Origin of the sequence: Hyalangium sp., from assembly GCF_045802625.1 — a bacterium.
Classification (GTDB): Bacteria; Myxococcota; Myxococcia; order Myxococcales; family Myxococcaceae; genus Hyalangium.
Map to the genome: position 1 here is coordinate 1 of NZ_JBJMQP010000118.1, position 111112 is coordinate 111112.

A 111112-nucleotide genomic window follows, 5' to 3' on the forward strand; every position below is an offset into this window, starting at 1 on the left:
CTGGATCGCATCTCCTCCAAGCGCTCCTTCTGGAGCCGGCTGACCTGACCAACTCCCGCGGGCGCGCAGGCTGAGGCATCCCCCAAGATCCCTCAGCCGTGCGGCCACGCGGGTTGACGGCACTCCGCCCATCCCTGAGCCCTCGGTGAGGAGGGCCGCGGAGCACACCGGGCTGCATAGCAATCCCAGGGCCGAGACCCGCGCAGTCCTCGGGCCCTCACAAACCTCGCAGTCACGCGGGGTTGGGGCCAGGCGCGCCCAGTCCTTCAGGACCCGCTTGCCCGAAACGGGGTGTCATGAAGGCCCCAGCGCCGCGGCTCAGGCCGGCGTGGTAGCCGGGGGCTCCGAGCGCTGCGCCGTCCCGTACGCCATCTCCCGCCCCAGCAGCCCCGGATCAAAGTACGCGAAGAAGCGCCGGATCCGATCGCCGTCCCACTCGAGGATCGACACGCCCTCGTAGCTCACCGCCGAGCCGTTGTGCGCCGTGCCCTGCGTCTCCCACTCCAGCGCCACCCGGTCCGCCGATTCGATCATGTTCCGGAAGGTGGACTTCACCCGCGCCAGCGTGCCCTTGTACTCCTTCCAGAACTGGCGAGCCCCCTCGCGCCCGGAGAACATGCGCTGCGAGGCCGCGTTGCTCACCTGCGCGTCGTCGCTGAAGAGCGACACCAGGGGCTCCAGCTCCCCGCCCTCCTCCAGCTTCGCCAGTGCGTCCACGAACCGCTGCGCTCGCTCCATCGCCATGCGTCCCTCGCTCGGCCTGTGAAAAGGATGTCGCCGGAACGGTGTTCACGCGGCGCATGCCCTGCTCCCGCCGCCGCCCGCTCCCTCGCTGGGCAAGGGGGCTTCAGTGAACCTTTTCTCGCAGCGCAGGCGCGGACACCCCGTGCTCGCAGGTAAGCTGGGCCCGCGATGGAACGCGTCCGCCCTCCCCGGCCCTCTGACGACTCCGGCCCCGAGACGATCGGCGCCCTGCCGAGCACACACTCGCTGGCCGTGCTGCTGGATGTGGTGCGCGCGCCCGGAGTGATGAGATCCGACGTGGACGCGCTCCTGCAAGGGCTCGCCCGCCCGCTGTCCGAGAACGAGTCCCCGCGCTCCCGAGCCGACCTCCTGCTCTCCCTCATCGAGTCCGAAGAGGTGGGCGACATGGTGGGCAGTGAGGGAACCCCCGTGCGAGCCGTCGCGGTGCAGGCCCTGCTCGACATGGGCTATCCCTATGCGCTCGAGATCCCTCCCGAGGCGTTCGGCGGCCGCCGCGCGGCCCTCCCGCAGGAGCTCCCCGTCCCCGGTTTGATCGCCACGCTGGCCGGCTTCATCATTCAATCCATCACCTGTGTGCCTCCCGTGCTCGAGCTCCTGGGCAGGGAGTCCGAACCGGACAAAGTGCTCGGGCTGATCGTCCTCAGCCTGCTGCTGGGTCCCACCTTCATGTCGGTGCTGGGGGGAGCGCTGCGAATGCGGTACCTGCAACGGCTCGGCCTGATCACAATGACGATCACCGGTGCCATCTGGCTGATCATCCTGGCCCTGCAGCTCGCCACCACCGGGCACCCGCTCTCCCACCTGTCCACCTATGTGTCGCTGGTCGCGGGGCTCGGGTTCCTGCTGGGCGCCTTCTTCACTCGCACGCCCGGGTGGCTCGCCCCGGACGAGGCACCCCCGGACGAGGCGCCTGAGACCGAGCCCTGAGCCCACGTCTCGGGAGCTGACGGCGGCATTGCCCGTGTACGTGTCCAACAGGAGGAAGTGAGTCCCCTCCAGCCGCAGCACCTCCAGCGTGCGCGCCACCGGATCCACCCACCACACGTGGCGGACTGCCTCGCGCGCATACACCCGCAGCTTGGCTCCTCGATCCAGGGCCACCGTGGACGGCGAGAGCACCTCGCAGACCCAGTCCGAAGCCAGGGAGATGGCCGCCGTGCGCGGCGGCTGAGGCATGCGCTCGCGTGTCCAAGACGCGAGGTCTGGCACCAGCACATCCTCGCCGAAGTGCAGCTCCGGCTCATCAAGGATGATCCAGCCTCCGGGTCCTCCACGCCCTCGATTGAAGGGACCGATCAGCTCGCCTCCGAGCTGCGAAGCCGCCACCGTGTGGGGAATGGCCGGCCGAGGGCTGGCGTACAGCTCGCCCTCGACAATCTCTCCCACCACGTTTGGAGGGAGTGCCTCCAAGTCCGCGTAGGTGGCTGGCCTCTTTCCCATGCTTCTTTCCTCGACCTCCACGCCCGTTTCCATGAGAAGCGAGCATAGTCACCCGGTCTGACGTACCAGGGCGGGTCCTCAGAGCCTACCTCATAAGTCGCTGACGCGTCGACCTGGACGGGCCCGCACTCAACCTCTCCCGGGAGTCACGGAAGAGAGCGTGGGGGTCTTGTCCTGGTCCCTGGCCGCCAGCCGCGCCACGGACTCCACCAGCGCGTCGGCCTCCAGCGGCTTGGCCATGTGTACCTGGAACCCCGCTCGGTAGGCCCGGCGCGCATCCTCCGCTCCCGCGTACGCCGTGAGCGCGATCGCCGGGATCCATTGATCCCTCGCCTCGGCCCACTCGCGGATCCGCTTGAGCAGCGCGTGCCCGTCCTCTCCCGGCAGCCCGATGTCCGAGATCAGCACGTCCGGCAACACCGCCTCCAGGCGCTCCATCGCCTCGCGCCCGTGGGCCGCCGCGTTCACCTCCGCGCCGCGCTCGCGCAGCAGCAGCGTGATCAGCTCACGCGCGTCCGCCGCGTCCTCCACCAGCAGCACCCGCACCCCGTCCAGCCGCACCGTGGAGACCGCGCTCTCCGTGGCGCCCGCTCGCTCCGGCTCCGGCAGCAGCGCCGGCACCGGCAGCCGCACCGTGAACGTAGCGCCGTGCCCCAGCCCCGCGCTCGCCGCCTCCACCGCCCCGGCGTGCAGCTCCACCAGGTGCCGGACAATGGCCAGCCCCAGCCCCAGCCCGCCGTGCTCGCGCGTGCTGCTGCCGTCCGCCTGCCAGAAGCGCTCGAACAGGTGCGGCAGCGCCTCCGCGCGGATGCCCTGCCCCGTGTCCGTCACCCGCACCCGCCACTCCGAGTCCCCGCGCTCCACCCGCACTTCCACCCGGCCCCCGGCGGGCGTGAACTTCACCGCGTTCACCAGCAGGTTCCAGAACACCTGCTGCAACCGCCCGGGGTCTCCCGTCACCTGCCCCACCCCCGCCGCCAGCTCCACCGCCAGCGTCACGCCCTTCTGCTCCGCACGCGGCCGCACCACCTCCACCGCCGCCTGCACCACTCCCGCCAGCTCCACCGCCTTGCGGTGCAGCGTCAGCTTCCCGGTGAGGATGCGCGACACGTCCAGCACGTCCTCGATGAGCTGCGCCAGCGAGCGAGCGTTGCGCTCGATGACCTCCAGGCCCTTCTCCCGCACCGAGACGTCGTCCCGCCGCGTGCGCAGCATCTGCGTCCAGCCCAGCACCGCCGTCAGCGGCGTGCGCAGCTCGTGGCTCATCACCGCCAGGAACTCGTCCTTGGCGCGGTTGGCCGCCTGGGACTCGGCAATCAATCGCGCGTTCTCGATGGCCACCGCCGCCAGCCGCGCCAGCTGCAGCAGGATGGCCTCGTCCTCGGACGTGAAGTCTCCATCGTACCGGTCCGACAGCTGGATGAGCCCCAGGTTGCGCCCGTTGCGGCCCACCAGCGGCACCGCCAGCCAGCCGCGCAGGGGCGGGTGCCCAGCCCCGTTCCCCCTGAAGGCCCGCCACGCCGGATCCGTCCTCAGCTCCACCTGCGTCAGCCGCAGCGGGCGGTTGGTCCGGCACACCTCCGCGTAGAGGCCCGTCCCATCCGTGCGCGCCGAGTACCCCCGCCACGCCGCGTACTTGTCCGACAGCGAGACGGTGTGGATGGCCTGCGCCCAGTCCTCGCCCGTCGTCAGGCTGGTGACGGCCTGGTGCGCGCCGATGAGCGAGCGCGCCTGCTCCGTGATCACCTGGAGCACCCCATCCAGCGACGCCGCCTGGCCAATCGCCAGCGAGGCCTCCGCCAGCCCCTCGAGCTGCACCCGGTGGTGCTGCTCGCGGCGCAGCAGCCGGGCCCGCTCCGCCTCGTCCTCGCGCTGGCGAGTAATGTCGCGGTGGTTGCCCACCCACTCGCGCACCGAGCCGTCCGGCTCCAGCACCGGCACCGCGCGCACCTGCATGTGGCGGTACACCCCGTCATGCCGCCGCAGCCGCACCTCCCCCTGGTAGGGCGCCGCCGCCGCCACCGCCTGGCGCCACGAGCCCTCCATGGCCTCCCGGTCCTCCGGGTGCACCGCGCTGAGCCAGCCCCAGCCCAAGAGCTCCTCGCGCTCCTGCCCCGTGAAGGCCCGCCACCCCGGCTGATCCGAGTCGAACTCGCCCTCGGGCGGCATGTCCCAGATGATCTCCGAGGTGGAGGTGAGGAAGGCGCGGAAGCGCTCCTCGCTGCGCGCCATGTCCCGCAGCAGCTCCTCCACCGTGCGCCGGGCCAGCACCTGATCCGTCACGTCGAAGGCGAACGAGGCGACGCCCTCCACCTGCCCCTCCGCGTTGCGCAGCGGCTGGTACACGAAGTCGAAGTACGCCTCCGCCGCGAGCACGTCCTGGCCCTTGCCGCCCAGGCGCACCGGGAACTCCTTGCCCACGAAGGCCTCGCCGGTGGCGTACACCCGGTCCATCGCCTCGAAGAGCCCCTGCCCCTCCAGCTCCGGCATGGCCTCGCGCATCGTGCGCCCGGTCAGGTCCTTGCCGCCCAGGAACTGGCGCTGGCGCGGGTTGCAGAGCACGAAGCGGTGCTCGCGGCCGCGGGTGAGGAACATCATCGCCGGGGCGCGCATCACCAGCTCTTCCAGCCGGGAGCGCTGGGCCTCCACCTCCGCCATCAGCCGCGAGCGCTCCATCGCCAGCGCGCAGTGCCGCGCCAGGGCCAGGAGGAACTCGCGCTCGTCTCCGGAGAAGGCGCGCGGCTCGGGGAAGCACAGCGCCAGCACGCCGATGATCTTCGCCTCCACCACCAGGGGCATGCTCGCCACCGAGCGCGCCGGCGTCTGCTCCAGCATGACGTGCAGCAGGTTGGGGTAGCGGGCGGCCAGGGCCTCGGGGGACTCGAGCCACACGGCCTCGCCGGTGTTGTACGAGTGGGGCAGCGGCAGCGGCGCATCCAGCGGCATGAGCTGGAAGTCCCGGTAGAGCTGACGCGACCAGCCGTTGTAGGCCACCGTTCGCAGCACCTGCTGGCCCTGGACGGGCAGGCCCACGGTGGCCATGTTGGCGCCCACCGCGGCCATGATGCTCTCGACGGCCACGGACATCACCTCTTCCGGCGAGTTCGCCCCGGACAGCTGCGCGGTGAGCTCCTGCAGGCGCGCGAGCCGAGTCGTGGTGCGCTCGGCGTCCTCGCGGGCGGCGCGCTCGGCGGCCAGCAGCCGCAGCCGCTCCACCTCCGCCTGCCGGGTGTCGGTGATGTCGCGGATGATCGCCACGAGCCCGGCGCTCGAGGGGAACACGCGCACCTCGAACCAGGAGTCCGTGGGCGGGTAGTAGTCGGTGAGGGTGCTGCGCTCGCCGGAGACCATGGCCTCGCGGAAGGCCGAGGCGAACGGGGTGTTGTCGAGCTCGGGCAGCTCCTTCCAGAGCTCGTGGCCCAGCACCGACTCGCGCGAGCGGCCCGCCAGACGCTCGGAGACGGAGTTGAGATAGGTGATGCGCCAGTCTCGATCCACCGAGACGATGCCGTCGGTGATGCTGTCCAGGAGCGGATCAAACCAAGGGTCGCCTCCCGCCGGCGTCCCGACGCCTGGCTGCTGCGGTACTGGAGGCAGGAGTGGGATCCGCATGGCGACTGTCCAGGCTTAGCAGAGTCCGGAGGAAAGATTCGCGGCTGTGGCGAGCGAACTGTCTCCTGTGGACAGGCTATTCCTCCTCGGGGGCTGGGTCTCGGCTACCCCGATGTGGGCCGTCCCGCCGGGCAGGCATACCCGGTAGCAGGGTTCCGAGGTGAACCTACCGGTCCTGAGGGAAGGCCGCGTGTGTCACTTCGCCGGGTTGCGCAGTCGCTCCTTCAACGCGCGGCCCTCGGGCGTGTCCCGCTGGTTCACCAGCGTCTGCACGTAGTACGCGAGCGCCCACAGGTTCTCCTCGGGGATCGCGCCCTTCCACGTGGGCATCGCCGCTCCGCCCACTCCCGCGGAGATGACTCGGTATAGATCCTCTCGCTGTCGCTCCAGGGTGTACTCGGAGCCCTCCACGGTCGCTCCCAGCGGCCACACCGTGCGCAGCCGGTGCATCAGGAAGTCCGGCGGCAACACCTTCGCCGTCTGCGCCACCTCGCCCTTGGCGTCCACCGCTACCGCGTAGTCCGAGTCCCTCGCCTGCTGCGTGTATGGATCCGCCTTGCTCAGGTCCACCTTGCGCCCTGTCACCTGCTCCGTGAGCGCCTCCAGCTCCGGCTTGGGCAGATACGAGATGTGGCAGCCCGAGCACCCCGCATGCCCCTTGCCCGCCACGTGGTAGACCTCCTTGCCTCGCTCCACCGCCTCCGCCTCGCGGCCCTTCCACGGATCCGCGGAGGCCGCCAGCGGCGTGCCCGGCGCCTCCTGCTGCCAGCGCGGGCTGAACGTCTTCAGGTACTGCACCACCGCCTCGACATCCGCCTCCGGCACGCCCCACCCCTGCATCGGTGTGCCGTGCAGCCCGCGCCGCACCGTGCGCTTGAGGGCCTCGTCCATGGGCAGCTCGCCCGCCGAGACTCCGCCGAACTTGAACAGCCCCTGCCGGAAGCTCCTCGGCGGCGGACGCATCCCCACCGCCGAGGGCCCTTGCCCATCCCCTCGCTCACCGTGGCAGGACACGCAGTAGTACGCGTACACGTCCCGCCCCCGCTCCAGCGTCTCCGCCGCAATCGTGCGCCCGTCGCCCAGCTTCAGCGGCTCGAGCTTCGGCGCCTGCGAGCTGCAGCCCGCCCCCATGGCAGCGAGCACCGAGATCATGATCAGCGCGCGTGTGGCGTTCATGGCAGGTACACCGCCGCGAAGAGGATCAGCCCCGTGGCCGCCAGGAAGAACCCGTAGAGCGCCCAGAGCCGAAGCGCCCCGCGCACCTCCCGGCCTCGCACGCCGCGCACCAGCTCTCGCATCAACCCGAGCATCCCCACCAGCACGTGCGCCCCGTGCAGCCCTCCCAGCCCGTACACCGCCGAGGCGTACGCTCCGCCCTGCGGCAGCTTCAGCCCCGCGCTCCACAACGTGCCCAGCACGAAGCCCTGCACCGTCAGCGAGCCCACCAGCGCCACGAGCGCTCCCGCCGCATAGAGCGTGACACGCGCCGCCCGCCCTCCCACGTGTAGCAAGGCCCCTGCCGCTCCGAGCAGCAGCACTGCCACCGCCGGGAGGATTTTCGGCAGCACAGGCATGCCCGCCAGAGGCCAGGGCTCGCGCATCCGCAGGTAGCCCACCGAGAACGCCAGCGCCGCGAAGAACATCGCCCAGGCGCTCAGCCCCACCATCACTCCGAGCCAAGCTGTCCCCTCGTCTGCTCGCGCGGGGGGAGCGGGAGTCTCCGCGGGCGTCATCCGACACCTCCCGCGCTCGGCAGCGGCGAGGCCAGCTCCGTCGCTCCCGCTTCGGTGCGGCGCGTCTCTCCGGGCAGCTCCTCCGCCTGGCCGATCCAGTCACGCCCCAGCAGCTCGAGCCCCTCCGGCTGCGAGAGCTCGTGCGGGCCTCGCACCACCACCGGCACCCGGGCGTAGTTGTTCGCGGGCGGCGGGCTCGGCGCGCAGGTCCACTCCAGCGTCCCCACCTGCCACGGGTTCGCGTCCGCCACCGGCCCTCTGCGCAGCGACCAGACCAGGTTCACCACGAACAGCAGCTGCGTCAGCCCCAGCAGGAACGCCGCGTGGCTCGTCGCCTTGTTCAGCGTCAGCAGGTGCTGGAGGTACTGGTACTGGTACGGGTCATACAGCCGCCGCAGCTGCCCCGAATACCCCGCCAGCAGCTGCCCGCCGAACACGCAGAGGAAGAGCACCGCCGTCAGTACCACGTGCGTCTTCGACAGCCCCGCGTGCAGCGTCCGCCCGAACATCTTCGGGAACCAGAAGTACAGCCCCGCGAACACCGCCAGGAAGCTCGCCGCGCCCATCGTCAGGTGGAAGTGCCCCACCACCCACATCGTCCCGTGCAGCGGGATGTCCGTGGCCACCGCTCCCAGCGCCAGGCCGGTAATCCCTCCCAGCCCGAACACCACCATCGCCGACACGGCCGCCAGCAGCGGCGCCGTCAGCCGCACGCTCCCGCGCCACACCGTCACCAGCCAGTTGAGGAACATCACCGTCGAGGGCAGCGAGATGATCAGCGTCAGCGTGCTGAACGCCCGGCCCAGCATCGGCGACAGCCCACTGGTGAAGAGGTGGTGCGCGTACACCAGCCCGGACAGCACCGACACGGTGCTCATCGCCAGCACCGTGCCCCGGTACCCGTGCGCCGGCCGCCGGCTGAAGAAGGCCACCAGGTCCCCGATCATCCCCCACCCCGGCAGGATGAGGATGTAGACCTCCGGGTGCCCGAACATCCAGAACAGGTGCTGGTACAGCATCGGGTCGCCGCCGTGGGCCACCGCCGCGCCCTCGAGGAAGAAGCGCGTGTCCGCCAGCCGATCCAGCAACAGCAGCCCCGTGGCCGCCGCCACCACCGGGATGAACAGCAGGTTCAGCACCGACGTGAGGAACAGCCCCCACACCGTCAGCGGCAGCCGCAGCCACGTCATCCCCGGCGCCCGGCAGCGCACCACCGTCACCACGTAGTTCACCGCGCCCAGAAACGACGACAGCGCCGAGCACACCACGCCCAGCATCACCAGCGTCTGCCCCACCCCCGGGGTGAACACGTGCGTGGACAGCGGCGGGTAGCTCGTCCACGCGGCGCTCGCCGTCCCCAGCCGCACGAAGAAGGAGGCCAGCACCAGCGCCCCACCCGTGGCGAACACCCAGAAGCCCAGCGCCGTCAGCCGGGGAAACGCCATCCCCCGCGCGCCCACCGCCAGCGGAATGACGAAGTTGCCCAGCGCTCCAATCAGCAGCGGGGCGATGGCGAAGAACACCATCATCAGCCCGTGCATGGTGAACACGCCCGTGTAGGCCGGCGGCGTAATCGCCCCGCCCGAGCTCGGCAGCGCCCACCCGAGCCCCGGCACCGGCCGCCCCGGGTACGCCCACTGCCAGCGGATGATCATCGCCAGCAGCCCGCCCACCGCCAGAAAGCCCAGCCCCGCCCAGAGGAACTGCCGCGCCACCACCTTATGGTCCGTGGAGAACAGCCTCATGGCTTCGGCCTCCACTCCCAGCCCCAGTGCGCCGCCGTGTCCGCGCTGTCATACACGTGGGCCGCCTGCCGGCTCGCCTCGCGCAGCCACGTCGCGTAGGCCTCGGGCGTCATCACCGTCAGCGTGCCTCGCATCTTGTAGTGGCTGGTGCCGCAGTGCTCGTAGCACGCCACCTCCCACGTGCCCTCGCGCGCCGCCTGGAACCACGTCTGGTTCACCCGCCCCGGAATCGCGTCCAGCTTCACCCGGAAGTTCGGCAGCGAGAACCCATGCACCACGTCCGTGGACGCCAGCTGCACCCACACCGGCACGCCCACCGGCACCCGCACGTCGCTCCACGTCACCACGTCGTCCGCCGTGTTGAAGCGCCCGTCCTCCCCCGCGTACCGCACCTCCCACGCCCACTGCCGCGCGTTCACCTCCAGGCGCACCGTGGCCGGGTTGCCCTCGGGCACCTCGAAGTTCCACAGCACGTCATCCAGGTACCCCAGCGAGCGCGCGAACATCGTCCCATCCACCACTCCGAAGATCGTCAGCGCCGTCACCATCACCAGCGCCCGGCTGCGCCGCGTCCCGCCATCCGGGGCCACTTTGCGCGCCCCTCGGAAGCGCCACAGCATCAACCCCAGCCACCCCAGCATCACCACCGCCAGGATGAAGTCGAAGCGGTGGTTGAGCTCCAGCAGCTGATCAATCCGGTGCCCGTTGGCGCTCACATCCTCGGGCAATGCCACCGTGGCCACCGTGTGGCGAGGCTCGGCTCCGGGCGTCCCTGGCGCGGCGTCCATCACTGGCTCCTCTTGGCATCACCTCGCGCGGCCCTGATCGCCGCCCACACCCCCAGCGCCACCAGCAGGAACGGCAACAGCAGCATGGCGCCCACCAGCAACGCCGAGCGCCCCGCCGCCTCCGGCGCCCGCTCCGCGCACGTCGGACACGCCAGCACCCACCCCGGCACCAGGCTCAACGCCAACGCCAGCACCGGCGCGAGCCGCACGGCCCACGCCTCCCAGGCGCGCCGCGAGCCTCCCGCGACACGCGGCTCCCTCGCTCCCGCCCTCTCCCAAGGGGAGGGCTCGGCGATCACTCCGAGGACGGCTGGCACACAGGGCATCGGCAAGCGCCACCGGCTACCATGCCCCCTCCCTCCCCTCAAGCGCCGCCGCCACCCGGGCCCCTCACGGCCCACATGTCTGCTCGCCCGCTGCGCGCTCCGCCCAGGCGCTCCCCCGCCCTCCAGCCACCGCGCCGCGTCACGCCGTCACTTGTGCTCCCCGAGGACTTTCGCTAGCAGTCCGTGCTCGCCATGTCCGCTGACACCGCCGCCCCTGTCCCCCAGCAGCCTTCCCTCCTGCGCCACCCCGCCCTCTGGCTCGGCGTCTCCGTCATGGCGCTCGGCCTGCTGGCGCTGTCGCTCGGCTACGTGCGCGCCCAGTCCCAACCCCTGCCGAAGCTCGGCACGCTGCCGGACTTCACCTATACCCGCCAGGACGGCACCCCGTTCGGCTCGGCCCAGCTGCGCGGCCACCCCTACGTGGCCAACTTCATCTTCACCCGCTGCCCCACCGTCTGCCCCGCCTTCACCCGGAAGATGGCGCGCGTGCAGAAGGAGACGGACCGCTTCGGCCCCAAGCTCCAGCTCGTCTCGTTCTCGGTGGATCCCGCCTACGACACCCCCGAGCGCCTGGCCGCCTACGCCCAGAAGCATGGCGCCAACGCCGCCCGCTGGAGCTTCCTCACCGGCGACTACGCCGCCCTCAAGGACACCGTCGTCAACAGCTTCAAGATCTCCATGGGCCGCGAGTCCATGGACGAGGCCGACGTGCTCGGCATCTTCCACGGCAACCACTTCGTCCTCGTGGACGGCACCGGAGAGATCCGCGGCTACTACGAGAGCGCCGATGACGACGCCTTCGAGCGCCTGCTGCACGACGCCGATCGGCTCGCCCGCGAGAACGGCTGATCAGCTCCACTTCCCTGCATCACCCCGCATCTCCCGACACCCTCCCCGGAAAAGACAAAGGGCCAGTCCCCGCATAAGGGACCGGCCCTGGTCATGCAGCCCGGACAGGCGCCGCGTTACGACTAGAAGATGTGCGCGGCGTGAGCCTGGGCGATGAGCTGCTGGAAGTTGCCCTGGCCCAGCGGGTTGTTGGCGAAGGCGCCGACCTTGTCCGCCACGCCCTTGATGCCCTCGGCGAGCTTGGTCACATCGCCCACCGTCTTGGTGGCCTTGCCCAGCAGGCCCGTGGCGCCCAGGACGTTCTTGGACAGGAAGCTGGCGCCGCTGTCGATGAGCTTCTCAGCGAAGGGCTTGACGAAGTTGCCCAGACCGAACGGGAGCTTGTCCAGGAAGCCACCGGCCAGCTTCTTCAGGGGGGCGGTCAGCTCGCCCAGGGGCTTCTGGGCCACCTGGAGGATCTTGCCGCCGATGTCGGCGACCTTGCCGGCCACGCTGCTGACCTTGGAGGCCACGCTGCCAACGGACTTGAGGACATTGCCAATGCTGGAGAAGAAGCTCATGGCTGACTCGCTTTCAGAAGGTTTTTAGAAGAGTGAAGGTACAAAAAGGTTATCGGAGCGGAGGTGGAAAGGTTTCCTGCGAGCTGATTTCGCGATCATTTTTCCACCCCGGAGGGGCTAGCGCTTCTTCGCCGAGTCCGCCGGGGGGGTGGCCACGGGGATGGACTCGCCCGAGAGCGAGGGCCCCTTCTTGGGCGTCGAGGCTGCCTGGAAGTCGGACTTCTGGAACTCCTGGTTGACACCCAGCTCGCCCTTGGCAGCGGCGATGAGCACCTGGGCCACCTGCTCCTCGGTGGGAGGGTTGAAGCCGTTGGCGCGCAGCTCCTCGTCCTCCACCACGTCGAGCACCGGCTCCTTGTCCTTGTCCTGGGCGTACTGGAGCACCAGCTCCACGTAGGCCTCCAGCTCCATGCCCACCGCCTTGGCGATGCGCTTGGTGTCCGCATCCTTGAGGAGCTCGGCACGGACCACTTCGATGGGACGCTTGAGCCCACGCTTCGGGCCCGCGGCGGTGTCCTGGGACATGTCTGGTACTCCGGGGGTTGTGAGGAGGTGAGCGACTCGGGGTGAACAGTCTGCCCGGGTTTTCCGCGTTAACGCAAGTCAGTGTCCACTATGTGCCTTGCGGCTCGTGGGGGGCGGCACCCATGTTCCCTCACGCTTCGGAGCGTGGGAGGCATGGATGAGCGGCGGGCGGGGCGCGAGCGCGGGGTGGGCGGGGCCGGGGGGACAGAGGCTGGGCCTGCTCGGGCGGTTCGTCGTCTACGGGCTCATCGGCTGGTGCATCGAGTGCTTCTTCACCTCGGTGGTGGATCTGGCCTCGGGGGCGGGGGACCTGCGGCTGAAGGGGTACTCGTACCTGTGGATGCACCCCATCTGGGGCGTGGGGTTGCTGCTGGGCGAGCGGCTCAGCCTGGGGCTGCAGCGCGCTGGGCTGACCCGGGCGACGCGGGCGCTGGTGGGCATGGCCCTGTGCTTCGCGGTGGAGTACGCCACGGGGGCGCTGCTGGTGGGGCTCATTGGCCGCTGCCCGTGGGATTACTCGGCCTCGCAGTGGAGCGTGAATGGGCTGATCCGCCTGGACTACGCGCCCTTCTGGTGGATGTGCAGCTGGCTCTATGAGCCGCTGGGCGCGCTGATCCGCCGGGTGCACATCGGCGCCGAGGCCGCCGAGCCCGGGCCCGTGCTCGAAGCCGAGCCCGAGCCCCAGGCCGTGTCTCCCGCCTCGCCCGCGCTGTGGGCGGCGAGCGCGACGCGGGCGCCCCTGCCCAAGCCCACGGCCCAGGCCGTGTCCGGGCTGTGAGCCTCGAGAGCGGCTCGTGCCTCCTTATATAGGGAGAGGGGCCTCTATCCCGCGGGTGGGGAGTCCGTCGGGCGGGGAACACCCCCGGGGGGCTGCCAGCGCAGGTAGCCTCGCTCCAGCAGCCACGCGTCGGTGCTCACGGCTCCGGAGGCGGCGGCCAGCCGGAGCGCGCTCTCGCGGAACGCGCTCTTGGGCTCCCACGCGCCGTGCTGCCGAGCCTCGTTCCAGGCCGCCGTCCACGCGGTGAAGAAGGCGTGGATGGGCTCTTCCGGTTGCACCCGGCGGCGCAAGTCCCGGGGCAGCCAGTCCCGGAAGAGCAGCGGCGCGAAGCCCTGGTGAAAGTCCGTGTGAAAGAGCAGCGCCTCGCGGGTGAGGCCCTCGGGGGTGCGCCGCAGCAGGTAGGCCACGGTGATGCCGCCTCGGGTGTCCGTGCTGCCCTCCACCACCAGGCCGCCCGGCAGCAGCGCCCGGCCCAGCTCCGCGTGCGCCGTCTCCACGTCCTCGGGGCGGTACTGGCGCAGGATGTTCATCGCCCGCACGAGCCTCACCGGCTGCCCCGCCGTGCTCGCCCAGCCGAAGCCTCCGTGGCGGAACCGCGTGAGCGCATCCTCGTGGCCCATGGCCGAGGCGGCCCGGCCCTCCTCCGCCTCCACGCCGATGACGGGCAGCGTGGGGTTCAGCTCGCGGAAGGCCTCGGCGCTCTCCAGGGTGGTCCACGGGTGCTCGCCAAAGCCCACGTCCAGGAAGGCCGCCTCGCGCCACTCGCCCTCGTGGCGCTCCAGCAGCGCTCGCTCGCACCGGCACAGGTACGCATCCAGCGCCAGCAGCCGGGAGCGCGAGGTCCTCCCCCGCGTGCGGCGCTCCGGAGGAGTCATCGCCCCAGCCCGCCCTCCGGCTCGGGCTCTCCGGCCAGGGCGCGCCGGTAGACCTCGAGATCCCACGGCGTGAAGAGCACCACCGTCACCTTCTCCACCTGGGGCAGCAGCGCCGAGTTGGCCGCGTTGACGATGGCGTCCGCCGTCACCTTGGTGATGTCGCCCTGCACCAGCTCCAGCCGCGAGTCGCTCATCCTGGGCCCTCTCTTCAAGTCTGACAGCACGCGGACAGGCTGTCCCCGCTTCCCATTGGACAACTCGTGGATACCTTCCGGCGAAGCGCAACAGCTTCCTTTATCCAGGGGATGACATGGCGACACTCAGGCGTGGGTTGGTGGACAAGGTGAAGAAGGCGGCGGAGAAGGTGAGCACGCGAGGTGTCCAGGTGGCGGCCAAGGCCGGCACCCGCGGAGCGCGGGCCCTGGTGGAGACCACCGTCGCCGCGGTGAAGACGGTAGACAAGCTTCAGGAGAAGCTCGGCCGGCGCCCGGCCAAGGCCCCGGTCGCCGAGGAGCCCATGGCCGACATTCAGGCGTCCGCGGCGGAGATGCCGAAGGCCACGCCGAAGGCCTCGGCGGCCAAGGCTCAGAAGACCTCGGGGGCCAAGGCTCGCACGGCCAGCCCGGTGCCGAAGGCCCGCCGCACCACCGCTGACTCCGAGGCCTCGCCGGTGATGCTGCGCGAGGCGGGCCGGAAGACGATGCCCACCGCGGCGCCCAAGCGCTCGAAGGCGGCGGCGGCGCCCGGCTTCAAGGTGAAGCGCGGCCAGAAGCACCGCCACACCGGCCGCTGATCCATACGCGGTCTCCCCTCGGAGGCAGCCACGCAGGCCGTCCCGGGCCCTCCCAGGACGGCCTCGGCCGGGGACACATGCAGGGGGATCCTCAATCTGCGAGGACTCGGTGCGGCGGTCGAGCTATCATCCCGCCAAACCCTGGAGATCCCCATGCCCGAAGACAATGGTTTTCCCGACGCCAAGCCCGGCACGGCTGAAGCGGCTCCCGCGGCGGCCCCCCAGAAGAAGCTCCGGCGTCCCGTGGAGGAGGTCCGCGAGGAGCTGATGGCCAACGAAGAGGTGCGCAAGCAGGCCAAGCTGCTGAAGCTCTCGTTGACCGCCTACGTGGAGAAGATCCTCGACTACGCGCAGAACCCCGAGAAGCCGCCCGAGGTCTACGTCGTCACCGACGCGGAGCTCAAGGCGAGGGATCCGTCCATCCCCTCCACCATGGAGATCCACGACTACATCCAGTCGATCGCCCGCGGCGAGGTCGTCATCAGCCCGGCGCACCAGCGCGATGGCTACGCCGAGGACTCCTCGCAACAGCGCTACCAGACGGCGCTGGGCACCGCGGAGACCCCCAAGGGCGCCCCCGAGGACGCCTCCACCTCGCGCAACCCCAAGAAGGCTCCCTGATCCACGGCCCCGGCCGGAATCCGGGCCGGATTACCCGCCGAATTTCTCTGGATCAGACCGCTCACCGCCCGCCAAGTCCTTGAAGTCAAAGGACTTTCGCGGGCGGTTCTTTTTTGTCCACCGGGCACGCAACCCTCGCCGGGTGGACGCGATAACTCCTTTGTCAGACACATCGCGGGCCGCACAGCGGCCCCCACAAATCAGGAGTCTACAATGGGCAAGATTGGCAAGATTTTCGGCAAGGTTCTCCAGGTTGTTCAGCCGATCCTCACGGCGGTGAACCCGCTGCTGGGCGCGGCCGCTGGCTTCGTGGGCGGCATGCTGCAGGGCAAGAACCCGCTGCAGGCTGCCCTCGGCGCCGCGTCGGGCCTGATCCCCGGCGGCGCTGGCGGCCTGATGAACAACGTGCTCGGCAAGTTCGCCGGCGGCGCGCTGGGCGGCATCATGGACGGCATGGGCGGCAACAGCCTGCTCAGCGGCGCGCTGAACGCCGTCACCGGCCAGGGCAAGGTGACCGACATCGTCGGCGACCTCATCAAGAAGACCGCCGAGAAGGGCCTGACCGAGAAGGGCCTGCAGAACGTGCAGGAGCTCACCGCGCACCGCATGGCGCAGATGGTGCTCAACTAAGCTGTGCTCATGACGCCCATCCGCTTTGTTCCAGAGCTGCACTTCGAGCAACTCCGCTCCTGGCTGCAGGTCTGGAACGAGGACATGGTCCCCGAAGCACTTCCCAAGACGGGCTTCATCATTCCTGGGAAGTGCGCGGGTTTTGTGTACAGCACGGACAGCTCGCTGGCGTTCCTGGAGACGCTGGTGGCCGCGCCGGGGTTGGACAAGGAAGTGCGCAGTCAGGCGGTGGATGCCATCGTCGCCGCCCTCATCGAGGAGACCCGCAAGCTGGGCTTCAAGATGCTGGTGGGCTACACGAACCTGGACGCGGTGGTGAAGCGCTCGGAGAGGTTCGGCTTCCAGTACGTGGCGGGCGGTTTCCACACCGTGGTGCTGCCGCTCCAGCCGTAAGAGACAGACAAAGCTTTCCAACTCGCGGGCCCGGGAGGACTTCCTCACCGGGCTCGTGGCTTTTTTGCGGGTCCACCCGCGCCAGGGCTGAGGGCGCGGAGGGCCTCGCTTCCGAAACGGCCTACCGGCGGCTGGCCTTGCGCGGCGCCGCCTTCGCGGCCTGCACCTTGCGCTGCTGCGGCGAGAGCCTCGTCACCGTGCCGGGCTTGCGCACCGAGGCCGCCTCACGCTCGCGCTGAGCCGCTTCGCGCTGGGCCGCCTCCTTCGCCGCGCGCCGCTCCGCCAGCTCCGCCCAGCGCTTCTTCAGCACCTCGCGCAGCCCCGGCGCCGCCAGGTCCACCTGCGCCTGGTGCAGCCGGTAGTGAAGATCCTCGCGCAGCGTGCCGCGCTCCAGCGCGGAATCAGCCGAGCCCATCACCCCCAGCACCACCTTCGGCCGCTCCTCCTGAAGCAGGCACCGGAGGATTTGACCCTGTGCCTCGTAGCTCAGCTTGGACACGTCCGAGACGAACACCACGCCCTTGGGGCGCTTGAGCGCCTCAATGAGCTCCGCCGCCTGACGGACCTCGAGCAGCGCGCCTTCATGCTCGAAGTGATGTGCCGCCTCATGCGCCCACGCACGCCGCTCCTCCTCCGTCCCCCCGTAGAGCAGCAATGAAGCGCGGTTGGTGACCAGCTCCTCTTCGCGATAGCCGCGGGGTATCAACACGTCAGACCTTCCTTCCCGGAAAAAGAGGTCGGGCTCAGTCTAACGCCCCAACGGGTTGTCCGTCGAATACCACGGGCGTGTATCAGGCCGATTTTCCGGCCTCGGAAATCCAGGCAGGGCGGATTTTCACCCGTCGTGGGCCTCTTGCGGGGCCCACCCCCGGGGTTCTCCGCTCCGCAGGGGGGTGGGCACCACCAGGACGGGACGGCGGCAGCGCTCCATGAGCTCGCGCGCCAGCCCCGCCACCCTGCCCAGGCGGCTCTCCCTGGCGGCCACGCACACCAGGTCCACGCCCTCGCGCTCGGCGGCCTGGCAGACGGCGAGCGCCAGGTCCGCCGCGCTCACGCCCTCCACGCTCCAGCGCACGCCCTGCTCCCCCATGGGCGCCAGCGCCTCCAGCCGGCGCAGCACCTGCTCGTGCTCGCCGGGGGGCTCGGGCAGCACGCCGTAGTGGTCCGCGAAGGCCGGGTCTCCCAGCCGCCGCTCGTGCACGTGGAGCAGGTGAACTCGCCCGCCCTCGCTCACCATGAGGCGGGCCTGGGCCAGGGCCCGGAGGCTCGCCTCGGAGAAGTCCACCGGCACCAGCACGGTGCGCGGAGGCGAGAGCCTGCGAGGCCGCGCCTGCGTGGAGGGCACGCACACCATGGACTGCCCGGCCTGCCGCAGCACGCCCTCGGACACCGAGCCGTGCCACCACCGCTGCAGGCCCATGCGCTGGTGCGTGCCCACCACCACCAGATCCACCCCGCGCTCGTGCGCCACGTGCAGCAGGTGATCCGAGCGCCGCCCATAGCCGGACTCCAGGTGGAGCTCCACCTTCCCCTCTCCGGGCACCTCGCCCACGCGCTCGCGCAGCTCGCGCAGCAGCACCTGCTCCACCTGGGGGTCCAGCGCCTGGATGCCGCGCACCACTGGATCCAACAGCTCCACGCGCACGGGGGTGTGGATGCCCAGCCGCTCGCGCTCCTCCACCGGCGAGCAGACGTACGTGGCAATCACATCACACGGCCCCACCTCGCGCAGCGCGTGCAGGAAGGTGGCGGCCGCATCCCCCTCGTCCCACGCGTCCACGCCCACCATCACCAGCAGCCGCCGCCGGCCCTGCGCCCACTCCCCCAGCGCCCCCTCGTTGTTGCGCACCACCAGCACCGGGGCACAGGCGCGGCGCACCAGGCGCTCGGGCACCGCGGCGCGACGCCAGTGGGGGGCCAGCCACCCCTCCGAGGCCAGCACCACCCAGCGGGCCTGACGGCACTCCTCGTCGCTGATCACCTCCTCGAGCTGGGAGGTCCGCAACGAATACACCGAGGCTCCCAGGCCCGTCAGGCGCAGGGCCTCGGCCTCGAGGCGCTCACGCCAGGGCGCCAGGGTGCGCGCGCCCTCTCCGCTCGGGCCCTCCTGCTCCACCACGCCGTACAGCGCCAGGGGCTCGCCCAGCCGGACCGCCAGCGCCGCCGCCGTGGTCCCTGCTCTCACCGACGGGGGGGACAGGTTCGTGACACAGACGATGGGCATGGCGACCTCCCGCGAGCACTCGGGCTTACTGGGAGAACACGTGGGAGCCCACGCCTCCGCAGTGTCCCGACGCAGATACAGGGTGCTCATCCCAGGGAGGGACAGGCGACGGCGGGGCCCCGCGCGCAGGGTGCGAAGGCCCAGCATGGCCGGCACGGAGCCGGCATGTGGAGCCCTGGCCCGCCCGGCCGCTCAGCGAGCCCCTACCCGCTCACTCAGCGGACGTGGCCATCCAGCTGATGGTGGTCCTGCTCGTCCCCGTCGCCGCCGCGCTCGCCGTCGCTGCCCAAGGTGATGACCAGCGGCTTCTTGCCATTGTTCTCGTAGATGTACGGCCGGCCCCACGGATCCATCGGCAGCGAGGGCAGGTACTTCGGCACGAGCACTTCCAGGGTGTCGTTCTCCTCGGGGTAGGCGCCGTGGTCGGCCTTGTACTTCTGCAGGGCGGCGTCGATCATCGCCACGTCCGCGTGGATGCGCGCCCAGGAGGCGCCCGGCTTGCGGCTGAACTGCACCACCGCCAGCGCCACGGCCAGGCACACCCCCATGGCGATCCCCAGCAGCAGCCGGGCCGGGCTGGGGCGCCGGGCCTTCTTCGTGTCACTCATGGTGTCTCGCAACGTCTCTCACAGCGCGCGGTAGAGCGGCACGGGCTGCTGCTTGCCCTTGAGCCGTACCGGCGGCAGGTCCTCGAACGACATCTCGCGGCCCTGGACGAGCTCGCGGGTGCGCTCTCCTACCAATATCTCTCCCGGGCCAGCGATGGCGCACAATCGTGCGGCCACGTTCACCGCGTCGCCAATGCACGTGTACTCGGTGCGCATGGCGCCGCCGATGTTGCCCGCCACCACCACGCCCGAGTTGATGCCGATGCCCAGCTCCAGCACCAGCGGCTGTCCGTCGCTGCGGTTGATGGCCCACTCGGCCGCCGCGTGCACGCGCAGCTCCTCCATGGCCGTCATCATCATCTTCGAGGCCTGGAGCGCTCGCAGCGCGTCATCCGAGCGGTGCACCGGCGCGCCCCACACCGCCATCAGCCCGTCCCCCAGGAACTTGTCCAGCGTGCCCCCAGCCGTGAGCACCGCGTCCGACAGCCGCCCGAGCACCTGGTTGAGCACGCCCACCACCTGCTCGGGGGGGAGGCTCTCGGCCAGCCCGGTGAAGTTGCGGATGTCCGCGAAGAGCACCGTCACCTCGCGCTTCTCGCCGGTGAGCACCACCGTGTCCGGGCTCTTGAGGATCTCCTCCACCACCGCGTCCGAGGTGTAGCGCGCGAACAGCTTGCGCATGCGCTCGGTTTCCCCCGTGCGGCGCATCACGCTCTCAATGCGCGCGGACAGCTCGTCCATGGAGGCGGACTTGTTGACGTAGTCGTCCGCGCCGGCGCGCAGGCCCTGCACGCGCTCGGTCTCTCCATCATTGGCGGTGAGGATGATGACGGGGATCTGCCGCACCGGCCCATCCTTCAGCCGCCGGCACAGCTCCACCCCGTCCAGCCCGGGCATGTCCAGGTCCGTCAGGACGATGGCCGGCTGCACCTTGCTCACCTGCTCGAGCGCCTTGTACGGATCGTCGAAGCACAGCACCTCGTAGCCCAGCGCCTCCAGGCCCTCCTGGACGAAGGCGCACGCCAGCGGGCTGTCATCCACCACCATCACCCGGTGCTTGCCCTCGGTGGCGGGCCGCGGCGGCTCCTGGCGCCCGGAGATGCGGCCCTGCAGGCTGAGGGCCTCATAAATCTGCTTGTAGGTGCAGTTGCCCAGCTCGACGAGGATCTCTCCGAGCTTGCGCCCATCCTTGCGCTGGAAGGCGAGCGCCTCCTCGAGCTGGCCCAGGGTGATGTACTTCATGCCCACCAGCAGCTCGCCCAGGGGCGGGTGCGCGGCGGTGCGGTTGCTGTTGAGCCCGAGCGCCTCGCCGAGCGCGTCTTGGATCTGCTCGCGGGTGACATAGCCCAGGGAGATGAGGGCCTCGCCCACGCGCTGGCCGGTGAGGGCCTGGAGCGCGAGCGCTTCCTGCACCTGACTGGGCGAGACAATGCCCAGCTTGAGCAGGAGGTCACCGAAGAGGGGACTGGAGGCACTCATCAGGGGAGGGTCTCGGCCGCCCGAGGGCTGCCATGGCACTGCGTGTCAGAACGCTTCGAGACTACCCCACCGGGTCCCACACAGGGAGCGCAAGAATCAGGAAAGGGGTCACCGAGGACCCTCAACTGGCCCCCGGGCCTGCGACCAGACATGCACTATCCCACATGAGACGACCTGGAGTTTGGGGTGGTATTAGGCTCGCGAAGCCAGCAGGCGTGCCGCACCACCTTTGCCCCGTCCCTTCGAGACCATGAAAGCTCTGCTTCCGCTCCTTCTGCTCGGAGCAGCGTGCGCAACTCCGACCCCGGCCAACATGACGGCTCAAGACGCACCCATCCCTCGCGGACCGTGGTCGGACGTGCCCTCCGTCGAGATGCCCACGGGGGACACCTCCATCCCCATCTCCTTGCTTCGAGATGTCGCGGACGCACTGCTCAAGTTCCCGGGCACCAAGGTGTGTGACTGGCAGGCGCAGCGGCCCATCGTGGGCCTGTCCACGGAGTACTGCTCGACGGTCTATGTGGCCGGAGACCGCGATTCGTTGTCCTGGCGGGTGTCCGAGCCCATCGTGGGAACCCACAAGAAATGCCAGCCGTTCTTCGAGGTGAAGGATGACGACTATCCCCCCTCGCAGATATGGATCGTGGGGTACGTCCACAACCATCTCTGCGCCGCGCCTCCCTCCTCGGATGATCTCGGTGCATGGCCTACGGACGCGTTCAAACCCCTTGTGGCCATGGCGGAAGTCCGCCTGTATCCAGGCAACCCGGCTCCGGCCGTTTACAAGAACACGGCCATCGAGGTGGCCTCGGCGCTGGTGGCGGAGCGCCAGGACGGCACGCGCGTCTTCCTGCGCTGGTTTCCCACGGGCGAGGTTCAACAGTGGAGTCACGCCAGGACTCGCTGGGTCACTCTCGGTACCTGCGCCCCAAGCGGCCCCACTTTGGTTGGACTGGCCTTGCCTCGATGTCGTGATGGATCTCTGCAACTGCTGCGCGAGTAGACGCTTGGCATGTGGCGACGTCCAAGCAAGAGAGACTCAAGGCTTAAGGGACGCCTGGAGTATGAGATGCGGCGCCCAGAGTCCCGGTGCCGGGTGCGATGGAGGAGAGAGATGATCAAGGTGTGTGCGCTGGCTGCGTTCGCAGCGATGCTGCCGGGTTGTGTCAGGCCCGCTGCCTCTTGGAAGGGAACGGTGAAGTGGCCGGAAACCGAGCAGGACGAGCAATCGGTCAAGACCATCATCCCTGCCACCGAGGCGGCAGCCGCGCTCGCCGCAGCGGCCGCCATCCGCGAGATGGTGAGAACCAACCCCTTTCCAAGGCTCTTCCAGGGATGCTCCAGTCCCGAGCAGGGATTGGATGTCGCCGTCTTCACCGGCCCGACGCCAGGCCTGTACTACGTGGTGCTGGGCCAACGCTTTGATCGGTGCGGTGGCCCGAGCGGACGCGTTCTCGACGGGAACTATGCGTACGCAGTCACCCCCCAAGGCGAGGTGGTGGCCGAGGCCCCGCCACCGCGAGGCGAACCGCCAGTGGCCTCCCCTCCCAGCCCGAGCCCTCCTTCACCCGAGCAAACACCCTCACCTGCCGCTCCGCCGCCGGAGCCGGGCTCCGGCACGCCCCCGCCTCCCCCACCCGCTTCATCTCCTTCGCCCCCACCCGCCACGCCCCCCGGGGGTGCTCCTTCCCCAGAATCCTCCCCGCAGACTCCCGCGAAGCCGGGTACGCCAGGATGAGGACCTGCAACATCGCATGAAGAGCCTTCGGGCTCTCCCTCTCGGAAGCGCCCGGAGAAGCCCGGCCACAAAGACAGCCCATGAGTCGGCCTGGAGCTCGGGACTCCAGGCCGCCGGGGCCCGCCCTCTCGGGAGGAGAGGGCAGGCCGTGAGGCCCTACTGCCGGCGCTTGCGAGCCATCAGCGCCGCGAGCACCGCCAGACCCATCATCCCCAGCGCCGACGGACCAGCGCCCGTGGAGGCGCAGCCCACGCCGCCGCCGCGGAAGTTGATGTCGCTGCCCGAAGACGCCGTCTTCACGTTCCAAGTGGCGGTGGCGGGAGTCGGGTCCACGTTGCCCGCGCTGTCGCGAGCGCGGACCTCGAGGGTGTGCTCCCCGTCGGCCAAGCCCTCGAGGCTGAAGGGATCCGAGCACGCGGTGAAGGCCGCGCCGTCGAGGCTGCACTCGTACGTCACACCGCTCTCGGTGGAGCTGAAGTCGAACGTGGCGCTCGGGCTGTCGGTGTCGCCGGAGGGACCGGAGACGATGCTGGTGTCTGGCACCGCCGTGTCCACGGTGAAGTGGACGGGGCTGGAGGCCGGGCTCACGTTGCCAGCCGCGCTCGTGGAGGTGGCGGTGAGCGTGTACGGGCCATCCGGTAGCGGCGTGGCCGGCGTGAACGTCCAGTGGCCCGTGGTGTCCACGGTGGCGGTGCCCACCGGGTTGCCGTTGAGGATCACCGTGACGGTGGTGTTCGGATCCGCGGTGCCCGTGAACGTCGGCGTGTTGTCACTGGTCACCGTGTTGTCCGCGGGACCGGTGATGACCGGCGTGGTGGGAACCGTGGCGTCCACCGTGAAGGTGTTGGTGTTGGACTCGGGGCTGGTGTTGCCCGCCACGTCCGTGGCCGTCGCCTTCACCGTGTGCGAGCCGTTCGACAAGCCGGTGATGGGCGTGAAGCTCCAGTTGCCCGAGCTGTCCGCCATGGTGGTGCCCACCGCCGTGCCGTCCACGATGACGGTGACGGTGCTGCCCGCCTCGGCCGTGCCCGTGTAGGTCGGCGTGTTGTCGCTGATGATCGCGCCGTTGGCGGGCGTGCTCACCACCGGGGCCGCGGGCGGCGTGAGGTCCACCGTGAAGGTGTTGGTGGCGCTCGAGGGGCTGGTGTTGCCGGCGGCGTCCGTGGCCGTGGCGCTCACCGTGTGCGAGCCCTCGGTCAGCGGCGTGGCCGGCGTGAGGCTCCAGCTCCCGTTCGCGGCCGCCGTGGTGGTGCCCACCGCCGAGCCATCCACGATGACGGTGACGGTGCTGCCGGCCTCGGCCGTGCCGGTGTACGCCGGCGTGGTGTCGTTGGTGCGCGAGCCATCGGCCGGAGTGAGGACCACCGGCGCCGAGGGCAGGGAGGTATCCACCGTGAAGGTGTTGGTGGCGCTCGAGGGGCTGGTGTTGCCGGCGGCGTCCGTGGCGGTGGCGCTCACCGTGTGCGAGCCGTCCGCCAGCGGCGTGGTCGGCGTGAAGCTCCAGTTGCCCGAGCTGTCCGCCGTGGAGGTGCCCACTGTCACGCCGTCCACGATGACGGTGACGGTGCTGCCGGCCTCGGCCGTGCCGCTGTAGGCCGGCGTGGTGTCATTGGTGTGCGAGCCATTGGCCGGAGTGCTCACCACCGGGGCCGACGGAGCCGTGACATCCACGTTGAACGTGTTGGTGTTGGAGCTGCCGCTGGTGTTGCCGGCTGCATCCGTGCCCGTGGCGCTGACCGAGTGCGCGCCCTCCGCCAGCGGAGTGGGCTGGGTGAACGTCCAGTCGCCGCTCGCATCCGCCGTGGTGGTGCCCACCGCTACGTTGTCCACGTACACCTTGACGGTGGTGCCCGCCTCGGCCGTGCCGCTGTAGGCCGGCGTGGTGTCGTTGGTGTGCGAGCCGTTGGCCGGCGTGAGGACCACGGGGGCCGCGGGCAGCGTGGTGTCCACGATGAAGCTGTTGGTGTTGGAGCTGGGGCCGGTGTTGCCCGCCACGTCCGTGGCCGTGGCCTTCACCGTGTGCGAGCCCTCCGCCAGCGGCGCAGTGGGCGTGAAGCTCCAGTTGCCGCTCGAGTCCGCCGTGGTGGTGCCTACCGTCGAGCCGTCCACGATGACGGTGACAGTGCTGCCAGGCTCGGCCGTGCCGCTGTAGGCCGGCGTGGTGTCGTTGGTGCGCGAGCCATTGGCGGGCGCCACCACCACCGGAGCCGCGGGCGGCGTGAGGTCCACCGTGAAGGTGTTGGTGTTGGAGCTGCCGCTGGTGTTGCCGGCGGCGTCCATGGCCGTGGCACTCACGGTGTGCGAGCCCTCGGGCAGCACCGTGGGCTGAGTGAAGCTCCAGGCTCCCGAGGCGTTGGCCGTGGTGGTCCCCACCGCCGTGCCGTCCACATACACCGTGACGGTGCTGCCCGCCTCGGCCGTACCGGAATACGTCGGCGTGGTGTTGTTGGTGCGCGAGCCGTTGGCCGGCGTGAGCACCACCGGAGCCGAGGGGGCGGTGACGTCCACGGTGAACGTGTTGGTGTTGGAGAACACACTGACGTTGCCAGCGGCGTCCTTGGCCGTGGCCTTCACCGCGTGCGAGCCCTCGGACAGCGCCGTGGGCTGGGTGAAGCTCCAAGCGCCCGAGGCGTTGGCTGTCGTGGTCCCCACCGCCACGTTGTCCACATACACCGTGACGGTGCTGTTGGCCTCGGCCGTACCCGTGTAGCTCGGCGTGGTGTTGTTGGTGTGCGAGCCATTGGCAGGCGCCACCACCACCGGGGCCGCGGGCGGCGTGGTGTCCACCGTGAACGTATTGGTGTTGGAGAACACGCTGACGTTGCCAGCGGCATCCTTGGCCGTGGCCTTCACCGAGTGCGAACCCTCAGACAGCGCCGTAGGCTGGGTAAAGCTCCAGGCTCCCGAGGCGTTGGCTGTCGTGGTCCCCACCGCCACGTTGTCCACATACACCGTGACGGTGCTGCCCGCCTCGGCCGTACCGGTATAGGCCGGCGTGGTGTTGTTGCTCGTGGAGCCGTTGGCCGGAGTGAGCACCACCGGGGCCGAGGGCGGCGTGAGGTCCACCGTGAAGGTGTTGGTGTTGGAGAACACGCTGATGTTGCCAGCGACATCGGTGGCCGTGGCCTTCACCGAGTGCGAGCCCTCAAGCAGCGCCGTGGGCTGGGTGAAGCTCCAGTTGCCGGAGCCGTCCGCCGTGGTGTTCCCCACCGCCACGTTGTCCACGTACACGGTGACGGTGCTGTTGGCCTCGGCCGTGCCCGTATAGGCCGGCGTGGTGTTGCTGGTCGTGGAACCATTGGCGGGCGCCACCACCACCGGAGCGGCGGGCGGCGTGGTGTCCACCGTGAACGTATTGGTGTTGGAGAAGGCACTGACATTGCCAGCGGCATCCTTGGCCGTGGCCTTCACCGAGTGCGAGCCCTCGGACAGCGCCGTGGGCTGGGTGAAGCTCCAGTTGCCGCTCGCATCCGCCATGGTGGTGCCCACCAGGACGTTGTCCACGTACACGGTGACGCTGCTGTTGGCCTCGGCCGTGCCCGTGTAGACCGGCTTGGTGTTGTTGGTGCGCGAGCCATTGGCCGGCGTGCTCACCACCGGAGCGGCGGGCGGCGTGGTGTCCACCGTGAAGGTGTTGGTGTTGGAGAAGCCACTAACGTTACCAACGGTGTCGATGGCCGTGGCCTTCACCGAGTGCGAGCCCTCCGCCAGCGGCGTGGGCTGGGTGAAGCTCCAGTTGCCGGAGCCGTCCGCCATGGTGTTCCCCATCGCCGCATTGTCCACGTACACGGTGACGGTGCTGTTGGCCTCGGCTATGCCGGTGTAGGCCGGCTTGGGGTTGTTGGTGCGCGAGCCATTGGCCGGCGTGAACACCGCCGGAGGTGCCGGTGGCATGGTGTCCACGGTGAAGGTATTGGTGTTGGAGATGGGGCTGACGTTGCCCGCGCCATCCGTGGAGTAGACCCACACGGTGTGCACCCCATCCGCCAGCGGGAAGGGCTGGGTGAAGGTCCACGAGCCGCCAATCACCGAGGTGACGCCCACCGGCGTGCCATCCACGTAGACGGTGACGGTGACGGCCCCGCCCTGGGCGTTGCCGGTGTAGTCCGGCGTGTTGGTGTTGATGACCGAGCCATCGGTGGGCGTGAGCACCAGCGGTGGCAGCGGCGGCACGGTGTCGACGACGAAGTTGTTGGTGTTGGAGGTGGGGCTGACGTTGCTGGCGGCATCCGTCGCGGTGGCATTCACCGTGTGCGCCCCGTCCGGCAGCGCCGTGGGCTGTACCAGGCTCCAGGTGCCCGTCGCGGACGCGGTGGTGACTCCCACCGCCACACCGTCCACGTACACGGTGACGGTGGTGCCCGCCTCGGCCGTACCGGAGTAGAGCGGCAGGGGGTTGTTGGTGCGCGAGCCGTCCGGGGGCGTATTCACCACCGGGGCCGCGGGCGGCGTGGTGTCCACCGTGAAGGTGTTGGTGTTGGAGAAACCACTGACGTTGCCAACGGCATCCGTGGCCGTGGCCTTCACGTCGTGCGGGCCCTCAGGCAGGACCGTGGGCTGAGTGAAGCTCCAGATGCCCGACGCAGTCGCGATGGTGGTGCCCACCGCCACGCCGTCCACATACACCTTGACGGTGCTGTTGGCCTCCGCCGTGCCCGTGTAGACCGGCTTGGTGTTGTTGGTGCTCGAGCCGTTGGCCGGCGTGAGAACTACCGGCGCCGCGGGCGGCGTGGCGTCCACCGTGAAGGTGTTGGTGTTGCTCTTGGTGCTCTGCACGGCGTTGGCGGTGCTGACCGCCACGGCGTTCACCGTGTGGCTGCCGTCCGCCAGGGCAACCGTGGGAGTGAACGTCCAGGCAGTGCCAGTCGGCGTGACGGTCGCCACCGCGACCCCATCCACGTAGATGGTGACCTGAGTCCCGGCAGGGCCGGTCGCCGCGAGCGTGCCGGAGAGGACCGGCTTGTTGTTGTTGGTCGTGGAGCCATTGGCCGGGGTCGTCACCACCGGCACGGGCATGGTGGCGGGGAAGGCGGTCGTCAGGACCGTCGAGTTGCCATTAGCACCCGCCGTCGCTCCATAGGACTTATCCGGGATGGTCGAATCCAACTGGGTGCCAGGACTCGCACCGGTAACCTGGATGTTGGACGCGCCGCAGGAGCCGGGGGAACTGTCCTGCAAGAAAACCCGGCCGCCGCCGCCACCGCCGCCCGGCCCGACGTCGCTGCTGCCACCGTTGCCACCCACGCCACCGTTGACTTGAATGGTGCCGCATATCGCAGTTCCGGCAAACCGCAGATAGACGGAACCGCCCGCACCTCCGCCGCTGGCCGCATTCGTGGCGCTGTTGGCCGAAGTGCCGTTGGCAAAGAAGTTTCCCGTTCCCGAGAGCGAGGCGGCGCGAATGAAGATGATGCCGCCTCCGTTGCCACCCGCGACGTCGGTCGAGTGCCCCGCGCCACCACCGCCTCCCATCAAGAGGCGCTCGGTCATGGGATAGGCGAGCTGGGCTCCTCCTTCGCCCCCCACCGGCCTGTTCCCACTGGGAAGCTCGGTTTTGTCGGTGTTGCCACCCTGGCCACCCGCGCCACCATGGCCTCCACCACCGCCACCCGACAGGGAGCACACACCGCCACCGCCAGCGTTGAGGAGCCGTCCGCGCCCAGTTCCCGTGGCGCCCGAGGCCGTCACTCCAGCACCCTCGCCCTTCTGAGCGCCCGCCGGAGCAGGCTCGTCCGGGTTCGTGCACCCCATCGTGCCGTTGGGGTCAGCCACAGCCGCTCCCCCTCGGTAGCCCAGTTTGCGAACGTCGATGGTGCCGAAATCCATCATTGCACCGCTGGCCAGGAAGGCCACCACGCCGCCGACACTCCCATTCCAAGCGAGCGCGGTAAGACCACGAGTCGCGTTGGCGATTGACACCGTGGTGAACTCGGGCACCCGGATGACCTGGGTGACGTTGGCCGCGTACGAATTCACCAACGGCACATCCAGGCCCCACGTCGAGCCGGACATCGAGGTGACGCGGGCCAACTCATAGCGGCCGACAGACCCCGCCACCGCGTCATTGGTGATGTCCACCGACGCGGCGCCGCCAGAGGCAGGCGTGGTCGCCATGCCCATCTGCATGATCAGCACCAGGTCACCCGTAGCGAAGGGCTTGTTGGGGACCACGGGGCTGGCGGGGGTGGCGGCGCCCACCGTGATGGAGGTGGCTCCCGCCGATGCCGATGCCGTCAGCGGGGCGTAGACGTTGATGAGGGTGTTCGCCGCGCTGATCGTGGGCACGCCGTCCTTGCCAGTGCCCAGCCCGTAGGTATCCGGGCCGGCCAGGGCCGGCAGCGCGCACAAGGTCACCGCCAGCAGCGCGGTTTGGAGGAGTGTCTTGTTGAGTCCGTTCATGGTGTGTCTTCTCCCCCTCGGTTACTGCTGGGTGCCGTCTCCAGGCGTGGTGATGAACTCGACCCGGCGGTTGGTCGCCCGGCCCTTGGCGGTGGTGTTGGGCGCGATCGGCTTCTCCTGCCCGTAGCCCTTGGCCTCCAGGCGCTCCGCCGCCACGCCCTTCTTGATCAGGTACTCGCGCACCGCCTCCGCGCGCCGCTGCGACAGCGCGAGGTTGGCCTGCGGCTTGCCCGCATTGTCCGTGTGGCCCTCGATGCGGACCTTCGCCAGCTCCGGGTGCTCCGTGAGCAGCTTCGCCACCTGATCCAGCAGCTTGAAGCTGCGCTTCTGGATGGTCGCCTTGGCGGTGTTGAAGTACACGGTGTCCTTGATCTCGATGCGGCCCTGCTGGATGGCCACCAGCTGCTTCTGCTGGGCCGGGCAGCCCTGGTTGTCCGCCGGGCCCGCCTCGCTCGGGCAGTTGTCCAGGTGGTCCGCCACCCCATCGTTGTCCGTGTCCTTCGCCGGGCAGCCCTTCAGCTCGGGGAGGCCGGCCTCGTTCGGGCAGCTGTCCTGCTCGTCGATGAGGCCGTCCTTGTCCGAGTCCCTCACCGGGCAGCCCTGACGCTCCTTCGGGCCGGCCTCCGTCGGGCACTTGTCCTCCGAGTCCTTCAGCCCGTCCTTATCCGTGTCCGGGCAGCCCTGGAACTGCGCCACGCCGGCCTGCGCCGGGCACTGGTCCGCCGCGTCCTCGATGCCGTCCTTGTCCGCGTCCGGGCAACCCTGGAGCGCCGCCTCGCCCGCCACCGTCGGGCACCGGTCGTCCGGATCCAGCACGCCGTCCTTGTCCGCGTCCTTCACCGGGCAGCCCTGCGCATCCACCCGGCCGCCCTGCAGCGGGCACGTGTCCGCGCGGTTCTTCACCCCGTCATTGTCGTCATCCAGGTCCGGGCACTGCTGGGGCTCGTGCTTGCCGCCCGCCACGCACTTGGGCGGCACGCTCCCGTACGCCACGCCCAAGAGCCCGCGGAAGGTGGGCGTCCCGGGCGAGCGCGCGAAGCCCACGCCCGCCATCGCGAACGCCTCCACCGACTCGCTCACCGGCAGCCGCGCACCCGCCACCGCCTCGAGCGTGCTGATCCCATTCTTGAAGGGCACGGTGCCAATCAGGTTCAGCTCCCCGCGCAGCCCCTCGCCCGTGGTGGCCAGCACGCCGCCCAGGTGCACCGCGTTGCCCAGCTCATCCTTCAAATCCTGATCAGCGCTGAAGGTGGCGCTGGGGCGCAGCGACACGCCCGCGTCCACCGAGGCGCGCAGCAGGCCGAAGCTCCGGCCCACCATCACGCTGGGCACCGCGTTCAGGGAGCTCTCCCGCGCCAGCGCATCCGCGCTGCCCAGCGGCAGGCCCATGTTCACTCCCACCGCCAGATCCACCGGATTCTCATCGCGCTGAGACAGCAGCCCCAGCCGCAGCGAGAGGTACGGCGTGCCCAGCGCCAGCCCCTCCTGGGGCTTGCCCACGCCCAGCGCCGTCAAATCGTCCCCGCGCTGCATCAACACCAGGGGCACCTGCGCCGCCACCTCCACTCGGTCCGACACGCCATACGCCACCGCCAGGTGGCCCGTCAGCCGGTGCTTCACCACCGAGCCCACCTTCTCGTCGCCCCGGTAGAGGACGAGCGGATCATGCTCGTAGTGGCCCACCAGCGACAGCCGGTAGCCCCCACCCGGCAGCAGCTCGCCGGTGCCCAGCAGCAGCGAGCCCTGGCCGCTCGGGTTGAGCGTGAGGCGCTCCAGTTCGATCTCCGGCAGGCCCGCGGGCTGCGCCAGCGCGCCAGCGCCCGTCAACGCCGTGGCGAGCAGCACCCACCGAGCCAGGGAAAGCGAAGGCCTCTTCAGGCCCGCACGTCGAGGGTCTCGGGCCGGTGAGCCGACGAGCCGTGTGGCATCAAACATGTCGTGTTCTTTCCTACGGTGGTGTCGGAATGGAGCGAGCGAGGGGTGGCTCTCCGCGCGAGAGCCTCGCCAGCCAGGATGATCAGGAGCTTTGTTAATCGTTCAGGAATAAACTTTCCACTTCCCCCGACGGGCAGCCCTGAACAAACCTTGATCCGAGCCTGGGCGGAGCGCATTCAAGGCCCTGCCGCGCTCCGTCACAACAGGCGCCGTACGTGGCCCCTGCTCCCCTGGCTGATCCATGAAGGGGCGGGCCATGCGGGCTGCCGTTGCTTTGAGCCCCTCGGGGCCGAGCGGTTTCCCGGCTCTGATCAACCCGTGGGAGCCCCAGCGCTTGGAGCCCCAGGGAAATGAAAAGGCCGAGGCCCCATGCCGGTTCATGGCATGGCACCTCGGCCTCACCCCACGGAGCCCCGGTCTGAGAGCCGGGGTCCGCGCTGGGGGACTACTTGGTCTGCGGGGCCTGCTGCGTGTCGCCGTTGTAGTGGGTGATGAACTCGACGCGGCGGTTGGCCGTGCGGCCCTCGGCGGTGGTGTTCGGCTGCACCGGGCGATCGGCCCCGAAGCCCTTGGGCTCCAGGCGCTCGGTGGGCACGCCCTTCTTCACCAGGTAGTCACGCACCGCCTCCGCGCGCTGCTGCGACAGGGTGCGGTTGGTCTCCGCCGAGCCGGCGTCGTCCGTGTGGCCCTCGATGGTGACCTTGGCGATCTCCGGGTGCTGGGTGATCACCTTGGCCATCTGGTCCAGCAGCGTGTTGGAGCGCTTCTGGACGGTCGCCTTGCCGTTGTCGAAGTACACCTTGTCCTTGATGTCGATGCGGTCCTGCTTGATGACGACCAGCTGCTTCTGCGCGGCAGGGCAGCCCTGGTTGTCGGCCGGACCCACGTCGTTCGGGCAGTTGTCCAGGTGGTCCGCCACCCCGTCCTTGTCCGTGTCCTTCGGCGCGCAGCCCTTCAGCTCGGGGATGCCAGCCTCGTTCGGGCAGCTGTCCTGCTCATCCAGGATGCCATCCTTGTCCGCATCCTTCGGCGGGCAGCCCTGACGGTCCACCGGGCCGGCCTCGTTCGGGCACTTGTCCGCCGAGTCATCCAGGCCGTCGCCGTCCGTGTCCGGGCAGCCGTTGCGATCGGCCGGGCCCTTCAGCGTCGGGCACTTGTCCGCCGAGTCCTGCACGCCGTCGCCGTCCTGGTCCGGGCAGCCCTGCGCGGAGGCCGCGCCCGCCACCGCCGGGCACTTGTCGGCCGAGTCCTCGATGCCGTCCTTGTCCTGGTCCTTGATGGGGCAGCCCTTGGCGTCCACCTTGCCACCCTCGGTGGGGCAGGCGTCGTCCCGGTTCTTCACGTTGTCGTTGTCGTCATCCAGGTCCGGGCACTGCTTGGGATCGTGCTTGCCGCCCGCCACGCACTTGGGAGGCATGCCGCCGAAGGCCGCGCCCATCATCACGCGGAAGTTCGGGTTGCCCAGCGTGTCGCCGAAGCCGGCGCCGCCCAGGGCGAACACCTCCACGTCATCCGAGAGGGGGCCGCGCACGCCCACCAGCGTCTCCGCGGTGAGGAACTCCCGGCCGAACGGAATCCACATGAGGATGTCCGCCTCGTAGCGCACGCCCTCGCCGACGGTGGCCACCGTGGCGCCCAGGCGCAGCCGGTTGTAGGCCTCGTTGTTGTCGCCTTCGCCAATGGTGACGCGCGGGCGCAGGTCGGCGCCGAGCTCGAAGCCGGCGCGCAGGCCCTCGTTCTCGCGGCCCACCATGATGCGGGGGATGGCGCGCAGCGTGTTCTCACGCGCCAGCGCGTCCGCGCTGCCAATGGGGAAGCCCACGCTCACGCCAGCCGCCAGGTCCACCGGGACGTTCTCCGACTGCTGGAGCACGCCGATGTTGAAGCTGGCGATGGGGGTGCCCAGCTTGAAGCCGCCCTCGGGCGCACCGAAGGGCGTGTTGGTCAGCGAGCCCTCCTCCTGGCTGATGATGAGGGGCACCTGCAGGCCCACCTCCAGCTTGTCCCCGAGGCCGTAGGCGGCCACGATGTGGGCGGTGGTGCGGTGGCTGACCAGCGTCACCTCACGGAAGCCGCTCTCCGTCGACGCATCGACGAGCTCGGGCGTGAGGGGCTTGTTCTCATAGTGGCCGATGAGGGCCACGCGGGCGCGCCCGCCCGGCAGCAGCTGGCCGGAGTTGATCAGCAGCGAGCCGGCGCCGCTGGGGTTGAACTCCATGCGCTCGAGTTCGAACTCCGGCAGGCCCGCGGGCTGTGCCAGAGCGGTGGTGCTCAGCACCAGCGCGGCAAGGAGACTGAGGCGGGCCGCGGGGGCGCCCGTTAGCGTTGTGAGGACAGTGGGTCGGTTCATGCGGTCATCCATCTGAGCAGCGGCGATGGCGTTGGGGTGGCGCTACGGACCAGGGGCTGCTCCCGGTCCATACCAGGGCGCGCACACAAGTCGAGGATTCATCAAACGTCCAGCGAAAAACCATGTTTGTTGCCCCCCTGGGTACGGCTGTACCCCACCGCCCCAACGGGTTGAGTCTCCGCTGCAAAGCGTCACGAGCGGCCCGCGCCACGGCGTGGGAGGGGTTGCGGGCTACACGCGTGGCAGCTCGAGGATGAAGGTGGAGCCCTTGCCGGGCTCGCTCTCCACCCGCAGGGTGCCCCCGTGGGACTCGGCGATCTGCTGGCAGATCCACAGCCCCAGGCCCAGGCCTTGAATGTGGCGGGTGGACTCGGCGCGCTGGAAGCGCTGGAAGATGCGCGGGAGATCCTCCGAGGTGATGCCATAGCCCCCGTCCTGGACGGACAGGCGCGCCAGGCCCGGAGCGCCCTCCACGCGCACCCGCACGGGCCGGCCCTGGCCGTACTTGGCCGCGTTGGACAGCAGGTTCATCACCACCTGCTCCAGCCGAAGCCGGTCCCACGCCCCCACCACGGGCTGCTCGGCCTCCACCCGCACCTCGCTGCCCACCCGGGCAAACTCCTCGGCCAGCCGGGAGACGCCCTCGCGCGCCAGGGCGGACAGGTCCACCTCGGTCCGCTGTAGCCGCAGCTGCCCCGCGGAGATGCGCGACACGTCCAGCAGATCCTCCACGAGCAACCCCAGCCGCTCGCCGGTGCGGGCCACGCGGTCGGCGCGCTCCGCCAGGCTCTCGGAGCCCCGGGCCTCGTGGGCCATGCGCGCGAGGATGCGCAGCTGGAGCAGCAGCGCGTTGAGCGGGTTCTTCAGCTCGTGGCCGGCCACCGACAGGAAGTCATCCCGCAGCCGCAGCGCCTGGAGCGCCGCCGCGTAGAGCCGCGCGTCCTCGATGGCCAGCGCCGCCCGGCTGGCGATGCTCTCCAGCAGCAGCTGATCATCCTTCCCATAGGGCCGGCGCGCCTCGCGCAGCACCATGAGGCTGCCGCGCGCGCGCCCGTGCGATACCAGCGCGACCAGGAGCAGGCCCTGAGGCCCGTAGCGCTCCAGGTAGGGCCGCAGCGCCGCCGTGGGCTCGGCGCCCTCCACCGCCGCCACATCCAGGGAGGGCAGCAGCAACGTGTGGCCCGTGGAGACGGCGGCTCCCTGGAGCCCCTCGCCCACGCGCAGCCGCGATCGCACGGCCTCCTCTAGAAGGCTCCGCGCCGCCGGATCCTGGTGATGCACCGCCGCCAGCTCCAGGGACTGCCCATCCTCGGAGACGAGCTGGAGGACACACCCCTCCCCGATGGCCTCGGCCACCTCGCGGGCCAGCACCCCCAGCACCTGCGCCAGATCCAACCCGGCCTCGGCGACGAGCTGGCTGACGCGCACCAGCAGGTGGAGCCGCGCGGCGCTCTGGTGGCTCTCCTCCTCGGCGGCGCGCGCGGCGAGGAACAGCCGCGCGTTGTCCATGGCGAGGGCGGCCCGGCGCGCCAGCTCCTCGGCCAGCGCCACGTCCTCCTGGGTATAGGGAGGCTTGTCCTCACTGCGCGCGAAGGAGAGCGCGCCGAGCGTCCGCTGGCGCGCGATGAGCGGGGCGGTGAGGAAGGAGTGGATGCCGAGCCCCTGGATGGCCTCCAGCGTGCGGGGCTCGCTCACCCGCTCCGCGAGCTGCTCCGGCGTCATCCGGGGCTCGAGGACGGCCTTGCCCTCGCGCAGGGCCTCCAGGATGGCCGGGCGCTGGAAGCCCGGCGGGATCGCCCTCAGCTTCCGAGCCACCTCCTCGCGAGCAGGGTCCACATGCAGCACGGCCAGCCGCCGCACCTCCTGGCCCTGCAAGGCATCCACGATGGAGATGTCCGCGAAGGGCCCCACGGCCAGCCGCGCCACCCCCTCCACCGTCTCCTCCCACTCCAGCGAGCCGGACAGCATGACGCCCGCATCCGCGAGCAACCGCAGCCGCTGCCCGGCCGCCTCCGCCTCGAGCCGCGCCAGGTGCTCGCGCTCGTAGAGCAGGGCCCGCTCCAACGCCAGCCCGCACTGGCGCGACAGCCCGAGGATGGAGGCCTGCTCGGGCGCGGTGAAGCGCCGGGGCGTCCCGAAGCCGAACGCGAGCACCCCCATCACCTTGCCCTCGGCCAGCAGCGGCAGGAAGGCGAAGGCCTGCTGCGGCGCCATCCCCCGCCGCGAGGCCAGCTCCGGGTAGCGGGCGCGCAGCTCCTCGGGAGACTCCAGCCACACCGGCGCCGCGGTGCGCGTCACGTCATGTCCGGGCATCATCATGCCCATCGGCAGCCGCCGGAACTCCTCCTCCAGCTCCGGCTCCAGCCCCACGGCCGCCATGAGCTCCAGCTCCCTCCCATCCGGCGCGACCATGTGCACCACCCCGGACAGCGCGCCCACCGCGGGCAGCCCCAGATCCAACACCACCCGGGCCACCTCGCCGCGGGTGAGGGCCCGGCCGAAGCCCTCCGTCACCGCCTGGAAGCGGCTCAGCCGCAGCACCTCGGCCTGCTCCGCCTCGGCGCGGGCCCGAGCGACGGCGCGCCGAAGCGCCTCCACCATCCGGTCCTTCGTCAGCGCGATGCCGGCCAGCTGCGCGTACAGCATGAAGCGGCGCAGCTCCTCCTCCCGCGGGGCATGGGGCTCGCGGAACCAGCCCACCAGCACTCCCGCCCGGGTGCCCTCCGAGATGAACACGGGGACGGCCACCAGCGCCCTCCACTCCAGCCGCTCGCGCAGCGAGGGCTCGGTGTTCAGCAGCGCGTCGGATTGCAGCTCACCCGCTCCGTATGGCTGGGGAGCCTCCATCGTCCCCAGGGGCTGGCGCATGAGCAGCACCGCGACCGCGGAGGCCACGTCCTCGGCCAGCCCGGGAGTGACGCAGGTGCGCAGGGTGCCATCCTCGTCCTGCCAGCTCGCCGAGCCATGGCTCGCGCCCAGGGTCGACACCGCCGAGCGGACCACCTCGTCGAGCACCGCGCGCACGGAGGGCGCCGCTGCGAGCTGCTCCAGAGCGCGTGCCATGCGCTCCACGGCAGCCACGAGCTGGCTCTCGGACATGGGCATGCCTTCCCCCTCTCGGAACCGCAGGAGCCCCGGACGGCCGGGATTCTCCCACGAGCGGGCCCGAATTGCCGAATCCTCCCGGTGATCGTCGAATGGAGGATGGAACTCGCGGCCTCCGTCACTCCTCCCAGAGCACGCGCAGGGACAGCTCGAGCGCATCAAAAGGCTCGGCACGCACAGAGGCCTCATCCACATGGGTGCCGAGCAGCACATAGCGCGGGCCCTCGAGCCGGAAGATCTCCAGGGTGCGCAGCTCCGGATCCACGAGCCAGACATGGTGCACGCCCTCGCGGGCATAGGCCGGGAGCTTGGCGCTGCGGTCTCGCTTCTCGGTGGAGGGAGAGATCACCTCGCAGACCCAGTCCGGAGCCAGCGTCAGCGCCGCCACCCGAGGGAGCTTCGGCATGTGCTCGCGGCGCCAACCCGCGAGATCTGGCACCAGGACGTCGCCGCCCAGGTGGAGCTCGGGCTCATCGAGGATGATCCAGCCACCAGGACCGCCCCGCCCACGCTGAAAGGGTCCGACGAGCTCAGCTCCAAGGCTGGAAGACACCAGCGCGTGAGGAGTCGCCGGGCGGGGGCTGGCGTACAGCTCTCCGGCGATGATCTCCCCCACTTGGTGGGGAGGGAGTGCCTCCAGATCTTCATAGGTGGCGGGGCGCCGAGGCTTCTGGGACATGAGTGCTCTCGCGGCTGTCATGTGCGGTACCCTACCGCACAGGTCTGACAATGGAAACCTACCTGCCAGGTCTTCTACCCCCCGCCAGGCGCTCCGAGCGCATCACTGAAGTCCATCTGCGACATGAGGCTGGCGCGCAAGGACTCGGCACAGGCGGGAGCCGCCTTGGGGACCAGGGTGCACTGGCGCTCGGAGATCGGCCTGGGCCCGCTGGCGGCACGCTCGAGGCGATCGTTGTAGGCCTTCCAGTCGTCCTTCGAGAGCTTGCGCGTGACATCCCCCGTCTCCTGCACGTGGGCGGGAGCGCTGGCGGCGGTGGCCTGGGCCTGCTTCTGGTACTGGCTCAGCTTCTCCTGAAGCCCGGGCGCCAGCTTCGCGTATGCATCCAGCGCGGTGGAGATGGCCTTCCAGTCGCCGCGCGCCCACGCATCCGCGTAGAAGCCGCGCCAGGCGTACTGCCGCTGCAGACACTCCTGCTCGCTGCTGCCGTAGCCGGTGCCCATGGAGCGCTCGCCCGTGGAGGGATCCACCCAGTTGGCCTCCTCCACGGCGGCGCAGGCGTCGGCCATCCAGCGGTTGTAGTCGGCCTGGAGCCCCATCCACTCCTTGAACTGGGCCGGCTCGCTCTTCTTGAGCGGGAGGAGGACCTTGTCGAGCGCCTTGTTCATCGCCTTCTTGAGACACTCGGAGCGGGCGCCCTGCTGGGCCTTGAACTCGACGTTGGAGTCCGGCTCCTTCTTCGGCGCCGGACAGGCCTTGTTGGCCCAGGCCTCGACAGACGGAGGGTTGGTGGCGGACAGCACCAGGGCGAGCGTGAGCGAGAGCATGCGAGAGGGTTTAGCAGGGATGGGGCGGGCCCGGCTCTCAGCTCGGCTCGTGCGGCGGGAAGATGACGGGCTTGCCGGGGCCCGGCGCATCATCCGGCAGGTTGCCGATATGCCCCGGCGTGGGCACGGGCCGGTCTCCCGCCTGGCGCTTGAGGCGCTCTTCATCCTCCGGCAGCCGCGGTTCGGGCGTGGGGTGCTCGTGCTCGGCCATGGTGGGCTCCTCCTTGAAAATGAAAAGGTGGACGAGCCTTCAAGGTAGGGCGCGGCGGAAGAGCCGGCCCGGACGCATGGCTCCCCTCCGGGCGGCCCAGGCGCCTGGCTCGCCTCAGGGCCGGTGGGGCGGCGGCGGACGCAGCTCGGTGCGCACGTCCCACAGCTCCGGGAAGAAGCGCGTGTCCAGCGCCCGGCGCAGGAACGTCACCCCCGAGGAGCCCCCCGTCCCCTGCTTGAAGCCGATGATGCGCATCACCGTCATCATGTGACGGTAGCGCCAGAGCTGGAACCGCTCCTCGGTGTCCACCAGCTTCTCGCACATCTCGTAGGCATCCCAGTGCTGCTCGATGTCCTCGTAGATGCGGCGGAAGACCTCCACCACCTGCGCGTTGCGCTCGTAGGGCTGGCGCCAGTCGCGCTGCACGTGGTCCTGCGGAATGGGGTGCCCCTTGCGCGCCAGGTGCCGGAGGAACTCGTCATACAGGCTGGGAGACTCGAGCAGCCGCTCCAGCTCGGCGTGCTGGGGCGGCACGTGCTTGAAGGGCCCCAACGTCTTCTCGTCCTTGAGGCCCAGCAACATCTCCACCGCGTGGTACTGGAAGCTCTGGAAGCCCGAGGCCTGCCCCAGCGCCGCGCGGAACTCCAGGTACTCGTTGGGCGTGAGCGTCTCCAGCACGCTCCACTGCTCGAAGAGCATGCGCTGGATGTGGCCTACTCGCGCGAAGATCTTGAACGAGGCCTCCAGCTTGTCCGCCTGCACATAGCGGATGCACGCCGTCAGCTCGTGGATGAGCAGCTTCATCCACAGCTCGCTCGTTTGATGCTGGATGATGAACAACATCTCATCATGGTGGGGCGGCTGCGAGCGCGGCACCTGCGTGGCCAGGAGCCGCTCCAGCTGCAGGTACTCCCCATACGTCGTGTGGCCGGCGAGATCCATGTGGATGCCGGGCTCCATCTCACGCTTGTTCATGAAGGGAGCATTCATGCCCCCAGGAGCCCACCCGGCGCAACACTCCGCTCGCCAGAAATCCGAAAGAAAGAGGCCGGGGGACGCGCGTCGCGTGTCCTCCCGGCCTCGTGCCGTCGAGCGCCCGGTCACCCTCCGGATGGGTCTCACCTCCTTGGGAAGTGAGACTTCATCCCGAAAAACCGTGTCTCAACGTTTCATGTCTCACGACCCACGTATCAGGTTGAGCTCCCCTGAGCGGCGGCGGCCAGCGCCTTGGCGGCGGCCCGGCCACGGGGCAGCTTCACATCCTCCACGCTGTTGGGCGGCGCGTAGTCCACCCAGGAGGAGGGACGGCGGTTGGTCTTGGTCAGCATGCGGAGCTTCTGGTAGTGCGCCGCGCAGTAGCCCTTGGTGCGGCTGGGCGAGCCACAGCCAATGATGGCGCACTCGCGCGCCCCATCCGTGGACGGCTTGCGGCCCCGGCGCTTGCCACCGGCCGCGGGCACCGGGCCCGCCGACTTCGCCGGACGCCCAGGCCCCCGCTTGCCAGTCTTGGCAACCTGCGCTCCAAACAGCGGGGCCATCGCCGCGGCGACAGGCGCCAGACGCTCCGCTACATCCCGCAGCGCATCCAGATCCGACGTGCCCGCTTCCAGGCGAGAAATCACCTGGCGCAGCGGCTTGAGCTGGACCTCGATCTCATTGCGAATCATCTCTCGGAACGCTTTGTCGACAGACATCTTAGGGGAACCCCTTAGTGGTATGTGGAAATGTGTGTTAAGCCAGTGAATCAAAAGCGCGGACACGCTTTGAAAGCCTCAATAGCTCTCAAGAGAGCGATTGTCGAATCTCTTTATAAAGAGTTGTGTCGCGAGTCAGCCATCCCCGAGGGGTTCTTCGAGCAAGGGCTGGTTACCTGACAGGCTGGGTGCCCCCGAGAGCAACTGCTCGCGCAGGGTGGAGAACGCTCGGCGCAGCTCGTCCTGTTCCCCTGGCTCCAAGATGGCGAGGAGGAGCGGAAAGGTCTCCACCTCCTCCTGGCGCGCGTGAGCGACCACCAGGTCCTCCAGGGCGGTGAGGCGGGCCCACCACTCCTCGGCCTCGGGCTCGAGCTCCTCCAGCTCTTCCATGAGCTCGCGCAGGGTCAGGTGATCCTCCGCCTCTTCCCGGGCCCGGGCCCGTCCCTCCACTCGGGCGAGCAGCGGGTAGAGGTGACGCTCCTCGAGCTGGGCATGCACCCGGAGCAGCGCGAAGAGCGCCTCAAGCCGCTCGCGCCGCGTGTCGGGCTCGCCCCGGCTCTCATCGGCCTCGAGGGCCTCGATGCACTCCTCCAGCTCCCGGTGTTGCTCGGCGAGGATGTCGAAGGGTCCCATGGCCTCTCAACCATCAGCACGATGCGCACCCGGGACAACGGGCCGCGGGAGGTGTCAGCACCGCAGCCAACAGGCGCCGGGGGCGGAGGCCGTCTCTGTTTTCTCCCAGCCTCGAGCGGGCTGGCTCCCAAGGGCCTGCGCGGGGAGGGCTCGTCTGGCTGCCAGGTCTGGCAATGAGAGCAGGCTGCCAGCACGCACGCCCATCCCCATCTTCCTTCCCCGTGAAGGCCCTGTTCACGACCACCCGCCGTGCCGTGTTCCGTCTGGCCGAGGCGGGGGCCACGCTCTCAGCGCTGTATCACCGCGCCCGATTGCTGGGAGCCGAGCACCTGCCAGCCCAGGGCCCGGTGCTGTTGGTGGGCAACCATGGCGTGTGGGGCTACGAGACTCCGGCCTTCTTCCACCTGGTGCACCAGGCCACGAGCCGCTATCCCCTGGGGCTGGCCGAGCGAGGCTTCTTCCGCATTCCGCTGATCCGCACGGTGCTGCCGTGGCTGGGCGGAGTGGAGGGCACGCGAGACAACGCGCTGGAGGCGCTCCACCAGGGAAACCTGGTGGTGTGCTACCCGGGCGGAGCGCGGGAGACCTTCAAGCGGCCGCAGGGGCGCTACCTGCTGCGCTGGGAGACAGCGCTGGGCTTCGTGAGGCTGGCGGCGCAGGCGGGCGTTCCCATTGTTCCGTTCGCGGGCTTCGGGGTGGATGACACCTTCTTCTACCCTCCGGGCGAGGAGCGGCTGGGATTACAGCTGTCCGAGCATGAGAAGTACCGCCTGCCGCTGGTGCTAGGGCTGGGGCCGCTGCCGTTGCCGGTGCGCCTCACCTTCGTCGTGGGCCAGCCGCACGAGCCTCCTCCCGCGAACGCGCCCGAGTCGCGGCTGATGGCTTTCCGGGATCGGATCGCCGCCAGCGTGGCGCACCTCCTGCTGCGAGCCTGCCATGCTTGAGATCCTGAACTCGCCCAGGCCCCGCTTCGTCCCCGAGCCAGAGGAGATCCAGCCAGGCTATGAGCTGCGGCTCGAGGAGCGCCAGGTGCGTGGCGCGGCGGTGCGCCTCTTCACCTTCCCCAACGGCAGCGAGGACGTGGCGCGCACGGTGGTATGTCTGCCAGGGCTTGGCGCCTCGGGACGCTCCTTCGCGCCCATGGCGCCGCTGGCCTCGCACCTGCGCCTGCTCTTGTGGACACCCGCCCTGCGCACGCCGATGACACACTCGCCGCTGGAGTGGAACGTGGCCTCGCTGGCGCACCCGGACGCGGGGCTGCCCGAGCGCTTCGCGCTGCTGGGCTCGTCCTTCGGCAGCATGGTGGCCCTGGCCTTCACCCTGGCCTATCCGGAGCGCGTGCGAGCGCTGGTGCTGGTGTCGCCGGTGGCCAGCGTGCACCGCGTGCGGCGCTGGGCGCTGAGCCTCTCCACGCTGGTGCGCATGCCCAAACCTTTTGCCTATCTCTTCGCGCCCACGGTGGCCCGCGTGCTGGGCGGCCAGCACCTGCCGCCCGAGGGCCGCGCGGAGATTGTCCGTGAGGCCCGCCGGCTCTCCCCGCTGGAGCTGTTGCGCCGGCTGAAGGATGTGCTGGCGGCGGACTATCTGGCGGGGCTGGAACAGCTGCGCGTGCCCACGCTGATCATCCAAGGCGCCAGAGACACGCTGGTGCCGCTGCGCTACGCGCGAGATGTGGCCCGGAGGATTCCTGGCGCGCGGCTGGAGGTGCTCCGGGAGGCCAGCCACCTGCCGTACATGAGCCACTCGCAAGCCTTCAACGCCTTCGCCGGTGACTTCCTGTTGCAACACCTTTCCTGAACCCTGGACACCTGCTCTTCGAGACCCATGACCGCCGCTACAGACCTGTCCCGCTCCGCCCTGCTGTTCCTCTCGCGCCGCCAGGGATTGAAGGATGTCGCCACCCGCCTGGGCCCGCTGCGCGAGCTGGCCGGGCGCTTCATCGCCGGAGAGACGCTGGAGGCCGCGGTGGACGCGGTGAAGGTGCTCAACGCGCAGGGGCTGATGGCCAGCTTCGACCACCTCAACGAGGCGGTGCGCAACGAGGACGAGACGCGCGAGGAGATCCGCGAGTACCGCCGGCTGCTGGCGCGCATCGACGCGGTGGGCGTGCGCGCCAATGTGTCGCTGAAGCTGACGCAGTGCGGGTTGATGCTCGACCGGAGACTGGCGCTGGAGAACGCGCGGACGGTGGTGCGAGAGGCCACGGCCCGCGGCTCGTTCGTGCGCGTGGACATGGAGGAGAGCACGGTGACGCAGGCCACGCTGGACACGGTGCGCGCGCTGCACGCGGAGTTCGGCGAGGAGCGCGTGGGCGCGGTGTTGCAGAGCTACCTGCGGCGCACGGAGGCGGATGCGCGGGCCTTGTGCGCCCAGCGGGTGCGCATCCGGCTGTGCAAGGGCGCCTACCTGGAGGGCCCCGAGGTGGCCTACCAGGACAAACGGGACGTGGACGCCAGCTTCCTCCGGGTGATGCGCGTGCTGCTCGACAGCGGCGTGTATCACGGCATCGCCACGCATGATGAGCGGATGATCGACGCCACGCTGGACTACGCGGCGAAGCAGCGGCTGCCCACGGGCGCGTTCGAATTCCAGATGCTGTATGGCATCCGCAGAGACTTGCAGGTGCGGCTGGCGCAGGCGGGGTTTCCAGTGCGCATCTACGTGCCCTATGGGCGCTACTGGTATCCCTATTTCATGCGCCGGCTGGCCGAGCGCCCCGCCAACCTCTGGTTCGTGTTGAAGAACCTGATGAAAGGATAAAGCCCCTCCCAGGAAGAGGGTGCGGCGTGCCGAGCGCCTGAGCCTCCGCACAGCTCCTTGCAAGCCCGCCGCCCCGCCCCTCACCTTGTGTTGGGCACTTCACGAGGAGGGCTGCCTCATGTGGGCTCGCTGGTTGAGCTTTGTCCTGGGCGTCTGGCTCTTCGTCGCGCCCCTTGTCTTGAACTACGCCGAGCGGGCCGCGCGCTTCAATGAGATCCTCGTGGGCCTGGCCGTCGCCATCGTCTCCCTGGTCGCCGCGTCGCTCCCGGCGCTGCGCTTCGTCAACGTCGCGCTCGGGGGGTGGCTCCTGCTCGCGCCGCTCATGCTCGGCTATGGCGACAGCACGCTGCCCACCGCGCATGACATCATCCTCGGCGTGCTGATCATCTGTGCGTCGGTCATGTCCTCGCAGGGCCCGGCCGTCCGCACCCTTCACCGTCCGGTGCAGCCATGAGCGGCCTGAGCCCGTCCCTTGTCCGAGGAGCCTCCGCGGGCGTTGTGGGCACCCTGGCGCTCGGTGGCTTCGCCTTGGTGCGCAACGCAGCGCTCGGGCATGTGCCTCCTTACGCCGCGCGACGCATCGCCGCCCGGCTCGTGGGCCGTGTCCTGCATCGCCGCGTGCGGCCTCGCGAGGCGCTCGTCTGGAGCCTGCTGCTGCGCGCGAGCTATGGCAAGGGGCTGGGGATCGCGTGGTCACAGCTCCGCACGGCGCTGCCTCGCTCGACTCTCATGCGGGGCCTGATTCTGGGCGCGGGCGTGTCGACGCTCGAGCACCTCACCTTCCCCCGGGTTCACGCCACCCTCCCGCCCCGGACGTGGACTCGCGCCGAGCATGTCTTCCTCGTGGCGCAGACGCTCCTCTTCGGGCTCGTCACGGAGGCGAGCCTCTCCGCCATGGAGCGCCTCCGGCTCTCGCCCGTCCGCGCGCCTGCCCACGAGCCTGGGAGCGAGGCGCTCCCCTCGGGCCGCTCCCCGGGTTCGCCCTCGCGACCTACCGCACGGCCCGGACCAGCTCGCGGGCGCCCAGCGCCGCTCCTCCGAGCGCCCCGCCCGCCAGCGCCACGAGGCCCGCGGCGGCCGTGAAGCGCTTCCACCGAGGCGTGGGCGGCACGCTCCCCCGAGGCCCCACTCCCTGAGGCACCGGGTGGAAGAGGCTGCCCTCGGGGCGATCCACCGGCTTCTCGCGCATCTGCAGCCGCGCGCCGAAGTGCCCCATGAGCCACTTGCCCACCTGCGGCACGAACTGGTTCATCCAGAGGATCAGCCGGCCCTGGAGGAACACGGGCACCGCCGTCTGCCCCGGCCGGCGCGCGCACTTCACCACCGCGCGGGCCGCCACCTCCGGCTCGTAGGTGGGCGGCACCGGCATGGGCGCCAGGTGGAACTGCGTGGGCGCATGATCGAACATCGGCGTGGCCACCGAGGGCACCAGCACGTTGGAGACGTCAATGCCCGTGCCGCGCAGCTCGAGCTCCAGGCACTGGGCCCACCCGAACGTGGCGTGCTTGGACGCCGTGTACGAAGCCAGCAGCGGCGCGCCGCCCTTGGAGAGCATGGACTGCACGTTGAGGATGTGGCCGCTGCCGCGCTGCCGGAAATACGGCAGCACCGCGCGCGCGAAGCGCATGTAGCCGAAGCAGTTCACCTCGAAGGTGCGGGTGATGTGCTCCCACGGCAGCTGATCAAAGAACCCGTAGGACTGCACCGCCGCCACGTTCACCAGGATGTCGATGCGGCCGTAGTGCTCCACGCACGCGTGCACCACGCGCTCCACGTCCGCCTGCACCGTGACGTCCCCGGGGGCCACCAGACACTCGCCGCCCGCGCGCAACACCTGGGCCTGAAGCTTCTCGAGCGCCTCCACGCGCCGCGCGGTGACGCACAGCCGCACGCCCTGCTCCGCCAGCCGCAGCGCGGACTGCCACCCCACCCCGCTCGAAGCGCCCGTCACCAGGGCCACCTTGCCTTGCAGATTTTCGCGAGCCATTCCCGTCCCCACTCCGCTGGTCCGACTCCGAGGATGGGCAGGCCTCGGCAGAGAGGACAGGCCTTCATTCCCACGGCTCGGCCGTCTGCCTGCACGACGAGCCACCGGTGTGGGCCCTGGGCCGCTGGAAGTGCCCACCATTGAACGCACGCAGCCTCATCTTCCGGCCCCGCTGTCCGGCCCTGACGGAGTAGGCTGGCCGTGGCTCGATGAGCGACGACTGGGTAGACCTGCTGAACACGGATCCGCGCGCCTACCGCGGGCGAGTCCTTCACTTCGCCCGCACGGACTGGCATGCCCTGCGCGAGCACCGGCTGAGCCTCTCCGAGGGGCAGTACCTCCAGCACCTGGAGGCCCTGTTTCCTCCGGAGGAGTCAGGCCCGGGAGACCGCTTCGAGCTGAGCTGGTGGTGGCCGGGCGAGCGCCCCCACTACACGCTGCACCTGCGAGGCCAGGACGGCATGCGCCACCCGCAGGCGGTGGACCACGTGGGCGCCCTGCACGAGCGCGCCGTGCTCGCCTGGGTGCGGAGCTCCACCCGCCAGCGGCAGATGGATCCCTGGGGCATGCACATCGGCTCGCCGCCGCCGTACCGTCCGCCGCACGAGTTCCTCGAGGCCTGCCTGGCCGAGTTCCCCGGAGCGCGCCTGGCCTCGCTGCAGTTGGAGCACCAGGAGGGCTATGTGGATCCGCCCAACGCCGTCGTGGAGCCGAGCATCCACGTGGATGCGCAGCTGATGACCACCGACGGCGGCATCGTCATGGTGCACCTGGGCACGTGGCCGGCGGATGAGTTCGAGCGGCTCGGCGAGTGGAAGCGCGAGCTGCTCAGCCACACGCAGGCAGGCTGAAGCTCCAGGGCGCGAGTAGTGAGGCCGAGGACGATTGAGAATGATCGCTGTCCGTGGCCGGTTATCCCAGGATGGGAGGAGGACCGGGCGTGAGCCTCGAATATCCAGGGCGGTGGTGGCACGTGCTCGACGACGGGCGCATCCAGTGCGACCTATGTCCGCGCGACTGCAAGTTGAACGAGGGCCAGCGGGGCTTCTGCTTCGTGCGCCAGCGTTCGGGGGACCAGATGGTCCTCACCACGTATGGGCGCTCGTCCGGGTTCTGCGTGGACCCCATCGAGAAGAAACCGCTCAACCACTTCTACCCGGGCAGCAGCGTGCTGTCGTTCGGCACCGCCGGGTGCAACCTGGGCTGCCGCTTCTGCCAGAACTGGGACATCTCCAAGTCCCGCGAGTTTGATCGGCTGATGGATCAAGCCTCGCCCCGGGCCATCGCCGAGCGCGCCCAGCAGCTGGGCTGCAAGAGCGTGGCGTTCACGTACAACGATCCGGTCATCTTCGCCGAGTACGCCATGGACGTGGCGGACGCCTGCCACGAGCGCGGCATCCAGACGGTGGCGGTGACGGCCGGCTACATGCACCCGGAGCCCCGCCGCGAGTTCTACGCGAAGATGGACGCGGCGAACGTGGACCTGAAGGCCTTCACCGAGGACTTCTACCACCGCATCACCTTCTCCAAGCTGCAGCCCATCCTCGAGACGCTCGAGTACCTCAAGCACGAGACGCGCGTGTGGTTCGAGCTCACCACGCTGCTCATCCCCGGGCACAACGACTCGGAGGCGGAGCTGACGAAGCTCTCCGAGTGGGTGCTCGAGAAGCTGGGCCCGGACGTGCCGATCCACTTCTCGGGCTTCCACCCGGACTTCAAGATGATGGACGTGCCGGCCACGCCTCCCGAGACGCTCCAGCGGGCGCGAGCCCTTGCCCGGCGCGTGGGCCTGCACCACGTGTACACGGGCAACGTGCACGACGTGGAGGGAGACACCACGCTCTGTGGCGGCTGCGGGGCCTCGCTCATCGTGCGCGACTGGTACCAGCTGCTGAAGTACCGGGTGACGGCCGAGGGCCAGTGCCCGGACTGCGGCGCTCAGGTGCCGGGCCGCTTCGATGCCTCGCCGGGCGCATTCGGCCGCCGCCGCATCCCCGTGCGCATCCAGGCCTCGGGGGCGTAGCGCTCCCGGCTCCTTGGAAGGCAGCCATCCGGGCGGCCACCCGGACTTCACTTTCGGTCCGCCCTCCTGCGCAGAGAGCCCTGCATCAGGTATGACTGGAATCCCGGCACGTGGTGACACGTGTCCCCCCCTCTCTCACCTCGCGATGCAGCCCCTTTGGAGCCGGCGCTCATGGCAGTAGACCCCGAGGAAGAGCTGCGCATCGCTGTGGCCGAAGGCCTCATCTCCCGTGAGGAGTCCCCGGCGCTGGGCGAGGAGGCTCGCCGCCTGGGCCGCGGCCCGCTGCAGCTGCTCAAGGAGCGGGGGCTCCTCTCCGACGCCGAGCTCGCCGAGCTCTCCTCCGAGCTCCGCACCGCCGACGCCGCGATCGACGCCACCCCCACCTTCATACCGCTCTCGAAGACGGGCGAGGGCGCCGACACGCTCGGGCCCGCCCTCACCCTGAAGGATCGCGACAAGGTGGATCCTCAGTTCCCCGTGCCGGGCTGGGACCGGTATGCGGGCGTGCGCTTCCTGGGGCAGGGCGGCATGGGCCGGGTGTTCCTCGCCTATGACTTGCGCCTGCGCCGCAACGTCGCCCTCAAGTTCGTCAAAGGCGATGACGCGGAGCTCGTCCGCCGCCTGCTCACCGAGGCCCGCGCCCAGGCCCGCGTCGAGCACGAGCGCGTCTGCAAGGTGCACGAGGTTGGAGAAGTCCAGGGCAAGCCCTACATCGCCATGCAGTTCGTCGACGGCCTGTCCCTGGGGCAGCTCGCGGACGAGCTCACCGTGGAGCAGAAGGTGCTTTCGCTCCGGGATGCCGCCGAGGGCGTCCACGCCGCCCACCGCGCCGGCCTCATCCACCGGGACTTGAAGCCCTCCAACATCCTCGTGGAGTGCACCGAGGACGGCCGCCTCAAGCCCTTCGTCATGGACTTCGGCCTGGCCCACGACTGGAGCGAGAAGGGCTCCACCAATACGGGCTCGGTGCTCGGCACCCCGCACTACATGTCCCCCGAGCAGGCCCGGGGCGAGGTAGAGCGCCTGGACCGCCGCGCGGATGTCTACAGCCTGGGCGCCACGCTCTACTTCCTGCTCACCGGCCAGCCCCCCATCCCCGGCGCCAACGGGCTGGAGGTGCTCAACAACATCGCCACCGTCGAGCCTACGCCTCCGCGCTCGCTGGATCCGAACATCCCCGCGGACCTGGAGGCCATCGTCCTCAAGTGTCTGGAGAAGGACCGCTCGGCTCGCTACGACTCGGCGCGCGCCCTCATTGAAGAGCTGGACCGCTTCCTGGCCGGCGAGCCCGTCCAGGCCCGCTCCACCGGCCTGGGGTACCGGCTGCGCAAGAAGGCCCGCAAGCACCGCGTGGTGGTGAGCGTGGCCACCGTGGCGCTGCTGTCCGTGAGCATGGCGCTCGGCTCGGCCATCTACACCCACTCCCAGGCCACCCAGCGCGAGGCGCTCGTCCGCGGCCTCACCGAGAAGGTCGAGCACATCGAGGCCATGGCCCGCTACTCCGGCCTGTCGCCCCTGCATGACACGCGCGAGGACCGCGAGGAGATCCGCGCGCAGATGGCCGAGCTGGAGGCGCAGATCCGCGAGGCCGGAGCGCTGGCGGTGGGCCCGGGCAACTACGCGCTGGCCCGCGGCTACCTGGCGCTGGGCGACGAGCCCGCGGCGCGCGAGCACCTGGAGGCTTCATGGCAGGCCGGCTTCCATGATCCGCGCGTGGCCTACTCGCTCGCCCTGGTGCTGGGCCACCTGTACCAGGATCAGCTCCTGGAGGCCGAGCGCCTGCACAGCATCGAGGAGCGCCGGCGCGACATCCAGGCCCGCTACCGCGATCCGGCCATGGCGTGGCTGCGCCAGAGCCAGGGCGCGGATGTGCCCTCCACCGACTACGTGGCCGCGCTCATCGCCTTCTACGAGGACCACTTCGACGAGGCCCTGGCCCGGCTGGACGCCATGGGCAACCGCCTGCCCTGGTTCTACGAGGCCCCCCAGCTCCGAGGAGACATCCTCCAGGCCCGGGCGGCGCGGCGCTGGAACCAGGGGGACCGGGACGGGGCGCGCGCCGACTTCGAGGCCGGCCGCCACGCCTACGCCGCCGCCGCCGCCATCGGCGAGAGCGTCCCCGCCGTCCACGCCGCCCTGGCCAAGCTGGAGTACACCGCCCTGCTCATGGAGCTGTACGGCCAGGGCGAAGTGCTCCCGGCCTTCACCCGGGGCATGGAGGCGTTGAAGCGCGCGCTCCAGGCCTCACCGGAGGACCCCGCGCTGCTCATCCTCCAGGCGCGCTTCCACCGGCGGCTGGCGGAGTACCAGGTCAACCACGGCGAGCAGGCCGAGGCCTCGCTCCAGGCCGCGCTGGCCGCGGCCCGTGAGGCCCTGGAGCGGGGGCAGCCTCCCCGAGAGGCCCGCGTGGAGCTGGGGCGCATCTTCTTCCAGTGGGCCCAGGCCCGCCTCAACCAGAGCCAGGATCCCAGCGAGCAGCTGCTCCAGGCCGAGCAGGCCCTGCGCGCCATCCCCCCGGAGGGCCGCGACTACGGCTACCACTCCACGCTGGGGCTGGTCTTCTCCGTGCGCGCCCAGCACGCGGAGGCCGTCGGCGCTGCCTCGGCCGAGGCGCGAGGGCAGGCCATCGAGTCCCTGCAGGAGGCCGCCCGGCTGGAGCCCCGCCTGCCGGATGGGTGGATCAACCTGGGCAGCAACTACTTCAAGCGGGCCTCCGGCTCCCTCGAGTCCGGCAAGCCGGCGGAGCTGGCGCGGCGCGAGGAGGATCTGCGGCAGGCCTGGCAGGCCATCCAGCACGCCATGGAGCTCAACCCCAAGCACTGGGTGCCCTACTACTACGGGGGGCAGATCCACGAGCTGCGCGCCGAGCTGCACCGCTGCGGCGAGGAGGGCTCGGCGCTGCTGGCCACCGCGCTGTCGCTCTACCGCAGCGGCCTCTCCATTGATCCGCGGCTGGCCTACTTCCACAACGGCGTGGGCCTGGTCCTGCTCAGCCAGGCCCAGCGAGCCTGGGAGTCGGGCGGCGAGCCCTTCGCGCTGCTCACCGAGGCCCAGCAGGCCTTCTCCCAGGCCATCCAGCTGGCTCCCGGCCAGCCCTTCGGGTACCGCAACCTGGGCGAGGCGTGGTTCTGGCGCGCCACGTACCAGGAGAGCCAGGGAGACGACTCCAGCGCCAGCATGCGCACCGCCCTGGCCTCGTTCGAGCAGGCCCTCGAGCGGGCCCAGGACAACGCGGACTATCAGGTGGACCTGGGCCAGAGCCTGGCCCTGCTGGCGGAGTCGGAGCTGGAGCGCGCGAAGGATCCCCGCCCCGAGCTCCAGCGCGCCGAGAAGGTGCTCCAGGAGGCGCTCGCGCTCAACCCTCAGCACGCCAATGCGTGGCTGGCGCTGGGCAAGCTGCGCGCGCTCCAGGTGCGCTGGCGGACCCAGCACGGACAGGGACGGGAAGAGGACTTCGAGCAGGCGGCGGGGGCGTACGAGAAGGCCCTCGCGCTGGCACCCGCCACCTCCGAGGCCCGCCTGGGCTTCGGCGCGCTGCTCTCCGCGTGGGCGGTGCATGAAAAGGATGCGGGCCGCGCCCCAGCCCCCCGGCTAGAACGCGGCCTCGCCTTGGTGGAAGAGGTACTGTCCAGCTGTCCCGACTGGCCGCGCGCGCTGCTGTTGCGCTCGAAGTTGCGGATGATCCAGGCGGACCTCGAGGTCCGCGCTGATGAGCAACAGGCGTGGCGGCTGCGAGCCAGGGACGACCTCTCCCGGGCACTGCAAAGCAATCCCCACCTCACCCCGTCGATGAAACGCTCGACCGGGGCTGTGGCGGACGGGACGGCGGATTAGCCAGACACCACGGGAACATCGCCGTTCTTGCTGCCACCGGCGGACGACGTGTCGCCGCTCGTGTCGCCCGTCTGCGTGGTGGTGTTGGTCGTCGTATCGGTCTCGTTCGCCATGGTGCTACCCCCTGTGTTGTGAAGCTGGTTTGAAAAGTGGAAGAGGCTCTCACCCCCCTCGAGAGCTCGCCACCCCCTGCCCGCTCGCCCCTCTTCCTCAGCGACAGGACCCCAAAGCAATGGCGATGCCAGCGGTAAAGCCCCGGAAACCGGGTCGCTTTTCCGGCTCTGTCCCATCTATCGGGCAGCCAACACTCTCGCGCGTCGGGTTCCGACACGTCGGACGGCCCGACTCGACACGTCGGCGGGCCGTCGACACGGGCCTGCACTGAGGATCAGGTCTCGCCGGACCCCAGGCCCAGCTCCTTGATGCGGCGGCCCAAGGCCCGCTTGGAGACCTCGAGGCGCTGCGCCATGGCGTCCAGGTCTCCGGCGCACTCCTGGAAGCAGCGGGTGATCTCCTCCACGGTCAGGTCTCCCGCGGTGCGGATGTTGGGGCTCTTGTCGATCAAATCGTAGATGGAGGAGCGGGGGATGCCGAGCCGGTCCGCGGCGGCCTTCAAGTCCCACGCGCTCTCGCGCAGCGCCGCGAGCAGCTCCGGCCCGGCGACCTCCGAGGCCCTGCGGCGGGCCGTAGGCTTCGGCTCGCCCGAGGGTTTCGGCTCGCCCGAGGGTTTCGGCTCCCGCGAGGGCTTCAGCTCCCCGCTGTCCGAGGGCGCGGGCCCGGAGACGGGGCGGCCGGGCCGGGGCTCCACGGAGGACTCCAGCTCCTTCTCCAGCCGGGGATCCAGCCGCAGCCGCGTATGCCCTCGGCTGCCGATGATGAGCTGGCGCGTCAGGTTGCGCAGCTGCCGGATATTGCCCGGCCACCCGTAGCGCACCAGCCGCGAGGCCAGCGGCGCCGGCAGCCACGGCTCGGTGGACGAGTCCTCCGGCTTGAGCCGCCACGCCTCGCCGATGGACTCCAACTCCTCGCGGGCGAAGTGGTGGAACAACAGCCCGATGTCCTCGCGGCGCTCCCTCAGCGGCGGCACCCGGACTTCATAGCCCGCCAGCCGGTGCAGCAGCGGCGCCTTGAAGCGCCCCTCCTGAATCTGCCGCTCCAGCTGCGCGTCCGTGGCGGCGATCAGCCGGACATCCACCTTCACGGGGGTGCGCTCGCCCACCGGGTAGATCTCTCCCGTCTCCAGCACCCGCAGCAGCATCACCTGCACCTCGGGCGGCGCCTCGCCCACCTCGTCGAGGAACAGCGTCCCATCGTGCGCCGCCCGGAAGAAGCCCTCGCGATCCTTCACCGCGCCCGTGAAGGAGCCCTTCGCCGCGCCGAACAGCTCCGCGGCCGCCAGCTCCTTGGGGATGGCCCCCAGGTTCACGCTGAGGAAGAGCTTCTCGCGCCGGGCGCTGTGCTGGTGGATGGCTCGGGCGATGAGCTCCTTGCCCGAGCCCGTCTCTCCCCGGATGAGCACCGGCACGTTCAGATCCGCCACCTGCTCGATGTGGTGGCGCACGTTCTGGATGCCCACGCTGCTGCCCACCATGCCCAGCGCGTCCACGGGCGCGCTCGCCGAGGGATCCGCCCAGTGCAGCAGCAGCACCACGCGCTCGGCCAGCTCCAGCGCCACGCCCTCCGCCAGCTCCTCGGGGGAGAACTCCCAGGAGCTCTTCAGCGCCTCGCCCGCCAGCGTCAGCTTGATGCCATCGCCGGGGGACACCCGCACGCTGCCGGCCGGGCCCGGCGAGAACACCACCGGCTTGCGGCTCAGGAAGGGATCGGCCAGCGGAGTGCCCAGCATGGCATCCGGGCGCATGAAGTCCGGAGCGTTCCGGGACACGGCCACCTCGCGGCCCGAGAGCAGCTCGTTCAACAGCAGCCGCTGGCCCACGCGGTGGGACATGGGGTGCGAGACGAGGGTCAGCGCCGGGACGAGACGCGGGGCCGGCTCGCTGATGTTCCGCTTCTTGAAGCCGATCGTCGACTCGTCGGCATAGCTTCCCGCGCTCATGGGGTGGTCTGCTCCGGCTGGCTACCGTCCGAGAGTCGGCACTGTACCGGACCTCGGCAGGGGCCGCCCCTGCTTCCTTGGACGGCGCGGGCCCGAGCAGAGGACATTGGCTCGCTGACAAGTACCCCGGAGGGACATTCGTCCGTTGGAATCCGACAGAGTCTCAGGGGGAGCACTCCCGATCCCTCTGGGTCTGCCTACAATCCCATCGTGAGCACGATCGAGCACAGGGGCAGCATTCTCATCGTCGAGGACGACGAGGACATCCGTGCGGCCATGGCCGAGCTCCTGGAGAACGAGGGGTTCGAGGTGTCCGTCGCCTCCAATGGCCAGGAGGGGTTGGAGGTGCTCCAGCAGATCGGCCGACCCTGCCTGGTGCTGCTGGACCTGATGATGCCGGTGATGAGCGGCGAGGACTTCCTGCGGCACATGCGCGACAACCCGAGCCTGAACCGCACTCCGGTCATCATCGTCACCGCCAGCGGCCGGCCCCCCCTGCCGGGCACGCAGGGCATTCTCAAGAAGCCCTTCGAGATCAGCGATCTGTTCGCTACCGTCTCCGCGCACTGTGAGTGAGGAGATGGACGGCCTGAGAGAGCTGCTCGCCACCCGGCGCGAGCAGGTGCGTGCGCGTGTCGAGCGGAACCTGCGCGAGCAGCTCTCGGCGGAGGAGCCCGTCCTCAGGGCGCTGGTGAGCGCGCTGCCCCGGATGCTCGACGCGCTCCAGGCCGCGCTCCAGGCCCAGCCGGGGGACACCTCTTACCCGGAGCCTGCCGCGGGAAGGCTCTTGCCCGCGGGCCTGGGCGCGGCGGTGCCCACCCGCGCGTACGGGCTGCTGCGGGAGGCCCTGCTCGGGCTGCTGGAGGAGTCGGGCGGGGCGCTCCGGTTCTCCGAGCTGCGAGTGCTCCATGGGTGGCTGGACCAGGCCCTGGAGGCCACCACCGTGGAGGCCGAGCACCATGACGCCGTGGCGCACCACGCGGCGCGCCTGGAGGCCATCCTCGAGAGCATCCCGGACGCCGTGTACGTGGGGGATGCCGAGCGCATCACCCACGCCAACGCGCCCGCCAGGGAGCTGCTCGGAGGAGACCTGACGGGCATCTCTCCCCTGGAGCTGGGGGAGCGGCTCCAGTGCAGCGATCCGCAGACAGGCCAGCGCCTGTCGCGAGACGCGGAGCCCTTCGCTCGCGCGCTCCGGGGCGAGGCGGTGACGCGGGATGTGATGCTGTGCCATCCCCGGACGGGCCGGCGCATGGGGACTCGGTGCGCGGCGGCGCCGGTGCGCATGGGCGAGCGCATCGTCGGCGCGGTGGTGGTCAACACCGACATGACGGATCAGCAGAGGCGGCAGGAGGAGCTGCACCGGACGGCGGAGTTCCGCGAGCGCTTCCTGGGCATCGTCAGCCATGATCTGCGCAACCCGCTCAACGCGATTGCCCTGTCGGCCGGCGTGCTGCTGCGCGAGGAGCTGCCGCCCCGGGCTCGGAAGGCGGCCGGACGCATCTCCCAGAGCGCCCATCGCATGGCGCGGATGATCGGCGACCTGCTGGACTTCACGCGGGGGCGGCTGGGCGGGGGCATCCCCATCCTGCGCCAGCCGGTGGATCTGCGCCTCATCTGCCGCCCGGTGCTGGAGGAGCTGAGGGTGGCCTGGCCAGACCGCGAGCTGCGGCTGCTCGCGGAGGGAGCGCTCCAGGGCGAGTGGGATGGGGACCGGCTGGCCCAGCTCGTGGGCAACCTGGCGAAGAACGCGCTGGATTACAGCCCACCGGATCAGCCGGTGACGGTGACGCTGCGAGATGAGGGCGCGTGGGTGCGGCTGGAGGTGCACAACCTGGGCGATCCCATCTCTCCCGAGCTGCTGCCCCAGCTCTTCGAGCCGTTCCGCCGAGGCATGCGCAATGACGATGGCTCCCAGAGCACGGGGCTGGGGCTGGGGCTCTTCATCGCCCAGCAGATCAGCGTGGCGCATGGAGGGACGCTGGAGGTGCGCTCGACACAGGAGGAGGGCACCACCTTCACCCTCCGGCTGCCGCGCGCCGTGCCTCCGAAGTGAGGCGCGCGGCCTCACGGGAGCGCGAGGCCATAGCGGCTCAAGTCCTCGGGCGTGTTCACGTTCACCAGCGAGCGCAGCTCCGCGTCCACCGCTCGGAGCGCCTCCTCCGGGAGCAGCCTCGCACGGCCCCCGGCGAGGAGCTCGCGCAACGAGGGGTCTCCTTCCTTCAAGGCCTCGCCCCAGGGGCTGGCGAGGGAGGCACGGTACACCGCGAGCAGCGGCTCCACGCGCCCCGCCACCGTGAAGCACACGGCATCCACCTCGGGGGCTCGAGCGTCCATCAGCACGCGGATCGCCTCGGGCCGCACGAAGGGCATGTCGCACGCGACCGCGAGCACCCACTCGGTCCTCGAGCCCACGAGCGCCGCGTGCACCCCTCCTGGAGCGCCCTTGCCGGCCACCACGTCCGCCACCGTGCGCAGCCCGAAGCGGGCATAGGGCTCGGGGACGTTGGCCACCAGCAGCACCTCGGCGAACAGCGGCGCCAGCCCGAGCAGCCGCTCCAGCACCGTGCCTGTTCCCACTCTCAACAGGCCCTTGGGGACTCCGGACAGCCGCCGGCCCTGGCCTCCGGCCACCACCGCCAGCGTGACGTCTGGGAAGAAGTCCAAGTCCAAGTCCATGCCGTACCCCCGAGCATCGCACCCGGACACCCGCCGTGAAGCAATGGGCAGGCGTTCTGTCCAGCATGCGCCGCTTGTGCTCACGGGGGTTCCTCCCCACGGAGTATTGTTGGAGGCTGGGCCTTGGCCAGCCTCCATGTCGCTCACTCCTCTCATCACCGCACGGCAAGCCGCACTCGGAGCTGTCACCCCGGCTCCTGCCGAGCAGGTGCCCTTGCTCCAGGCTCATGGCCGGTTCCTCGCCACGAACGTGAGCGCCTCCCGCTCGCTGCCCGGCTGCGATAACTCCGCCATGGATGGGTGGGCCGTGTGCGCCGAGGAGACTCACGGCGCGACGCGCGATCGGCCTGTGCGGCTGCGCATCGTCGACACCGTGTACGCCGGGGCGCTGCCCACGCGAGCCCTTCAACCCGGCGAGGCCGCCCGAGTCTTCACGGGCGCTCCGATCTCCCCGGGCGCCGATGCCGTGGTCCGCCAGGAGGCCGCTCGCGCTGGTGAGGATGGCCACGTCTCGCTCTTCATCACCGTGCCTCCGGGCAATGACATCCGCCGCGCCGGGGAGGAGGTGCTCGCGGGCACACCGCTGTTCACCGCTGGCCAGCGGGTGGATGCGAACGTGCTGGGGGTGCTCGCCTCCATGGGCATGGCCACCGCGCGAGTGCGTCCCGCGCCTCGTGTCGCGGTGCTCGCCACCGGGGATGAGCTGGTCTCTCCCGGGACTCCCGCCCTGCCGCATCAGGTGTACGAGAGCAACCTCCTGCTCATCGCCGCGCTGGCTCGCGAGGCCGGCGCGGAGGTGGTGGCCACCGAGCGCGCCCGCGATGACGACTCGGAGCTGCGCGCCGCGATCTCGAGGCTGACGCCCCGGCTGGATGTGCTCATCACCACGGGTGGCGCGTCCGTGGGCGACAAGGACCGGGTGAAGCGTGTGCTCCAGGAGCTGGGCGCAAACTTCCTCGTGGACGGCGTGGCGCTCAAGCCCGGCAAGCCCGTGGCGGTGGCGCGCCTTGGAGCGCTGGCGGTGGTCGTGCTCCCTGGCAATCCGGGCGCGGCCACCGTGGCCTTTGATCAGCTCGGCCGGCCGCTGCTGCTCAAGCTCCAGGGCGTGCTCGAGGAGCGTCGGCGCCTGCGCGCCCGGCTCTCCCAGGCTCGGCACAAGCAGGCGGGGCTCACCTATCTCATCACCGCCACCGTGGAGCGCCACGATGGTGGAGTGACCTGGGCACGGATGCGTCCCCAGGGCGCGGGGCAGATCCTCCAGAACGTGGGCGCCGAGGGTTTCGCCATCCTGCCTGCCGGCCGTGCCGACTTCTCCGAGGGGGATGAGGTGGAGCTGGAGCTGTTCGACCGGCCCCGGTACGTGGCGGTGGAGGAATGAAGGCTCCGCCCGCGCTGAGCGTCATCGGCTGGTCCGGCTCGGGGAAGACGACGCTGGTGGAGCGGCTCGTGCCCGAGCTTCACTCGCGAGGCCTGCGCGTGGGCGTGGTGAAGCACTCGTCGGATCACCACCCGCTGCACCGGACGGGCAGTGACACGGCGCGCTTCGAGCAGAGCGGAGCGGCCCTGGTCGCCTTCGCTACTCCGGCGGGCGTGCAGCTCTCGGTGAGGGAGGAGCCGGAGCAAGTGCTGCTGCCCTTGCTCGAGCGGTTCGGGGACCGGGTGGATCTGGTGCTCGTGGAGGGCTGGAAGGACGGGCCCTTGCCCAAGCTCGAGGTGTGGCGCGAAGGCCACGGGCCGCTGCTGGCCTCGACGCGCTCGGATGTGCTGGCGGTGGTGACGGATGCGCCTCGGCTCCCGGAAGGTTCGCCGGAAGGACTGCAGCGCTTCGGGACGGCGGAGCTACAAGGGCTCGCGGTGTTCATCACTCGGCTGGCGCGGGAGCAGGCCCATGAGCCGTGAGGACAAGGGCGTCACCCGGCGTACGGTGGTGCGGTTCTCGGAAGACGGAGCCCATGGGCCCGAGGAGGACTCGGTCGCCGTGGAGGAGCCACTGGAGATCCGCGTCAGCGGCGACACGGTGGCCATCACCATGCGTACTCCGGGGCAGGACCGGGAGCTCGCGGTGGGCTTCCTGTTCTCCGAGGGCATCCTCCGCTCGGTGGATGACCTGGGCGGTGTCACCTACTGCGGCCGCCCGGGCGAGGAGGGCTGGGGCAACGTCATCGAGGTGACGCCCGCTCCGGGGCTGGTGCTCGAAGTGGAGCGGGTGAGCGCCGCGAGGCGAGGCACGCTGACCACGGCCGCGTGTGGCGTGTGCGGACGGCGCAGCGTGGATGACTTGATGGCGGTGTGCTCGCCGGTTCCTCCGGGGTGGGTGCTCGCGCCGGAGGTGGTGGCCCGCGCCACGGAGCTCTTGCACGACGTGCAGCGCAACTTCGCTCGCACGGGCGGAGTGCACGCGGCGGCGGTGCTGGACACGAGCGGGGAAGTCCTCACCGCCGCCGAGGACGTGGGCCGGCACAACGCGGTGGACAAGGTGGTGGGCACACTGGTTCTCGGAGGCACGGTGAGATCCACCCGAGCCTCGCCGAGCAGCCCGGCCCCTCGTCCCGAGCGCCCACCGGCGGTGCTCGTGGTCAGCGGGCGGGCGAGCTTTGAAATCGTGCAGAAGGCCGCTGTCGCGCGGATTCCCGTGGTGGCCAGCGTGTCAGCGGCCAGCTCGCTGGCGATTGATCTCGCCGAGCGCTCCGGAGTGACGCTCGCCACATTCGTGCGCGGCGGGCGCTTCAACGTCTACACCCACCCGAGCCGGCTCGGGACCGCGTAGCCCCGTCTCACGCCAGCTCGAGCCGCTGCCGCCACTCGGCCACCACCTCCGGCTCCGCGCTCACCTGCACCGCGCCCTCCTTCTCCGAGCGCGAGAGCACGCGGATCTCCTTCGCGTCCACGTGCTTGAGCACCTGCGCCGAGGCCGTTGCCACCACCACCTGAATGGGCGTGCCTCCCACCTCTCCCTTGGACATCTTCCGCAGCAGCGTCATCAGCTCCCCGAGCAGCGGCGGTGGCAGTCCCCGCTCGGGCATGTCCAGGGTGATCAGGTCCGGCGGCGGCAGCTGGTACGGCAGCACCAGGTAGGCCAAGAGCAGCAGCGCGGTGTCCGCCACTCGATCCGGCGTGAACCACAGGTCCGTCTTCCACGCATCCCGGAACTTCAACCGCTGGGTGCGCGCGCTCGTCTGCTGGAGCGCCACATCTCCCAGCGCGGGCACCAGCCGGCACAGCTCCTGAACCACCCGCTGCCGCGTGCCCGGCAACAGCGTGGCAAAAACTCCCGACAGGTTGTCTCCCGTCCGGTTCAGCACCGGCGAGCGCCCCGTGGTGCTCTCGGACCGCAGCGCGATCAAATCCAGCGCCAGCGCCTGCACCGTGTGCGCCGCCATCGGCGTGGAGTCCAGCGTCCCGACCGGATACTCCACGCGCATCGACGTGCCTTGCTCGTATCTCCACTCCACCACCGCCGGCCGCCCCCCATCCTGCCGCCAGTAGTCCGCTGCGTCGCACCCCAGCAGCAGATCAAACCCATCCAGCAGGCTCGTCTTCCCCGAGGCCGGCGGGCCCACCAGCACCGTCACCGGCTCCAGCGAAAGCTCCACGTCCTTCAGGCACCGGAAGTTCTCGAAGCGGACCGATTGGATCATGGCGGGTGAAACATTAATCACGCTCGCCCCCAGGATTCTTGTTTTCTCAAAGCCGGGAGGCCCCTGGGCCGCCTACATCCGTCCCTCGCAGGGCAAGCTCACCCGGAGCGCGTGAGCTGACGGAAGAGCGCCGCATGCTCCGGATAACGCGCAATCAACGCGTCGCGCGCCGGCATCTCCCAGTCCGCGAAGTCGAAGCCGGGCGCCACCGTGCAGCCCACCAGCGTGTAGTCCCCGCGCGGCACCGCCGCCTGGAGCACCCCGGCCGGGATGACGGCCTGGGGCTGCTCGCCGCGCGTCACCTCCCGGCCGAGCGTCACCGTCTCCAGCCCCTGCTCCCTCAGCAGGTACAGCGTCAGGGGCGCGCCGTCGTAGAAGTGCCACACCTCGTCCGAGGCCACCTGGTGCCACGCCGCGAACTCGCCTCGCGGGAGCAGGTAGTAGATGGCCGTGCCCGCCGCTCGCGAGCCCCGGGGCGTGTCCACCCGCGCCGCGGCCCGGTACGTCTCCTTGTAGTAGCCCCCCTCGGGATGGGGCCGCAGCCCCAGCGCTCGCACCAGCTCGTCCATCATGCGCCCCACCCTACCGCGTCCGCCCACCGGCCGGGCTCAACCCATGGGGTCCTTCTGACTTGAACCAACCATCCCCGCAGGTCATAGTGCGCCACCCATCCTCATGGGTCACACGGCCCCCATTCCAGGCGCGGGGGCTGGGGAGACGTAACGGGCCAGCTCCGCGCTGGAGCACGCGTGATGCAGCACCCCTTCCACCTGACTCCGGACATGATGGTGGGTCCCTTCCGGATCCAGGCGCGGCTGGGGGCCGGGGGCTTCGGCGCCGTGTTCCGCGTGGAGTGCGGCGGCGAGCTGTACGCCCTCAAGTTCGCCGTCCACGGCCCCGAGAGCGAGGACCTCAACCGCACCGATGCGCGCGCCCGGCGCGAGCTGGCCTGCCTGCTGCTCGTCTCCCACCCGAATGTCGTCCGAGTGTGGGCGCACGGCCGCTGGCCGCACCCGCGCACCGGCTACCACTACATCGTCATGGACTACGTGGAGGGCGCCACGCTCTCCGAGTGGGTGAAGCGCACGCGCCCGCCGCTGCGCCAGGTGCTGCGCCTGTTCGACACGCTGGCGCTCACGCTGGACGCGCTGCACTTGCAGGGCCTGCACCACCGGGACTTGAAGGGCTCCAACATCCTGGTGCGCCAGCGCGACGGGGAGCCGGTGCTGGTGGACTTCGGCGCCGGAGAGCACGTGGCGGTGAGCGCGCCGCTCACCGAGGGCCCGCTGCCCCCGGGCACCCCGCACCTGCGCACCCCCGAGGCCGTGCGCTTCCACCGCGAGCAGTACGCGGACCCCCACGCGCGCTACCCGTTCCAGCCCTCGGATGATTTGTACGCGCTGGGCTGCACGCTCTACGAGGTGCTCACCGGCGCGCCGGCCTTCCCGCCCACGCTGCCGCGGGAGGTGCTCACCTCGCTGATTGAAAAGGAGATGCCCCCCTCGCCGGCCGTGCTCAACCCGCGCGTGCCCCCGGCGATGGCGGAGCTGGTGCTGCGGCTGCTGGCCAAGCGCCCCGAGGAGCGCCCCGAGAGCGGCCGGGCGCTGCATGAGCAGCTCCAGGCGGTGCTGCGTGACGAAACCCCCACCTTGGACATGCCCCTGGTGGCCGGCGCGGATGCCGTGACCACCGAGGGCATGGGGGGCCCGGCCGTCACGTCCAGCGCGGATGATCCGGAGAGGCCCCTCTCGGGCCGGGTGGACTGGGGGGGGAGGCTCGCGCCCACCTCTCAGAGCGAGGCGAGCGCACCCACCGTGCTCGCGGAGCGGGCCTCTCCGGATCGTTCGAAGCCCCTGCGCCGCATAGGGCTGCCGGCGGTGGCCCTGGTGCTGGTGGCGGCGGTGGGCCTGGGGCTGTGGCGCGGTGCGTCCACGCCCCGCGCTCCGGGCCCTCGCCCCGAGCCCCCCGTGGCCACGCTGGCGCCGCCACCTTCCTCCACCCTCCCGGAGCCCCCGCGAATGGCGCGGGCCGAGGACGCGAGCTCCCCTGCCGAGATGACGAACCCCAGCGGTGACGCGGAGCCCCGGGCCCTCGCCAGCCGCTCCGCCGAAGCGGGGCCCCGGGCTCGCGCCGAGCTGCCCCCTTCTCCACCCCAATCGAAAGGTTCATTCATGAGGACGAAGCCTCCCGCGAAGAATCCCTCCCCCCGGCCGGAGCCAGAGAAGCCTCGGAGCCCAGGCTCCAGCGTGGCCAGCCCCCTGGCCGGAGTGGTCGCCGCCTGCGTGCTGACGGGGGGCTGTGCCGCCTCGGAGCCCCTCGTCCGTTCCGGCCCACCTCCGCTCCAGCAGTGCCCTCCCGGAGCCAAGGAGGCCATCGAGTCTCTCGGGCTCGAAAGCATGGACAGCCTGAGTGTCTTGATGCCGGGAGCCCCTCCCAAGCACGCGCGGTATGAGGACGAGGTCGTCGCCACGGAGGGGAGACATGAAGTCACCGTCCGCTTGCTGAAGCGAGGGGACGATGTCCTCTACGGCAGCGTGGTCGTCGGAGACTTCTTCCTCACCGACAGGCTGTATGCGCGCTTCGTCGAGCTGCGGTTGCCGGATGGCCGCCGCTACCCCTGGTGCGGCTACCTGGTTGCCCCCAAGGATGGCAAGAAGTTGGGAGCCCCCTTCCTGCCGGACTCCAAGCCGGGGGCGATGAAGATCGGCGCCATCCAGGAAGTGGAGATATCCGAGGACAAGCACTGAGTGGACAGCAAGGGGAACAGCGGCTGGGTGCCACCCAATGTCCGGGAGGCGTGGTAGAGGCTGGATTGCCGCCTCACTCCTGCTCCAGAGTTCCCCCATGCACCTCCGCTCACCTGGTGTTCTCCTGGTGCTCCTCTGGCTGGCGAACCCCTCGGTCGCGCGGGCCCAGGCCGCCGTCCCCTGCCAGACCGAGGCACGCCGCATCGAGCTGGTGGCGGGCTCGGCGCCAGCGCCCGAGCTGTGCATCAGCCCTGGCGTGGCCACCACGCTGCTCTTCGAGCGGGCGCTGGTGGAGGAGGCGGTGGTGCTGGAGGGGCGCGAGCGCTTCCGGCGGGTAGAGGCCGCGGGCAACCTCCTGGTCCTGGTCCCCTCGGAGCAGCTCCAGCCCGGAGAGCGGCTGCGGCTGCAGGTGCGCTTCGCGAAGGGAGCAGTCCCCGAGAGCGCGACGTTCGTGCTGGGGGTCCACCGCGGCCAGGCCGAGCACCTGGTCGAGGTGTCCTTCCCTCCGCCCCCGGCGGACACCTGTCAGGTGGAGTTGCAGAGCAAGCAGGCGCAGCTCCAGCGCTGCCTCGAGGAACACTCACAGCTCTCGGCGGGCGGCGAGGGACGTAACACGCTCGCGGGGCTGATCGCGGCCAACCTGGTGAACGAGAAGGGGCTGAGCATCTCGGAGCTGAGTGCTCAGGAGCTCAGCTTCGCCCCAGCGGACACATTCAACGTGGCGAGGATGACGCTCTACCGCTCTTCCAAGCGGCTCGCGATCGAGCTGGAGCTGGAGAACCTGAACGGGGACACCCCCTGGGTGCCGGAGGGAGCCGCGCTGCAGGGTCAGCCGGGAGAAGTCCTGGAGGCGCTCTCCGTGCTGCATCGGGCTCCGCGCGTACCGGGCGGCGGCCAATTGATTTGGGTAGAGCTGGCCTTGCCCTCGGAGCGGGCGCACAGGACCTTCACCCTCACGCTGTGGAACGCGGGGAAGGCGCGCACGCTCACCCTTCAAGGAGTGAAGCTGCCCTAGGCAGGGCTCCCGTCTGGGAGGAACTGGGCATTGGCTCATCGCCCAGGCCGCCGAGCTGTGCTTCCGCTGAGCCCACGCGCCAGAGCCCGCGTTGAACCCACCCGAGGCTCGCTGTAGGTTCGCGGGTGATGAGGGTGACCCTGGATTCCCTGCGACAGTCGATGTTGGCTGGCGTGAATTCGCCGGGTCGCCGCCTGCATCAGCTCTCGATCGTCGGCTGTGTCCTCGCCCTGGCGTGCTCGGGCACTCGGCTCTACTACCTGACCAGTGAGTTGCCCTCGGTGAAAGGCCGGTCCGATGTGATGATCGCCCCTGGACCCTGGCCGGCTGTTCCCGCCGTGCTCGCGAGCCCGGACAGTGTTCCGGACGATCTGGTGCTGCCAACGCTCAAGGCCCTGATGAACCTTCCAGGAGCGGCGGACTCCTGTGATGCGTGGGGCCAACCACGCCCGGATGCTTCAGAATATTGCGTTGCGGTCTACAGGACACCCGAGGATTGGCGCGTGACATGGCCCATCCGCAATTTGGTGGATAGGCACAATGCGTGCGTTCCTCCTTACGGTGGAGTGGATGACGCGGACTTCGGGCGAGGCTGGCCTGTGTTTGGCTACGCGCATAACCACCCCTGTGGACTCTTCGCGAGCAGCGAGGATTTGAAGGTGTTTCCGGCAGCGAAAACGCCTGAAGGAGCCTGGGTCTTCGTGGGTTACGCGACGACCCCCAGCGGCGAGCCTGCGCATGATTCCCGCGGACAGGTGGTTGCAGCCTGGGCCTGGCTCGCCACGGGGCACCGCGAGGAGCCTCGTTTCTACAAATGGAACCCCGCAGGCAAGGTGTTCCGGTGGAGTGAGGACCAGAAGCAGTGGGAGTTTCAGGCCACTTGCAAACCCCAGTTATCCCCTGCCCATCCGGAGTGGATACTCCCACCGAAATGCGCTCCCGAGTTGGTGGATTGGTACTAGGCCGTGTTTCCCCCCTGGTGGCCCATGCTGAGACCTCATCACTTCGTTCTGCTCGTCTCCCTCCTGGCGGATGGAGGAAGCATCACCCCTCAACCTGGCCCCGCTGAGGTGGATGGTGGAATCGTCACTCCTACACCTGGCCCTCTTGGACTGGATGCGGGCACGGGGACCGCTGCAGCCAGCCCCTCCGGTCAGGATGCGGGAACGGGGACTACCGTTGCTAAACCTTCGAGCCGGGATGCAGGCACAGCCCCGCGCACTCTACCCATGGTGGATGGCCGGTGGCCTGATGACATCGAGACCCTGGCTACCCTGGACGGGCGGGCCGTGATGGCGGCCCATGCCGCGATCCAATCTTGGACGGCGAGCATGATCAAGGATGATCCTCGATATGCGGGAACTTGTGAAATCTCGCCCAAGGCCATGGACATCATCGTCCTTCAGAGCCGAGGCGTGTACGTGGTTCAAATCCATCGACGTGTGGACCGGTGCGGCTGGGCGGACCCCAGTTTCAACGCAGGATTCAATATCGAGGTTTACGTGGTCTCGCCCGAGGGGCGCGTCCTGGCGCACCCTTACTACCCCTATTATCAGCCGTAGAGACGCCCTCTTCTCCTACTCCGACTCGCGCGAGGCTGCTTTCCTCCGGGTCTTGCCGTGACGGCCCTTGTTCAGCATCGCTCCGGCGATGAGGCTCAGCAGCTTCACCTGGGTGGCGTTGAGCCTGCGCAGCCGGCGCTGCAGGCGCCGCATGTCCGCCGAGTCCTCGGAGCGGGACCTCCCCTCCTCCCTGGGCAAGTCCCCCTTGCCCCCATCCGGGGACTCCAGGCCGAGCAGCTCGTGCGGCGGCACGTTGAGCACCAGGCACAGCCGCCGCAGGTTCTCCACGCGCGGCAGCATCTGCCCCCGCTCCATGCGCCCATACACCTCCGAGGCCATGCCAATGCGCTCGGCGACGTCCTCCTGGGTCAGTCCAGCGTGCACCCGGGCTGTCCGCACCGCGGCGCCGAGAATGCTCGAGAGGGGTTTGTCCATGGGGTTCGCCAATCCAGTCCTGGGCTTGCGCGAGTGGCGCGCCAGCAGATGTAACCCTCAGGGTCACGTCACCCCATCATACTCCAAGCGTTTGCCTGGAGGCCTGGATTTGGGCTCCTCCGCCCCGGGGCTCAGCGCATGAAACGCTCGGGCGCGGCGCGCACCACGCGGGCCGTGGGCAGCCCATTCTTCAGCACATAAGCCACCTGGGTCTCGGTGCCCACGTGCAGCGATGGAGTCCCGCGCTCCTGGTGAGCCTGCACCGCGCACGTGCTCTCATCCGCGCGCAGCTTCATGGGCCCCTCGCCCGGTACGTTGACGCTCAACACCCCGTCCACCGCGTACTCCAGCGTGCCGGACACCACGGCGGCGGGCTCGTTGGCGGCCAGCACCTCGGCACAGCCGCGCTGCTCGCGCCCCGCGCTGCCGCTGCCGCCCACCGCTTGCCCTCGCCCGCCCCAAGGCGCGGGGGCGCTGACGGCCCGCGGCTCCAGGCCGAGATCCTTCGACACCTGCTCATACAGGCGGCGCCGCTCCTGCTCCACCTTCGGCGTGTGCACCAGGGCGGCCCACGGACCCGTGTTGATCTCCGCCCCGCCGCCCCTGCCAGCGCTCGCCACCACTGGATTCTCCTCGAGCAGCGGCGCCTCCGCGCGCACGCCCCCGCAGCCCACCACGCTCGCCCCCAGCCACACGCACCCCACCAGTATCGCGTATCGCATCGTCCTCTCCTCCCTCAGTCCGGTGTCCCCTCGCGGGCCCGGCGTGCCGCGCTCTCCTCGGACGCGTCGTGCTCGAAGATGGCGATGGCCACCCGGCGGCGCTCGGCCAGCGCGAACAGCAACCCGAGCGGGACTCCGTAGAACAGCGCGTGCATCACCAACTGGAAGAACTGCGAGGGGCCCAGGAACCACGGGTAGTAGCCGCGCCCGACGAACTGGAACGTCACCAGCCACACGCCGATGGTGAAGAGCATGCCCACCGCTGTCTGGTGAGCCACCTTCGGCCGCAGCTCGGGTGACAGCCGCGCATCAACCAGCGAGTACGCCAGGCCGAAGGACGCCGACAGCCCCAGGTGCACCGCCAGCCCCGCCACCACCGTGAGCCCCAACGGCTGATCAGCCAGGGCCGACGCGCCGAGCAGGACACTGGCCGCGAAGCGCACCGGCGTCAGCACACCCTGCCCGCCCGCCAGCGAGGCCACGCACTCGGCGAGGGCGAACACCACCCCCGCCACCAGCCCGAAGCCCAGGCCATTCCATGCCGACCAGGGAGTCCTGGACCAAGCCATGCGGTGCCTCCTCCTGTTCCTCCGCGCTCCGTCCGAGCGCGGTGGGGCCTGATCGTGGCCCTCGTCAGAGAAGGGTTGTCATCCACTCGACGTGGGGCAGAGAGGACGGGGGGAGGAAGCGCGCCACCGCTCGCTTAGAGGGCGAGGAGACAATGGCCATTGCCCCCGCTGCTCGCTCCCATATCGTGCAGGGTGGGCAGCGCCTGATCTCTCAGGCCCCCCTCAGGAGAGTCTCAACATGTCCGCTCGCTTCGTTCCGTATCTCGGTGCCTTCGCCGCCACGGCCCTGCTGACGCTCGCCGGGTGCGGCGGGGGCAAGCCCACGGGGGCCACCTGCCCCACCGGCAGCACGCTCACGTACACGAACTTCGGCCAGAACTTCATGGGCACCTACTGCCTGCGCTGCCACAACGAGGCGCTCACGGGCTCGGCGCGCCAGGACGCCCCCGCCGACAAGAACTTCAACACCCTCGACGGCATCATCAAGGAGGAGAAGGACATCGACGAGCAGGCCGGCGCCAGCGACACCGTCACCAACACGGAGATGCCGCCCGACGGCGAGAAGCCCTCGGTGGATGACCGGAAGAAGCTGGCCGAGTGGCTCGCGTGCGGCGCCCCGCAGTAGTCAGCGCTCCTGGCGGCGCAGCAGCTGCGAGAGGAAGTCGAGGAACACCCGGACGCGCGGCGTGGACTGGCGCCGCGGCAGGCACAGCGCGCGGATGGGAGGCCCCTGCGCCGCGTAGGGGGCCAGCACCTCCACCAGCCGGCCGGCGCGCAGGTGCTCGGCCACCATGAAGTCGAAGGCCTGGCAGATGCCGAGCCCCGCCACGGCGGCCTCCACCAGCAGCTCTCCGTGATCAATGCGCACCGCGTCCGGGGTGCGCACGGTGACGGGCTGGGCCTCGCGCTTGTCGCGGAACGTCCACTCGCGGGTGACGCCCGAGGGCGTGACGAACTTCAGGCACGCGTGCCGCTCCAGCTCCTTGTAGTGCCGGGGCGTGCCGCTGCGCCCCAGGTAGGCGGGCGAGGCCGCCGTCACCCACTGCGGCACGCGCAGGGTGCGGGACACCAGGCTGGAGTCCTCCAGCTCGCCAATGCGCACCGCCACGTCCACGCCCTCCTCGGCCATGCGGGTGAAGCGGTCCGTGAGGGAGAGGTTGAAGGTCAGCCGCGGGTGGCGCGCGGCGAGCCGCCCCAGCTCCGGCACCACCGCCCGCCCGAGGATGAGCGGCATGGAGACCTTGAGCTCTCCCTCGGCCACCTTCCGCGCCTGGGCGACGAGCTCGCGCCCGGCCTGCAGGCGCGTGACGGCCTCGCGGCAGTGCTCGAGGAAGGCGGCGCCCTCGGGGGTGAGGGACACGTGGCGCGAGGTGCGGTGGAGCAAGGTGACGCCCAGCTCCGCCTCGAGCCGCGCCACCGCCTTGCTCACGGCGGCCGTCGTCACTCCGAGGTGGGCCGCGGCCTTGCGGAAGCTGCGCTCCTCGGCGGTGTGGAAGAAGGGGAGCACTCCGGTGAAGAGGTCCATGCCCGCATTGTTAACCCAGGGTTGACGGAATGTTGAGCAAACCCGGGATTCTCAACCACGTGCCTCCCCGGTAGTTTCCGCCTCGCACTGATTCACGAAGGAGCTTGCACATGAAGATCGGCATTCTCGGTACTGGCATGGTGGGTTCGGCCCTTGGCAACAAGCTGGTGTCGCTGGGACACGAGGTGAAGATGGGCTCGCGCACGGCGAACAACGAGAAGGCGGTGGCCTGGGTCAAGGGCGCGGGCGCCAAGGCCTCGCAGGGCACGTTCGCGGACGCCGCGGGCTTTGGCGAGCTGATCCTCAACGCCACCAGCGGCCACGGCTCGCTGGAGGCGCTGAAGGCCGCGGGCGCGAACCTGAAGGGGAAGATCGTCATCGACATCTCCAACCCGCTGGACTTCTCCAAGGGCATGCCGCCCACGCTGTTCGCGGGCAACACGGACTCGCTGGGCGAGCTGGCGCAGGCCGCCCTCCCCGAGGCCAAGATCGTCAAGACGCTCAACACCGTGACGGCGTCCATCATGGTGGAGCCGGGCAAGATTGGCGGTGGCGATCACACCCTCTTCGTCTGCGGCAACGACGCGGCCGCCAAGGCCACGGTGGGCGAGTTCCTCAAGACGCAGTTCGGCTGGAAGAACATCCTGGACCTGGGCGACATCACCCAGTCGCGCGGCACCGAGTCCTTCCTGCCGCTGTGGCTCCGGATGTGGGGCGCGCTGAAGACGCCCGAGTTCAACATCAAGATCGTTCGCTGAACCGTAGGCGGGGAGCTCGCCGGGCCGGACATCCCCTGCGGCCTGGCGTGCTCCTGGACTGAAGCAGCGGTACACCGGAGGGCGGCACTCATGGCGACGGCAGTGTCTGGCAAGACGTTCGTGGTGACGGGCGCGACCGGCTCGGTGGGCAAGGCCGCGGCGACGGAGCTGGCACGCCTTGGGACGGTGGTGCTCGTGGCGCGAGACAAGGCGCGGGGCGAGCAGGCCGTGGCCGAGGTGCGGCGCGCGAGCGGCAACGAGGCGGTGGAGCTGGCGCTGGCCGACTTCGAGAGCCTCTCCTCCGTGCGCGCGCTCAGCGAGGAGCTGCGGCGCCGGCACCCGAAGATCGACGTGCTGGTGAACAACGCCGCCATTGTGAAGCGCGAGCGCTCCGTCACGAAGGACGGCTTCGAGACGATGTTCGCGGTGAACCACCTGGCGCCGTTCCTGCTGACGCGGTTGCTGTTACCGGCCCTGGAGGCCGCCGCGCCGGGGCGGGTCATCACGGTGTCGGCGCCGTCCGACGTGGCGCTCGACTTCGGAGACTTGCAGAGCGAGAAGGCCTTCAGCTGGTTCCGGGTGTTCGGGGCCTCGAAGATGTGCAACCTGCTGTTCAGCTTCGAGCTGGCGCGGCGGGTGGATCCCAGCAAGGTCATCTCGCACGTGGTGCATCCCGGGCTGGTGAAGTCCTCGCTCTTGAAGGAGGCGCCGGGGTTGCTGAACTTCCTGGTGCAGCTGGTCTCGGGCAAGCCGGACTCGGCGGCGAAGGGAATCGCCTGGCTGGCCACCGCGCCCGAGGGGGCGAAGGAGTCGGGGAAGTTCTGGAAGGGGCAGAAGCACATCAAGGCCGCGCCCTACTCCCAGGTTCCAGGGAACATGGAGCGGCTGTGGACCGAGAGCGCGCGCCTCGTGGGCGTTTGAGCTCCCGGGCCCGCTACTTCCTTGCTCCCATCGCTCCCCCTTGTATCGTTGAGACACCAACGTTTTGGGCGTAGGTTGTCTCACTCCAACATGCCCGCGGGTGGGGGCCGCTCCCCGGGGCGGAGGACCCTCCCTAGGTTTCTGTCGGGGGGGTCATGTCAGGCAGCGGCAGCGCGGCACAGATGAAGCGTTTCACGGAAGCCCCGTGGAAGGTTCGCGCGTGGCGGGAGCTGGAGGCCGCGCGAGCGCGGACCCTGGCCATGCTCCACGGGCTGCCGGAAGCGGAGCTGCTGCGTCAGCACTCGCCGCTCATGTCCCCGCTCGTCTGGGATGTGGCGCATGTGGCCAACTACGAGGAGCAGTGGCTGCTGCGCGCGCTCGGGGGCCCGGCCTTCACGGATCCGGCCTTCGATGCCATCTACGATGCCTTTCGCCATCCACGCCGCACCCGCTCGGAGCTCCCGCTGCTGTTCCCGGCGGAGGCCTTCGCCTATGCCACGCGCGTGCGCCAGGCCGTGCGCGAGCACCTGGACACGCTGCCGGAGGACTCGCCCGAGCCCCTGCTGAAGGACGGCTTCGTGTTCGGCATGGTGGCCCAGCACGAGCAGCAGCACGCGGAGACGCTGGCCGCCACGCTGCAGCTGATGACGACGTGGGAGTACCGCCCGGCCGCGCGAGAGCGCCCGCGCCCCGGCGCCGTGCCCCAGCACGAGGTGCTCATCCCCGGAGGCCCGGTGCGCCTGGGCAGCGACGGCGCGTGGGCCTACGACAACGAGCGCCCCGCGCACACGGTGGACGTGCCCGCGTTCCTGCTGGATGCGCACCCTGTCACCAACGGGGACTACCTGGTGTTCGTGGAGTCGGGCGGCTACGAGGAGCCGCGCTGGTGGCAGCCGAAGGGCTGGGAGTTCATCCAGGCCGAGCGCATCCGCCACCCGCTCTTCTGGCTGCCGCAGGGCCAGCACGTGTGGCTGCGCCGGCGCTTCGGCTGGGTGGAGCCTCTGCCCAAGGACGAGCCCGTGCAGCACGTGTGCTGGTACGAGGCGGACGCGTACGCGCGCTGGGCCGGCAAGCGCCTGCCCACCGAGGCCGAGTGGGAGAAGGCCGCGCAGGGCAGTGATGGGACGGCGCGCGCTCACCCCTGGGGCGATGCGCCCTCCACGCCCGAGCATGCCAACCTGGGGGGTGACACGTGGGGCCCCTCTCCTGTAGGGTCCTCCCTCCAGGGGCGCAGCGCCGACGGAGTGTGGGGGCTGCTCGGGGACGTGTGGGAATGGACGGCCAGCGACTTCACGGGCTACGCGGGCTTCCGAGCCTTCCCGTACCGCGAATACTCCGAGGTCTTCTTCGGCTCCGAGTACCGGGTGCTGCGCGGCGGCGCGTGGGCGAGCGCTCCCGTGGCGGTGCGTAACAGCTTCCGCAACTGGGACTACCCCATCCGCCGGCAGATCTTCGCCGGCTTCCGCTGTGCCAGGGACGTGGCGTGAGGAGGCTCGGAATGGAAATGGGCATGGGCATGATGACAGGCCTGGAGCACGCACGGTCCATCACGGTGGATGTTCATGTGCGGCCGGGAGACGCCCGGCTCGCGTTGCGCGAGGAGGCGCTGCGCGGGCTCTGTGGCCACCCGAAGGAGCTGTCACCCAAGTGGCTCTATGATCAGCGTGGCAGCCAGCTCTTCGACGACATCACCCGGCTGCCCGAGTACTACCCCACTCGGCGCGAGCGGGAGATCCTCCAGGCCCGCGCGGCGGAGATCGCCCGGCTCAGCGGCGCGGACACGCTGATCGAGCTCGGCAGCGGCACCAGCGAGAAGACGCGCCTGCTGCTGGACGCCTTCCAGGAGGAAGGGCTGCGGCGCTTCGTGCCCTTCGACGTGAGCGAGGGCTTCCTGCGCGGCGCCGCGGTGAGGCTCGCGCACGAGTACCCCCGGCTGCAGGTGCACGCGGTGGTGGGAGACTTCGAGCGTCACCTGGGGTGCCTGCCTCGCGGGGGGCGGCGGCTGGTGGCGTTCCTCGGAGGCACCATCGGCAACTTCAAGCCGGCGCAGCGCGCGCGCTTCTTCCGCGAAGTGGCCGAGGGGCTGGCCCCGGGAGACGGGCTCCTGCTGGGCACGGATCTGATCAAGGACCGCGAGCGCCTGTTCGCCGCCTACAACGACAGCGCGGGGGTGACGGCCGAGTTCAACCGCAACGTGCTGCGCGTGCTCAACCGCGAGCTGGACGCCGACTTTGAGCTGGAGGCCTTCGAGCACCTGGCGCCCTTCGACGAGGCGAACGGCTGGATTGAGATGTGGCTCATCTCCCGGCGGGCGCAGCAGGTGCAGCTGCGCGCGCTCGAGCGCACCGCCCACTTCGAGCAGGGCGAGGTGCTGCGCACCGAGGTGAGCTGCAAGTTCCACCCGGAGCAGGTGGAGGCGGAGCTGGCCGAGGCGGGGCTGCACCTGTCGGCCTGGTGGACGGACGCCGCGGGAGACTTCGCGCTCTCGCTGTCCTTCAAGGACTGAAGACGCTGCCGGGGCGGCGCTCCGCTGTCTCGGGAGCCGCGGGCCGAGGAGACACGCTCCCCGGCAACGAGCCCCCCTCGCCTCCTGGACTCACTGCATGCTTCCGGCGCTTAGCGGCGGCGGCGCGGGGAATCGCGGCGCACGGGCACGGGCTGCGGGCGGGCCCGCGCTCCCGCGAGCGTCACCGCCGTGAGCAGCCCCAGAAGGAGGACCCCGACGACACTGACGGCGGGGGCGAGCAAGTCGGGGAGAGCCATTGCTTTCACTCCTTCTTGAAGCGGGGGCACCGGGGCAGTGCCCTGCACGGAGGGTCCAACGTGTGGACGTAAGGCATAGGTTATGAATTCGTTTCGAAAACGTGAAGCCCCACTGTGTGTGGGGAGTGCAAGTAGGACACCGGCGGCGGGTGTGCGGTTCCGCGGGACACCCCGCTGATCACTTCCCGGGGGGTTGGAGCTGGATGTCCCGGCAGGCCTCGGTGGCCAGGCGCACATCCTCGGCATTGGCGCCGGGCAGCGTGGCACAGAGGAACAGATCATCCCCCACCCGCCGAGCCCCCAGCATCGCCGGGCCCTCGGGCCCCAGCCCCCCATCCTCCTGCTTGGGAGCCAGGGTGATGCGCACCAGGGCCACCTGCTCGTCGCCTTCCTCTTGATCCAGGGACACCTGGAAGCCGGAGAACTGCTGGCGGATGGAGCTGGCGAGCGCAGCGACCGAGGGCATCTTCTCTCCCTCGCCTCGGCGTAAGTCCACCCGCAGCACCGGCTGGCCTGGAGGCCCCGCCTGGAAGCTGCCGTCCGCCGCCACGAGCGCCGACCAGCCTTGAGGCAGCGGCACCTTCACTCCCGCGCGGAGAGGAGCCGAACGTTCAGAAGTCCCCACGGAGGCTCCGCTCCCGGACGAGGGAGCAGGCGCCTCCTTCTTCTTCGAGCACCCGGCGGCCAGCGCGGCGAACGCCAGCACGGCCGCCAGGAGCGCCTTGTGGGGCAGGCGCGTCACTACTTCTTGTCACCACCCGGCGGGGGCGCCGCCCTGCCGCCCTCCACCATCTTGCAGGTGCCGTCGTAGGCGGCCCCTCGCTCGATGGTGAGCGCCGGCGTGGTGAGATCCCCCTTCACGCGGCCCGGCTGCTTGAGCTCGATGATCTGAGCCGCCGTCACGTTCCCCACCACCGTCCCATGAATGATGACGGTGCCGGCATTGATGGTGGCCTCCACCCGGGCACCATCGCCAATGACGATGGTGTCCTTGGTGGCGATCTCCCCGTTGAACTTGCCGTCGATGCGAACCTGCCCTTCGAAGGTGAGCTTTCCGGAAAATTCGCTCCCCTTGCCGAGCAGCGTGTGAATGTCGCCTGGGCGCGTCGACACGAAATCCTCCTCCCGCTTGAACAATGGCTTACTGGTAGTGCTGCCAGGTGCTTCGTCCTTTTTCCCGCCGAGGAGCGCCACGCGCTACTCCTTCCTGAGAAGCTTCAAGAGACGGTCGAGGTCATCGTACGAGAAGAAGTCCACTTCCAAAGTTCCTTTACCAGGGGACCTCTCCGACAGACGTACTTTTGTTCCCAATCGACGCTGAAGCTCCTCGATGAGGGCCTTCACCTGGGGGCTCTGCTTGGGCGGCCGGCCCCCATCCTTCTTATGCGTGCGCTTCTGCTGCACCAGCTTCTCGGTGTCGCGCACGGACAGCTTCTGCTCGGCCACCTGCACCGCCAGGGCCTGCATCTCCGGCAGCCGCGGCACCCCGAGCAGCGCTCGCGCATGGCCCATGCTCAGCGAGCCATCCGCCACCAACGCCTTCACATCGTCCGGCAGCGCCAGCAGCCGCAGGGCGTTGGCCACCGTGGAGCGCTCCTTGCCCACGCGCTGGCTGATCTGCTCCTGGGTGAGCTTGAACTCCTCGACGAGCCGCTGGTAGCCCTCGGCCTCCTCGATAGGGTTGAGGTCCGCGCGCTGGAGGTTCTCCACCAGCGCCAGCTCGAAGGCCTGGGCCTCCGTCACCTCACGCACCAGCGCGGGCACTTCCTTCAGCCCGGCGGCCTGGGCCGCGCGCCAGCGACGCTCGCCGGCGATGAGCTTGTAGGCGTTGCCCTCCTTGCGCACGAGCACCGGCTGGAGCACGCCCTGCGCCTTGATGGACGCGGTGAGCTCGGCCAGCTTCGCCTCGTCGAAGTAGCGGCGCGGCTGCTCATTGTCCCGGCGGATGGACTCGATGGGCAGCTTGAGCACGCCGTTGTTCTTCGCCGGCGGCGGCTCGGCCACCGCGTTGGCGGCGGGCGTGGGGGCCGCCTGGGGAATCAGGGCAGAGAGGCCTCGGCCCAGCGCCCGCTTCTGTTTGTCACCAGCATTCGCGTTCAACACGTCACCATCTCCAAGAAGGCGGAGGCTCGTCGGGGTGGGCCAGCGAATCAAGCAACCTTGCGAGCAGGCGGCTTCCTACCCTCGCGGTTCATGATCTCCCGGCCCAGGGCGAGGTAGCTCTCGCAGCCCTTGGACTTGATGTCATAGAGGATGATGGGCTTGCCGAACGAGGGGCACTCGGCCAGGCGCACGTTGCGCGGCACCACCACGCCGAACACCTGGTCCTTGAAGTAGCCGCGCACCTCCTCCACCACCTGGTTGGCGATGTTGGCGCGCCCGTCGAACATGGTGAGGAGGATGCCCTCCATCTTCAGCGCCTTGTTGAGCTCCTGGCGCACCAGGTCCACGGTGTGCGTGAGCTGGGACAGGCCCTCGAGCGCGTAGTACTCGCACTGCAGGGGGATGAGGACGGAGTCGGCCGCCACCAGCGAGTTGAGCGTGAGCAGGCCCAGCGACGGCGGGCAGTCGATGAGGATGTAGTCGAACTCCTTGGCCAGCGGGCGCAGCGCCTCGCGCAGGCGGAACTCGCGGCGGTCCTGGTTGACCAGCTCGACCTCGGCGCCGGTGAGGTCCGGCGTGGCGGGGATGACCTTGAGGTAGCGCAGCTCGGTGTCGTGGATGAGCTCCTTCATGGGGCGGCCCTCGAGCAGCGCCTCATAGATGGTGCCCTGGAGCGCGTCGCGCTTGAGGCCCAGGCCGCTGCCGGCGTTGCCTTGGGGATCCATGTCGACCAGGAGCGTGCGGCGCTCAGCCGAGGCGAGGCTGGCGGCGAGGTTGATGGCGGTGGTGGTCTTTCCGACGCCGCCCTTCTGGTTGGAGATGCAGATGATTCGACCCACGTGGCCCATCCTCATTCGGTGTGCTGGGAGTGTCGCCCGGTGCACGAAAGTGCGGCGCATTGAGCCACCAAAAGGGCCTCCAATCCAGTGGCATTTCGAGCCTGCTCCCTCCCCTTCTCAGGTGCCTCGGAGGGGGGTTGGAGCGGGCGCTGGGGGTACGTTCCACGTGGAACACGGCGGGCTTGGGAGTCTCCATGTTCCACGTGGAACACGGCCACGGCGGGTTCAGAGGTTCCACGTGGAACACGGCCGCGGAGGGTCCAGAGGTTCCACTGCCCTTGTTCCGGGCCCCCGCGCCGACAGAGAATGGAGGACTCGCACGCAGTGGGAGGCCACTCGCTCGATGTCATCCGGATCCAGAAGAACTTTGATGACGGGGCCTGTTCTCTCTCAGGGCAGCTGCCCCGGTTGCGGCCGGGACGCCGGAGGCGAGCGCTGCATCCACTGTGGCGTCGCGGTCCGAGTCGGCTCGTATCGCGTGCGCCAGGTGCTCGGGCAGCGCGGCGCGGCTCGCACCTATCTCGCCGATGAGACGGATGGGCTCATCGTCCTCAAGGAGTTGTCATTCTCTTCCGAGCCGGCCCAGGCCACCCTCCAGGCCTTCCACCAGGAAGCGCGGCAGCTCCAGAACCTCACCCACCCGCGCATCCCTCGCTACCTGGACATGCTGCAGCTCGGCCTCGGCGCCGAGACCCGCCTCTACCTGGCCCAGGAGTTCATCGAAGGCACTCCGCTGGAGACCGAGCTGGCCAGCCGCCACTCCACCGAGCTCGAGGCGCGGGAGCTGGCTCGGCAAGTGCTCGACCTCCTCCGCTACCTGCAGAGCCGCTCGCCCCAGGTGTTCCATGGCGACCTCAAGCCCGCCAACTTGATCCGCCGCCCGGATGGCGCCCTCTTCCTCGTCGACTTCGGCGCTGGCTGGGTGCGCGGCCGCGCCAGCCCCGAGGCCTCGCACTACACGCCCCCGGAGCAGACCGGTGGCGAGCTGGATGCCACCACGGATCTGTTCGCGCTGGGCGTGACGCTCGTGGAAGCGCTCTCCTGGACGTCGGAGGAGAAACCGCGCCACGCGAGGCCGGAGCAGCTCGTCTCGCGGGTGGATGTCACGGTGGAGTTCCGCCAGTTCCTCGCGCGGCTGACGGCGGGGGATGCGGCGCTCCGCTTCGGCTCGGCGGACGAGGCGCTGCGGGAGTTGGATGCTCCGGCGAGTCCTCCGGCACCACCGCTCCGGCGCCGCCTGGCACCGGTGGCGCTGGGCACGGGCGCCGCGCTGTTCATCTTCGGCGCGGGGATGATTACCGGCCGCGCCACCGCCCCACACCCCGTCTTCCTGGCGGACGCCGAGGACCTCCCGCCCCGCGCCATCCCTGTCCCCTGCTCCAACGTCGAACCGGCCCCGAAGGCCTCCACGTCGGCGTCCGACTCGAGGCGGAGCGCGTACCCGCCTCCAGCCCCAGCCGCGAACGACACGATGAACACCGTGGGGGCGGCGCGGCTCGGGACGAAGGAAGAGTGGGCCCCTCAGCACAAGCCCCTCGACTGCGACTACGCGAAGAATGGAATCGCGAGCGCCTCGGGTTCCTTGGAGACCGAGCCCCAGGCCGCGTTCGACCATGATCCGCGCACCGCCTGGTGGAGCACCCAGACAGAGGGCGCGTGGCTCCAGGTGGACCTGGGGCGCAACCGTCTCCTGGATGCCCTGGTGCTGGACTGGGGCTGGGACACACGCTTCGGCGAGAGCTCGCAGAGCACCGTGATGACGAGCGTGGATGGCTCGCACTGGAGCTACCTGCACGCGATGACCAATACGCCCAAGGACAACGACATCCCTCGGCGAGTGTGGTTCCCCCAGCGCGTGGCCCGCTATGTGCGGTTGAACGGCACCGGGTGGCACGGAGGCTGGGCGGACGTCCGCTCGTTCGAGCTCTACGGTCCCGACTGCCCGCTCCAGCCGAAAGAGCTGCACCCGCGCGCCTCGGATCCCGAAACGATTGACTACTGAAGCCCCGGGCCCGGCGAGGCGCTGAAAACTGGCCCTCTCATGAACGCCTCCTACACTGTGCGCCTCGCTCGATCCGCGCGAGGAGCCGGGAGGCGTGCCATGCACTCGCACAGAGGTTGGAAGGGCAGGGGGCTGTTGGCGGCGCTGGGGATGGTGGTGGGCGGATGCAGTCAGCAGCCCGCCGAGCCCGCGGCGCGCCCCGCCTCTCCGCACGAGAGCGTGTCCGAGCCCCAGGCCGGCCCGCGCATCACCAGCACCTTCCAGTCCGAGCTGCGCCTGTTCGCCGGCAGCCGCGTCACCTTCCGAGTGGTGGCCAATGATCCGCAGGCGCGAGCGCTCACCCTCACCTGGGCGGCGAACACGGGCACGTTGGGAGCACCGGTGTCCGAGGCCACGCAGAGCGAGGTGGAGTGGACGCCGCCGCCCTGCGTGCTGACAGGCACCACGCCATCCATCACCGCCACGGTGACGAACGCGCTGGGGCTGTCGGACTCGGCCACGTTCACGCTCACGGGCGCGACGACGTGTCTGGCGGGAGGCGAGCTGCCGCGGAGTCCGCGGATCTTCTCGCTCCAGTCGGAGTCCGTGGCGTGGAGCTCACGCTGAGCCCCGAGCCACCGCGCCGTCCTTCGTCACCTATATAAGGATAAGGACTCGCGCCGCGGGCTGATCAGGCCTGGGAGAAGACGGCGAGCTGCCGCTCGGCGCCGGAGAACGGCAGCCGGTACTGACGCGAGGAGACCAGGCGCAGGGCGCGCTCGGAGGCGCGGGCCTGCAGCTCCGCCTCGGGCTGCGCCTTGCCCAGCATCGCCACCACGCGGCCTCCGGGCAGCACGTACGCGGGCGCGAGGTTCAGCCAGTCCGGCAGGTCCATGAACGCGCGGGCGATGAGCACCTCGGCGCGGGGAATGCCTTCGGCCTCGGGCTTGCCCTCGGCGCGAGCGTGGAGCCCTCTCGCATCCTTCAGCCCGAGCGCGGCGATGGCGGCCTTGAGGAAGCCCACCTTCTTGCCCACCGCATCCACGAGCGTCACCGTCATCGCCGGGCGCGCCAGCTTGAGCGGCAGACCCGGGAAGCCAGCCCCGGCGCCGAGATCCAAAAGGGAGGCGGCACCCTCCACCTCGGGCAGCACCGCCAGCGAGTCCAGGAAGTGCTTTTCGAGCACCTCTTCAGGGGCGGTGATGGCGGTGAGATTCACCTTGGCATTCCACTTGATCAGCTCACTCATGAGGCGAAGGAGCTTTGGCGGGACGTCCTCACTCAGTCCTACCCCCAGCGCCTGGCACCCCTGTTGGAGCTGATCAACGAAGCGGGTGTTATCCACAGATCCTCCACATCCCCCCTCCCCGCAAGTAGCTGATTTCGTTGATCGCCTCAGGAAACGGTGGGTTATCCACACGTTTCCCACAGGCGGCCTGCGCTCATGTCCACAGATTCACAGTCGAGAGCCGCGCCTGGAAGCGCACTGGGACATACCAACTTGACAGGGTGGGAGAGGTTGATCCGACTGGATGAGTCTGCTCTCCGGCCGGGTGGGGGGCGACCATGTACCTGAAGCGCGCCCGGCTGCCTATGGGATTCTGGCGGGTTGATCCGGAATTCGGGGGGCAGCGACATACACCGAGCAGCCGCCCGGATCCAAGCCCCCTGATGATCAGTTCTTCCGTTCCTTCTTCAACGCCACCAGCAGCAGGGACAGCGCGGCCTGCGTCAGTCCCGGGATGCGCCGGGCCTGGCCCACCGTGCCCGGCCGGTGCGCCGTGAACTTCTCCACCGCCTCCGCCGACAGGCCGCGCACCTCGTTGAACCGGAAGCCCGCGGGGATCCTCCACCCATCCCACGCCTCCGCCTCGCGAGCCGCCGCGCGCTCGGCCTGGGCGATGTAGCCCTCGTACTTCACCTCCACCTCCACCTCCTCGGCCACCTCGGGCGGCACCCGCGGCCACTCGAGCGCCTCGGCCGCCAGCGCCGCGTAGCTCACCTCGGGCCGCTTCAGCTTCATCGCCAGCCCCGTGCGCTTCAGCCTCGCCACCTCTTCCGCCACCGCTCGCCCTCGGGCCTCCGCCCGCTCGAGCGCCTCGCGCGGCAGCAGCCCCACCCGGTGCCCGTGCCGCGCCAGCCGCAGCTCCGCGTTGCCCTCGCGCAGCTTGAGCCGGTGCTCCGAGCGGCTGGTGAACATCCGGAAGGGCTCGTCCACGCCCTTGGTGATCAGCTCGTCCACCAGCACCGCCCCGTGCGCCTCCTCCCGGCCGAGCAACAGCGGCGGCTCGCCCTTCACCTGCAGCCCCGCGTTGATGCCCGCGTACAGCCCCTGGAACGCCGCCTCCTCGTAGCCGGACGTGCCGTTGAGCTGCCCCGCGAAGTACAGGCCTCGCACCGCCTTGGTCTCCAGCGTCGAGGTGAGCTGCGTGGGCGGCGCGTAGTCGTACTCCACCGCGTAGCCGAAGCGGACCACCTCCACGTGCTCCAGGCCGGGGATGGTGCGCAGGAACTCGAGCTGCACGTCCGCGGGCATGCTCGTGGACAGGCCCGCCGGGTACACCAGCGGCGAGTCCGGCCCCTCGGGCTCCAGGAACACCTGGTGACGCTCGCGCTCGGCGAAGCGCACCACCTTGTCCTCCAGCGAGGGGCAGTAGCGAGGCCCTCGGCCGACAATGTCTCCCTGGAACAGCGGCGAGCGGTGGAGGTTGGCTCGCAGCAGCCGGTGCGTCTCCAGCGTGGTGTGCGTGATTCCGCAGGTGACTGGCGGCTGGAGCGGAGTGGGCTCGGCCCCGGCCAGCATCCGCCGCGTGCGCCACGAGAAGAAGCGCGGCGGCAGGTCTCCCGGCTGAGGCTCCACCGCGTCCCAGTCGATCGAGTCCCGCTTCAGCCGCGCGGGCGTGCCCGTCTTGAAGCGGCCGAGCGAGAAGCCCAGCGAGCGCAGAGACTCGGAGAGCCCTCGCGCGGCCTCGTCGCCGAGTCGGCCGCCCACCTCCTTCTTCTCGCCCACGTGCATGAGGGCCTGGAGGAAGGTGCCGGTGGTGAGCAGCACCGCTCGCGCCTGCACCTGGGTGCCATCCCCGAGCACCACGCCCGCCACCTGGCCGCCCTCGGCGACAACCGTGGAGACCTCGGCCTCGTGCACGGTGAGGTTCGGCTGGGAGAACAGGACGGACTGCACGGTACGTGCGTAGCCATCCCTGTCACACAGCACGCGCGTGGCCTGGACCGCGGGGCCCTTCGAGGCGTTGAGCGTCTTGAAGTGCGTGCCGGCGCGGTCCGCGGCGTGGCCCATCTCCCCGCCGAGCGCATCGAGCTCTCGGACGAGGTGCCCCTTGGCGGTGCCTCCGACGGCGGGGTTGCAGCTCATGACGGCGGCTCGGTCCCGCTTGAGGGTGAGCCCCAGGGTCTCCAGGCCCATGCGAGCGCACGCGAGCGCGGCCTCGCAGCCCGCGTGGCCCAGGCCCACGACGATGACGTCATACCGGTGCTTCATGGTCGAACTTCCCTCGCGCTCCAGGAGAGGGACGGGTGCGCTGTGGCGCCCCGAGCCCTACCACGACCGACGCCTGGCTGCCGCGTTCTCGACCCAAGCCGTCCCCCGGGAAGCGAGGAGGCGGGCGTGTCCTCGAGTCTCCAGCCGCCGGTAACCGGCTGAACGTCCGGTGGATCAAGTGCCCGCCAGCGAACGCGGGGCCTTGTCCCGTGCCTGGGCGCTCCCCATCTCCTAGGAGGGTTGGAGGGGGAGGGGGGCTCATCCTGCGCGACGCGCAAGGGAGCGGGGCCGGAGTCGATCGCCACGAACCTGTCTGACTGTCAGACAGGTTTGTGGCATGCGCCGCCGACAGGGCGACCCAGCGGCTCAGGAGGAGAACCACACCCGTTGGAGGGTGGGGAAGGGCGTGATGGAGACAAGTGCCGAGACGGCGGCTTCGCCAGGGGTCCGCATGGAAGAGGAGCGGGCGAAGCTCATCGTGGTGAAGCCCGAGCCCTTCAACGCGGAGACGCCGCCGGAAGCGCTGGCCCAGGCCCAGACTCCGACGGCCTCCTTCTATGTGCGCAGCAATCACTCGGAGCCGGAGCTGCCGTCCGCCACGCACCGAGTCGCGGTGGAAGGAGCGGTGGAGGCGCCATTCACCCTGGAGCTGGCGGAGCTGGCTCGCGGGCCGCTGCGCTCGCTGACGGTGACGCTGGAGTGCGCGGGGAACGGGCGGACGTCCATGTCCCCCCTGCCCGAGGGCGAGCCCTGGATGCAGGGTGCGCTGGGCACGGCAATCTGGAAGGGAGTCCCCCTGGCCGAGGTGCTCACCCGCGTCCGGTTGCGCCCGGAAGTGGTGGAGGTGCTGGTGGAAGGAGCAGACGGGCAGGGGAGCAAGCGCTTCGCCCGCTCCCTTCCGGTGAGCAAGGCGCTGCATCCGGACACCTTGCTGGCGCTGGAGATGAACGGGGCGCCCCTGACGCGCGCTCACGGGGCGCCGGTGCGGCTGATCGTCCCCGGCTGGTACGGCATGGCGAGCGTGAAGTGGGTGAACCGCATCGAGGCCCTCACGCGGCCCTTCGAGGGCTACTACCAGCGCGAGCGCTACGTCTATGACTCGCGCGATGGCCGGGCCCCCGAGCCCGTCACGCGCATGCGGGTCAAATCGCAGATCAGCTCGCCCGCGGAAGGCGAGCGGGTGGCCCCAGGCCGGGTGGTGGTGCAAGGCATGGCCTGGAGCGGCGAGCGGCGGGTGGTGCAAGTAGAGGTGGCCGTGGACGGCGGCGAGAGCTGGCAACCGGCCACGCTGCTGGAGACGCCGAGGCCCTCGGCCTGGGTGCGCTGGGCCTTCACATGGGAGGACGCGGCGCCGGGCCGGCACACGCTGCGAGCCCGCGCCACGGACGAGGCCGGAGAGACTCAGCCCGAGCTCGCGCCGTGGAACCGGCTGGGCTACGGCAACAACGCGGTGCAGGTGCGAGTGGTGGACGTGGGCTGAACCGAGGCCCGCGCTACATCAGACACTCCATCACATCCACGAAGCTGCGAGTGCCACGCGTGCAGTCCCCCTCGCGGGCCGGGGAGGGCTCGCGCCGGGCCTTGCGCACCGCGGGAGTGCAGGCCTCGGCATCGGCGAGCGCCACCGGCAGCGAGGCGTTCGCGCCAGGAAGAGGAGAGTCCACTTCCCACACAGGAACGATGGAAGCCCGGTGAGCGCCGTCGGCGTCCGCGCGAGCCGTCGGATCAGCGCAAGCGGTAGGCGAGGAGCACACCTCATCCTCGGGAAGACACCCCGGAATGGGAGCGGCGCAGCCGAGAACGGGAAGAGTGGACCTCATGGGAACTCCTTGTGGTGATGGCCAAGGAGTAAGGCTTCGGTCTGACACGGGAAGTGGTGGGAGCGCCGCGTGCGTCATCTGTCGGGCAGAGACGTGGGGCAGTGGACGTTCTCGGGGCAGCGCCCCTCGGCCTTGGAGATGCAGGCGCCGCAGCACTCCATCTCGTCGGGGCCGCAGCGGGAGCAGCGCCCACAGTCGATCACGCCGCCGCACCCATCGCTCACCTGGCCGCAGCGTTTGCCACCCGACGAACAGGTGAGAGGCTGGCACACGCAGCGCCCATTCACGCACTGATCATTCGGGCCGCACGAGGCGCAGGTGGAAGCACCGGCATCCGGCTGGCTCGCTGGCCGAGCAGGCCTCTCCGTGGAGTCCTGGGGCACGGGCTTCAGGGCTTCGTTCCGCCCCGAAGAGCAGGAGACGAGCACCACCGCGCTCACCATCGCCAGCACGCACCCTCTCAGGTTCCAGTTCACCATCCACTCCAGGCAGGGCCCATCCCAGACCCGTTAGAGGCACAGGCGGGCAATCATCCGGGCCGCCGCTCTCTCATCTACCGCATTCCCCTCCGGCCCGACTCTGTGTCACCGTCTGCCCGCGCGGCGGTTGATAGCCGCCCCCGCCCTGGAGAGTACCCCGCTCTCAAGGAGGATCCGGCTCTTGATGCAGCAACTCGGCAAGTATCAGTTGATCCGGCAGCTCGCCACCGGAGGCATGGCCGAGGTGTTCCTCGCCAAGGCCGCGGGCCCCATGGGCTTCGAGAAGCACCTGGTGCTCAAGCGCGTCCTGCCCCACCTGGCCCTGGACCCGTCCTTCGTCCAGATGTTCCTGGGCGAGGCCAAGCTCGCCGCCCAGCTCAACCACCCGAACATCGTCCAGATCTTCGACTTCGGCGAGAGCGCCGGCGCCTATTACCTGGCCATGGAGTTCATCGACGGGCCGAGCCTGCGAAAGCTCCTCGATGACTCGCTGAAGCTCGGGGGGCCGCTGCCTCCGGCCATTGCCGCGCGCCTCATCTCGGCGGCGTGCGAGGGGCTGGCCTTCGCGCACGACTTCAAGGATCCGGCCACGGGCAGGCCGCTGGACATCGTCCACCGAGACATCAGCCCGGACAACATCCTGGTGTCACGCCAGGGCGCGGTAAAAGTAGTGGACTTCGGCATCGCCAAGGCCGCCGACCAGCAGCACCGGACGCAGACGGGAATCATCAAGGGCAAGCTGGCGTACATGCCGCCCGAGCAGATCCGCAACGATCAGATGGATCGGCAGGCGGACGTGTACGCGCTGGGGGTCGTCTTCTACGAACTGCTCACGGGGCAACGGCCGTTCAACGCGGACACGGACGTGAGCCTGATGCACACCATCCTCTTCGATCCGCCGAAGCCCGCCGCGCGACTCCGGCCGGAGCTGCCCGAGCCCGTGCTGCACATCCTCGAGCGTGCGACCGCCAAGGACCGCCACCAGCGCTACCCGGACTGCCTGGCCTTCCAGGCCGCGCTGGAGGAGTACCTCCTGTCCACGGGTAAGTCCGTGACGACGGGGCACCTGGCCCAGTTCATCGCGCAGGTCTCGCCGCCAGCGCAGGATGCGCCGTTCCTGCCCCTGCCCCTGCCCACAACCCCCGGGCCGCTCACGGACACGGCGCTGCGGCCCGCGCCGAGCCAGCCCGAGGAGCTGCCCGGGCGCCCGTTGATCACCGACACGTTGATCCGGTCCGTCCCGAGTGAGTCCCCACTGCCCGCCGGTGTGGATGCGTTTCCCGCCCAGCCGGTGACAGCGCCGCCCCCGGATCCTCTCCCGCGGGCTACCTTGCCTGCCGCTGAGGACACCCTCCTGGTCCCCGCGGTAGCAGCGCCCGCGGCTCGCTCTCCCTCACGGATGTCGGGGCCGCTGCGTGCGGCCATCGCTGGCGCGGTGCTGCTCGTCGCGGGCGGCGGCTATCTGCTCTCGCAGCGCTCTGGCCCGCCGCAGCCTGGGCCCGCGCCCGCACCGGTCGCTCCCGCCACCGGCCCCGCTCGCTCAGGAGATGCCACTCCCACGCCAGCAGAGGCACCCGCCACTCCCCAGACCGGTCCGGAGGCCGCTGCCCCAGCAACCCCGCCCGCCACGGAGGAGGCCCGGGCCGATCAGCTCGAGACGACAGGCACCATCGAGATCGAGGTCCGGCCCTCGGCGATCATCTACCTTCAAGGAAAGAGGCTTGGGCAGGCGACGCCGCTGGCGAGCGTGAACATCAACCCGGGCGTCTACACCCTGAAGTTCGTCAACAAGAAGCTGCGAAAGGTCGTGGAGAAGCCCATCGAAGTGAAGGCGGGACGCACCGCCTTCGTGCTCGTGGATCTGCTGCACGACGAGGAGGCCCAGAAGCCCTGAGCCTCCTCTGGCGCCGCTTCGCTACGGAGCCGCGGTGGCGGGTACCGGGGCCTTCTCCTTCTTCGTCACCCCAGCGAAGTCTCCCGCCTTCACCACGGTGAGCTTCTTCGCATCCACGTGCCGCACGAGCGCCTGGCGCACGTCCTCGCTCGTCAGCTTCGCCATGCGCTGCTCGAGCGCCGCGTCGAAGTCGAGCGTCCGCCCCAGGAACAGGTAGTTGGCCAGCTGCCGCGCCAGCCCCCCGTCCTGCGCGCGATTCGTCTGCCGGTAGTCCAGCAGGCCTCCCCGGGCCTTCTCCAGCTCCTGGGCGGTGAAGCCCTTCTCCAGCGCCAGGCTCAGCTCCTCGCGCAGCGCGGCCTCCAGCTTCCCGGCGTTCTGCGGCGCGTAGATGGCGTAGGCGGTGAAGGCGCCCACCGGATCCAGCGAGCTGGCGCTGAGGTTGCTGCCCACGCCGTAGGACAGGCCCTCCTTCTGGCGGATGCGCGTGGCCAGCCGCGAGTTGAGGAAGCCCCCGCCCATCATGAAGTTGCCCAGCATCAGCGCCGGATAGTCCGGGTGGTCATCCTTGAGCTGCAGGTTCTCGCCCGCGAGGAAGAAGGCGTTGGCCTTGTCCGGCGTCTCCACCGACTGCGACTGGGCCGCCGCGTCGTTGAAGGTCTGCGGCACGCGCATGAACGGGGCCGGGCTCTTCCACTCGCCAAACAGCTCGCTCACCAGCGGCGCGAGCTGCTTCGGATCAAAGTCGCCCACCGCGGCCAGCTCGCCCTGCGAGGCACCATAGAAGTCATGGTGGAAGGCGCGCGCCTGCTCCAGCGTGACGGACTTCAGCCCCTCGAGGTCCTCGGCCACCGTGGGCGCGTAGTAGGGGTGGCCCTTGGGGTACTGGCCGCCGAGCACCCGCCGGAAGGCATAGCTGCCCTGCGTGTCCGGCTCGGTGCGAGCCTTCTCCATCCCGGCCAGGCGCTCCTGCTGCAGCAGCGCGAACTCCTGGGCGTCGAAGGCGGGCTCGCGCAGCACCTCGGCCACCAGCCGCAGGACCGCGGGCAGGTTCTCCCGCGTCGTCTCCACGGAGACGGCGGCGCCCGTGGGCCCGCCATCCACGCTCACGCGCGCCTTGAGCTTGTCGAACATGTCCTGGAGCTGCTGGCGGCTCTTGGTCTTCGTGCCGCGCATGAGCATGGCGGCGGCCATCTGGGCCGCGTCCCGCTTGCCCATCAACGCCTGCTCGGTGCCCCAGCGCAGGTTGAGGGCCACGCTCACCATCTCGCCGCGCGTCTTCTTGGACAGCAGCGCCAACTTCAGCCCCCCGGGCAGCTGCGAGCGCTGCACGCGGGCCTCGATGTTGGCGGGGGACGGATCAAACGCCTCGCCCTGGGCCACGGCCGTGTGGCCCTTGTAGTCCTTGAGCATGGCGGCGATGTCCACCCGCGGCGGCATCTCCGCCCGGTCCGGCTTGGGCGTGGGGATGAACTCGCCCAGCGTCCGGTTGGATGCTTTGAGGTACGTGGCGGCCACGCGGGTGACATCCTCGGGCTTCACGGCCTGGATGCGGTCGCGGTGCAGGAAGAGCATGCGCCAGTCGCCGATGGCGGCCCACTCGGAGAGGAAGATGGCGGCGCGCTCCGAGTCATTCAGGACGAGCTCCACCTGCTTGAGCAGGCTCGTCTTCGCGCGGTTCACCTCTTCCTGGGTGAACGGAGTGTTGGCGGCCCCTTCCACCGTCTGGATCAGCGTGGCGCGGGCGGCGTCCAGGGACTGGCCCTCGCGGGTCTGCGCGGCGAACTGGATGACGCCCGGATCCTGGAGCTGCATGTTGTAGGCATAGGCGCGGGCGGCCTTCTTGGACTCCACCAGGGCCTTGTAGAGCCGGCCCGAGGGGTTGTCGCCGAGCACCTCGGTGAGCACGTCGATGGCGGCGAAGTCGGGGTGGGCGCCCTCGGGCACGTGGTAGACGGCGGTGATGGCGCCGGTCTCTCCCACGCGGCGCAGCGTCACCTCGCGCTCGCCGTCCTGGGTGGGCTCCTCGGTATAGGTATGGGGAATGGGCTGGGCGGGCGGGCGCAGGCGGCCGAAGGTGTCCTGGACGAGCTGCAGCGTCTTCGCCTCGTCGAAGCGGCCGGCCACCACGAGCATGGCGTTATCCGGCCGGTAGTATTTCTTGTAGAAGGCCTGGAGCTTCTCGATGGGGACGTTCTCCACGTCCGCCTTGGTGCCGATGGTGGGCTTGCCGTAGTTGTGGAACAGGTAGGCGGCGCTCATCACCCGGCGCTCGAGCACCGAGTGCGGATCATTCTCGCCGCGCTCCAGCTCGTTGCGGACCACGGTCATCTCGCTGTCCAGGTCCTTCTTGGCGATGAAGCTGTTGACCATGCGGTCGGCCTCGAAGGACAGCGCCCAGGAGAGGTTGGCGTCCGAGGCGGGCAGCGTCTCGAAGTAGTTGGTGCGGTCCAGCCACGTGGTGCCGTTGGGCCGGGCGCCGCGCTCGGTGAGCGCCTGGGGGACGTTGGCCGTCTTCGGCGTGCCCTTGAACATCAGGTGCTCGAGCAGGTGGGCCATGCCGGCCTCGCCATAGCCCTCGTGCTTGCTGCCGACGAAGTACGTCACGTTCACGGTGACGGTGGGCTTGGTCGGATCCGGGAAGAGGACGACGCGCAGCCCGTTGGGGAGGCGGTACTCGTTGATGCCCTCCACGCTCGCCACCGGGGCAAGCGTGCCAGCCTTGGCCTTGTCGGCCTTCGCGGCAGGGGCCGGAGCGGCGGGGGCTGGAGCCTTGGCCAGCACCGGCACGGCGGTGAGCAGCAGGGCAGTGAAGAGGGAAAGGGGGACACGACGCATGCAGAGCTCTCGGGTCAGCGGGGTGTGGACGGGGCCTTCAACCGCGTGGACCTTACACGTCATCCCGAGAAACCACCGACCGCTCTTACGCCTGGGAGCAGAGCGCACGAGTATTAATGAACGTCGAGAATCCGCCCTTGCCCATCAATGGCGTATTCAGCACCTGCGTCTGGGATGATGGCGTCGATTCCACATCTGGACAAATCGGGAGCGAACTCCACGAAGAAGAGATTGTCGCTGACCCGCAGCACGGATGTGTCGTAGTTCTCCCATCGAGAGAGACACCAGTTAATCCGCTTGTCATCACCCTGTACCTTCGCACCCGGCGGCAAGTAATGGTTCATCGCTACCGCGAGCGCCCGTGTCATCGGCCCGTCCATGTGGAGGCCCTTCTCGTAGGAGTTCGGATAACGCACCTCGCCTCTTCCCATGGAGGGGAGTTCGACCGCCTTTTCGTACTTGTAATAACCAAAGTACGAACATCCGCTCAACAGGCCAAGACAACAGGCCAAAACAGGAAATGGCAATCTCATGACACCTCGCACATAGACACCATTCAGGGGAGCCAGTCCATGCCTTCCATCATCTCAATACTTCCTTGATCACTGTAGACCCTCCCAATGGGGATCCCACGCCCATCCCGGAGTTTCCCCCAGCGTCTTGAACGGTCCGGCCAATGGCCCGTCCACTTCCAACAACCCATTTGGCAACCGGCGCACCCGGACGTTCGGATTCGGGGCCGAACACCCCCACAGTTCACTCAGCAGCCACAGCACTCCAGCCCAGCACAGCCTCCTGAACATGCCGCCTCCTGGATGACTCAGGGCATCTGAGCCCCTCCGCCTGCCTCCCGGAAGGACTCAGCGGGTGAATCCCAGCAAGCAGTGCCGGCGAGTAGCCGCGAACAGTCCGGCCCTCTTGTCCCTTCTGGAACATCGTCCGGGGGCCTCGTTAGTAGTAAGCACCTGATCCGGGCCGCCCCTTCACCGGCCCGAGGAGTCTGCGTCACATGAAACGCTTCATCGTCGGAGCGCTGGCCACCATCGGGGCCTTGTCGATCCTCGTCTTCCTCGGCTTCATCCTCTTGATCTTCATCGCCGCGGGCAGCAAGCCGGGGGTGCCGGGCAACGTCGTGCTCGAGCTGGACCTGGACAAAGCCCTGCCCGAGCAGGTGGCGGAGAACTCGCTGGCGGGGGCCTTCGGCAAGAACGACACCACCGTGCACGACGTGCTGGACGCGCTGGAGAAGGGCGCCAAGGACGACCGGGTGAAGGCGCTCCTGGTGCACGTGGGCCAGCCCGGCAGCATCGCCGAGGTGCAGGAGCTGCGTGACGCGGTGAAGACCTTCCGCGCCAGCGGCAAGAAGGCCATCGCCTACGCGGACACGCTGGGCGAGTCCAGCGCCGCCACCGGCGCCTACTACCTGGCCTCCGCCTTCGATGAGGTCTACATCCAGCCCTCGGGCGACGTGAACCTCACGGGCCTGGCGCTGGAGACGCCCTTCGCCAGGGACGCCTTCGCCAAGCTGGGCGTGCAGCCGCACATCGGCCAGCGCTACGAGTACAAGAACGCCGTCAACACGTACACCGAGCAGACCTATACGGCCCCGCACCGCGAGGCCATGGAGAAGATGCTCGGCAGCTTCTACGGGCAGATCGTCCGCGGCGTGGCCGAGGACCGCAAGCTCAGCGAGGACGAGGTGAAGTCCCTCATTGATCGCGCGCCGCTGCTGGGCCAGGCCGCCCTGGAGGCGAAGCTGGTGGACGGGCTGCTCTACCGCGACGAGGTGCTCGAGAAGGTGAAGAAGCTCGCGGGCGACAAGACGAAGCTGCTCTTCGTGGACAAGTACCTGGAGCGCGTGGGCCGGCCCCACACCACGGGCGATTCGACCATTGCGCTGGTGTACGGCGTGGGCGGCATCGCCCGCGGCAAGAGCGGAGGCAGCCCGCTCAGCAGCGAGCAGAACATGGGCGGCGACAGCGTGGCGCTGGCGCTGCGCAAGGCCTCGGATGATCCGAAGGTGAAGGCCATCCTCTTCCGAGTGGACAGCCCCGGAGGCAGCTACGTGGCCAGCGACACCGTGCGCCGCGAGGTGCAGCACGCGAGAGAGAAGGGCAAGCCCGTCATCGTCTCCATGGCCACCTACGCGGCCAGCGGCGGCTACTTCGTCTCCATGGAGGCGGATAAAATCGTCGCCCAGCCGGGCACCCTCACCGGCAGCATCGGCGTGTTCGGCGGGAAGATGGTGACGGCGGACCTCTGGGCCAAGCTGGGGGTGAACTGGGAGACGATCGCCCTGGGCAAGGACGCCACCATGTACAGCACGGACTCGGACTTCACCCCGGAGCAGTGGGCCAAGAACGAGGCCTCGCTGGACCGCGTGTACGCGGACTTCACGCAGCGGGCCGCCAAGGGGCGCAACCTGCCGCTGGAGCAGCTCCAGTCCCTGGCCAAGGGCCGCGTGTGGACGGGCGAGGACGCCAAGGCCAAGGGGCTGGTGGATGAGCTGGGCGGCTTCCCCAAGGCGATGGAGCTGGCCCTGGAGGCGGCGAAGCTGCCCAAGGACGCCCAGGTGCGTGTGCAGGTGTTCCCGCGCAAGAAGCAGCCGGCGGAGGTCCTCGCCGAGATGCTCGGCGGCGGAGGCGGCGACAACAGCGAGGACGAGGCGAACGCTTCCGTGGCCGCGCTTGCCCCGTGGGCGCCGGTGGTGGAGCAGGCCCAGGCGCTCTACCGGCTCGGCACGAAGCTGGGGCTGGTGCGCTCCCAGACGGAGACGCTCCGGGCCCCGCTGCCCGACACCCAGTGGTAGGCCCCGGGCCGGAGGTTATCGGCCCGAGGACTCCTTGCACTGGCGCGTGCAGCGCTTCTCCTCGTCGCTGCACGCCTTGAAGCACGCGTCGTTGTCATTGCCCGCGTACTTCTTGCAGATCTCCCGGCAGCGCTGGGACTCATCATTGCAGCGCTCCTCACACCGTGGGGACTCGCGGCGCTTGTCCTCGGCCCGCGCCGGCATGGCGCCCAGCCATACTCCCATCGCCAGGCCGCAGCCCAGCATCCAACCCTGCATCTTCATGACACCCTCCGAAGTCACCCGCGCGGACGCCTCGGCGGAAACACCGCTGACGCTCCACCGCTGTTCGGCCCCGGCCTCAGAGGAGGTGGCGAGCGCCCCCGGAGTGGTGGACTCCTGGGAGCGGGTGACTCGCGCAGGCTAGCGGCCCCCGCTGACAGTGCTCGGCCGGCGCGGTGCTTCGGGCTTGCCCGGCCGCTGCCCGGCCCCCGTCAGGGCAGGGGCGACTGGATGATGTAGTAGAGCGAACTGAAGTACTTGCCCAGCGCGTCGATCATCTGCACCAGGTAGGGCCAGCTCAGCACGGTGAAGCCGAGGAACGCGGCGGCGATGGTGACGTACTCCACCATGGCCTGCCCTCGGCGCAGCGGGCGTGGCCAGGGCTTGCGCAGCGCGGAGCTCACTTCTTGCCTCCGGGCTTCTGGCAGTCCTGCTCGCACTCCTTCTGCAGATCCCCGCACGCCTTGAGGCACAGGTTGGTGCCCGTGGTCGCGTGCTTCTTGCACGCGTCCTCGCACTGCTTCTGCTCCCGCTTGCACGCGCCCATGCAGCCATCATGGTGCTCCTCGCGCTCCTGCTGCTGCTGGCTCTTGGCCAGCGCCATACCGCCCCAGAGCAATCCGGCTCCGAGCGTCACCGTGAGGATCCGATTCCATGCGTGTTTCATCTGCGTTCTCCGCGAGTGTCTTCGGCTCAGCCTACTCCTGCCGATCAAAGGTGAGGTACAGCCGCACGCCCGCCCCTTGCTGGTTGACCATGACGGTGGCTCGGCTGCTGCCCCGGCTGGCCGTCAAGTGTGCCTCCAGGGGGTTGCCCGCCGAGGCGCTCTCGAGCCTCCAGCCCTGGGACTCGAAGGCCCGGCGGTAGAAGTCAGCCGTCTCGGAGGCCTGGGCGGACTCCTCCTCCGCCATCACCGAGTAGCGCACCCTGCCCTCCTGGTGGAAGGTGAGGACCACGGGGTTGGTGGCGCCCGGCGGCATGGGCAGCTCCGGAGGCACCCGCTGGTCCTGATCCTGGCCCGCCACGAAGGAGGCCACCTGGCCCGAGGAGACGAACACGGTGGTCTCTCCGCCCTGGGCGAGCGCCGACACCATGTGCATCTCCTCCGTGTTGGGCTGCATGTAGCCCACGTACCCGGCGTTGTCGTTGTAGAGGTGCTGGACGGTGGGGATGCCCGCATCCAGCAGCGTGGTCCGGTAGAACTCGAGCACCTCGAAGGGCCTGTCCTTGGTGGTGAAGTACGCGACGGCGATCTTCGAGCCGGGATCCAGGTAGTCCGCCGCGAGCGCCTCGGGCGCCGCCTGCTTGTAGGGCGGCAGCCCCGCGGTGGCCCGCTGGGTGATGGCGCGCTCCTGGGGCGAGGGGCCCGAGTACCACTGGGGCGACGAGGGCCGCTCGTCCGCGGCCCCGGTGGGCAGCGGCACCAGGGGCTTGTCCTCGTCAGGGAGGCTCGACTCCCAGCCGAAGCCGATCAGCGCGCCCGCCACCGCCACCGAGAACAGCAACAGCCCCGCTCGCGCGAGAGAGGACGGCTCACGCGCCATCAGCAGCTTTCAGGGTTGGTGCAGCCCATGTAGTAGCCGCCGCGGTTGTTGTACGTGTTCTGGTACGCCGAGTCACGCCAGGGCGCCGAGAAGTAGCCCGCCGAGCCGCTGTCCCCGTTCACCTGCACCGAGGGCGGCGCGCCCGCGGGGAACGAGATGCGGGCCGTGCCCGGGTCGTCCTGAGTGGGGTTGATCAGCAGCCCCTGGGACACCGTCTCCAGCATGAAGGCGCGCGCCATGTTGATGGCGATGGTCCCCGCGGGGTTGCCCGTGTAGATGTTGTTCACGCGGTCCCACACCGGGCCATCCGTGCTGCCCGCGGGCTTGGCCAGGTTCCTGTCGTTGAGCGCCCACGGGTCGGCCACCACGGAGAAGTGGACCTTCTCCAGGAAGTACGCGGTGTCGTTGTCACCGGCCTGGGCTTTGGAGTGGACATCGCCGCTCTTGTCCCTCCAGTTCTCCTTGCTCATGTCCACCTTGGAGAAGCTCTGGAGGAACGTCTTGGGCATCAGGTAGTTCTCCACGATTTCACGCCCGTGGCACTCGAAGAGGCCGCCGTTGTTGCCGAAGGAGCCCTTGTAGCCGCCGAAGGTGGTGTCGCCGAAGTCGCCCACGTTCGTCCTCGGGCTCTCGCAGGCGACCTGCTCGGCGTCGCCGTTGAGCCAGCACACGTGGCCGCTCAGCGCATGGCCCACGTGGTGGTTCAGCCCGTCGCAGTCCGTGCTCTGGTTGTAGCTGTCACCGCTGGACTCGTGGTCGCAGAACATCAGGCGCGCGTTCTTCTGCACCGCCGAGCCGCCCGCCACGGGGGCGGTGCCGGGCACGTACGCCAGGCCCAGCTCGCTCGGCCGGTTGAAGTCCTGGATGGTGAAGTCCCACGGCGTGGACGTCACCGCCTCCTGGAGGTCCGCCGCGTAGCGCAGCAGATCATCCAGGAAGAGGGCGTACATGAAGACGGGGATGATGATGATCATGCTGATCGCCGTCTCCACCGTGGCTGCACCGCGCTGCTTCTTGAAGGAACGAGGCATGGGAAGGCTCCAGGTCCGGCGCTTCACAGCGGCAGGTTGGGCACGGCGGCCATCTGCGCCGCGTCCGTCTGGCCGGCGGCGGTGAGCACCTCGGCGGCCTCCTGCGCGGTGAACGGGTGCAGCTTGGCGCGCCAGAAGGGGTTGAACATGTTGGGGTCTTCCTTCCAGGCCCCCAACCGGTGGTAGTAGACGAGCGCCTTGGACAGGCCCGCGCCCTCATTGGCCGCCAGGTTGATGGTGGCCGTGCCCGTGCCGCCGTTGTCCCACTTCACGGTGGCCGAGGTGTTGAGCTGCCACGGCGCCTTCGTCACCGCGTCCGCGCGCAGCGGCATGGTGATGTAGCTGTACACGTGCGGCTGGCCGAAGTCGTGCTTCTGGTCGGGGTCCGCGCGGAACTTCATGAAGCAGTCGCCCTGCATGGTGCAGGCCAGCAGGTTCTTCGTGTTGGCGCCACCGAACCCGTTGTGGTTGCCCGAGTGGGCGCCGCTGGGCGAGTGGTGGCCGCCGTTGGCGTCCGACTCGATCTCCGAGCTGTAGGTGGCCACGCCGATGCCGTGCTTCCAGAAGCTGAAGGTGTCGCCGTGCTCGTGGGAGCCGGACATCGAGCCGTCGTTGCCGGCGTTGGCGTTGTGGAAGGCCCCATTGCCCCGGGAGTTGACCGTCTTGGCGCTGCCGCTGTGGCTGACGATCATGGTGGCGCCCTCGCCCTGGATGTTGTGCATCAGGTCCTGCGAGAACTGGGGGTTGAGCCACTCCAGGGGATAGCTGCGGTTGGCCGTCCAGTCCGGGCGCGAGGCGTTGGCCACCTCCGTGATTTCAATGCCGCGGGTGCTGTTGGAGGCGTTGGAGGGCCGGCCCGGCAGCGCGCACACCATGCCGTCGATGGCGCAGCTGAACTCGGCCACGTTCATACCGCCCACGGCGCTGTTCACGGTGCTGGCCTCGGGGGCGTTGATCTGCCGCAGCTGATCCAGGCCCGACGAGTTGCCATCCCGGAGCGCGTTGATCAGCTCCGTGCCCACCAGCTTCTGCGAGGCGTGGATGGTGTTCATCATCACGTCGAGCGACTTCACCGCCTTGTTGAAGGTGTTCTCCGTGTTCTTGACCTTGTTGTCGTAGTTGCGGCCCTCCCGGCCGAACTTGGTGGCGATGCGCAGCGCCTGAAGGCCGTGCAAGCAGTGGAGACAGGCCGAGGGCGGCCACGGGCAGGGGCTGCACTGGGCGAACTCGAGCCCCATCACCTCGTAGAAGTCCGTCTGCGCCGCGCGCATCATGTCGCCGGTGGAGCTGGCGGCGGACATGTACGCGTGCACGGTGTTCATCGCCACGAAGGTGGAGGCGATGGCACGGTTGCTCATGGCGTAGTAGTTGAGCGTGCGCGCCTGGAGCACGGCCATGGAGTAGGCCACCGCGTCGCTGTGCTGCTGCAGCCGTGTCTTCATCCGCAGGGCGTGGCTGAGGTTGAAGCTCAGCACCACCATGAGCGACAGCAGGAACAGGGACAGGGAGGCCAGGACGAGCGCTTGGCCCCGCGCAGCCCGCTTCACATTTTGTTGGAGGTTAGGCATGCGTTGCTGCTCGGGAGCTGCGAGAGATAGATATTGGATTGCATCCGCATGGTGTAGGCGGCGCGGATGGGCAACACGTAGGCCCCGCTGGAGGCGGCGGCCTCGTACTTGTTGTCGAAGCCCCAGTTCTTCGTGGGCTTGCCCATGCGCATGAGCATGGGGATCTCCCGGTTCATCGCCGCCTTGAAGATGACCCAGTTGGCGAACGGGATGGGCATCCGGTAGTTGAACGTCACCTGGATGCGAAGCTTGGTGCGGTTGTTGCCCTGCCAGTCATCGCTGGCGGCCACCTGCGGATCATCGAAGTCCATCTCGCCCGACGAGCCGCCGCCGGCCTCGGCCGTGGTGGGGCCGCACGTCACCACCTCCACGTACTGCAGGCCGGTGTCCGGCATCCGGTTGCCCTGCACCCCGGGCGTGTTCCACTTGGTCGTGAAGTCCGAGGCGCTGTTGATGGTCTGGATGTACTCGCCCCCCCTGCGGCCCTCGCTCACCAGGGGCAGCATCACCGCCAGGGCCTCATTCTCCATCACGCTCTTCTTGGCGTTGTTGATGGCCCCGGCGCGCACGGCCTTGTAGGCGGCGTACTTCGTCATCAACCGGGCCTGGTGCATCAGGCCCAGCTGGAGGACGCCCAGCAGCAGGAAGACGAACAGCGGGAGGATGATGGCGGACTCAACGGCCGCCTGACCCGACTCCCCCGTGCTCGCTCCGCGGATCAAGACCCTGAACCTCATACCGCCCTATGCTCTGAAAACTGGCCGCTTCCTTCCATCCGTCAAATGGACGCCCGGTGCAATTCTCGTGCAACGGGATTCCAAACCTCAAATCCTGAGAAGCCGATCAGAGCTTGTTGATGGCCTCGCGGTCCGAGGCCGTCAGGCCGGACCCATCGGTGATGTGCCAGACGGCCTCCTGGACGGTGTTGTTGGACTCCACCAGGGGCAGCGTCTTGCTCTGGAGCAAGCCGGTGAGCTCCAGGACCGAGGCGTCCTGCGTGACAGGCCCCATGCTGTAGGTGTCCTGCCCACCCGCGGTGGGATCGCGGCTCTTGTTGAGGCAGTAGAGGTAGAGGGGGACGAAGAGCTGGGTGCGTCCGGCGGGCACCTCGATGGAGGCGCTCTGGAGGAGCATGCCGTTCTGGCTGGCGTCCGAGTCCGAGATGAAGACGAGCCCGGGAGGGAACACCACGGTGATGGGCTGCTGGGAGGTGTTGCGGAAGTTCAGGCACACGCGCACCAGGCCTCCGCTGCCCTTCTTGTCCTTCTCCTTCTGGTCCACCGGGATGCAGAAGGGGTCATCTCCCTTGATGGGCTTCTGGAGCTCGACGCCCGTGGGGAGGGTGTAGGCGGTGCCGACCGGCTTCTCCTTCGACGGGCCCATGCCGGGCCGTGACTGCGTCTGGGAGGGATCCCCGCCGTCGTCCTTGCCGGCTCCTCCGCTGCTACACGCCATGAGTGCCAGCAGTGCGGACAAGCAAGCAGCCCCTGCGAGACTTCGCTTCATAGGCAAGCCCTCGGCTTTGGAGTCCTCGGCGGATAATCGGGACGTCACTCTAGCGCCCCAAACACCTGGATGGCTCCAACGATGGCAAACCCTCGCGGGGCTGGCTGTCCCGCGGCGGAGCGGCCCGGCGCTCAGGGCCGATCGGGGACCTGGCTTGGGGGGCGGGTGTCCACGGGGCGGCCGAAGACGGAGTGGTAGCACAGCCGGCGGGGCGCACAGCGCTGGCGGCGCACGTCGAACACCAGGCACTCCTCCACCGGCGCGGCGTACACGTGAAGGGAGACGGCGGGGCCCTCGAGCACGCAGACCCGATGGATGGAGTCCAACCGCCCGCGGTAGTCCACATGGCCGAGGCCCACGGACTCGGCGATGCTCGGCGGGCCCAGCAGCGCGTACCCCGGCGCTTTCCCACCGGCCAGCAGCGGGTAGTCCTCGAGCTGGAAGGTGCCGGCCTGGATGCTGAACCAGCACTCCTGATCCGAGTGATCATGGATCGGCGAGGAGACTCCGCAGTCCCAGCAGTTGACGACCACCTCGAAGCGCGAGTCCCGGTAGACGAGGTTGCGCGTATAGCGCCCGCGTTTGAAATGAAGGAAAGGCCCCAGGGACTCGGGGCGGACCCTGACGCCTTCCAGCCGCCGGCCCACCTTCATCGCACCACAGGCTCCGTGGACCTCTTCCCGAAGGCACCGGAGCACCTCTTCTAGAGACGCCTCGTACACGCGGCGAAGATGGGCACGAGGGGTTCGCACTACCACTTACCCTGGTACTCCAACGAATCCCCGGGAGAAGAGAGGGCTGCCGGGGAGGAGCCCGTATTGAACCCCGGACAGTCGGCCTTCTCGGACAGTCGGGTGAAAAATCCAGGGAAATCGCGGGGTTGTGGCGCCAATGCGGAACATTCTGGCGCCTGGGAAGAAGACGGGCGGACGAGGGTCCTGTAAGAGTCTTGGTCACACTCAGCCAGGGCTGCTTACCCAGCAGCCAGGCTGCCCACCATGGAACCGCCTGGGGGGCGGCAGAGAGGTACGGACCATGAAGAAGCGACTGGGAGACATTCTGCTGGCGCGTGGGATGGTGGACTCGTTGCAGCTGCAATCGGCGCTGGCGTTCCAGCGCCAGTGGGGGCTGCCGCTGGGTCAGGTGGTGGTGGATCAAGGTTTTGCCGGCGCCGAGCAGGTGTTCTCCGCGCTGGAGGAGCAGACGGGCATCCCCGCGGTGAACCTGGACTCGCAGCCGATGGATCCGCGGCTGGCGCGGCTGGTGCCCCTGAAGGTGGCCGAGTCCTACCGGGTGGTGCCGCTGCGGCTGGAAGGCCCGCGCGACTCGGTGCTCGTGGTGGCCATCGCGGCGCCGGCGAACCTGGACGCGCTGGACGTGGTCAAGAGCGTGTCGGGCAAGGGGCGGGTGGTTCCGAGGCTCGCCACGGACGCGGCGCTCCAGCGCGCCATCGGCCGGCTCTACCGCGGAGAGAACTACTGGACGCCGGTGCCCGAGGCCCAGCCCGCGCTGGCGCTGCCGGATGCCGATGAGGTCATGCACTTCATGGCCAACTGCATGATCGAGGACGTGGTCATCGAGCACGAGCTGTTCGAGGACGATGCGCGGGGGCAGGGGAGCTCGTTCGAGCAGGATGGGCTTCCGTTGCTCACGCCGCTGGAGCCGGCGCCAACGAAGTTCTCGGCGGCCCTGGCCCGAGTGTTCATCTACGGCTGGGGAGCCGATGCGAGCGAGGGCCTGGTGCGCGCGCTGAGCACGGCGGGGATCGCCGCGCGAGTGGTGGGCGCCGCCGAGGTCCAGGGCGCAACGGGAGACATCGTGGTGGTGTCACCGCTGCCGTCCGTGGAGGCCCTGGGCCAGCGCGTGAATGCGCGGCTGCTGGTGGCGGGCAAGGCGCCGGAGCAGGAGCTGAAGCGCTCCCAGGCGGTGGGCGCTCTGGGCTTCCTGGCGGCGCCGGTGGATCCGGAGCTGCTGGTGCGCGCGGTGCGCCGGCTGCTGCGCCTGGGCAGCGAGCCCTACCTGCGAGCGAGCTGAGCCTCCCAGCCCTATCGCCCCGCCGCGAGCGCCAGCGGGGCTTCCAGCTCCACGGGCAGCCAGAGCGAGCCCAGGTTGAGCGTCACGCCGGGGAACGGATCCGCGCGGACCAGGGCATCTCCCTCGTAGGAGGCGGCGAAGAGCCAGCCGCGCTTGACGCGGTGGAACACCTCGAGCGTGCGCGCCTCCGGATCAATGAACCAGGCGTGGGACACACCGTGCTGGGCGTACAGCGGCAGCTTGCGGATGCGGTCCAGCGCGACCGTCACCGGAGAGACGACCTCGCACACCCAGTCAGGGGTGAGGGTGAGGAACGGGGCGCTGGGCTCGGGGGGAGCGGCCACGCGCTCACGCCGCCAGCCGGCAAGCTCCGGCACCATCACGTCGCGGCCCAGGTGCAGCTCGGGCGCGCGCAGGAAGCACCAGCGGCCATTGCCTCCGCGGCGGTGATCCAGCTGCTCTCCCAGCTCCACGCCCAGCATGAAGGCGGCGCGCGTCTGGGCGGCCAGGGGCCGAGGCGAGGCGACGAGCTCGTCTTCGACGATCTCGCCCACCCATCCCAGGGGTAGCGCGTTGAGGACCGAGTACGTCGCCTGATCAATGCGGGTTTCCGTCACCGTTTTCTCCCGTGCGGCGGGCTGAACGGTGACGCATCTTAGGGAGCGGTCTGACATCGCCCGGCGGCCCCGGTAAGTGGGCTATTTGCCAATGCAGAAGCGCTGGAAGATGGCGTCCAGGAGCGCCTCGGAGACGTGGGTGCCGGACACCTCGCCGAGCGCCTCGAGGGCCAGCCCCACCTCGCCGGAGACGACCTCCAGGGTGGAGACGCGGCTGGCCTGCTCGGCTCGCGCGAGGGCCTCGCAGGCGCGGCGCAGCGCGTCGGCATGCCGCTCGGAGACGAGCGCAACGGCCGAGGGCGTTCCTCCTCCCCAGAGCCGGGAGAGGACCGTGGTGCGCAGCGCTTCGATGCCCTCTCCCGTCAGGCCGCTCACGCGGAGCTGATCCGGCCCCCGGGAGCTGGAGGAGGCGCTCACGTCGCACTTGCCGGCCACGTGCAGCAGGGGCGTGGCGCCGGCCTCGCGGGTCCACGCTTCCGTCTCGGAGGCCGCGACGTCCGGAGGCAACACGAGGACAGCCAGATCCGCGGCGGCCAGGGCCTCCCGCGTCCGAGCAATGCCGAGCGCCTCCACGCGGCCTGGAGTGTCTCTCAGCCCAGCGGTGTCCAACAGCGTGAGGGCCAGCCCATCCCACTCGACGCGGGCCTCGAGCACATCGCGCGTGGTGCCGGGCTCATCGTCCACGAGCGCCCGCGCCTCGCCCACCAGCCGGTTGAAGAGGGTGGACTTGCCCGCGTTCACCGGCCCGTAGAGCACCACCCGCGCTCCCCGGCGCACCAGCCTTCCGCGCCCGGCCTCGTCCAGGAACACCTGCGCCTGGGCTCGCAGCGCCGCCACACGAGCCTGGGCCTCCGCGTCGGCCCCCTCCGCCTCGTCCGGGAAGTTGAGCACGCCCTCCAGGTCCGCATGGAGCTGGCGCAGGGGCTCCTCCAAGGCTCGCACTCGCCCCGAGAGCGCCCCGGACAGCCCCGCCGCCGCGGCGCGCACTGCCGCCTCCGAGTCCGCGGCCACCAGATCCGCCACAGCCTCGGCTCGTGTCAGATCCAACCGGCCCAGGAGGAAGGCGCGGCGGGTGAACTCACCGGGACGCGCGGGGCGGACCCGCTCGTCCTCCAGCACGCGCCCGAGCAACAGCTGCAGCAGGCGCGGGCCACCATGGGCCTGGAGCTCCACCACGTCCTCGCCCGTGAACGAGTGGGGCGCGCGAAAGTAGAGGAACAGGCCCTCATCCAGCGTCCGGCCCTCGGAGTCCACGAAGGCGGTCAGGTACGCGTGGCGAGGCGTGGGCTCGGCGGGGATGCCAGGGGCCAGCTTGCGGCCCACCTCGAGCGCCGCGGGCCCGGACAGCCGGAGGATGCCCACCGCCCCGGCAGCTGGAGCCGTGGCCAGGGCGGCAATCGTGGAACCGCTCACCGGATGCCAGGAGCGGGGCTGGAGCCGCGAGCGGCCTTCTCCACGGCCTCGCGGTTCTCCTGGATGTACTTCTCCACCGCCGTGTCCTCGAGCTCCAAGTCTCTGAGCACGCCCGGGTAGACGAAGCGGAAGGCTGGCGAGTCTTCATCCCCCCGCAGGCGGAAGCTCATCTTCAGCACCGCCGCGCCGTACAGCTTGTCCTTGAGAGACTTCGCCTTGCCCATATCCTCTCCTGAAGGCCGAGCGATGGGGGCTCAGCCCTCGAAGTCGTCCTCGTCATCATCCGGCAGCAGGAGCTTCCGAGGCAGCGGCGCCGGCTTGTCCGGGGTGAACACCACCCGCCGGCACCGGCCCTCGCCCTCGCCCGCCACCGCGACGCCCGTCACGCCCTCCACTGCTTTCAAGACACGCGCCCGGTCCTCCAGTTTCATAGCAGCGATGGCGTAGAAGCGCCCCAGCGAGGCCGACTTCCCGGCCAGCTGTCGAGCAGCCTCCTTGAGCACCGCGTCCTCGCTCACCTCCACCGTGCGCTCGTCCGAGTCGGTGCGCCGAGCCGGAGGAGCCGCCGCGGGCGCGGGGGCCCGGGCCGCCTTCGCGTTCGCGGGAGCAGGCGCGGGCGCGGGCGCCTGAGCCTTGGGAGGAGCAGGCGGGCGCGGCGCGGGGGCGGCGCTCGCGGCGGGGGCAGGCGCGGGAGGCTGCGGCTCCTTGCGCGGCCGGGGCTCGGGTAAGACGCCGGCGCCCAGCAGCACCCACCGCCGCTCGAGGCCCGGACGGTGGAGCATCTTGTTGAGCAGGAACTGGAGCGAGTCCACCACCTGGCTGCGCTTGCCGTTCTCCACTCCCGGAGGCGCACCCGCCTCGAAGTGGAGGGCCACGGCGAGGCTGCCATCCGAGGCATCCTGGAACTCCAGCCGCGCCGGGTAGCCCATCAGCCCGAGGATGTCGGTGAGGAGCCGCTCCACGCGGCCCCGGGTGTCACCGCCCGCGCCGGAACCGCCGGGGGGCTGCTGCTGCGGTAGGGCCTGCTCGGTCACTTGCGTTTGCCTCCCCCGGACTCCACTGGCACTGCCCCGCTCTTGAGCTTCTGGTGCGCCAGCCACTTCTTCAACCCGTACTGCTGAGCGATCGACAGCAGGTTGTTGGTGAAGATGTAGAGCGACAAGCCCGCCGGGTAGTTCAGCAGCGTCGCGGTGAAGATGATGGGCATGATCCAGATCATCATCCGCGCCTGGGCCGCATCCATCATCTGCGGCTGCATGCGCTGGGTGATGATCATCGACACGCCCAGCGCCAGGGGCAGCAGGTAGGTGGGGTCCTTGTACGTCAGGTCGGTCCACACCGGCCCCACGAAGGGCTCCCAGTAGATGTCGAAGCTGTTGCGCAGCGAGGTGAACAGGGCGATCCACACCGGCATCTGGATCAACATGGGGAGGCAGCCGCCCAGCGGGTTCACCTTGGCCTGCTGGTACAGCTTCATCACCTCCATGTTCATCTTCTCGCGGTCGTCCGCGTACTTCTTGCGGATCTCGTCCATCTTCGGCTGGAGCTGCTTCACCGCCTCCATGCCCACCATGGACTTGTAGGTGAGCGGCAGCAGCACCAGCTTCACCAGCACCGTGAGCAGGATGATGGCCACGCCCCAGTTGCCGACCACGCCGTGGAACTTCTTCATGAAGAACAGGAGCACCTTGCAGATCAGCTCCCACATGCCGAAGTCCACCGTCTTCTCCACGGTGGGATGCCACGCCGCCGCCGCCATCCCCGCGCTGCTCAGCACCTCGGGGCCGGGCAGCGGCTTGAGCAGATCCGGATCCTTCGGGCCCAGCCAGCCGCCGAAGCGCAGCGTCACCGTCTCGCCCGGGCCCACCGTGAGCGGGAAGCCCGCCATCACCTCGCGCACCGTCGGCGTCGCCGTCAGCACGCAGCGGCCCACGCGAGGCCCCTCCAGCGGGTAGAGCATGGACAGGAAGTACTGCTGATCAATGCCGAAGTAGTGCACCGGCCCTTGGAGGGTCTGCGGCGGCTCGTCGCTGGGCGCCAGCTTGTGCAGCTTCTCCTCCACGTGGCACGCCGCGCGGCTCTGGTTGCCCACCCCGCCGAAGAACGAGGGCGCGTGCTCGAAGTTGGGATCAATGGCGCGGCTGTGGTGCAGCTGCAGCTCGCCCGTGACAGCCTGGGCGGAGGTGTTCTTCACCTGCACCGTGTACGCCAGCTCGAAGCCCGCGTGCGGCCACTGCAGCGTCTTGGTCACCTCCCACGGGCCGCGGCGCGCGGTGAAGACCGCGCTGTCCTGGCCCGTCTCGGCCGCCGTCCAGTGCGTGTTGGCCGGCAGCGGCGCCGGCCCGTCGATGGTGAGCGACAGCGGCAGCGGCTGGCCCGCCACGGGCCTGGCCAGGTTCATCTGCGGCGGCGGCGGCAGCTCCGCGCCGAACAGCTTCTTGAAGCCCTCCTGCGCCGAGAGCCGCTGCTGCTCGCGCATCTTCGGGCCCAGCAGCTCCACGGAGGTCAGCCCCGCGCCCTCGGTGGAGAAGGTGTACACGGACTCCTGGCGCGTGCGCTCCACCGTGCGCACCGGCGCCTGCTGCTCCTGGGGCGCGCTCGGGGCGGCCAGCTCCGGGGCCGGAGTGCCACCGGGAGGCGGCGGCGCCACCGCGGCCACACCCGCATCCGCCGTGACACCCGCGTCCGCGGCGGCCGTGGCCTGCGGCTGCTGCGAGGGTGCCAGCACGAGCATGTAGAAGGTGACGGCCGCGAAGGACAGGCCGAGCGCTATCAGCAGCCGCTTCTGCGAGTCGTTCGAGTCGGGCGAGAGAGGATCGTCAGGGGGAAGGTTCATAAGGTCCCCTCTCGCGAGGGAGAGGGCTGGACAGGGCGGCCTGGGCGCTCAAGGCACCGGATCGAGGCCGCCGGGGTGGAAGGGGTGACACCGCAGCAGGCGCCGCACGGTGAGCCAGGAGCCCTTGAGGCCGCCGTGCTTCTCCAACGCCTGGAGCGCATACGTGGAGCACGAGGGGTGGAAACGGCACACCTTCGGCAGCAGCGGCCCGATGAGCCGCCGGTAGAAACGAATGGGCAGGGCGACGAGGAAAGCGAGCGGGCTCATGAAGAGGCCCCTCCCGGCGTGGGGGGAAACTGCCGCTGCAGCTTGCGGGTAACACCCTCGAAGGCCCGAGCCATTTCGGCGAAGGACACCGCTTTGGCCGAAGCGCGCACCACCAGCACCACGTCCAGCCCGGCGGGCCATTGCCCGCGCCGCTTGCGAAACAGCTCGCGCAGCAGGCGCCGCAGCCGCACGCGCACCACCGCGTTGCCTACCTTGCTGGACACGGTGAGCCCCAGCCGGGTGTAGGCCCGGCCGTTGCGCTTCACCAGGGCAAGCAGGCAGTCCGCGGAGAACTTCTGCCCGCCCTCCTGGACCTGGAGGAACTCGTGGCGGCGCAACAGGCGCAGGGCCTTGGGGAAACCTTCACCCTGGCGTTCTGCTCCCGGGCCCGCGGCCGTCACCAGTGGCCCTCGGGCTACTTCTTCGGCGCGGACACCACCAGCCGCTTGCGGCCCTTGGCCCGACGGCGCTTGAGGACCTCGCGGCCCGCGCGCGTGCTGTTGCGCTTGCGGAACCCGTGCGTGCGATTGCGCTTCACCTTCGACGGCTGATACGTGCGCTTGGCCTTGGCCATGGCTGAACTCCTGAAACACCGGCGGCGCCTCTGATCCGGCGCGGCCCTGGGAAAAGGCGGCGCTCGTAACCCGTTCTCCCACCCAAGTCAACGTTGGACGTGTTTCCCGCTCGCTCGCCCGATCAGCCCAGGCCCCTCTCCCCACCCCTTTTTGCACGCCTCGCACTCCCAGTGAAGCCAAAGCAGGTGACCCCAAGACCTGGGGGGTCGGGCCGCCGCCACCACAATCGACTCGAAGCGGCATGTCGGTTGCCGATCAGAAACCGCCCAAGAAACCATCGGGGTTCCGGTGCTTTGACTTGGGTGCTTGATCGTCCACTGTGCGTTTGTTAGCACGGTCGGCCCCCGGCGCGTAGCCGGTTTTGCACCCCTGAGACTCGTGTGAGCGCCCTCGCAGAAGCTCTGAGTACACCGCCAAGTGCCGGAATTATCTGGGCTCGGACGCTGGATACCCTCCGGCAGGAGGGGAAGACGTACGCGCTGACGTGGCTGGAGCGGATGCGTGCGTTGGATGTGCGGGAGGGTGCGCTGGTGCTGGGCGTGCCTGATCGCTTCTTCCGCGACTGGGTGGATGACCACTACCGCGCGCTGCTGGAGGCCACGCTGGTCCGGGTAGGGGACGGGTTGGCCAAAGTGGCCTACGAGGTGGTGGAGGAGTCCTCGGCCTCGGTGAACCTGCTGCCCACACCGACAGTCAAGGTGAACGTAGCCCGTCCGCCCCGGCTGAGCGTGCGGTTCACCTTCGGCACGTTCGTGGTGTCGGACTCGAACCAGCTGCCCGCGGCGGCGGCTTCCGCAGTGGCGGACCGGCCGGGCCATAACTACAACCCCCTCTATATCTATGGGGGCACGGGGCTGGGGAAGACCCACCTGCTGCACGCGGTGGGCAACCACATCTGGGAGAAGGACTCGAACCAGCGCGTGGTGTACCTGTCCAGCGAGCAGTTCACCAACGAGTACGTGGAGAGCGTGCGCGAGCACCGCATGGCGGACTTCCGGCGGAAGTTCCGCGAGGAGTGCGACGTGCTGCTCATCGACGACATCCAGTTCCTGGGCAAGCGCGAGGAGACGCAGAAGGAGTTCTTCTACACCTTCAACACGCTCTACGAGCTGAACAAGGCGATTGTCCTCACCAGCGACACGCTGCCCTCGGAGATTCCGGGGCTCGAGGAGCGGCTGCGCAGCCGGTTCACGATGGGGCTGATTACGGACATCCGCGAGCCGAACTACGAGACGCGGGTGGCCATCCTCCAGAAGAAGGCGGAGGCCGAGCGGCTGGCGCTGCCGGATGACGTGGCGCACTTCATCGCCAAGCACATCCAGAAGAACGTGCGCGAGCTGGAGGGGGCGCTGGTGAAGCTGTCGGCCATTCACAGCCTGTCGCGGCAGCCGCTGACGGTGGAGTTCGCCTCGCAGGTGCTCAAGGACATCCTGCCGGCCAACCGGGTGGTGGACGTGGAGGCCATCCAGCGCGAGGTGGCGCGCTACTACAAGCTGACGGTGGATGCGCTCAAGGAGGACCGGCGGCACAAGGCGCTGGCGCACGCGCGCCAGGTGGCCATGTACCTGTGCCGCAAGCTCACGAAGAGCTCGTTCCCGGAGATCGCCTCGCGCTTCAACAAGGATCACTCCACGGTCATCTCCTCGGTGCGCAAGGTGGAAGGCCTGCGCGAGACCGACGCGACGGTGAAGCGCGAGCTGGACGAGCTCGAGACGAAGCTGGGCGGCGGGTAGCGCTGGCAGTTCGTTCAACCGAACCTTCAGAGCCATCAGGCGTGCCCTGCGCTACAGGACAGTCTGCTGACCTGCTATACTGGCTTACTGGTGCTCACGCTCAGCAACCTCGACCCGGGTGTCGCATGTGCGCCGATCGATAAGACCAGGTGCCGCAAAGGGTGCTAAGAACCTTGTGTGCTCCAACGCTATCACCGTCCACCGTTAGTAGAAGCCACCTACGAAGTCTTCGTACGGGATGCGCCAGGCTGGTCCCAACTCTCGGAACAGCAGTTGGAGCAGAATCTGAAGGCCTCTTTTTCGGGGCAACGGGAGACGCTCGAACCAGTAGGCGTTGATATCCTCCTGGGTCCCCGGGGTGTGAGCCACAGTCCGGTTCAGGGAGCCAAGAGAGTCCGACTCTGGTCAGAGGATAAGGGTTCGCTTGTTCAGTTCAGCCAGGAGATGGCCGCTCTGAACGTTCTCTTAGCAGGTTACTCAAGCTACGCGTCCGTTGTTCCCCAGCTAGAGAACGTCGTTCGCGCCTACTTGAGTGCTAGCCAACCAACCCGACTAGCCTGGATTGGCCAGCGGTACTTGAACAAGATCGAACTCCCGACTGCCGCTAGTGAGGCGAGTACCTATTTTCACTACTATCCACGAGTACCTGCGGTGGGTATCCATCGTCCCTTTGCTCTGCAGGTCGTATCGGAGGTCTTCGATGGGGGGGAAGTAGTATTAAACTTGACTTTCAAGGGAAAACATGGTGAGCGCCCCATCTACTTTTTGGGCATATATGCTCGGTCCAATGTGGAGATAGAGCCGCGTCTGGAGACGATCATGCGTTGGCAAACGACAGCCCACGAAGCCATCAGACGCTCTTTTACGGCGGCGTTAACAGATTCTTGTCGCCAGTTGTTCGATGAGGAGGTGCAGCCATGATCGCATTCACCCCTTCCTTCACTACGAGCGTGCTTTCGTCGGACGCTTTTGCTCCTCCCGCCATTGTGCGGATGTGGGATCAAGCTGCGCAGAGCGTTTCAGTGCTGCTGACTTCCGATGAGTGGCCCTCCCCAAACAATGGGCCGTTGGCGCAGCTCTTGGACCAAGGGACGGCAACGGTACGTTCACTGGCTATCTTGCCTGTGGACCCTGAGGCGGATCGCTTGATGTCAGAGTGGATTGCCGAGCAGCCGGCAAGTAGCTTGAGGAAGCGTCTACTCCCTCGGAAGTAGGGCACAGCATGGGGGAACGCTGGCCGCCCGTTTACGATGCAACCGAGCTTCAGGGTATCATCCACAAGATCAGCTCACGTGAAGGGCTCGCTAAAGAGATTTACGCGCCACTCGCGCCCGCTACGTCGCCCCCATTTTTCCAGGGCGATGTAGTGGCTCTGGATACCGAGTTGCCCCTACTAGATGAGCAGGGCTCACCTGCTGCCGTGGAGCCTGCTGTCAGCTACTGGCTTGTCCTCGGTAATAGCTGTGACTTGGATCGAGCACTAGCAGATGTACCGTTTACTCAGTTGCTGCCGATCCGTGAACTTGTGGTCGGCACCACTCCGGAACGAGTCGCAGCGCTCACGCAGTACCGCGCCTCCCGTCAGTTCCACCTTCCAGATTGGGATGCCGGCAACCGCTTCCTATATGCAGACTTCTTGACGCCGGCGACTATAGACCGGCGTGGTCTGATGAACCGGGGGCGACTTACGGCCCGCATGAGTCGAATCGGTTGGATGCTACTGCACGCCTGCACAGTACGGTTTCTTTGCCGCGACGATGGCCGTTTCGATTGAGTTCCTTGGGTTTGTCGTGGAGGTGCTCGCCTCGGAGCGCACCGCCCGGTGCCTCGCCCATACCTACGAGGCCCGGGTCCACAAGCAGAGCTACTGGGTGAAGCGTTCCAGCACTCCCGCCCCGGAGCCCCTGCCTTCTCCGCCGTCTCAGTGCGTCATCGGCTGGGAGGGCTCCGAGATGGCCTCCAGCGTGTGGCCCGCCTCGTGCTCTCCCATCGCCTCGGAGAGGTCTCCCAACGACAGGATGCCCACCAGCGTCTTGTCCCGGTCCACCACCAGCAGCCGGCGGATCTGCTCCTCCTGCATCCGCTGCGCCGCCAGGCCCACGTCCTCGTCGGCGAAGATGGACTCCACCTCGTCCGTCATCACCCGCGAGATGGGCGTGCTGCTCGGATCCATCCCCTGGGAGATGGCTCGGACCACGATGTCCCGGTCCGTGATGATGCCCTGCAGCCTCTGCCCGTCACACACCGGAATGGCTCCCACGTTGAGCGTGCGCATCTGCTCCGCCACGTGCCTCAGCGTGTCCTCGGGGTGCACCACCTCCACCTCTCGCGTCATCACCTCTTCCACGCGCTTGCCCAGCGTCCTCCTCCTGCCTCGCGTCCGGGGCCCGGCCAGGGGCGTGTCCGTGGCTGCCCAGAGCGTGCGCAGATCGCGCGGGAGCTGGCCCAGCACGTCCATCGCCTCGCCCTCGCTGATGTGCTCGCGCACCGTCGCCAGCACCGCGCAGGTGATGCGCTCCGCCTCCTGCATGTCCACGCCCAGGTCCTCGGACACCATCCCCAGGAACTCCGCCCGCCCGAACTTCCGGTACGGCCGGCCCTGGTGATTCGGGCAGCGCTCCATCAACGCCACCACCTTCCTCGGCAGCTGCGCCTCCATGTGCCGGGCCTCGTCGCTCATCAGCCGCTGCTCCATCACGCACAGCACCGATTGGATCGCCTGCTCCGCGAGTCTCCGGTCCAGCCCTTTGGCCTCCAGGTCCCTCAGGAAGAAGGTAAAGGTCTGCGCGGCACGTGACTCGCTCCGCTGGGCCCGCACCTCCGGCGTCGAGCCCGGCCGGGCCTCACGTGACTCAGTCTCCGTGTCTGGGAAGTTCTCTCCTCGCTCTGTCGCCATGATCGTCCTCCTCGTGATTTCCCCTCTTTAGAGCGTGGCCACCGCCACACCTGGAGGCACCCGAGCGAGGCACTCCCTCGCGTCCGGTGCCAGGGGCCCCAGGCCAGAAGACGAGCCCGCAGCACGCTCCATGGGGCAGAGAAGGAGAGAGGGCTCCCAGGCCCTCTCAGGCGACACAGCGCAGCGGCCGGACCGCCTTACGGCAGCGTCACCGGCTCCACGTCCGTGATGATGAGCGTGTTGGTGCGCGCGTCCACGCTGGCCCGGCCACGCGGAGACAGCTGCGCCTGCACCTTCGGCAGCAGATCCGCCGCCTGCGCGTAGTTCACGGGGATGAGCCAGGTATGCAGCGGAGCGAGCTCCTCGTGCGCCTGCTTCAGCTTCGCGCGGGACTGCGCCTCCTCCGTCAGCTGCTTCAGCGGCGCCACGCGCAGCACGTTGCCGCGCCGCTCCTGGCCCAGCCCGTTCGAGGCGAGCACCGTGTCGAGCGCCTCCCGCCACGGCACATCCCGCAGCTTCAGCGTCACCTTGCCCTGCACCTCGTCGGACACCACCAGGTTCAGCCCCCCCTTGTCCGCCAGCATCCTCAGCACGTCATGGAGGTCCGCCCGCACCACATCCAGGGTGATGCGCTGGGACTCGGCTCGAGGTGGATCCGCCAGGGCTGGCGTGGACAGCAGCACCACCGCGGCGAGGGCGGCTCGGACAAGGCTCATGGGCTCCTCCAGGACGGTAAGGCCCCAGGATAGCGAGCCCTCCCGCCCTCGAACCTGCCTCCTGGAAACCTTTGGATTCAGGGCGGAACTACCCTGGCAGCCATCCTGCGCCCGTCTCCCACCTCGAAGGTTTGTGGCCGAATTTCATTTTCGCGGGTCTTTTTCGCAGATTGCAGTCGGCCACAGGGGTTTCACCATCCAGGCACTGGTTCCCCGACGACAGTGCTTGGACGACCCGTGGTTTCTCGCAGCCGTGATGCTCCTTCAACCCCCGGGAGCATCACGGCTGTGGTCTTTTCGGAGCCCGAGCGCTCACCCCATGTCGAGCGCGGCCCGCGCGAAGTAGCTCCACAGCAGCAGGCCCCACAGCACCAGCGAGCCCAGCCCCAGAGCGATGCCGGAGAGGGCCTGTCCCTTGCGGCCAATCGGGGGGATGGCGTGAGGATCCACCCGCCGCAGCGCCACGATGCCCACCAGCACGGCCAGCGGGGCGAACAGGGGAAAGAAGAAGGCGGCCAGGCCCAGGTTCATCGCGTCCCGGGCCCTCGGGTTGTTCTCTCGCACGTGCCACAGCCGCTGGAGCCGGGCCGCGGACACCGGGCGCTGGAAGAAGAGCCGGTTGCGCGTGTCGAAGTAGTAGACGATCGCGGCGGCACCGAGGAACAGGAAGAGGACCGCGAACCCCTGGGAGCCGGACACCCAGCACGCCTGGGTGCAGCCCAGCGAGGTGCCCACGAGCACCTCGCGCGCCCACCGCCAGCCCAGGAAGAAGGCGATGCTGGCGGCCGTGCCCGCCGAGAAGATCAGCGCGAGCGGCCACGGCGTGCGCCGCTCCACCACCGCGAGCACCGTGGCCACCCCGAGCCCCAGCCCCACGGCACCCACCACCCAGCTGGAGGCATCTCGCCTTCCCCACAGCTTGAGGCGGAAGCGCTCCAGGTAGTCCACCTCCGGGCGGGCCGCGCACGCCGAGCACCACGCCTTGCCGAACACCCACCGCACGCAGCCGGCACAGAAGAAGGTGCCGCAGCGCGAGCAGGTGCCGGTGGCGGCTTCTTCCGGGTGGGTGGCGCAGCGGGGCGCCAGCGGCCCCAGCGGCACGTCGAGGCTGGACACGCTCGCCAGTCTCTCACGGCGGCGGCGCTCCCCGCAGTCCCACGCCTGCCCCCGAAGCCGGAAGAAAGGCTCAACAACGAACGCGCGGCGTTCTTCCCCGAGGTGATCCTTGCCCACCTGCGGGGTAGCACGTGCTAAGCGCAGGCCCAGTCACAGGAGGCTCACGCCGCGCATGAAAGCCCTCGCCGCCGCTGTCATCCTCGCGCTCGGTCTGCCCGCGCTCGCCCAGGAGGCGAAGCCGCTGGAGCCGGGCCGCGAGTCCCTCGCGATTCCCTATGAGAAGTACAAGCTCAAGAACGGCCTGGAGGTCATCCTCTCCGTGGACCGCAAGCTGCCCATCGTCGCGGTGAACATCTGGTACCACGTGGGCGCGTACCACGAGACGCCGGGCCGCACCGGGTTCGCCCACCTCTTCGAGCACATGATGTTCCAGG

At 69.4% G+C, this 111112-nt stretch carries 105 protein-coding genes and 1 pseudogene (1 of these 106 cut by a window edge); 40 read left to right on the forward strand and 66 right to left on the reverse strand.

The annotated features are described in order from the left end of the window. Positions 1-318 precede the first annotated feature (318 nt). A complete protein-coding gene (locus ACJ8AT_RS21930; RefSeq protein ID WP_407739749.1) occupies positions 319-744 on the reverse strand; it encodes a nuclear transport factor 2 family protein in 426 nt (141 codons plus the stop codon). 168 nt (positions 745-912) lie between these two features. Here ACJ8AT_RS21930 and ACJ8AT_RS21935 point away from each other — a divergent pair, with 168 nt between their 5' ends. Next, positions 913-1692: a hypothetical protein gene (locus tag ACJ8AT_RS21935; RefSeq protein WP_407739901.1), complete on the forward strand. Its 780-nt coding sequence runs from the start codon at positions 913-915 to the stop codon at positions 1690-1692. 18 nt (positions 1693-1710) lie between these two features. On the opposite strand, the pseudogene ACJ8AT_RS21940 reads toward ACJ8AT_RS21935, so the two are convergent. The 7 genes and pseudogenes from ACJ8AT_RS21940 to ACJ8AT_RS21970 all read right to left on the reverse strand — a co-directional run. Beyond that, positions 1711-2205 (reverse strand): annotated as a pseudogene (locus tag ACJ8AT_RS21940) (Uma2 family endonuclease); the annotation flags it as partial. A 129-nt stretch (positions 2206-2334) separates the two neighbouring features. Beyond that, a complete protein-coding gene (locus tag ACJ8AT_RS21945; RefSeq protein WP_407739750.1) occupies positions 2335-5817 on the reverse strand; it encodes a PAS domain-containing protein in 3483 nt (1160 codons plus the stop codon). Positions 5818-6012: 195 nt separating this feature from the next. Next, complete coding sequence (locus ACJ8AT_RS21950; RefSeq protein ID WP_407739751.1) at positions 6013-6993, reverse strand: c-type cytochrome; 981 nt, start codon at positions 6991-6993, stop codon at positions 6013-6015. Then, entirely contained in the window at positions 6990-7550 is a 561-nt protein-coding gene (locus ACJ8AT_RS21955) for a cytochrome C oxidase subunit III (RefSeq protein WP_407739752.1), read from the reverse strand. The genes ACJ8AT_RS21950 and ACJ8AT_RS21955 overlap by 4 nt, the downstream gene beginning before the upstream one ends. Further along, positions 7547-9295 carry a cbb3-type cytochrome c oxidase subunit I gene (locus ACJ8AT_RS21960; protein WP_407739753.1) on the reverse strand — a complete coding sequence of 583 codons (1749 nt, stop codon included), beginning with the start codon at positions 9293-9295 and terminating at the stop codon, positions 7547-7549. The genes ACJ8AT_RS21955 and ACJ8AT_RS21960 overlap by 4 nt, the downstream gene beginning before the upstream one ends. After that, on the reverse strand, positions 9292-10083 hold the full coding sequence (locus ACJ8AT_RS21965; RefSeq protein ID WP_407739754.1) for a cytochrome c oxidase subunit II: 792 nt from the start codon (positions 10081-10083) through the stop codon (positions 9292-9294). The genes ACJ8AT_RS21960 and ACJ8AT_RS21965 overlap by 4 nt, the downstream gene beginning before the upstream one ends. Next, a complete protein-coding gene (locus tag ACJ8AT_RS21970; protein WP_407739755.1) occupies positions 10083-10292 on the reverse strand; it encodes a hypothetical protein in 210 nt (69 codons plus the stop codon). Before ACJ8AT_RS21970 ends, ACJ8AT_RS21965 begins: the two co-directional genes overlap by 1 nt. Before the next feature lie 309 nt (positions 10293-10601). Between ACJ8AT_RS21970 and ACJ8AT_RS21975 the strand changes: the two genes are divergently transcribed. Next, positions 10602-11258, forward strand: coding sequence for an SCO family protein (locus tag ACJ8AT_RS21975; protein WP_407739756.1), 657 nt, complete (start codon positions 10602-10604; stop codon positions 11256-11258). 122 nt (positions 11259-11380) lie between these two features. Here the strand turns inward: ACJ8AT_RS21975 and ACJ8AT_RS21980 are convergent, their stop codons facing one another. Both ACJ8AT_RS21980 and ACJ8AT_RS21985 read right to left on the reverse strand, forming a co-directional pair. Further along, positions 11381-11818: a hypothetical protein gene (locus tag ACJ8AT_RS21980; protein WP_407739757.1), complete on the reverse strand. Its 438-nt coding sequence runs from the start codon at positions 11816-11818 to the stop codon at positions 11381-11383. A 117-nt stretch (positions 11819-11935) separates the two neighbouring features. Next, positions 11936-12343: a hypothetical protein gene (locus ACJ8AT_RS21985; protein WP_407739758.1), complete on the reverse strand. Its 408-nt coding sequence runs from the start codon at positions 12341-12343 to the stop codon at positions 11936-11938. 157 nt (positions 12344-12500) lie between these two features. On the opposite strand from ACJ8AT_RS21985, the gene ACJ8AT_RS21990 reads away from it, so the two are divergent. Next, positions 12501-13121, forward strand: coding sequence for a putative ABC transporter permease (locus ACJ8AT_RS21990; RefSeq protein WP_407739759.1), 621 nt, complete (start codon positions 12501-12503; stop codon positions 13119-13121). A 44-nt stretch (positions 13122-13165) separates the two neighbouring features. Here the strand turns inward: ACJ8AT_RS21990 and ACJ8AT_RS21995 are convergent, their stop codons facing one another. Further along, positions 13166-13996: a methylase gene (locus tag ACJ8AT_RS21995; RefSeq protein WP_407739760.1), complete on the reverse strand. Its 831-nt coding sequence runs from the start codon at positions 13994-13996 to the stop codon at positions 13166-13168. Beyond that, on the reverse strand, positions 13993-14190 hold the full coding sequence (locus ACJ8AT_RS22000; protein ID WP_407739761.1) for a hypothetical protein: 198 nt from the start codon (positions 14188-14190) through the stop codon (positions 13993-13995). Before ACJ8AT_RS22000 ends, ACJ8AT_RS21995 begins: the two co-directional genes overlap by 4 nt. Positions 14191-14306: 116 nt before the next feature. Between ACJ8AT_RS22000 and ACJ8AT_RS22005 the strand changes: the two genes are divergently transcribed. The 4 genes from ACJ8AT_RS22005 (at position 14307) to ACJ8AT_RS22020 (ending at position 16433) form a co-directional block, all read left to right on the forward strand. Next, positions 14307-14789, forward strand: coding sequence for a hypothetical protein (locus ACJ8AT_RS22005; RefSeq protein WP_407739762.1), 483 nt, complete (start codon positions 14307-14309; stop codon positions 14787-14789). A 153-nt stretch (positions 14790-14942) separates the two neighbouring features. After that, positions 14943-15410, forward strand: a complete 468-nt coding sequence (locus ACJ8AT_RS22010; RefSeq protein ID WP_407739763.1) for a hypothetical protein — start codon at positions 14943-14945, stop codon at positions 15408-15410. A 213-nt stretch (positions 15411-15623) separates the two neighbouring features. After that, positions 15624-16040 carry a hypothetical protein gene (locus ACJ8AT_RS22015; protein ID WP_407739764.1) on the forward strand — a complete coding sequence of 139 codons (417 nt, stop codon included), beginning with the start codon at positions 15624-15626 and terminating at the stop codon, positions 16038-16040. Positions 16041-16049: 9 nt separating this feature from the next. Beyond that, positions 16050-16433: a hypothetical protein gene (locus tag ACJ8AT_RS22020; RefSeq protein WP_407739765.1), complete on the forward strand. Its 384-nt coding sequence runs from the start codon at positions 16050-16052 to the stop codon at positions 16431-16433. Positions 16434-16554: 121 nt separating this feature from the next. On the opposite strand, the gene ACJ8AT_RS22025 is transcribed toward ACJ8AT_RS22020, so the two are convergent. The 4 genes from ACJ8AT_RS22025 to ACJ8AT_RS22040 all read right to left on the reverse strand — a co-directional run bounded on the left by ACJ8AT_RS22025 (position 16555) and on the right by ACJ8AT_RS22040 (position 20744). Beyond that, entirely contained in the window at positions 16555-17139 is a 585-nt protein-coding gene (locus ACJ8AT_RS22025) for a Fis family transcriptional regulator (protein ID WP_407739895.1), read from the reverse strand. Between the two features lie 129 nt (positions 17140-17268). Further along, complete coding sequence (locus ACJ8AT_RS22030) at positions 17269-18657, reverse strand: universal stress protein (protein ID WP_407739766.1); 1389 nt, start codon at positions 18655-18657, stop codon at positions 17269-17271. 215 nt (positions 18658-18872) lie between these two features. After that, positions 18873-19265 (reverse strand): type II secretion system protein GspG, encoded by a 393-nt coding sequence (locus ACJ8AT_RS22035; protein ID WP_407739767.1) that lies wholly within the window; start codon positions 19263-19265, stop codon positions 18873-18875. Positions 19266-19283: 18 nt separating this feature from the next. Beyond that, the gene (locus tag ACJ8AT_RS22040; protein WP_407739768.1) at positions 19284-20744 is read right to left on the reverse strand and encodes a response regulator; all 1461 of its coding nucleotides are present in this window, start codon (positions 20742-20744) and stop codon (positions 19284-19286) included. A gap of 313 nt (positions 20745-21057) precedes the next feature. On the opposite strand from ACJ8AT_RS22040, the gene ACJ8AT_RS22045 reads away from it, so the two are divergent. Then, positions 21058-21747 carry a hypothetical protein gene (locus ACJ8AT_RS22045; protein WP_407739769.1) on the forward strand — a complete coding sequence of 230 codons (690 nt, stop codon included), beginning with the start codon at positions 21058-21060 and terminating at the stop codon, positions 21745-21747. A gap of 891 nt (positions 21748-22638) precedes the next feature. On the opposite strand, the gene agmC is transcribed toward ACJ8AT_RS22045, so the two are convergent. From agmC to ACJ8AT_RS22095, 10 genes are all read right to left on the reverse strand, one after another. After that, complete coding sequence (agmC, locus tag ACJ8AT_RS22050) at positions 22639-28881, reverse strand: adventurous gliding motility protein AgmC (protein ID WP_407739770.1); 6243 nt, start codon at positions 28879-28881, stop codon at positions 22639-22641. Between the two features lie 21 nt (positions 28882-28902). Further along, on the reverse strand, positions 28903-30816 hold the full coding sequence (locus ACJ8AT_RS22055) for an OmpA family protein (protein ID WP_407739771.1): 1914 nt from the start codon (positions 30814-30816) through the stop codon (positions 28903-28905). Between the two features lie 445 nt (positions 30817-31261). Beyond that, complete coding sequence (locus tag ACJ8AT_RS22060; protein WP_407739772.1) at positions 31262-33166, reverse strand: OmpA family protein; 1905 nt, start codon at positions 33164-33166, stop codon at positions 31262-31264. Between the two features lie 231 nt (positions 33167-33397). After that, a complete protein-coding gene (locus tag ACJ8AT_RS22065; RefSeq protein ID WP_407739773.1) occupies positions 33398-36265 on the reverse strand; it encodes a GAF domain-containing protein in 2868 nt (955 codons plus the stop codon). A gap of 124 nt (positions 36266-36389) precedes the next feature. Next, positions 36390-36950, reverse strand: coding sequence for a Uma2 family endonuclease (locus tag ACJ8AT_RS22070; protein WP_407739774.1), 561 nt, complete (start codon positions 36948-36950; stop codon positions 36390-36392). A gap of 74 nt (positions 36951-37024) precedes the next feature. Continuing rightward, entirely contained in the window at positions 37025-37777 is a 753-nt protein-coding gene (locus tag ACJ8AT_RS22075) for a hypothetical protein (protein WP_407739775.1), read from the reverse strand. A 37-nt stretch (positions 37778-37814) separates the two neighbouring features. Beyond that, positions 37815-37988: a hypothetical protein gene (locus tag ACJ8AT_RS22080; RefSeq protein WP_407739776.1), complete on the reverse strand. Its 174-nt coding sequence runs from the start codon at positions 37986-37988 to the stop codon at positions 37815-37817. Positions 37989-38102: 114 nt separating this feature from the next. Continuing rightward, complete coding sequence (locus tag ACJ8AT_RS22085) at positions 38103-38963, reverse strand: tryptophan 2,3-dioxygenase (protein ID WP_407739777.1); 861 nt, start codon at positions 38961-38963, stop codon at positions 38103-38105. A gap of 215 nt (positions 38964-39178) precedes the next feature. Beyond that, positions 39179-39682, reverse strand: a complete 504-nt coding sequence (locus ACJ8AT_RS22090) for a cell wall protein (protein ID WP_407739778.1) — start codon at positions 39680-39682, stop codon at positions 39179-39181. A 135-nt stretch (positions 39683-39817) separates the two neighbouring features. Then, on the reverse strand, positions 39818-40315 hold the full coding sequence (locus ACJ8AT_RS22095; protein WP_407739779.1) for a hemerythrin domain-containing protein: 498 nt from the start codon (positions 40313-40315) through the stop codon (positions 39818-39820). A gap of 221 nt (positions 40316-40536) precedes the next feature. On the opposite strand from ACJ8AT_RS22095, the gene ACJ8AT_RS22100 reads away from it, so the two are divergent. The 5 genes from ACJ8AT_RS22100 (at position 40537) to ACJ8AT_RS22120 (ending at position 44158) form a co-directional block, all read left to right on the forward strand. Next, entirely contained in the window at positions 40537-41259 is a 723-nt protein-coding gene (locus ACJ8AT_RS22100) for a lysophospholipid acyltransferase family protein (protein ID WP_407739780.1), read from the forward strand. Further along, a complete protein-coding gene (locus ACJ8AT_RS22105) occupies positions 41252-42112 on the forward strand; it encodes an alpha/beta fold hydrolase (protein WP_407739781.1) in 861 nt (286 codons plus the stop codon). Before ACJ8AT_RS22100 ends, ACJ8AT_RS22105 begins: the two co-directional genes overlap by 8 nt. A 27-nt stretch (positions 42113-42139) precedes the next feature. Beyond that, positions 42140-43075 (forward strand): proline dehydrogenase family protein, encoded by a 936-nt coding sequence (locus ACJ8AT_RS22110; protein ID WP_407739782.1) that lies wholly within the window; start codon positions 42140-42142, stop codon positions 43073-43075. A gap of 118 nt (positions 43076-43193) precedes the next feature. Continuing rightward, the gene (locus tag ACJ8AT_RS22115; RefSeq protein WP_407739783.1) at positions 43194-43529 is read left to right on the forward strand and encodes an SPW repeat protein; all 336 of its coding nucleotides are present in this window, start codon (positions 43194-43196) and stop codon (positions 43527-43529) included. Then, positions 43526-44158 (forward strand): hypothetical protein, encoded by a 633-nt coding sequence (locus ACJ8AT_RS22120; protein ID WP_407739784.1) that lies wholly within the window; start codon positions 43526-43528, stop codon positions 44156-44158. The genes ACJ8AT_RS22115 and ACJ8AT_RS22120 overlap by 4 nt, the downstream gene beginning before the upstream one ends. Here ACJ8AT_RS22120 and ACJ8AT_RS22125 read toward each other — a convergent pair. Then, on the reverse strand, positions 44067-45062 hold the full coding sequence (locus tag ACJ8AT_RS22125; RefSeq protein WP_407739785.1) for an SDR family NAD(P)-dependent oxidoreductase: 996 nt from the start codon (positions 45060-45062) through the stop codon (positions 44067-44069). The genes ACJ8AT_RS22120 and ACJ8AT_RS22125 overlap by 92 nt on opposite strands. 209 nt (positions 45063-45271) lie before the next feature. Here ACJ8AT_RS22125 and ACJ8AT_RS22130 point away from each other — a divergent pair, with 209 nt between their 5' ends. The 3 genes from ACJ8AT_RS22130 to ACJ8AT_RS22140 all read left to right on the forward strand — a co-directional run bounded on the left by ACJ8AT_RS22130 (position 45272) and on the right by ACJ8AT_RS22140 (position 50919). Next, positions 45272-45913, forward strand: coding sequence for a hypothetical protein (locus ACJ8AT_RS22130; protein WP_407739786.1), 642 nt, complete (start codon positions 45272-45274; stop codon positions 45911-45913). 89 nt (positions 45914-46002) lie between these two features. Next, entirely contained in the window at positions 46003-47085 is a 1083-nt protein-coding gene (gene amrS, locus ACJ8AT_RS22135) for an AmmeMemoRadiSam system radical SAM enzyme (protein ID WP_407739787.1), read from the forward strand. 171 nt (positions 47086-47256) lie between these two features. Beyond that, positions 47257-50919 carry a protein kinase domain-containing protein gene (locus ACJ8AT_RS22140; protein ID WP_407739788.1) on the forward strand — a complete coding sequence of 1221 codons (3663 nt, stop codon included), beginning with the start codon at positions 47257-47259 and terminating at the stop codon, positions 50917-50919. A 388-nt stretch (positions 50920-51307) separates the two neighbouring features. On the opposite strand, the gene ACJ8AT_RS22145 is transcribed toward ACJ8AT_RS22140, so the two are convergent. Then, positions 51308-52975: a sigma 54-interacting transcriptional regulator gene (locus ACJ8AT_RS22145; RefSeq protein ID WP_407739789.1), complete on the reverse strand. Its 1668-nt coding sequence runs from the start codon at positions 52973-52975 to the stop codon at positions 51308-51310. Positions 52976-53185: 210 nt separating this feature from the next. Between ACJ8AT_RS22145 and ACJ8AT_RS22150 the strand changes: the two genes are divergently transcribed. Both ACJ8AT_RS22150 and ACJ8AT_RS22155 read left to right on the forward strand, forming a co-directional pair. Beyond that, complete coding sequence (locus tag ACJ8AT_RS22150; protein ID WP_407739790.1) at positions 53186-53551, forward strand: response regulator; 366 nt, start codon at positions 53186-53188, stop codon at positions 53549-53551. Positions 53552-53555: 4 nt separating this feature from the next. Then, on the forward strand, positions 53556-55031 hold the full coding sequence (locus ACJ8AT_RS22155; RefSeq protein WP_407739791.1) for an ATP-binding protein: 1476 nt from the start codon (positions 53556-53558) through the stop codon (positions 55029-55031). 11 nt (positions 55032-55042) lie between these two features. Here ACJ8AT_RS22155 and ACJ8AT_RS22160 read toward each other — a convergent pair whose 3' ends face one another. After that, the gene (locus ACJ8AT_RS22160; protein ID WP_407739792.1) at positions 55043-55654 is read right to left on the reverse strand and encodes a molybdenum cofactor guanylyltransferase; all 612 of its coding nucleotides are present in this window, start codon (positions 55652-55654) and stop codon (positions 55043-55045) included. Between the two features lie 136 nt (positions 55655-55790). Here ACJ8AT_RS22160 and glp point away from each other — a divergent pair, with 136 nt between their 5' ends. The 3 genes from glp to fdhD are packed head-to-tail and all read left to right on the forward strand — an operon-like array spanning position 55791 to position 58421. Next, the gene (gene glp, locus ACJ8AT_RS22165; protein WP_407739793.1) at positions 55791-57032 is read left to right on the forward strand and encodes a gephyrin-like molybdotransferase Glp; all 1242 of its coding nucleotides are present in this window, start codon (positions 55791-55793) and stop codon (positions 57030-57032) included. Then, entirely contained in the window at positions 57029-57553 is a 525-nt protein-coding gene (mobB, locus tag ACJ8AT_RS22170) for a molybdopterin-guanine dinucleotide biosynthesis protein B (protein ID WP_407739794.1), read from the forward strand. The genes glp and mobB overlap by 4 nt, the downstream gene beginning before the upstream one ends. Next, positions 57543-58421, forward strand: a complete 879-nt coding sequence (fdhD, locus tag ACJ8AT_RS22175; protein ID WP_407739795.1) for a formate dehydrogenase accessory sulfurtransferase FdhD — start codon at positions 57543-57545, stop codon at positions 58419-58421. The genes mobB and fdhD overlap by 11 nt, the downstream gene beginning before the upstream one ends. Positions 58422-58428: 7 nt before the next feature. On the opposite strand, the gene ACJ8AT_RS22180 is transcribed toward fdhD, so the two are convergent. Then, positions 58429-59292, reverse strand: a complete 864-nt coding sequence (locus tag ACJ8AT_RS22180) for an AAA family ATPase (protein WP_407739796.1) — start codon at positions 59290-59292, stop codon at positions 58429-58431. A 98-nt stretch (positions 59293-59390) separates the two neighbouring features. After that, a complete protein-coding gene (locus ACJ8AT_RS22185) occupies positions 59391-59864 on the reverse strand; it encodes a cupin domain-containing protein (protein ID WP_407739797.1) in 474 nt (157 codons plus the stop codon). A 180-nt stretch (positions 59865-60044) separates the two neighbouring features. Between ACJ8AT_RS22185 and ACJ8AT_RS22190 the strand changes: the two genes are divergently transcribed. The 4 genes from ACJ8AT_RS22190 (at position 60045) to ACJ8AT_RS22205 (ending at position 64616) form a co-directional block, all read left to right on the forward strand. Continuing rightward, on the forward strand, positions 60045-62039 hold the full coding sequence (locus ACJ8AT_RS22190; RefSeq protein ID WP_407739798.1) for a serine/threonine protein kinase: 1995 nt from the start codon (positions 60045-60047) through the stop codon (positions 62037-62039). A 97-nt stretch (positions 62040-62136) separates the two neighbouring features. Then, the gene (locus tag ACJ8AT_RS22195) at positions 62137-63054 is read left to right on the forward strand and encodes a DUF2381 family protein (RefSeq protein WP_407739799.1); all 918 of its coding nucleotides are present in this window, start codon (positions 62137-62139) and stop codon (positions 63052-63054) included. Between the two features lie 134 nt (positions 63055-63188). Beyond that, positions 63189-64016 (forward strand): hypothetical protein, encoded by an 828-nt coding sequence (locus ACJ8AT_RS22200; protein WP_407739800.1) that lies wholly within the window; start codon positions 63189-63191, stop codon positions 64014-64016. Between the two features lie 267 nt (positions 64017-64283). Continuing rightward, positions 64284-64616, forward strand: a complete 333-nt coding sequence (locus ACJ8AT_RS22205; protein ID WP_407739801.1) for a hypothetical protein — start codon at positions 64284-64286, stop codon at positions 64614-64616. A gap of 15 nt (positions 64617-64631) precedes the next feature. Here ACJ8AT_RS22205 and ACJ8AT_RS22210 read toward each other — a convergent pair whose 3' ends face one another. From ACJ8AT_RS22210 to ACJ8AT_RS22220, 3 genes are all read right to left on the reverse strand, one after another. Beyond that, positions 64632-65051 carry a helix-turn-helix domain-containing protein gene (locus ACJ8AT_RS22210; protein WP_407739802.1) on the reverse strand — a complete coding sequence of 140 codons (420 nt, stop codon included), beginning with the start codon at positions 65049-65051 and terminating at the stop codon, positions 64632-64634. 131 nt (positions 65052-65182) lie between these two features. Further along, a complete protein-coding gene (locus ACJ8AT_RS22215) occupies positions 65183-65773 on the reverse strand; it encodes a hypothetical protein (protein ID WP_407739803.1) in 591 nt (196 codons plus the stop codon). A gap of 14 nt (positions 65774-65787) precedes the next feature. After that, the gene (locus ACJ8AT_RS22220; protein WP_407739804.1) at positions 65788-66342 is read right to left on the reverse strand and encodes a hypothetical protein; all 555 of its coding nucleotides are present in this window, start codon (positions 66340-66342) and stop codon (positions 65788-65790) included. A gap of 238 nt (positions 66343-66580) precedes the next feature. Between ACJ8AT_RS22220 and ACJ8AT_RS22225 the strand changes: the two genes are divergently transcribed. Beyond that, positions 66581-66967 carry a hypothetical protein gene (locus tag ACJ8AT_RS22225; RefSeq protein ID WP_407739805.1) on the forward strand — a complete coding sequence of 129 codons (387 nt, stop codon included), beginning with the start codon at positions 66581-66583 and terminating at the stop codon, positions 66965-66967. Here the strand turns inward: ACJ8AT_RS22225 and ACJ8AT_RS22230 are convergent, their stop codons facing one another. Continuing rightward, positions 66968-67867, reverse strand: a complete 900-nt coding sequence (locus tag ACJ8AT_RS22230; protein ID WP_407739806.1) for a LysR family transcriptional regulator — start codon at positions 67865-67867, stop codon at positions 66968-66970. Positions 67868-67977: 110 nt separating this feature from the next. Here ACJ8AT_RS22230 and ACJ8AT_RS22235 point away from each other — a divergent pair, with 110 nt between their 5' ends. The 4 genes from ACJ8AT_RS22235 (at position 67978) to egtD (ending at position 72052) form a co-directional block, all read left to right on the forward strand. Continuing rightward, positions 67978-68625, forward strand: coding sequence for an NADPH-dependent F420 reductase (locus ACJ8AT_RS22235; RefSeq protein ID WP_407739807.1), 648 nt, complete (start codon positions 67978-67980; stop codon positions 68623-68625). 90 nt (positions 68626-68715) lie between these two features. Continuing rightward, complete coding sequence (locus ACJ8AT_RS22240) at positions 68716-69546, forward strand: SDR family NAD(P)-dependent oxidoreductase (RefSeq protein WP_407739808.1); 831 nt, start codon at positions 68716-68718, stop codon at positions 69544-69546. Positions 69547-69728: 182 nt separating this feature from the next. After that, on the forward strand, positions 69729-71033 hold the full coding sequence (gene egtB, locus ACJ8AT_RS22245) for an ergothioneine biosynthesis protein EgtB (RefSeq protein ID WP_407739809.1): 1305 nt from the start codon (positions 69729-69731) through the stop codon (positions 71031-71033). Between the two features lie 11 nt (positions 71034-71044). Continuing rightward, positions 71045-72052, forward strand: a complete 1008-nt coding sequence (gene egtD, locus ACJ8AT_RS22250; RefSeq protein WP_407739810.1) for an L-histidine N(alpha)-methyltransferase — start codon at positions 71045-71047, stop codon at positions 72050-72052. 110 nt (positions 72053-72162) lie between these two features. Here the strand turns inward: egtD and ACJ8AT_RS22255 are convergent, their stop codons facing one another. The 5 genes from ACJ8AT_RS22255 to ACJ8AT_RS22275 all read right to left on the reverse strand — a co-directional run bounded on the left by ACJ8AT_RS22255 (position 72163) and on the right by ACJ8AT_RS22275 (position 75251). After that, complete coding sequence (locus ACJ8AT_RS22255) at positions 72163-72309, reverse strand: hypothetical protein (RefSeq protein ID WP_407739811.1); 147 nt, start codon at positions 72307-72309, stop codon at positions 72163-72165. 178 nt (positions 72310-72487) lie between these two features. Further along, positions 72488-73051, reverse strand: coding sequence for a hypothetical protein (locus ACJ8AT_RS22260; RefSeq protein WP_407739812.1), 564 nt, complete (start codon positions 73049-73051; stop codon positions 72488-72490). Further along, positions 73051-73503: a polymer-forming cytoskeletal protein gene (locus tag ACJ8AT_RS22265; RefSeq protein WP_407739813.1), complete on the reverse strand. Its 453-nt coding sequence runs from the start codon at positions 73501-73503 to the stop codon at positions 73051-73053. Before ACJ8AT_RS22265 ends, ACJ8AT_RS22260 begins: the two co-directional genes overlap by 1 nt. Before the next feature lie 3 nt (positions 73504-73506). After that, positions 73507-74409 carry a ParB/RepB/Spo0J family partition protein gene (locus tag ACJ8AT_RS22270; protein WP_407739896.1) on the reverse strand — a complete coding sequence of 301 codons (903 nt, stop codon included), beginning with the start codon at positions 74407-74409 and terminating at the stop codon, positions 73507-73509. 50 nt (positions 74410-74459) lie between these two features. Then, positions 74460-75251 carry a ParA family protein gene (locus ACJ8AT_RS22275; protein WP_407739814.1) on the reverse strand — a complete coding sequence of 264 codons (792 nt, stop codon included), beginning with the start codon at positions 75249-75251 and terminating at the stop codon, positions 74460-74462. Between the two features lie 370 nt (positions 75252-75621). Between ACJ8AT_RS22275 and ACJ8AT_RS22280 the strand changes: the two genes are divergently transcribed. Next, positions 75622-77253, forward strand: coding sequence for a protein kinase domain-containing protein (locus ACJ8AT_RS22280; protein ID WP_407739815.1), 1632 nt, complete (start codon positions 75622-75624; stop codon positions 77251-77253). Positions 77254-77352: 99 nt separating this feature from the next. After that, positions 77353-77859, forward strand: coding sequence for a hypothetical protein (locus tag ACJ8AT_RS22285; RefSeq protein WP_407739816.1), 507 nt, complete (start codon positions 77353-77355; stop codon positions 77857-77859). A 64-nt stretch (positions 77860-77923) separates the two neighbouring features. Here ACJ8AT_RS22285 and rsmG read toward each other — a convergent pair whose 3' ends face one another. Together rsmG and mnmG are read right to left on the reverse strand one after the other, a co-directional pair. Then, positions 77924-78577 carry a 16S rRNA (guanine(527)-N(7))-methyltransferase RsmG gene (gene rsmG / locus ACJ8AT_RS22290; protein ID WP_407739817.1) on the reverse strand — a complete coding sequence of 218 codons (654 nt, stop codon included), beginning with the start codon at positions 78575-78577 and terminating at the stop codon, positions 77924-77926. A 330-nt stretch (positions 78578-78907) separates the two neighbouring features. Further along, a complete protein-coding gene (gene mnmG, locus ACJ8AT_RS22295) occupies positions 78908-80728 on the reverse strand; it encodes a tRNA uridine-5-carboxymethylaminomethyl(34) synthesis enzyme MnmG (protein ID WP_407739818.1) in 1821 nt (606 codons plus the stop codon). 409 nt (positions 80729-81137) lie between these two features. Between mnmG and ACJ8AT_RS22300 the strand changes: the two genes are divergently transcribed. Continuing rightward, positions 81138-82208 carry a sulfite oxidase gene (locus ACJ8AT_RS22300; RefSeq protein WP_407739897.1) on the forward strand — a complete coding sequence of 357 codons (1071 nt, stop codon included), beginning with the start codon at positions 81138-81140 and terminating at the stop codon, positions 82206-82208. 13 nt (positions 82209-82221) lie between these two features. On the opposite strand, the gene ACJ8AT_RS22305 is transcribed toward ACJ8AT_RS22300, so the two are convergent. Together ACJ8AT_RS22305 and ACJ8AT_RS22310 are read right to left on the reverse strand one after the other, a co-directional pair. Then, the gene (locus tag ACJ8AT_RS22305) at positions 82222-82392 is read right to left on the reverse strand and encodes a hypothetical protein (protein ID WP_407739819.1); all 171 of its coding nucleotides are present in this window, start codon (positions 82390-82392) and stop codon (positions 82222-82224) included. A 230-nt stretch (positions 82393-82622) separates the two neighbouring features. Continuing rightward, positions 82623-83027: a hypothetical protein gene (locus ACJ8AT_RS22310; protein WP_407739820.1), complete on the reverse strand. Its 405-nt coding sequence runs from the start codon at positions 83025-83027 to the stop codon at positions 82623-82625. Between the two features lie 184 nt (positions 83028-83211). Here ACJ8AT_RS22310 and ACJ8AT_RS22315 point away from each other — a divergent pair, with 184 nt between their 5' ends. Then, on the forward strand, positions 83212-84921 hold the full coding sequence (locus tag ACJ8AT_RS22315; RefSeq protein ID WP_407739898.1) for a serine/threonine protein kinase: 1710 nt from the start codon (positions 83212-83214) through the stop codon (positions 84919-84921). 21 nt (positions 84922-84942) lie between these two features. Here the strand turns inward: ACJ8AT_RS22315 and ACJ8AT_RS22320 are convergent, their stop codons facing one another. Both ACJ8AT_RS22320 and ACJ8AT_RS22325 read right to left on the reverse strand, forming a co-directional pair. Then, positions 84943-87756 (reverse strand): M16 family metallopeptidase, encoded by a 2814-nt coding sequence (locus tag ACJ8AT_RS22320; protein WP_407739821.1) that lies wholly within the window; start codon positions 87754-87756, stop codon positions 84943-84945. Between the two features lie 113 nt (positions 87757-87869). After that, complete coding sequence (locus ACJ8AT_RS22325) at positions 87870-88289, reverse strand: hypothetical protein (protein ID WP_407739822.1); 420 nt, start codon at positions 88287-88289, stop codon at positions 87870-87872. A 476-nt stretch (positions 88290-88765) separates the two neighbouring features. Here ACJ8AT_RS22325 and sppA point away from each other — a divergent pair, with 476 nt between their 5' ends. After that, positions 88766-90565: a signal peptide peptidase SppA gene (gene sppA, locus ACJ8AT_RS22330; RefSeq protein ID WP_407739823.1), complete on the forward strand. Its 1800-nt coding sequence runs from the start codon at positions 88766-88768 to the stop codon at positions 90563-90565. A gap of 15 nt (positions 90566-90580) precedes the next feature. On the opposite strand, the gene ACJ8AT_RS22335 is transcribed toward sppA, so the two are convergent. From ACJ8AT_RS22335 to ACJ8AT_RS22375, 9 genes are all read right to left on the reverse strand, one after another. Continuing rightward, positions 90581-90829 (reverse strand): hypothetical protein, encoded by a 249-nt coding sequence (locus ACJ8AT_RS22335; protein WP_407739824.1) that lies wholly within the window; start codon positions 90827-90829, stop codon positions 90581-90583. 209 nt (positions 90830-91038) lie between these two features. Next, positions 91039-91230: a hypothetical protein gene (locus tag ACJ8AT_RS22340; protein WP_407739825.1), complete on the reverse strand. Its 192-nt coding sequence runs from the start codon at positions 91228-91230 to the stop codon at positions 91039-91041. Further along, on the reverse strand, positions 91227-91493 hold the full coding sequence (locus tag ACJ8AT_RS22345) for a hypothetical protein (protein ID WP_407739826.1): 267 nt from the start codon (positions 91491-91493) through the stop codon (positions 91227-91229). The genes ACJ8AT_RS22340 and ACJ8AT_RS22345 overlap by 4 nt, the downstream gene beginning before the upstream one ends. A gap of 31 nt (positions 91494-91524) precedes the next feature. After that, entirely contained in the window at positions 91525-92370 is an 846-nt protein-coding gene (locus ACJ8AT_RS22350) for a hypothetical protein (RefSeq protein WP_407739827.1), read from the reverse strand. Next, entirely contained in the window at positions 92370-93401 is a 1032-nt protein-coding gene (locus ACJ8AT_RS22355) for a hypothetical protein (protein ID WP_407739828.1), read from the reverse strand. Before ACJ8AT_RS22355 ends, ACJ8AT_RS22350 begins: the two co-directional genes overlap by 1 nt. A 23-nt stretch (positions 93402-93424) precedes the next feature. Continuing rightward, positions 93425-94948, reverse strand: coding sequence for a hypothetical protein (locus ACJ8AT_RS22360; protein ID WP_407739829.1), 1524 nt, complete (start codon positions 94946-94948; stop codon positions 93425-93427). Beyond that, a complete protein-coding gene (locus ACJ8AT_RS22365; RefSeq protein WP_407739830.1) occupies positions 94945-95706 on the reverse strand; it encodes a TadE/TadG family type IV pilus assembly protein in 762 nt (253 codons plus the stop codon). Before ACJ8AT_RS22365 ends, ACJ8AT_RS22360 begins: the two co-directional genes overlap by 4 nt. Before the next feature lie 106 nt (positions 95707-95812). Beyond that, positions 95813-96445: a hypothetical protein gene (locus ACJ8AT_RS22370; RefSeq protein WP_407739831.1), complete on the reverse strand. Its 633-nt coding sequence runs from the start codon at positions 96443-96445 to the stop codon at positions 95813-95815. Positions 96446-96606: 161 nt separating this feature from the next. After that, the gene (locus tag ACJ8AT_RS22375) at positions 96607-97128 is read right to left on the reverse strand and encodes a cysteine dioxygenase (protein WP_407739832.1); all 522 of its coding nucleotides are present in this window, start codon (positions 97126-97128) and stop codon (positions 96607-96609) included. Positions 97129-97510: 382 nt separating this feature from the next. Here ACJ8AT_RS22375 and ACJ8AT_RS22380 point away from each other — a divergent pair, with 382 nt between their 5' ends. Continuing rightward, the gene (locus ACJ8AT_RS22380; RefSeq protein ID WP_407739833.1) at positions 97511-98509 is read left to right on the forward strand and encodes a hypothetical protein; all 999 of its coding nucleotides are present in this window, start codon (positions 97511-97513) and stop codon (positions 98507-98509) included. 11 nt (positions 98510-98520) lie between these two features. Here the strand turns inward: ACJ8AT_RS22380 and ACJ8AT_RS22385 are convergent, their stop codons facing one another. From ACJ8AT_RS22385 to rpmH, 8 genes are read right to left on the reverse strand one after another with little or no spacing between them, the layout of a single operon-like run. Continuing rightward, positions 98521-99183, reverse strand: coding sequence for a Uma2 family endonuclease (locus tag ACJ8AT_RS22385; protein WP_407739834.1), 663 nt, complete (start codon positions 99181-99183; stop codon positions 98521-98523). Positions 99184-99207: 24 nt separating this feature from the next. Then, positions 99208-100539, reverse strand: coding sequence for a tRNA uridine-5-carboxymethylaminomethyl(34) synthesis GTPase MnmE (gene mnmE / locus ACJ8AT_RS22390; protein WP_407739835.1), 1332 nt, complete (start codon positions 100537-100539; stop codon positions 99208-99210). After that, on the reverse strand, positions 100536-100763 hold the full coding sequence (locus ACJ8AT_RS22395; RefSeq protein WP_407739836.1) for a hypothetical protein: 228 nt from the start codon (positions 100761-100763) through the stop codon (positions 100536-100538). Before ACJ8AT_RS22395 ends, mnmE begins: the two co-directional genes overlap by 4 nt. Before the next feature lie 30 nt (positions 100764-100793). Next, positions 100794-101573, reverse strand: coding sequence for a hypothetical protein (locus ACJ8AT_RS22400; RefSeq protein ID WP_407739837.1), 780 nt, complete (start codon positions 101571-101573; stop codon positions 100794-100796). Then, positions 101570-103375 carry a membrane protein insertase YidC gene (gene yidC / locus ACJ8AT_RS22405; RefSeq protein WP_407739838.1) on the reverse strand — a complete coding sequence of 602 codons (1806 nt, stop codon included), beginning with the start codon at positions 103373-103375 and terminating at the stop codon, positions 101570-101572. The genes ACJ8AT_RS22400 and yidC overlap by 4 nt, the downstream gene beginning before the upstream one ends. A 48-nt stretch (positions 103376-103423) precedes the next feature. After that, positions 103424-103642 (reverse strand): membrane protein insertion efficiency factor YidD, encoded by a 219-nt coding sequence (yidD, locus tag ACJ8AT_RS22410; protein WP_407739839.1) that lies wholly within the window; start codon positions 103640-103642, stop codon positions 103424-103426. Further along, a complete protein-coding gene (rnpA, locus tag ACJ8AT_RS22415) occupies positions 103639-104043 on the reverse strand; it encodes a ribonuclease P protein component (protein ID WP_407739840.1) in 405 nt (134 codons plus the stop codon). Before rnpA ends, yidD begins: the two co-directional genes overlap by 4 nt. A gap of 14 nt (positions 104044-104057) precedes the next feature. Further along, positions 104058-104216 carry a 50S ribosomal protein L34 gene (rpmH, locus tag ACJ8AT_RS22420; RefSeq protein WP_044189417.1) on the reverse strand — a complete coding sequence of 53 codons (159 nt, stop codon included), beginning with the start codon at positions 104214-104216 and terminating at the stop codon, positions 104058-104060. Positions 104217-104597: 381 nt separating this feature from the next. On the opposite strand from rpmH, the gene dnaA reads away from it, so the two are divergent. The 3 genes from dnaA to ACJ8AT_RS22435 all read left to right on the forward strand — a co-directional run bounded on the left by dnaA (position 104598) and on the right by ACJ8AT_RS22435 (position 107724). Then, positions 104598-105950, forward strand: a complete 1353-nt coding sequence (gene dnaA, locus ACJ8AT_RS22425) for a chromosomal replication initiator protein DnaA (protein WP_407739841.1) — start codon at positions 104598-104600, stop codon at positions 105948-105950. Positions 105951-106127: 177 nt separating this feature from the next. Then, positions 106128-106871, forward strand: coding sequence for a TIGR04255 family protein (locus ACJ8AT_RS22430; RefSeq protein WP_407739842.1), 744 nt, complete (start codon positions 106128-106130; stop codon positions 106869-106871). A 301-nt stretch (positions 106872-107172) separates the two neighbouring features. Beyond that, a complete protein-coding gene (locus ACJ8AT_RS22435) occupies positions 107173-107724 on the forward strand; it encodes a hypothetical protein (protein WP_407739843.1) in 552 nt (183 codons plus the stop codon). 147 nt (positions 107725-107871) lie between these two features. Here the strand turns inward: ACJ8AT_RS22435 and ACJ8AT_RS22440 are convergent, their stop codons facing one another. The 3 genes from ACJ8AT_RS22440 to ACJ8AT_RS22450 all read right to left on the reverse strand — a co-directional run bounded on the left by ACJ8AT_RS22440 (position 107872) and on the right by ACJ8AT_RS22450 (position 110678). Next, positions 107872-108846: a DUF2267 domain-containing protein gene (locus tag ACJ8AT_RS22440; RefSeq protein ID WP_407739844.1), complete on the reverse strand. Its 975-nt coding sequence runs from the start codon at positions 108844-108846 to the stop codon at positions 107872-107874. A 197-nt stretch (positions 108847-109043) separates the two neighbouring features. Next, a complete protein-coding gene (locus tag ACJ8AT_RS22445; RefSeq protein ID WP_407739845.1) occupies positions 109044-109562 on the reverse strand; it encodes a secretin and TonB N-terminal domain-containing protein in 519 nt (172 codons plus the stop codon). A 312-nt stretch (positions 109563-109874) separates the two neighbouring features. Then, entirely contained in the window at positions 109875-110678 is an 804-nt protein-coding gene (locus ACJ8AT_RS22450) for a hypothetical protein (protein WP_407739846.1), read from the reverse strand. 172 nt (positions 110679-110850) lie between these two features. Here ACJ8AT_RS22450 and ACJ8AT_RS22455 point away from each other — a divergent pair, with 172 nt between their 5' ends. Beyond that, positions 110851-111112, forward strand: partial view of a M16 family metallopeptidase gene (locus ACJ8AT_RS22455; protein ID WP_407739847.1) — the beginning only. Its footprint extends 1133 nt past the window's final position; 262 of the gene's 1395 nt are visible here — the first part of the coding sequence; the start codon lies at positions 110851-110853; the stop codon falls past the right edge of the window.

Coding starts and splice junctions, on each gene's coding strand:
- ACJ8AT_RS21930 (WP_407739749.1), bottom strand. CDS start 744: ATGGCGATGGAGCGAGCGCAGCGGTTCGTGGACGCACTGGCGAAGCTG.
- ACJ8AT_RS21935 (WP_407739901.1), top strand. CDS start 913: ATGGAACGCGTCCGCCCTCCCCGGCCCTCTGACGACTCCGGCCCCGAG.
- ACJ8AT_RS21945 (WP_407739750.1), bottom strand. CDS start 5,817: ATGCGGATCCCACTCCTGCCTCCAGTACCGCAGCAGCCAGGCGTCGGG.
- ACJ8AT_RS21950 (WP_407739751.1), bottom strand. CDS start 6,993: ATGAACGCCACACGCGCGCTGATCATGATCTCGGTGCTCGCTGCCATG.
- ACJ8AT_RS21955 (WP_407739752.1), bottom strand. CDS start 7,550: ATGACGCCCGCGGAGACTCCCGCTCCCCCCGCGCGAGCAGACGAGGGG.
- ACJ8AT_RS21960 (WP_407739753.1), bottom strand. CDS start 9,295: ATGAGGCTGTTCTCCACGGACCATAAGGTGGTGGCGCGGCAGTTCCTC.
- ACJ8AT_RS21965 (WP_407739754.1), bottom strand. CDS start 10,083: ATGGACGCCGCGCCAGGGACGCCCGGAGCCGAGCCTCGCCACACGGTG.
- ACJ8AT_RS21975 (WP_407739756.1), top strand. CDS start 10,602: ATGTCCGCTGACACCGCCGCCCCTGTCCCCCAGCAGCCTTCCCTCCTG.
- ACJ8AT_RS21980 (WP_407739757.1), bottom strand. CDS start 11,818: ATGAGCTTCTTCTCCAGCATTGGCAATGTCCTCAAGTCCGTTGGCAGC.
- ACJ8AT_RS21985 (WP_407739758.1), bottom strand. CDS start 12,343: ATGTCCCAGGACACCGCCGCGGGCCCGAAGCGTGGGCTCAAGCGTCCC.
- ACJ8AT_RS21990 (WP_407739759.1), top strand. CDS start 12,501: ATGAGCGGCGGGCGGGGCGCGAGCGCGGGGTGGGCGGGGCCGGGGGGA.
- ACJ8AT_RS21995 (WP_407739760.1), bottom strand. CDS start 13,996: ATGACTCCTCCGGAGCGCCGCACGCGGGGGAGGACCTCGCGCTCCCGG.
- ACJ8AT_RS22000 (WP_407739761.1), bottom strand. CDS start 14,190: ATGAGCGACTCGCGGCTGGAGCTGGTGCAGGGCGACATCACCAAGGTG.
- ACJ8AT_RS22005 (WP_407739762.1), top strand. CDS start 14,307: ATGGCGACACTCAGGCGTGGGTTGGTGGACAAGGTGAAGAAGGCGGCG.
- ACJ8AT_RS22010 (WP_407739763.1), top strand. CDS start 14,943: ATGCCCGAAGACAATGGTTTTCCCGACGCCAAGCCCGGCACGGCTGAA.
- ACJ8AT_RS22015 (WP_407739764.1), top strand. CDS start 15,624: ATGGGCAAGATTGGCAAGATTTTCGGCAAGGTTCTCCAGGTTGTTCAG.
- ACJ8AT_RS22020 (WP_407739765.1), top strand. CDS start 16,050: ATGACGCCCATCCGCTTTGTTCCAGAGCTGCACTTCGAGCAACTCCGC.
- ACJ8AT_RS22030 (WP_407739766.1), bottom strand. CDS start 18,657: ATGCCCATCGTCTGTGTCACGAACCTGTCCCCCCCGTCGGTGAGAGCA.
- ACJ8AT_RS22035 (WP_407739767.1), bottom strand. CDS start 19,265: ATGAGTGACACGAAGAAGGCCCGGCGCCCCAGCCCGGCCCGGCTGCTG.
- ACJ8AT_RS22040 (WP_407739768.1), bottom strand. CDS start 20,744: ATGAGTGCCTCCAGTCCCCTCTTCGGTGACCTCCTGCTCAAGCTGGGC.
- ACJ8AT_RS22045 (WP_407739769.1), top strand. CDS start 21,058: ATGACGGCTCAAGACGCACCCATCCCTCGCGGACCGTGGTCGGACGTG.
- agmC (WP_407739770.1), bottom strand. CDS start 28,881: ATGAACGGACTCAACAAGACACTCCTCCAAACCGCGCTGCTGGCGGTG.
- ACJ8AT_RS22055 (WP_407739771.1), bottom strand. CDS start 30,816: ATGTTTGATGCCACACGGCTCGTCGGCTCACCGGCCCGAGACCCTCGA.
- ACJ8AT_RS22060 (WP_407739772.1), bottom strand. CDS start 33,166: ATGAACCGACCCACTGTCCTCACAACGCTAACGGGCGCCCCCGCGGCC.
- ACJ8AT_RS22065 (WP_407739773.1), bottom strand. CDS start 36,265: ATGTCCGAGAGCCAGCTCGTGGCTGCCGTGGAGCGCATGGCACGCGCT.
- ACJ8AT_RS22070 (WP_407739774.1), bottom strand. CDS start 36,950: ATGTCCCAGAAGCCTCGGCGCCCCGCCACCTATGAAGATCTGGAGGCA.
- ACJ8AT_RS22075 (WP_407739775.1), bottom strand. CDS start 37,777: ATGCTCTCGCTCACGCTCGCCCTGGTGCTGTCCGCCACCAACCCTCCG.
- ACJ8AT_RS22080 (WP_407739776.1), bottom strand. CDS start 37,988: ATGGCCGAGCACGAGCACCCCACGCCCGAACCGCGGCTGCCGGAGGAT.
- ACJ8AT_RS22085 (WP_407739777.1), bottom strand. CDS start 38,963: ATGAACAAGCGTGAGATGGAGCCCGGCATCCACATGGATCTCGCCGGC.
- ACJ8AT_RS22090 (WP_407739778.1), bottom strand. CDS start 39,682: ATGTCTGTCGACAAAGCGTTCCGAGAGATGATTCGCAATGAGATCGAG.
- ACJ8AT_RS22095 (WP_407739779.1), bottom strand. CDS start 40,315: ATGGGACCCTTCGACATCCTCGCCGAGCAACACCGGGAGCTGGAGGAG.
- ACJ8AT_RS22105 (WP_407739781.1), top strand. CDS start 41,252: ATGCTTGAGATCCTGAACTCGCCCAGGCCCCGCTTCGTCCCCGAGCCA.
- ACJ8AT_RS22110 (WP_407739782.1), top strand. CDS start 42,140: ATGACCGCCGCTACAGACCTGTCCCGCTCCGCCCTGCTGTTCCTCTCG.
- ACJ8AT_RS22115 (WP_407739783.1), top strand. CDS start 43,194: ATGTGGGCTCGCTGGTTGAGCTTTGTCCTGGGCGTCTGGCTCTTCGTC.
- ACJ8AT_RS22120 (WP_407739784.1), top strand. CDS start 43,526: ATGAGCGGCCTGAGCCCGTCCCTTGTCCGAGGAGCCTCCGCGGGCGTT.
- ACJ8AT_RS22125 (WP_407739785.1), bottom strand. CDS start 45,062: ATGGCTCGCGAAAATCTGCAAGGCAAGGTGGCCCTGGTGACGGGCGCT.
- ACJ8AT_RS22130 (WP_407739786.1), top strand. CDS start 45,272: ATGAGCGACGACTGGGTAGACCTGCTGAACACGGATCCGCGCGCCTAC.
- ACJ8AT_RS22140 (WP_407739788.1), top strand. CDS start 47,257: ATGGCAGTAGACCCCGAGGAAGAGCTGCGCATCGCTGTGGCCGAAGGC.
- ACJ8AT_RS22145 (WP_407739789.1), bottom strand. CDS start 52,975: ATGAGCGCGGGAAGCTATGCCGACGAGTCGACGATCGGCTTCAAGAAG.
- ACJ8AT_RS22155 (WP_407739791.1), top strand. CDS start 53,556: ATGGACGGCCTGAGAGAGCTGCTCGCCACCCGGCGCGAGCAGGTGCGT.
- ACJ8AT_RS22160 (WP_407739792.1), bottom strand. CDS start 55,654: ATGGACTTGGACTTGGACTTCTTCCCAGACGTCACGCTGGCGGTGGTG.
- glp (WP_407739793.1), top strand. CDS start 55,791: ATGTCGCTCACTCCTCTCATCACCGCACGGCAAGCCGCACTCGGAGCT.
- mobB (WP_407739794.1), top strand. CDS start 57,029: ATGAAGGCTCCGCCCGCGCTGAGCGTCATCGGCTGGTCCGGCTCGGGG.
- fdhD (WP_407739795.1), top strand. CDS start 57,543: ATGAGCCGTGAGGACAAGGGCGTCACCCGGCGTACGGTGGTGCGGTTC.
- ACJ8AT_RS22180 (WP_407739796.1), bottom strand. CDS start 59,292: ATGATCCAATCGGTCCGCTTCGAGAACTTCCGGTGCCTGAAGGACGTG.
- ACJ8AT_RS22185 (WP_407739797.1), bottom strand. CDS start 59,864: ATGATGGACGAGCTGGTGCGAGCGCTGGGGCTGCGGCCCCATCCCGAG.
- ACJ8AT_RS22190 (WP_407739798.1), top strand. CDS start 60,045: ATGCAGCACCCCTTCCACCTGACTCCGGACATGATGGTGGGTCCCTTC.
- ACJ8AT_RS22195 (WP_407739799.1), top strand. CDS start 62,137: ATGCACCTCCGCTCACCTGGTGTTCTCCTGGTGCTCCTCTGGCTGGCG.
- ACJ8AT_RS22205 (WP_407739801.1), top strand. CDS start 64,284: ATGGTGGATGGCCGGTGGCCTGATGACATCGAGACCCTGGCTACCCTG.
- ACJ8AT_RS22210 (WP_407739802.1), bottom strand. CDS start 65,051: ATGGACAAACCCCTCTCGAGCATTCTCGGCGCCGCGGTGCGGACAGCC.
- ACJ8AT_RS22215 (WP_407739803.1), bottom strand. CDS start 65,773: ATGCGATACGCGATACTGGTGGGGTGCGTGTGGCTGGGGGCGAGCGTG.
- ACJ8AT_RS22220 (WP_407739804.1), bottom strand. CDS start 66,342: ATGGCTTGGTCCAGGACTCCCTGGTCGGCATGGAATGGCCTGGGCTTC.
- ACJ8AT_RS22225 (WP_407739805.1), top strand. CDS start 66,581: ATGTCCGCTCGCTTCGTTCCGTATCTCGGTGCCTTCGCCGCCACGGCC.
- ACJ8AT_RS22230 (WP_407739806.1), bottom strand. CDS start 67,867: ATGGACCTCTTCACCGGAGTGCTCCCCTTCTTCCACACCGCCGAGGAG.
- ACJ8AT_RS22235 (WP_407739807.1), top strand. CDS start 67,978: ATGAAGATCGGCATTCTCGGTACTGGCATGGTGGGTTCGGCCCTTGGC.
- ACJ8AT_RS22240 (WP_407739808.1), top strand. CDS start 68,716: ATGGCGACGGCAGTGTCTGGCAAGACGTTCGTGGTGACGGGCGCGACC.
- egtB (WP_407739809.1), top strand. CDS start 69,729: ATGAAGCGTTTCACGGAAGCCCCGTGGAAGGTTCGCGCGTGGCGGGAG.
- egtD (WP_407739810.1), top strand. CDS start 71,045: ATGGAAATGGGCATGGGCATGATGACAGGCCTGGAGCACGCACGGTCC.
- ACJ8AT_RS22255 (WP_407739811.1), bottom strand. CDS start 72,309: ATGGCTCTCCCCGACTTGCTCGCCCCCGCCGTCAGTGTCGTCGGGGTC.
- ACJ8AT_RS22280 (WP_407739815.1), top strand. CDS start 75,622: ATGACGGGGCCTGTTCTCTCTCAGGGCAGCTGCCCCGGTTGCGGCCGG.
- ACJ8AT_RS22285 (WP_407739816.1), top strand. CDS start 77,353: ATGCACTCGCACAGAGGTTGGAAGGGCAGGGGGCTGTTGGCGGCGCTG.
- mnmG (WP_407739818.1), bottom strand. CDS start 80,728: ATGAAGCACCGGTATGACGTCATCGTCGTGGGCCTGGGCCACGCGGGC.
- ACJ8AT_RS22300 (WP_407739897.1), top strand. CDS start 81,138: ATGGAGACAAGTGCCGAGACGGCGGCTTCGCCAGGGGTCCGCATGGAA.
- ACJ8AT_RS22310 (WP_407739820.1), bottom strand. CDS start 83,027: ATGGTGAACTGGAACCTGAGAGGGTGCGTGCTGGCGATGGTGAGCGCG.
- ACJ8AT_RS22315 (WP_407739898.1), top strand. CDS start 83,212: ATGCAGCAACTCGGCAAGTATCAGTTGATCCGGCAGCTCGCCACCGGA.
- ACJ8AT_RS22320 (WP_407739821.1), bottom strand. CDS start 87,756: ATGCGTCGTGTCCCCCTTTCCCTCTTCACTGCCCTGCTGCTCACCGCC.
- ACJ8AT_RS22325 (WP_407739822.1), bottom strand. CDS start 88,289: ATGAGATTGCCATTTCCTGTTTTGGCCTGTTGTCTTGGCCTGTTGAGC.
- sppA (WP_407739823.1), top strand. CDS start 88,766: ATGAAACGCTTCATCGTCGGAGCGCTGGCCACCATCGGGGCCTTGTCG.
- ACJ8AT_RS22335 (WP_407739824.1), bottom strand. CDS start 90,829: ATGAAGATGCAGGGTTGGATGCTGGGCTGCGGCCTGGCGATGGGAGTA.
- ACJ8AT_RS22345 (WP_407739826.1), bottom strand. CDS start 91,493: ATGAAACACGCATGGAATCGGATCCTCACGGTGACGCTCGGAGCCGGA.
- ACJ8AT_RS22350 (WP_407739827.1), bottom strand. CDS start 92,370: ATGGCGCGTGAGCCGTCCTCTCTCGCGCGAGCGGGGCTGTTGCTGTTC.
- ACJ8AT_RS22355 (WP_407739828.1), bottom strand. CDS start 93,401: ATGCCTCGTTCCTTCAAGAAGCAGCGCGGTGCAGCCACGGTGGAGACG.
- ACJ8AT_RS22365 (WP_407739830.1), bottom strand. CDS start 95,706: ATGAGGTTCAGGGTCTTGATCCGCGGAGCGAGCACGGGGGAGTCGGGT.
- ACJ8AT_RS22375 (WP_407739832.1), bottom strand. CDS start 97,128: ATGAAGGTGGGCCGGCGGCTGGAAGGCGTCAGGGTCCGCCCCGAGTCC.
- ACJ8AT_RS22380 (WP_407739833.1), top strand. CDS start 97,511: ATGAAGAAGCGACTGGGAGACATTCTGCTGGCGCGTGGGATGGTGGAC.
- ACJ8AT_RS22385 (WP_407739834.1), bottom strand. CDS start 99,183: ATGTCAGACCGCTCCCTAAGATGCGTCACCGTTCAGCCCGCCGCACGG.
- ACJ8AT_RS22395 (WP_407739836.1), bottom strand. CDS start 100,763: ATGGGCAAGGCGAAGTCTCTCAAGGACAAGCTGTACGGCGCGGCGGTG.
- yidC (WP_407739838.1), bottom strand. CDS start 103,375: ATGAACCTTCCCCCTGACGATCCTCTCTCGCCCGACTCGAACGACTCG.
- yidD (WP_407739839.1), bottom strand. CDS start 103,642: ATGAGCCCGCTCGCTTTCCTCGTCGCCCTGCCCATTCGTTTCTACCGG.
- rpmH (WP_044189417.1), bottom strand. CDS start 104,216: ATGGCCAAGGCCAAGCGCACGTATCAGCCGTCGAAGGTGAAGCGCAAT.
- ACJ8AT_RS22435 (WP_407739843.1), top strand. CDS start 107,173: ATGGGGGAACGCTGGCCGCCCGTTTACGATGCAACCGAGCTTCAGGGT.
- ACJ8AT_RS22440 (WP_407739844.1), bottom strand. CDS start 108,846: ATGGCGACAGAGCGAGGAGAGAACTTCCCAGACACGGAGACTGAGTCA.
- ACJ8AT_RS22445 (WP_407739845.1), bottom strand. CDS start 109,562: ATGAGCCTTGTCCGAGCCGCCCTCGCCGCGGTGGTGCTGCTGTCCACG.